General features: G+C 42.5%; 88 protein-coding genes, 1 tRNA gene and 1 pseudogene (1 of these 90 only partly in view). 29 read left to right on the top strand and 61 right to left on the bottom strand.

The window, feature by feature from the left end; all coding sequences use genetic code 11:
• The 7 genes and pseudogenes from EMP01_RS02820 to porG all read right to left on the bottom strand — a co-directional run.
• On the bottom strand, positions 1 to 303 hold the 5' portion of the coding sequence (locus EMP01_RS02820) for a hypothetical protein (RefSeq protein WP_129019967.1). 30 nt of this gene lie to the left of the window's left edge; 303 of the gene's 333 nt are visible here — the first part of the coding sequence; the start codon lies at positions 301 to 303; its stop codon lies off the left edge, out of view.
• A gap of 9 nt (positions 304 to 312) precedes the next feature.
• A complete protein-coding gene (gene sov, locus EMP01_RS02825; RefSeq protein ID WP_129019968.1) occupies positions 313 to 7791 on the bottom strand; it encodes a T9SS outer membrane translocon Sov/SprA in 7479 nt (2492 codons plus the stop codon).
• Positions 7792 to 7827: 36 nt separating this feature from the next.
• Positions 7828 to 8415, bottom strand: coding sequence for a Holliday junction branch migration protein RuvA (gene ruvA, locus EMP01_RS02830; RefSeq protein WP_129019969.1), 588 nt, complete (start codon positions 8413 to 8415; stop codon positions 7828 to 7830).
• Between the two features lie 104 nt (positions 8416 to 8519).
• The gene (locus EMP01_RS02835; RefSeq protein ID WP_129019970.1) at positions 8520 to 9371 is read right to left on the bottom strand and encodes a hypothetical protein; all 852 of its coding nucleotides are present in this window, start codon (positions 9369 to 9371) and stop codon (positions 8520 to 8522) included.
• Positions 9372 to 9655: 284 nt separating this feature from the next.
• A pseudogene (locus EMP01_RS02840) lies at positions 9656 to 11161 on the bottom strand (malate:quinone oxidoreductase); the annotation flags it as partial.
• A 146-nt stretch (positions 11162 to 11307) separates the two neighbouring features.
• Entirely contained in the window at positions 11308 to 12255 is a 948-nt protein-coding gene (paaA, locus tag EMP01_RS02845; RefSeq protein WP_129019972.1) for a 1,2-phenylacetyl-CoA epoxidase subunit PaaA, read from the bottom strand.
• 251 nt (positions 12256 to 12506) lie between these two features.
• Positions 12507 to 13379: a type IX secretion system protein PorG gene (porG, locus tag EMP01_RS02850; RefSeq protein ID WP_129019973.1), complete on the bottom strand. Its 873-nt coding sequence runs from the start codon at positions 13377 to 13379 to the stop codon at positions 12507 to 12509.
• Between the two features lie 375 nt (positions 13380 to 13754).
• On the opposite strand from porG, the gene EMP01_RS02855 reads away from it, so the two are divergent.
• From EMP01_RS02855 to EMP01_RS02875, 5 genes are all read left to right on the top strand, one after another.
• The gene (locus EMP01_RS02855) at positions 13755 to 14192 is read left to right on the top strand and encodes a septal ring lytic transglycosylase RlpA family protein (protein WP_161971196.1); all 438 of its coding nucleotides are present in this window, start codon (positions 13755 to 13757) and stop codon (positions 14190 to 14192) included.
• A 183-nt stretch (positions 14193 to 14375) separates the two neighbouring features.
• Positions 14376 to 15890 carry a Fe-S cluster assembly protein SufB gene (gene sufB / locus EMP01_RS02860; RefSeq protein ID WP_129019975.1) on the top strand — a complete coding sequence of 505 codons (1515 nt, stop codon included), beginning with the start codon at positions 14376 to 14378 and terminating at the stop codon, positions 15888 to 15890.
• A 45-nt stretch (positions 15891 to 15935) separates the two neighbouring features.
• Positions 15936 to 16673, top strand: coding sequence for a Fe-S cluster assembly ATPase SufC (sufC, locus tag EMP01_RS02865; protein ID WP_129019976.1), 738 nt, complete (start codon positions 15936 to 15938; stop codon positions 16671 to 16673).
• 14 nt (positions 16674 to 16687) lie between these two features.
• Positions 16688 to 18052, top strand: a complete 1365-nt coding sequence (gene sufD, locus EMP01_RS02870) for a Fe-S cluster assembly protein SufD (protein WP_129019977.1) — start codon at positions 16688 to 16690, stop codon at positions 18050 to 18052.
• A 67-nt stretch (positions 18053 to 18119) separates the two neighbouring features.
• Positions 18120 to 18485 (top strand): ribosomal maturation YjgA family protein, encoded by a 366-nt coding sequence (locus tag EMP01_RS02875; protein ID WP_129019978.1) that lies wholly within the window; start codon positions 18120 to 18122, stop codon positions 18483 to 18485.
• 35 nt (positions 18486 to 18520) lie between these two features.
• On the opposite strand, the gene EMP01_RS02880 is transcribed toward EMP01_RS02875, so the two are convergent.
• The 5 genes from EMP01_RS02880 to EMP01_RS02900 all read right to left on the bottom strand — a co-directional run bounded on the left by EMP01_RS02880 (position 18521) and on the right by EMP01_RS02900 (position 25169).
• Positions 18521 to 18856 (bottom strand): 2Fe-2S iron-sulfur cluster-binding protein, encoded by a 336-nt coding sequence (locus EMP01_RS02880; RefSeq protein WP_202615979.1) that lies wholly within the window; start codon positions 18854 to 18856, stop codon positions 18521 to 18523.
• A gap of 30 nt (positions 18857 to 18886) precedes the next feature.
• Positions 18887 to 19624 (bottom strand): MBL fold metallo-hydrolase, encoded by a 738-nt coding sequence (locus EMP01_RS02885; protein ID WP_129019979.1) that lies wholly within the window; start codon positions 19622 to 19624, stop codon positions 18887 to 18889.
• An 8-nt stretch (positions 19625 to 19632) separates the two neighbouring features.
• Positions 19633 to 20943, bottom strand: coding sequence for a rod shape-determining protein RodA (gene rodA, locus EMP01_RS02890; protein ID WP_129019980.1), 1311 nt, complete (start codon positions 20941 to 20943; stop codon positions 19633 to 19635).
• Between the two features lie 45 nt (positions 20944 to 20988).
• Positions 20989 to 23007: a penicillin-binding protein 2 gene (gene mrdA, locus EMP01_RS02895; protein WP_161971197.1), complete on the bottom strand. Its 2019-nt coding sequence runs from the start codon at positions 23005 to 23007 to the stop codon at positions 20989 to 20991.
• A 143-nt stretch (positions 23008 to 23150) separates the two neighbouring features.
• Complete coding sequence (locus EMP01_RS02900) at positions 23151 to 25169, bottom strand: T9SS type B sorting domain-containing protein (RefSeq protein ID WP_129019982.1); 2019 nt, start codon at positions 25167 to 25169, stop codon at positions 23151 to 23153.
• Positions 25170 to 25306: 137 nt separating this feature from the next.
• Here EMP01_RS02900 and EMP01_RS02905 point away from each other — a divergent pair, with 137 nt between their 5' ends.
• Both EMP01_RS02905 and EMP01_RS02910 read left to right on the top strand, forming a co-directional pair.
• Positions 25307 to 27472 (top strand): S46 family peptidase, encoded by a 2166-nt coding sequence (locus tag EMP01_RS02905; RefSeq protein ID WP_129019983.1) that lies wholly within the window; start codon positions 25307 to 25309, stop codon positions 27470 to 27472.
• Between the two features lie 68 nt (positions 27473 to 27540).
• Positions 27541 to 28026, top strand: a complete 486-nt coding sequence (locus tag EMP01_RS02910; RefSeq protein WP_129019984.1) for a hypothetical protein — start codon at positions 27541 to 27543, stop codon at positions 28024 to 28026.
• A 182-nt stretch (positions 28027 to 28208) separates the two neighbouring features.
• Here the strand turns inward: EMP01_RS02910 and EMP01_RS02915 are convergent, their stop codons facing one another.
• From EMP01_RS02915 to EMP01_RS02935, 5 genes are all read right to left on the bottom strand, one after another.
• On the bottom strand, positions 28209 to 28481 hold the full coding sequence (locus EMP01_RS02915; protein WP_129019985.1) for a hypothetical protein: 273 nt from the start codon (positions 28479 to 28481) through the stop codon (positions 28209 to 28211).
• A 374-nt stretch (positions 28482 to 28855) separates the two neighbouring features.
• Positions 28856 to 30415, bottom strand: coding sequence for an HAL/PAL/TAL family ammonia-lyase (locus EMP01_RS02920; protein ID WP_129019986.1), 1560 nt, complete (start codon positions 30413 to 30415; stop codon positions 28856 to 28858).
• Positions 30416 to 30472: 57 nt separating this feature from the next.
• A complete protein-coding gene (locus EMP01_RS02925; RefSeq protein WP_161971198.1) occupies positions 30473 to 31933 on the bottom strand; it encodes a RapZ C-terminal domain-containing protein in 1461 nt (486 codons plus the stop codon).
• Entirely contained in the window at positions 31926 to 32432 is a 507-nt protein-coding gene (locus tag EMP01_RS02930) for a SixA phosphatase family protein (RefSeq protein ID WP_129019988.1), read from the bottom strand. Before EMP01_RS02930 ends, EMP01_RS02925 begins: the two co-directional genes overlap by 8 nt.
• Positions 32425 to 33186, bottom strand: a complete 762-nt coding sequence (locus EMP01_RS02935; protein ID WP_129019989.1) for a UDP-2,3-diacylglucosamine diphosphatase — start codon at positions 33184 to 33186, stop codon at positions 32425 to 32427. Before EMP01_RS02935 ends, EMP01_RS02930 begins: the two co-directional genes overlap by 8 nt.
• A 99-nt stretch (positions 33187 to 33285) precedes the next feature.
• On the opposite strand from EMP01_RS02935, the gene EMP01_RS02940 reads away from it, so the two are divergent.
• Positions 33286 to 33372: transfer RNA gene (locus tag EMP01_RS02940), tRNA-Ser, on the top strand.
• Between the two features lie 967 nt (positions 33373 to 34339).
• Here the strand turns inward: EMP01_RS02940 and EMP01_RS02945 are convergent.
• The 13 genes from EMP01_RS02945 to EMP01_RS03005 all read right to left on the bottom strand — a co-directional run bounded on the left by EMP01_RS02945 (position 34340) and on the right by EMP01_RS03005 (position 52245).
• Positions 34340 to 34903 carry a hypothetical protein gene (locus EMP01_RS02945; protein ID WP_129019990.1) on the bottom strand — a complete coding sequence of 188 codons (564 nt, stop codon included), beginning with the start codon at positions 34901 to 34903 and terminating at the stop codon, positions 34340 to 34342.
• Between the two features lie 292 nt (positions 34904 to 35195).
• Positions 35196 to 35579 (bottom strand): hypothetical protein, encoded by a 384-nt coding sequence (locus EMP01_RS02950; RefSeq protein ID WP_129019991.1) that lies wholly within the window; start codon positions 35577 to 35579, stop codon positions 35196 to 35198.
• A gap of 14 nt (positions 35580 to 35593) precedes the next feature.
• A complete protein-coding gene (locus EMP01_RS02955; protein ID WP_129019992.1) occupies positions 35594 to 39970 on the bottom strand; it encodes a DUF6443 domain-containing protein in 4377 nt (1458 codons plus the stop codon).
• A 10-nt stretch (positions 39971 to 39980) separates the two neighbouring features.
• Positions 39981 to 43517 (bottom strand): carbohydrate binding domain-containing protein, encoded by a 3537-nt coding sequence (locus EMP01_RS02960; RefSeq protein WP_129019993.1) that lies wholly within the window; start codon positions 43515 to 43517, stop codon positions 39981 to 39983.
• Between the two features lie 163 nt (positions 43518 to 43680).
• On the bottom strand, positions 43681 to 45183 hold the full coding sequence (locus EMP01_RS02965) for a hypothetical protein (RefSeq protein WP_129019994.1): 1503 nt from the start codon (positions 45181 to 45183) through the stop codon (positions 43681 to 43683).
• Positions 45184 to 45716: 533 nt separating this feature from the next.
• The gene (locus tag EMP01_RS02970) at positions 45717 to 46265 is read right to left on the bottom strand and encodes a hypothetical protein (RefSeq protein ID WP_129019995.1); all 549 of its coding nucleotides are present in this window, start codon (positions 46263 to 46265) and stop codon (positions 45717 to 45719) included.
• A 98-nt stretch (positions 46266 to 46363) separates the two neighbouring features.
• Entirely contained in the window at positions 46364 to 46771 is a 408-nt protein-coding gene (locus tag EMP01_RS02975; protein WP_129019996.1) for a hypothetical protein, read from the bottom strand.
• A gap of 32 nt (positions 46772 to 46803) precedes the next feature.
• Positions 46804 to 47211, bottom strand: coding sequence for a 5-fold beta-flower protein (locus EMP01_RS02980; RefSeq protein ID WP_129019997.1), 408 nt, complete (start codon positions 47209 to 47211; stop codon positions 46804 to 46806).
• A 3-nt stretch (positions 47212 to 47214) separates the two neighbouring features.
• On the bottom strand, positions 47215 to 48351 hold the full coding sequence (locus tag EMP01_RS02985; RefSeq protein ID WP_129019998.1) for a hypothetical protein: 1137 nt from the start codon (positions 48349 to 48351) through the stop codon (positions 47215 to 47217).
• 105 nt (positions 48352 to 48456) lie between these two features.
• A complete protein-coding gene (locus EMP01_RS02990) occupies positions 48457 to 48954 on the bottom strand; it encodes a hypothetical protein (protein WP_129019999.1) in 498 nt (165 codons plus the stop codon).
• Between the two features lie 116 nt (positions 48955 to 49070).
• Positions 49071 to 49466, bottom strand: a complete 396-nt coding sequence (locus EMP01_RS02995) for a hypothetical protein (RefSeq protein WP_129020000.1) — start codon at positions 49464 to 49466, stop codon at positions 49071 to 49073.
• A 129-nt stretch (positions 49467 to 49595) separates the two neighbouring features.
• Complete coding sequence (locus EMP01_RS03000; protein ID WP_129020001.1) at positions 49596 to 50342, bottom strand: LytR/AlgR family response regulator transcription factor; 747 nt, start codon at positions 50340 to 50342, stop codon at positions 49596 to 49598.
• A 7-nt stretch (positions 50343 to 50349) separates the two neighbouring features.
• Complete coding sequence (locus EMP01_RS03005; protein WP_129020002.1) at positions 50350 to 52245, bottom strand: tetratricopeptide repeat-containing sensor histidine kinase; 1896 nt, start codon at positions 52243 to 52245, stop codon at positions 50350 to 50352.
• A gap of 352 nt (positions 52246 to 52597) precedes the next feature.
• On the opposite strand from EMP01_RS03005, the gene EMP01_RS03010 reads away from it, so the two are divergent.
• The 4 genes from EMP01_RS03010 (at position 52598) to ligD (ending at position 56232) form a co-directional block, all read left to right on the top strand.
• Entirely contained in the window at positions 52598 to 52861 is a 264-nt protein-coding gene (locus tag EMP01_RS03010) for a SemiSWEET family sugar transporter (protein WP_129020003.1), read from the top strand.
• Between the two features lie 76 nt (positions 52862 to 52937).
• A complete protein-coding gene (ku, locus tag EMP01_RS03015; protein WP_129020004.1) occupies positions 52938 to 53726 on the top strand; it encodes a non-homologous end joining protein Ku in 789 nt (262 codons plus the stop codon).
• Positions 53723 to 54325 carry a DNA polymerase ligase N-terminal domain-containing protein gene (locus EMP01_RS15660; RefSeq protein WP_129020005.1) on the top strand — a complete coding sequence of 201 codons (603 nt, stop codon included), beginning with the start codon at positions 53723 to 53725 and terminating at the stop codon, positions 54323 to 54325. The genes ku and EMP01_RS15660 overlap by 4 nt, the downstream gene beginning before the upstream one ends.
• A gap of 26 nt (positions 54326 to 54351) precedes the next feature.
• The gene (ligD, locus tag EMP01_RS03025; protein ID WP_237559455.1) at positions 54352 to 56232 is read left to right on the top strand and encodes a DNA ligase D; all 1881 of its coding nucleotides are present in this window, start codon (positions 54352 to 54354) and stop codon (positions 56230 to 56232) included.
• Between the two features lie 65 nt (positions 56233 to 56297).
• On the opposite strand, the gene EMP01_RS03030 is transcribed toward ligD, so the two are convergent.
• The 13 genes from EMP01_RS03030 to EMP01_RS03085 form a co-directional block, all read right to left on the bottom strand.
• Complete coding sequence (locus EMP01_RS03030; RefSeq protein WP_129020006.1) at positions 56298 to 56813, bottom strand: hypothetical protein; 516 nt, start codon at positions 56811 to 56813, stop codon at positions 56298 to 56300.
• Between the two features lie 143 nt (positions 56814 to 56956).
• Positions 56957 to 57577, bottom strand: coding sequence for a hypothetical protein (locus EMP01_RS03035; RefSeq protein WP_129020007.1), 621 nt, complete (start codon positions 57575 to 57577; stop codon positions 56957 to 56959).
• Between the two features lie 400 nt (positions 57578 to 57977).
• Positions 57978 to 59036 carry a hypothetical protein gene (locus tag EMP01_RS03040; RefSeq protein WP_129020008.1) on the bottom strand — a complete coding sequence of 353 codons (1059 nt, stop codon included), beginning with the start codon at positions 59034 to 59036 and terminating at the stop codon, positions 57978 to 57980.
• A 35-nt stretch (positions 59037 to 59071) separates the two neighbouring features.
• The gene (locus EMP01_RS03045) at positions 59072 to 59404 is read right to left on the bottom strand and encodes a hypothetical protein (RefSeq protein WP_129020009.1); all 333 of its coding nucleotides are present in this window, start codon (positions 59402 to 59404) and stop codon (positions 59072 to 59074) included.
• A 400-nt stretch (positions 59405 to 59804) separates the two neighbouring features.
• The gene (locus EMP01_RS03050) at positions 59805 to 60215 is read right to left on the bottom strand and encodes a hypothetical protein (RefSeq protein WP_129020010.1); all 411 of its coding nucleotides are present in this window, start codon (positions 60213 to 60215) and stop codon (positions 59805 to 59807) included.
• Between the two features lie 173 nt (positions 60216 to 60388).
• A complete protein-coding gene (locus tag EMP01_RS03055) occupies positions 60389 to 60961 on the bottom strand; it encodes a hypothetical protein (RefSeq protein ID WP_129020011.1) in 573 nt (190 codons plus the stop codon).
• Between the two features lie 182 nt (positions 60962 to 61143).
• Positions 61144 to 61626 (bottom strand): hypothetical protein, encoded by a 483-nt coding sequence (locus EMP01_RS03060; protein ID WP_129020012.1) that lies wholly within the window; start codon positions 61624 to 61626, stop codon positions 61144 to 61146.
• 174 nt (positions 61627 to 61800) lie between these two features.
• Positions 61801 to 61977 (bottom strand): hypothetical protein, encoded by a 177-nt coding sequence (locus EMP01_RS15485; protein WP_161971200.1) that lies wholly within the window; start codon positions 61975 to 61977, stop codon positions 61801 to 61803.
• Positions 61978 to 62096: 119 nt separating this feature from the next.
• Complete coding sequence (locus EMP01_RS03065; RefSeq protein WP_129020013.1) at positions 62097 to 62507, bottom strand: energy transducer TonB; 411 nt, start codon at positions 62505 to 62507, stop codon at positions 62097 to 62099.
• A 528-nt stretch (positions 62508 to 63035) separates the two neighbouring features.
• Entirely contained in the window at positions 63036 to 63575 is a 540-nt protein-coding gene (locus tag EMP01_RS03070) for a hypothetical protein (protein WP_129020014.1), read from the bottom strand.
• Positions 63544 to 64722, bottom strand: a complete 1179-nt coding sequence (locus EMP01_RS03075; RefSeq protein ID WP_161971201.1) for an RHS repeat-associated core domain-containing protein — start codon at positions 64720 to 64722, stop codon at positions 63544 to 63546. The genes EMP01_RS03070 and EMP01_RS03075 overlap by 32 nt, the downstream gene beginning before the upstream one ends.
• Positions 64723 to 64974: 252 nt before the next feature.
• Entirely contained in the window at positions 64975 to 65871 is an 897-nt protein-coding gene (locus tag EMP01_RS03080) for a leucine-rich repeat domain-containing protein (protein WP_129020016.1), read from the bottom strand.
• The gene (locus EMP01_RS03085; protein WP_129020017.1) at positions 65780 to 67624 is read right to left on the bottom strand and encodes an IS1 family transposase; all 1845 of its coding nucleotides are present in this window, start codon (positions 67622 to 67624) and stop codon (positions 65780 to 65782) included. The genes EMP01_RS03080 and EMP01_RS03085 overlap by 92 nt, the downstream gene beginning before the upstream one ends.
• Before the next feature lie 463 nt (positions 67625 to 68087).
• On the opposite strand from EMP01_RS03085, the gene EMP01_RS03090 reads away from it, so the two are divergent.
• The 4 genes from EMP01_RS03090 to EMP01_RS03105 all read left to right on the top strand — a co-directional run bounded on the left by EMP01_RS03090 (position 68088) and on the right by EMP01_RS03105 (position 72149).
• Complete coding sequence (locus tag EMP01_RS03090; RefSeq protein ID WP_129020018.1) at positions 68088 to 69227, top strand: NAD(P)/FAD-dependent oxidoreductase; 1140 nt, start codon at positions 68088 to 68090, stop codon at positions 69225 to 69227.
• 81 nt (positions 69228 to 69308) lie between these two features.
• On the top strand, positions 69309 to 69833 hold the full coding sequence (locus tag EMP01_RS03095; protein WP_129020019.1) for a DinB family protein: 525 nt from the start codon (positions 69309 to 69311) through the stop codon (positions 69831 to 69833).
• Positions 69834 to 69836: 3 nt separating this feature from the next.
• The gene (locus tag EMP01_RS03100; RefSeq protein WP_129020020.1) at positions 69837 to 70613 is read left to right on the top strand and encodes an alpha/beta fold hydrolase; all 777 of its coding nucleotides are present in this window, start codon (positions 69837 to 69839) and stop codon (positions 70611 to 70613) included.
• A 282-nt stretch (positions 70614 to 70895) separates the two neighbouring features.
• Positions 70896 to 72149 (top strand): pyridoxal phosphate-dependent aminotransferase, encoded by a 1254-nt coding sequence (locus EMP01_RS03105; RefSeq protein ID WP_129020021.1) that lies wholly within the window; start codon positions 70896 to 70898, stop codon positions 72147 to 72149.
• Positions 72150 to 72348: 199 nt separating this feature from the next.
• Here the strand turns inward: EMP01_RS03105 and EMP01_RS03110 are convergent, their stop codons facing one another.
• The 6 genes from EMP01_RS03110 to EMP01_RS03135 all read right to left on the bottom strand — a co-directional run bounded on the left by EMP01_RS03110 (position 72349) and on the right by EMP01_RS03135 (position 80900).
• Positions 72349 to 73050, bottom strand: coding sequence for a response regulator transcription factor (locus tag EMP01_RS03110; RefSeq protein WP_129020022.1), 702 nt, complete (start codon positions 73048 to 73050; stop codon positions 72349 to 72351).
• 87 nt (positions 73051 to 73137) lie between these two features.
• Positions 73138 to 74148: a PorP/SprF family type IX secretion system membrane protein gene (locus EMP01_RS03115; RefSeq protein ID WP_129020023.1), complete on the bottom strand. Its 1011-nt coding sequence runs from the start codon at positions 74146 to 74148 to the stop codon at positions 73138 to 73140.
• A 117-nt stretch (positions 74149 to 74265) separates the two neighbouring features.
• A complete protein-coding gene (locus tag EMP01_RS03120; RefSeq protein ID WP_161971202.1) occupies positions 74266 to 75093 on the bottom strand; it encodes an HU family DNA-binding protein in 828 nt (275 codons plus the stop codon).
• Positions 75094 to 75268: 175 nt separating this feature from the next.
• A complete protein-coding gene (locus EMP01_RS03125; protein WP_129020025.1) occupies positions 75269 to 76921 on the bottom strand; it encodes a TonB-dependent receptor in 1653 nt (550 codons plus the stop codon).
• Between the two features lie 29 nt (positions 76922 to 76950).
• On the bottom strand, positions 76951 to 80040 hold the full coding sequence (locus EMP01_RS03130) for a tetratricopeptide repeat protein (RefSeq protein WP_129020026.1): 3090 nt from the start codon (positions 80038 to 80040) through the stop codon (positions 76951 to 76953).
• Positions 80041 to 80207: 167 nt separating this feature from the next.
• Positions 80208 to 80900 (bottom strand): zinc metallopeptidase, encoded by a 693-nt coding sequence (locus EMP01_RS03135; RefSeq protein ID WP_202615980.1) that lies wholly within the window; start codon positions 80898 to 80900, stop codon positions 80208 to 80210.
• A gap of 170 nt (positions 80901 to 81070) precedes the next feature.
• On the opposite strand from EMP01_RS03135, the gene EMP01_RS03140 reads away from it, so the two are divergent.
• A complete protein-coding gene (locus EMP01_RS03140) occupies positions 81071 to 82000 on the top strand; it encodes a hypothetical protein (protein ID WP_129020027.1) in 930 nt (309 codons plus the stop codon).
• Between the two features lie 31 nt (positions 82001 to 82031).
• The gene (locus EMP01_RS03145; RefSeq protein ID WP_237559456.1) at positions 82032 to 83654 is read left to right on the top strand and encodes an ABC transporter substrate-binding protein; all 1623 of its coding nucleotides are present in this window, start codon (positions 82032 to 82034) and stop codon (positions 83652 to 83654) included.
• A 17-nt stretch (positions 83655 to 83671) separates the two neighbouring features.
• Here EMP01_RS03145 and EMP01_RS03150 read toward each other — a convergent pair whose 3' ends face one another.
• Both EMP01_RS03150 and EMP01_RS03155 read right to left on the bottom strand, forming a co-directional pair.
• The gene (locus EMP01_RS03150; RefSeq protein WP_129020028.1) at positions 83672 to 84574 is read right to left on the bottom strand and encodes a hypothetical protein; all 903 of its coding nucleotides are present in this window, start codon (positions 84572 to 84574) and stop codon (positions 83672 to 83674) included.
• A gap of 124 nt (positions 84575 to 84698) precedes the next feature.
• Positions 84699 to 85727 carry a dipeptide epimerase gene (locus EMP01_RS03155; RefSeq protein WP_129020029.1) on the bottom strand — a complete coding sequence of 343 codons (1029 nt, stop codon included), beginning with the start codon at positions 85725 to 85727 and terminating at the stop codon, positions 84699 to 84701.
• Positions 85728 to 85824: 97 nt separating this feature from the next.
• Here EMP01_RS03155 and EMP01_RS03160 point away from each other — a divergent pair, with 97 nt between their 5' ends.
• The 6 genes from EMP01_RS03160 (at position 85825) to EMP01_RS03185 (ending at position 93356) form a co-directional block, all read left to right on the top strand.
• A complete protein-coding gene (locus EMP01_RS03160) occupies positions 85825 to 86541 on the top strand; it encodes an outer membrane beta-barrel protein (protein WP_129020030.1) in 717 nt (238 codons plus the stop codon).
• 79 nt (positions 86542 to 86620) lie between these two features.
• On the top strand, positions 86621 to 87880 hold the full coding sequence (gene chrA / locus EMP01_RS03165; protein ID WP_237559457.1) for a chromate efflux transporter: 1260 nt from the start codon (positions 86621 to 86623) through the stop codon (positions 87878 to 87880).
• 111 nt (positions 87881 to 87991) lie between these two features.
• The gene (locus EMP01_RS03170) at positions 87992 to 88198 is read left to right on the top strand and encodes a hypothetical protein (RefSeq protein WP_129020032.1); all 207 of its coding nucleotides are present in this window, start codon (positions 87992 to 87994) and stop codon (positions 88196 to 88198) included.
• Between the two features lie 87 nt (positions 88199 to 88285).
• Positions 88286 to 90919: a SusC/RagA family TonB-linked outer membrane protein gene (locus EMP01_RS03175; protein WP_129020033.1), complete on the top strand. Its 2634-nt coding sequence runs from the start codon at positions 88286 to 88288 to the stop codon at positions 90917 to 90919.
• A gap of 66 nt (positions 90920 to 90985) precedes the next feature.
• Positions 90986 to 92332: an MFS transporter gene (locus EMP01_RS03180; RefSeq protein WP_129020034.1), complete on the top strand. Its 1347-nt coding sequence runs from the start codon at positions 90986 to 90988 to the stop codon at positions 92330 to 92332.
• Between the two features lie 55 nt (positions 92333 to 92387).
• The gene (locus EMP01_RS03185) at positions 92388 to 93356 is read left to right on the top strand and encodes an AAA family ATPase (protein WP_129020035.1); all 969 of its coding nucleotides are present in this window, start codon (positions 92388 to 92390) and stop codon (positions 93354 to 93356) included.
• Between the two features lie 55 nt (positions 93357 to 93411).
• On the opposite strand, the gene EMP01_RS03190 is transcribed toward EMP01_RS03185, so the two are convergent.
• The 4 genes from EMP01_RS03190 to EMP01_RS03205 form a co-directional block, all read right to left on the bottom strand.
• Entirely contained in the window at positions 93412 to 95238 is a 1827-nt protein-coding gene (locus EMP01_RS03190) for a cytochrome c peroxidase (RefSeq protein WP_161971203.1), read from the bottom strand.
• A 14-nt stretch (positions 95239 to 95252) separates the two neighbouring features.
• Positions 95253 to 96173 carry a leucine-rich repeat domain-containing protein gene (locus EMP01_RS03195; protein ID WP_129020037.1) on the bottom strand — a complete coding sequence of 307 codons (921 nt, stop codon included), beginning with the start codon at positions 96171 to 96173 and terminating at the stop codon, positions 95253 to 95255.
• A gap of 20 nt (positions 96174 to 96193) precedes the next feature.
• Complete coding sequence (locus tag EMP01_RS03200) at positions 96194 to 98395, bottom strand: alkaline phosphatase PhoX (RefSeq protein WP_129020038.1); 2202 nt, start codon at positions 98393 to 98395, stop codon at positions 96194 to 96196.
• A gap of 243 nt (positions 98396 to 98638) precedes the next feature.
• A complete protein-coding gene (locus EMP01_RS03205) occupies positions 98639 to 100306 on the bottom strand; it encodes a DNA polymerase/3'-5' exonuclease PolX (protein WP_129020039.1) in 1668 nt (555 codons plus the stop codon).
• Between the two features lie 178 nt (positions 100307 to 100484).
• Between EMP01_RS03205 and EMP01_RS03210 the strand changes: the two genes are divergently transcribed.
• Positions 100485 to 101723, top strand: a complete 1239-nt coding sequence (locus EMP01_RS03210) for a PQQ-dependent sugar dehydrogenase (RefSeq protein ID WP_129020040.1) — start codon at positions 100485 to 100487, stop codon at positions 101721 to 101723.
• A 263-nt stretch (positions 101724 to 101986) separates the two neighbouring features.
• Here the strand turns inward: EMP01_RS03210 and EMP01_RS03215 are convergent, their stop codons facing one another.
• Positions 101987 to 102493, bottom strand: coding sequence for a 3'-5' exonuclease family protein (locus EMP01_RS03215; protein ID WP_202615981.1), 507 nt, complete (start codon positions 102491 to 102493; stop codon positions 101987 to 101989).
• 109 nt (positions 102494 to 102602) lie between these two features.
• Here EMP01_RS03215 and gltX point away from each other — a divergent pair, with 109 nt between their 5' ends.
• A complete protein-coding gene (gltX, locus tag EMP01_RS03220; RefSeq protein WP_129020041.1) occupies positions 102603 to 104126 on the top strand; it encodes a glutamate--tRNA ligase in 1524 nt (507 codons plus the stop codon).
• Positions 104127 to 104202: 76 nt separating this feature from the next.
• Here the strand turns inward: gltX and EMP01_RS03225 are convergent, their stop codons facing one another.
• Entirely contained in the window at positions 104203 to 105048 is an 846-nt protein-coding gene (locus EMP01_RS03225; RefSeq protein ID WP_129020042.1) for an outer membrane beta-barrel protein, read from the bottom strand.
• A gap of 89 nt (positions 105049 to 105137) precedes the next feature.
• Positions 105138 to 106940 (bottom strand): OmpA family protein, encoded by a 1803-nt coding sequence (locus EMP01_RS03230; RefSeq protein WP_202615982.1) that lies wholly within the window; start codon positions 106938 to 106940, stop codon positions 105138 to 105140.
• 183 nt (positions 106941 to 107123) lie between these two features.
• Between EMP01_RS03230 and ppk1 the strand changes: the two genes are divergently transcribed.
• Genes ppk1 through EMP01_RS03245 form a run of 3 tightly spaced genes read left to right on the top strand, consistent with a single transcriptional unit; the run spans position 107124 to position 110899 of the window.
• A complete protein-coding gene (gene ppk1, locus EMP01_RS03235; RefSeq protein ID WP_129020043.1) occupies positions 107124 to 109211 on the top strand; it encodes a polyphosphate kinase 1 in 2088 nt (695 codons plus the stop codon).
• A gap of 38 nt (positions 109212 to 109249) precedes the next feature.
• Positions 109250 to 110140, top strand: a complete 891-nt coding sequence (locus EMP01_RS03240; protein ID WP_129020044.1) for a Ppx/GppA phosphatase family protein — start codon at positions 109250 to 109252, stop codon at positions 110138 to 110140.
• Positions 110141 to 110200: 60 nt separating this feature from the next.
• The gene (locus tag EMP01_RS03245; RefSeq protein WP_129020045.1) at positions 110201 to 110899 is read left to right on the top strand and encodes a cell division ATP-binding protein FtsE; all 699 of its coding nucleotides are present in this window, start codon (positions 110201 to 110203) and stop codon (positions 110897 to 110899) included.
• An 87-nt stretch (positions 110900 to 110986) separates the two neighbouring features.
• Here the strand turns inward: EMP01_RS03245 and prmA are convergent, their stop codons facing one another.
• The 3 genes from prmA to EMP01_RS03260 all read right to left on the bottom strand — a co-directional run bounded on the left by prmA (position 110987) and on the right by EMP01_RS03260 (position 115231).
• Complete coding sequence (gene prmA, locus EMP01_RS03250) at positions 110987 to 111814, bottom strand: 50S ribosomal protein L11 methyltransferase (protein ID WP_129020046.1); 828 nt, start codon at positions 111812 to 111814, stop codon at positions 110987 to 110989.
• A 76-nt stretch (positions 111815 to 111890) separates the two neighbouring features.
• Positions 111891 to 114101: an OmpA family protein gene (locus EMP01_RS03255; protein ID WP_129020047.1), complete on the bottom strand. Its 2211-nt coding sequence runs from the start codon at positions 114099 to 114101 to the stop codon at positions 111891 to 111893.
• 74 nt (positions 114102 to 114175) lie between these two features.
• Positions 114176 to 115231, bottom strand: coding sequence for a PorP/SprF family type IX secretion system membrane protein (locus EMP01_RS03260; RefSeq protein ID WP_129020048.1), 1056 nt, complete (start codon positions 115229 to 115231; stop codon positions 114176 to 114178).
• Positions 115232 to 115343: the final 112 nt, after the last annotated feature.

Here is a 115343-nt window from a genome sequence, read left to right on the forward strand (position 1 = left end):
TGTCTTGAAATTTTTACGGGAATCCATTTTTTCCAGTTGCCGCTCTACAATAAGGGCGGCAATTTTTTGTGCTATATTTTCATGGCCAAAGGCTTCTTTTATCTTCTCTTCTGCGACATCGAGCCGGTACAGCTTTGAAAAAAGCTCCTCTGTATTATGATCCAGCATATACTGCACTTTGCCTGACAACATATTGATGAAGTCCTCCAAAGTAATCTCCGGTATGCGCTCTAAATCGAATGCGTCCAATATTAGTTTATTGGACGCATTCCACTGTTCATTATTTTGTTGTTCCTGATTCATATTGTGCCCCTATTGGCCTGCAAAAGTAAAGGTCAGTTTCAGGCCGCCTTTTGTACTGCTAAGCGGGAAGGAGGTATTCACATAAGGTTTGCTTTGTCTCCTGTCGAAATAAAACTGTAGTTGCAGGTTATCATTAATGATATAATCTATCGTAGGTGTGATACCGATTACGTTCTGTCCCATTGTTGCACGGTTTTCATTTTGTGCCATATAGGTGTTAGAGGTAAGGTCATCGCGGTACGAGAAGTCAAACTTAATATTCAGATCATTCTTCAGTCGTTTGGTTCCGAAAAAGCTGAATGGCAATACCAGGCCGCGAATACGGTATCCTAATCCGACAATCCATTCGGTAGAGCGGGTCTCACTTACCTGGTAATCGATCAGGCTCAGACTCACAATTCGGGAACGGTTATAATCTACTCTTAAAGTAAGGTCATTTTTAAACGCAGCATTAAAGCCCATGAGTGGTCCGAATGTTTCGGTAATGGTCATATTCGGCACCTGGAAGAATGGTACGTAGTTATTGGAATTGGAATCAATAAATGATGGGAAACCTACTCCCAGCAAATCTCTGTAGTACAGGGAATTTGCAAAAGAGTTCATCATCATTTTGCCGGTATAGGAATGGTTCAGCGTGAAGGTGTTTAATATATCGCTCAGAGGCGCTACATTAGACAGCCCGGTATACGTCAGTTTCCAGTTCGGCATAGGGAAATAGAAACGGAACGGATTACTCTTCACATTATTATAATCATATACCAGCAATGGCACTGCTCTCGGATCTCTTCCTGAATAGGCCGCTATAAATGCCGGGATAAGTACATCCTGGGCAAAGCCGGTATACCCTTTGGCATAGTTAGGATTATTAGGATCTGCCGTACCATTTGTGTATGGATTCACATTACCCAGTCGCTGAGAAATGATCTCGCGGTTGGCCATAAAATCACGATAGGTACTGGAGAGTTCACCTGCTTTTCCATTCTGGAATAAGGTTTTCACCCCGATATAGGAAACGTTGAACGAACCGGTATAATAAGGGTTAAGGCGCTCATATTCTCCGCTCGCATCATTAAATTTATTAATCTCAGACTGGTTGCGGGTAAAGTTGCTGGACCAGTTCAGATCGATACGCAGATCCGGTACAGGCTCCAGTGCAGCACGCAGGCTATACGATTGAGTATACATCTGCTGGTACATACCATTGAACAAACTATCTGATGACAGGTTTCCTTTACGCATTTGCTCATCCAGCCAGTATCTTGAAGGCTGGTATCCGAATGCAAAATCCAGTCCGTTGGCATTATTGCGCATATTGGCACCCAGGTAGTTCGTACTGTCCATATAACCTGGCAGTATGGTACCCATGTTCTCTGTGTAGTCAAAATTGACGCGTTTCAGCATAGTAGCCAGTCGCACAAAGAATTTCTCACCATTGCTTACTTCCGGCAGGATGTTTTGTTTTGCTTTACGCCATGTAACCATCGCCTGTCTGTATCGCTGACGTTCTGCTTTACGCATTTTCTTCAGCTCTTGTCCAACCTGGGCCAGGCTCATACTATCGCTCCCTTTTACATCTTTTGCAGTAAAGGTTTTTCTTTCCGGTTTAGGCGGGATGCGACTTGTTTTCTTCTCTTTCTCATCTTTCTCCTGCTGTCCATCTTTAGGTAACTTACCTCCCGGTCCGCCGGTAGGAGAGAAACGCTCCATGGAGCCTGCAGAACTAACGCTGTTTTTATCTTTATCTTTAAAGGCATTAGTCTTTGCATTTTTCAGCACACCGTTAGTCGGACGGTTAATGGCTTTCAGGTATCGGTTTTTATTATACAGCTGACTGAAGTTCAGTTCTCCGGTTATTTGTTTCAGCTGGGTATTGGTAATTACATTACCCTGACTGCGTGCGAGCAGTGATGCAGCTGTCCAGTCATAGGTAGCATTATATACAACATTCGCAGTAGTCCAGTCCAGGAACGGGAACTTCTTGGTCGGAATGGTATAGGTTACATCGAATTTCTGACTGAAATAAGTGTTACGACCGAAGTCCAGCAGCCTGTCATAAAGACTATCTCTTTTGGATGCTGTATTGATTCTGCCATATGGCTCATCAATACGCGAGATATTTGTTGCCTGGTAATTTACAGACAGCGAACGGGTCAGATCCCATTGCATATTGTAATTACGGTTCCAGACAAAGTTTTTATAATAATATGCCGGCATTTCATATCCAGCCGCATCTACGTCTCTCAGGATCGTCTCGGTGAAGGTACGTTCCAGGTTGTTGCGGAAAGAGAATGTCTTTGGCAGATAATTAATATTAAAGTCCTTGATAAAGGTCAGCCAGGGAGATTTGGATTTGATCCTTTTCTTAAATGGCTCAAATGGTTTAGTAGTTACACTATAGGTATAGCCTAATGCCAGTTTCTGATCGGTATAGTCATTGCCCTGGATCAGGGAATTACGGCTGAATTGTCGCAGGTATGAGTAGCTCAGATCAAAGTTCTGTGCACTCCATGGCATAATCTTTTTCTGTTTAGAAGGATTACCCAAAATACGCATGTTGTTGATATTAAAGCTGGTAATCGCATTAAAATCCTGCGCTGCCTGCAATACCGCTTTACGCTCTGCACCGGTCAGCCCACGCATCTTGTCGGTCAGCGTAATGTCCACATCATAAGGGTCATACTCCGGATTGCTCACAGACTGATTATAACCAACAAACACCGGTAATTGCACACCCCAGTTTTTAGGCATGATCTTACCCAGGTTCAGGTTGGCATTACCCTGATACTGGTAATAGTTATCTCTCGAACGGTCATTTACCCTCTGGTCTATACTACCATAGCCCTGTGTATGCATGGTACCGGCAACATTGACCGTACCAAAGTCGGCCAGTTGTACATTGACCTGCCCTGATGCTGCATAGGCAGCTTTTTCATCCAGGCCCACATTTCTCAATTCATCGAACCATACTTCGGTACATTTAGGCAGTCCGTCATCGGCTGGTGTTTGCGGAGTCTTTTTCGGGTTCAGTACACCCAGCATAATATTTTTCACCTCCCCTATGTTCGGGTTACCGATGATGCGGATCATACGGCCATTACGGTCTGTTCCGTCATACAGGTTGGCAACCGGGAAGTTATCTTTATTTCTTTTTGATTTCAGGTCTACAAGATCCTGCAATACAATACGAAGGTTATTCTGCTCCGGCCAAACGGTTTCGGCTGTCTGGGTGCCATCGGGGCTGGTAATCTTCAGTGGTACCTGGTATTCGTAATAGTTACGTACAAAGTCAGAACCAATACGGATATAGGCTACCAGGTCACCGTCATTTACCGGAGACTGATCGGGAACTGATTCTGCGTGAATGAACATTTTCAGTTCTTTATATTGACGCATGTCTGTTCCTACTTCTTTAAATACGGCACGGGAATCGCCATCTTTAAGATTACAGATTTGCACGGAAAGTGATTGCTCATCGGCATTGAACTGCTGACCGGTTGTGGCTACCTGTTGCTGTTTCAGGATACCAGGAGGCATCACATATCTAACCGGCTTTCTGGAGCTATTCTGATCCACACTTACAGTCGTGAGACCGAAAGGCGTACCCAGGATATCGTCTTCAGTCAGGGGTTCTCCCGGATTAACCAGAGAGAAATTGTATTTTCTCCAGATACTTCTGTCTAACTGTAATTGTGCAAAACGCATCACCACGCTATCTTCGAAGCCATTCAGGAACATTCTGATGAAACGGATAGAACGGAAATCGCTGATACCGCCCACTTTGGCAGAGAATCTTCTGATCGGAATTTTAAACTGATACCAGGTATTATCTGTAATTCTGCCATCTGGCAGCTTAATACCTGTTGCTACTGTTTTATCTACCAGGAATTCGGTAACCCCAACCTGCATGTTCGGTTCTATCTTTACACGATACTGATAGTAGGCCTCTGTTTCGTTCAGAGAGTTATCTCTGTTGATGTCTTCTGACTCAGGAATAGAACTACCCGCAGTTTCTGTTGCATTGGTTCCGGAAAGAATAGGCGCATTACCATGAGGGTTATTGAAATAACGATAACGCTGCAGAATTGTTCCATTTGAGGCATCATAACTTCCATCGTAAAAATGCTTGAAGTCATCTGAAGCAGGGTCCAGTGCTAATTTCTGATATGCAGGTGACGTTTCTCCTAACAGCGTTTTCATCTGGCCCAGGAAGGTATTGAAGAATGTCTGCTCATCTGCATTATCCATCTCATCATATCCCACATCCTGCACGGCTCTCGCCCCCTCCTGCTGATCAAATGCACGCACCAGCTGCTGCTGGAATTTAGGCACTTTACCCCATACGGTCTGATCCATTTTAGTAGGATCGACAGGATATGGCACACCGTTTTCAAAAGAAAGACGGGAATCTTTCAGTACATCTTCCGATACATTACCCAGGTTGAAGTAAAGGTAACCACCTCTGCTGTTCTGTTTGTACATATACGGATCCAGTACCCAGAAGGTAATGTACTCTACATTGCTTTGTTCGAAATCACTTTGCTCAATTGCTCTCTGAATACCTCCCCAGCGGGCTGTCGGATTCAGCAGATTACCGGTAGCAGGGTCAACGTTAGTAGGATCGAAGTTGTACGGACCACGCACTTTAGGGTTAAAGTTCAGATCGAAAGTTGATTGTACACTTTGTGTAGTGATCACTGATTTTTTAGGAAATACCTCTGCCTGAGGAACCTGTCTCCAGTAATCCTGCAGGGTGGTATCATTACGCACACTTTGCGGTACGGATGTTCCTCCACCATTAAGTGTTGGTTCGATATTATACCAGGCCAGGTTAGCCCTGTTATAGCCTATACGCAGATCATTGGACATGCTGGCTTCAGGAAATAATATATTATTTGCCGGTCCTGTTGCTTCAAACGGAATGCTGGAAAGTGTCCAGTTATTGATCGGGTAGCGCAGGTCATAAGAAGTTGCGGCCCCTTCAAAGTCATCTACGAAAACCGTACCACCTTCATCTCCGGCAATACCGTTGATAAACTTGGAGTGGCCGGGCAGGATACCTGCAACCTCAGCACTGGCTGAGATTAAGGATGGTGCTGAAGTACTGTAGAATGGTAATATTTTGTCCAATGCCCTGGTTAAACCCGGCATTTCGGACTGGTAGTTCATATCCGCACCCAGTACAGTATTCTTAATAGGGTCATAACCACTGATTACCTTTTGGGTATACGGGCGTTCTGTGAGGCGCATGTACGTTGCCCCCAGGGTAAGTTTATCATTGGCATAATAATCCAGGCGGGTACCCATAAAATTCTGCATGGTCTGTCCGAAAGCCGCATTGTCTTCATAGGCAATGTTGATCGGCACACCTGAATTCAGGATACCGGTATTCAGGATTTTCACCACACCCATACTATAGTCTACCTGGAAATCGGTGCCTTCCTGTAATTTTTGTCCGCCGGCTGTTACGGTAACAGAACCTTGCGGAATATTGAACCCATTAAGGCGTATTTCGGCTCCGCCACCTGTACTCTGGTATTCACCCGTAATCAGGAAACGGTTATTTTGCTGCTGTTGTAAGGCAACTGTCTTGGTAGAATCGTACAGAATCTGATACAGGTACTTTTGTTCCAGGTTAGGGTCATTGCCCAAAGCGGGTTTCAGATCATTACCAAATGGTTGCAGTACGGGGAATATTACTTTACCCTGTTGTGCATTAATGGTAATCCCATCTACATAATCAAACACCCCATCTGGTCCGGGATCGTTTTGTGCATTGAGGCGATCCAGATTCAGCAGACTGATCAATGGTACACCTGCCTGAGGCCCTTCGGGCAGGAAGCGTTTATTACCACCACCCGGATCTTCGTACACTACATTCAGGCGGAATTTATCTTTACTGATATTAATTCCCTGTAAGGCATACACATTCTTCATCATCAGGTTCCAGATCGGCAGCTTTACACGAGCCGAGGTCCCTTTCAGTAATTTAAGGAATATTACTTTCTGCGATGCTGAGTCAGGAGGAAGGTCTTCAGAGAACTCCCCTACCTGGTGTGTTACACCATTATAAGTATAGCGGTATGCTACCCCTACCACATCATCGGGATTGGGTGTGGTATTGATAGAGATATATCCTAACTGAGGTTGAAAAGTGAATTCGTTGGTATTCAGTTTACGTAAAGTAACACGCTGAAACTCCTCTCCTTCTTTTAAGCCCATACTGATCGCTCCCTGCGTAGCGGAACTCTGTGTTCTTACAAGTGGGTTCTGTTGCAGGTTGAGGTATAGCGCATTGGCATTGTTATCCGGAAGCGCATTTGTAGCTCCGTTGATCAGGCTGGTGTTGTAGGGATTAGCCTCTCCCAGATCCATAAAGGTCAGGGCATCACGGATACCTTGCGTACTTCCGGTACGATTGGTAATCCACACCTCCACTTTAGAAATTACGGCCTGGGAATTGATGATCGGGAAATTGGCCAGTGCCCGGTCATAATTATTATAGAAATGCTGTGCCAGGAGGAAGTGCTTGTTTTCCTCATAGTCATAAGCTTTTACTTCAAAATTAGTTGTTTGCGCCCCACCCTTTACGGTCATGCTGCGGCGCTGAGATTTTTGCTGCGATACTACCCCGGTTACCCACAGTTTACCGAACTGGAGTTGTGCTTTGGCTCCAAAAAGGGAAGATACGCCGGATATAAGGCTGCTGCGGAGCGGGAAGCTCACATTACCTAACTCTACTTTTTTGATGATCTCATCATCCTTACCGGTATACTCCAGCTTACGCATTTCCTGCATATCGCCAAAGTTTGATAAGGTATTGTTGCTGATATTCAGCTTCATTTTATCTCCGATCTTGGCCACCAGCTGCACATTCATCTGCATGTCAAAATCGGGAACGGTATATTTCTGAGAACGTTTAGGAATATTTGGGTTCCGCAGATTCTGGGAATAAAACCCTGCCAGTACCGTCAGGTTACCCTGTGGTTTAATATCTAATTTGGTATTACCGAACAGGCGGTCAAACACCCCATCTTTGTATAATACAGGAAGATCGGGCTTTTTGTCAAACATATTCAATGCAGCTAAACGCTCACTGAAATAGTCATTTTCATCTTTGCGGGTCTGGTATTTATAATACTCATTAAAATCCATTACATATGGATTCTTCACTTCTTCCCCGCCTATTTTTTCTGTAAAGATATATTTGTTGGAATCCGGATCGAAGGTCACTTCCTTTGTCATGTTCTTCGGATCCTGCAGCTCAAAATAATGTCTGCCCGAAGTATCCGGACCGGCATGTTTTTTTTCCGGTATCGGGAACTTCAGGGTATCACCCGGCATAGCTTCTTCCTGCTCGTCCGTATCAGTCAGCTCATCGGCTGTACTCATAGGGTCAAGGCCACCGGTTGCCACTTGTACCGCCAGCAGACTGACGGCAACAAATGCCAGTATTTTCCCACCAAATGCTATTTTCTTATTCCGCTCCAAATTCGATGCTCAATTATTATACAAGTGTCAATAATATTATAAATTTTTAAGTGCCGTTTTAATCAAGGCTTCTACCGAATGTCCTGCATCCAGCATAGGTTTTGATTTTTTAATGGCGGCCTCTGCCCCGGCTTTCGGGATGCCCAGACCTAAAAGGGCATTCAGTGCTTCCAGTTCTACCACATCATGGCTGCTGGCAGATGGTTCTCCGGCCTCCGGCAGGTCAGCAGCCAGCTTACCTCTTAATTCGAGGATAATCCGTTGTGCTGTTTTGGCTCCTATGCCTTTTACCTTTTCCAGGGCTTTACTATCACCATTCATGATGATCCTGGACAAATCATTAGCTGTAAGTGAAGAAAGGAGAATTCTCGAGGTTGCTGCCCCGACACCTGATACGCCTAAGAGCTTTTGAAATGCTTCTTTCTCTCTCATGCTGGCAAAGCCATACAGTACCCAGGCGTCTTCTCTTACCTGCAGATGGGTAAAGAGTTTTGCACGCTCCCGGCCCTTTATTTCTTCATAGGTATTTAAAGTAATATGCACCTCATAGCCCAATCCGTTAATATCCACATAAGTCTGTGAGGGGCTTACTTCTACCAGTTTTCCTTCCAAATATCCGATCATGTATCTTATATAAGCTTATATCACTATATCCAAACGAAAAAACGCTGTTAAAAAGTACAGCGTTTCTTAATTATTTCTCAATTCAATACTATATATTCAGTATCTTATCTCCACCAAGGTGAGTTCCTTTTATTGATCTTCCAGAAGAAGTTCAGGGAAATGGTTGAGTACATATCCTTGTTCTTAGGATCTCCTCTGTACTGACCAGCTGTGTGCTTGGTTCCCGGAGCTAATTCAAATGATTTATCTGCCATTTTCTTAGCCATGTCAGCTTTCACATTATCGCCCAGATAGGCAATGTCAAAACGAAGTGGATCAATGTACTGTCCGCTAACATCATCCAGGTAATCTGTAAAGGTATAACGAGTTACATATTCCAGACCCAGTCCCAGTCCACGGCCCATATCTACACGGAATCCGATACCTGCAGGAATGATAATGGAGTATTGGTTATAATTAACCGGATAGCCTGCTTTATCGAAATTCTGGCCTTCTGTATGCAGCGGGCGCAGATCTACCCATTCTTTATAATCAGTTTCGTAATTCTTTGTATAAGAACCTCTTGGATTGAAGTACATACCGCCCACACCCACCATCAGGTAAGGCTGGAATCTTGAATGTGCCAGACGGCTGTATTCCCAGTTTGTAAACAATTCCATCGGGCTGATCTCAACCATTAATGAAGATTCCCAAACAGTGGTTTTTACATCCAGGTTACGGTAATAACGCTGTACATAATCATCCGAAAAAGAGGCAGCACCCTGAGCACCGGTCTTATTCCAGACATCATTGGCGTATAAAGTACCGTTAGCAATACTTAAGCGGAAGGACAAACCCGGAAGATGTGTATAACGGCCGTAAATACCACCCATCATTTTCACATTTTTCCAGTAATCTGAATTACCATAGTGATCAATCGGCGATTTAGTACCTACATCCGCCCACATATCAGACATTCCTAAATTTATTCCTAAAGAAAATCCACGCTGATCAATATACTTAATATCGGGTTGTAACCAATCACGTTTTGTTTTCTGTGCGCTAGTTGAATTCACCCACAACAAACCCGTGGCCAAAACACCAATATTAATTGTCCTACGTAATAAATTCCGCATAGTTGGCTATTTATTTTGAGCTATGAAAGTATAATAATTTTGTCAGAATTGAAAGAAAATCCTAAAATTCTTCTAAAAAAGCCTAAATATCTAAATTATATATTTAAAATGCAAACTTTGGCTGATTATATTTCAGCTTTAATATGCAGTAAATCATTGCTGTGCTTCACTATAGCTTCATATAAGGCCGCATCTTTTGTCAGTGAATGACCATAAGAAGGGATCATTTCTTTCATACGTTCTGCCCAGCCTTTTTTCATTTCTTCTGGGAAACAGCGCTCAATCAGCTGAATCATAATCGGTACTGCAGTCGAGGCACCCGGAGATGCACCAAGCAATCCGGAAATACTACCATCTGCAGCAGTAATTACCTCTGTACCAAACTGTAAAACGCCACCCTTGTCTTTATCTTTCTTAATCACCTGTACACGCTGGCCGGCAATCTCCAGTGCCCAATCTTCAGATTTGGCATTCGGAAAATACTCTCTTAATGCTTCCAGTCTGTCGGCAGGTTTCTGCATCACCTGCGCAATGAGGTATTTTGTCAATGGTACATTTGCCAGACCGGCTCTTACCATCGGGTAGATGTTATTACCTTTTATAGAGCAGGGCAGATCCCAGAATGAACCTTGTTTAAGAAACTTGGTAGAGAAACCGGCGTATGGTCCAAACAATAACTCTTGTTTGCCATTAATCATACGGGTATCCAGGTGCGGAACGGACATTGGAGGTGCTCCAACCGCAGCCTTACCATATACTTTTGCCTTATGACGGGCTATGATCTCAGGATTGGTACAACGAAGCCACTGTCCGCTCACCGGAAAACCGCCGAAGCCTTTCCCTTCCGGTATGCCTGATTTCTGGATCAGGGTCAGTGCACGGCCACCCGCGCCTACAAATACAAATTTTGCATTTACGCGGAATGTATTGCCGGTATTGATATCTGCAACTTTAACGTTCCAGCTCTGATCGGCATTACGGGAGAGGTTTTTCACCTCATGATGGTAATGCAGATTTACGGCAGGGTCGTTAGCAATAGAATCGAATAATAAGGTAGATAATTTACCAAAATTCACATCAGTGCCGGTCGCTACTCTTGTAGCGGCTACAGATTCACCTGCATCACGGCCTTCCATGATCAATGGTGCCCATTGCTCGATCTGCCCCTTGTCTTCACTGTATTCCATAGAAGCAAAAGCGTGATGCCCTTTCAGTAAATCAAATCTCTTTTTCAGGTAAGACACATTCTTATCTCCGATAACGAAGCTCATATGTGGTGTTTGCGCCAGGAAAGATTCCGGATCGCTGATCTTGCCTTTTTCCAGCAAGTATGCCCAGAACTGTTTTGATAACTCAAACTGTTCATTTATCGCAAAGGCTTTGCTGGCATCCACATCCCCGTTTGCTTTCTCCGGGGTATAGTTCAATTCACACAGGGCCGCATGACCAGTACCCGCATTATTCCACGCATCAGAACTTTCGGCAGCAATTTCTCCCAGTCGTTCATAAATAGCTATAGAGGCATTTGGTTGTAATATCTTTAGCATTGCGCCTAAAGTGGCACTCATGATTCCTGCTCCAATTAGCACAATATCATACGAAGCATCGCTTCCGGAATGAGACATATCTAAACTTTTAAGTTTCGCAAAGTTAAACCTTGAATGCTAAAAAATCAATATGAAATTTCATAAATTTACATTCGTCGTTAAATAGTAAGGGTGCCTCTGCAGAGGCACCCTTACTATTTAATCATTTTATCCTATAAAATATATTTGTCTTATGCGGTCATCGCAGCTTTTTTAGCAGCGAGCTTTTCAGAATGGGCTGTTGCCGCATCCCGCACCCAGGCGCCATTGTCCCAGGCATTTTTACGTGCAGCCAGGCGCTCTTTATTACAAGGGCCATTACCTTTCACTACATTCCAGAACTCATCCCAGTTGATGGTACCGAAATCATAGTGACCACGCTCTTCGTTCCATTTCAGGTCTTTATCCGGAATGGTCAGGCCCAGAATATTAGCCTGCTCTACCGTTACATCGATAAATTTCTGACGCAGATCATCGTTGCTAAAACGCTTGATCTTCCATTTCATACTCTGGATCGAGTTTGGACTAGCATCATCGTTAGGTCCGAACATCATAATAGCCGGCCACCAGAAGCGGTTCAGCGCATCTTGTGCCATTTTTTTCTGTATAGCGGTACCATTTGCAAGAGTGAGCATGATCTCATAGCCCTGACGCTGGTGGAAACTTTCTTCTTTGCATACACGAATCATTGCACGGCTGTAAGGACCGTATGAACAACGGCACAAAGGCACCTGGTTCATAATAGCGGCACCATCTACCAGCCAGCCAATCGCTCCCATATCGGCCCAGGTAAGGGTCGGATAGTTGAAGATGGAGGAGTATTTAGCGGTACCATCATGCAATTGATCCAGCATCTGATCGCGGGATATACCCAGCGTCTCTGCGGCACTGTATAAATACAAACCATGACCTGCCTCATCCTGCACCTTGGCCAGCAATACTGCTTTTCTTCTTAACGAAGGGGCACGAGTGATCCAGTTGCCTTCCGGCAGCATACCTACGATTTCACTGTGTGCATGCTGAGATATCTGACGCACCAGCGTTTTACGATATTGCTCCGGCATCCAGTCTTTCGGCTCGATTCTTAATTCGTTGTCTATTTTTTGCTGAAACAGCGATTCTTGTTGTTCGTTTGTCATAAAACCTTAGTTAGATGATCTGTTATAACACAGACTACAAAGATACTTATTTTTACCTAATATTACTTAACGATTAGCATAATAGGTCTCATAGAGATCAAAAGCCATCTGTCTGACCAGTTGTAAACTGTCATTAAATACAAATACATTTACCCCGCGGCTTAGGTGCTTCATATTCTTTTCTTTACCCGGATAAATGAAAAAAAGAGAAACAGTCGTTTCTCTTTTTTATTTAATGCTTTTCCTGTAATTTATCTACCACGACCAAATACTTTCGGACATCTGGATTGTAAATATCTTTTTGCATTACCGAAGGCGTCGAAGTATACGGCGGCAGTAATTCCTGCAGTCCAGTACCAGTCATTGCCTTTAAAGTCTCCACGCTGGAATCTGTAGTTAGGATAGTTACCATCCCAACCGGCAGCTGTATTACCTCTATAGCTCATTTCAACTGCTTTAGATCCTTTGTATTTATTTAAGGTATCCAGGTTGATATAACTACGGCTTACATCATCAATATAATCTGTAGAAGTATATCTCAGACCAACCTCTGCACCCAGCATGATGGTCTTACCGATAAAGAACTTAACACCACCACCAATCGGGAATGCCGCATTGATCAAAGGATAAGCCTTACGATCTGGATATTGCGCCAATCCCTGGCCTTCTGTGCTCAGGTCTCTTAAATTATGTTTTTCACCTTTGCTGTCATAGGCAAAAGGATTGCTGTAAAATGCACCAACACCGGCAAATATGTAAGGGCTGATCTTCAGACGATCTACATCTACCGCCAGAAAGTTTACTTCAATAGCTCCGTAGACCTCGCCTACATTATTACTGAAGCTCAGGTTTCTTCTTTCATATGTTTTGTTCAGTGATAAACTGTCTGCTGCCGTAAGTCTGATGTAATTGGCACCGAAACGAAAACCTACCCTGGGAGAAACAAAGTATTTGTACAGGAGACCAACTGAAGGTTGCATCATTTTATTATTATCCGGAATGACATTGGGCTGTAAATCTCCGTAAAACGAGCTAACGCCAGCGGTCAAACCGATCTCATGGTGCTTTTGTGCAAATGCCAGAACCGGTAAGGCGACGAGTGCGGAAAGTATAATTTTTTTCATCAGAATTATTTTCTCGATTATTCAATGCAAGTGTGGTGTTACCACAGCTTTAACAATCCAAGTTACAAATATAATTTTTAGAATTGAAAAACAAAACTATTCGGCAAAATAAATCCGGCCTGCCTTTGGCTTATATATAATAGTGCACCAGATAATCCGGCAAGAGACAAATCACCATCAATTCAGCCGTTTTTTTACCCGTATAATCTTAACAGCCTGTTATTCAGCATGAAATATAAACAAATCAAATAATCATAATTAATTAATAATCAATAACTTGAATATATTTTTAATTTTTTTTAACTAAAACAAGGCATTTTTTAAGGAATACCGTCTTACCTTTGCCCCGAACCAAATGTTTATGTGTACATGATTTTGAGGAAATTAATTTGTTCGCTACTCGCCATTATATCAATCAGTGTCATTACTTCTGACCTGAAAGCGCAAGGTAACGGAGCAAAGGAGAAAACAGGAAAAGCAAGCTATTATCATCCAAAGTTTATAGGTCGTAAGACTGCAACCGGAGAAATATTCAGTAATAATAAATATACTGCTGCCTGCAATCAATATCCTTTAGGTACATATCTGAAAGTAACCAATACAAAGAACGGACGAATAGTGTACGTAAAAGTTAATGACCGAATCGGACATCCGCAACGTATAATCGACTTAACACACAGAGCAGCGGCTGACCTGAACTATGTAAATAGCGGACTGGCCAATGTAACCATCGAGGCGGTAAGCCCCGACGAAGGAAAAAGAAGAATTTTCGCACAAACTACAGGTGATATGGTTGACGACAACACATTGTAATCACACTGTAAAAAATTATCTAAAAACTGCTTTTGTAATAAAGCAGTTTTTTTATTTATATATGAAAAGGATACTTTTATAACTATTTCTTAGATTATAAACATTCTTCAATGTATCTTTGCAGTTCAACTTTTAAAACAAAAAACACCCTCTGGAAGGGGATTTGTGAAAATCAGATTTGTGATGGAAAATAATACAGATACGGAATTTCTGGAATCGCTGGCGGATAAGGAATATGAGCATGGATTTGTGACCAACATTGAGATGGACATTTTGCCTCCGGGCCTTAACGAAGATACCATCCGCTTTATTTCTGCAAAGAAAAACGAGCCGCAATGGATGCTGGAATGGCGCCTGAAGGCTTATAACGCTTTCCTGAAAATGGAGTTACCAACCTGGCAGAACTTTAAAATGCCGGAAATGAATTTTCAGGGTATTTCTTACTACGCTGCTCCCAAGAATACACCAAAATATAACAGCCTGGACGAGGTAGATCCGGAACTGCTGGCTACTTTCGAGAAGCTGGGCATCCCGCTGAACGAGCGTAAAAAACTCTTAGGTGTAAAAGACGATGAGGCTGATGTAATTACTGACGAGGACGGAAACGTTTCTGAAAGACCATTAGTGGCTATAGATGCGGTTTTTGACTCTGTATCAGTTGCAACTACTTATAAAGAAGAACTGAAAAAACACGGTATCATCTTCTGCTCTATTTCCGAAGCTATTCAGGATCATCCTGAGCTGGTTAAGGAATATATCGGATCGGTTGTACCGCAGACAGATAATATTTTTGCGGCGCTGAACTCTGCCGTATTCTCAGACGGATCATTTGTATACATTCCTAAAGGTGTTCGTTGCCCTATGGAACTGTCTACTTATTTCCGTATCAATGCTGAAAATACCGGCCAGTTTGAGCGTACCCTGATTATTGCCGACGAGGGCGCTTATGTAAGCTACCTGGAAGGCTGTACTGCTCCTCAGCGTGATGAGCATCAGTTGCATGCCGCTATCGTAGAGATCGTTGCGCATAAAGATGCTGAAGTAAAATACAGTACAGTACAAAACTGGTACCCTGGCGATAAAGATGGCCTGGGTGGTGTATACAACTTCGTAACCAAAAGAGGGATCTGTAAAGGAGCCAATTCTATCATCTCCTGGACACAGGTAGAGACCGGTAGTGCTATTACCTGGAAATACCCTAGCGTAATCCTGCAAGGTGATAACAGTTATGGTGAATTCTATAGTGTAGCGGTGGCTAAAGGCAAGCAGATTGCCGATACCGGTACCAAAATGATCCATATCGGTAAGAATACCCGTAGCCGCATTATCTCCAAAGGTATCTCTGCCGGTAACGGTCAGAACTCATACCGCGGACTGGTAAGCATCGGTGCTAAGGCCGATAATGCACGTAATTTTACCCAGTGTGATTCTATGCTGATCGGTGACCGTTGCGGTGCACATACTTTCCCGTATATCGATGCTAAAAACCCTACTGCAACCCTGGAGCATGAAGCAACTACTTCTAAAATCGGTGAAGATCAGATCTTTTATCTGAATGCAAGAGGTATCGATACCGAAAAAGCGGTAGAGATGATTGTAAACGGTTTTGCAAAAGAGGTACTGAACAAATTACCGATGGAGTTTGCCGTAGAAGCACAGAAACTGCTGGCAGTATCGCTGGAAGGTAGTGTGGGTTAATACTGGTTTTATCATTCAATTCAACATTTAAAAAATACATATAAAGTGTTATCTATAAAAAATTTACACGCTCGTGTAGAAGATAAAGAGATCTTAAAAGGACTTAATTTAGAAGTAAAAGCAGGCGAGGTGCATGCGATCATGGGACCAAACGGTGCCGGAAAGAGCAGCCTGGCTTCGGTACTGGCGGGCAGAGAAAACTACGAAGTAACCGAAGGTTCTGTAACCCTGGATGGTAAAGACATCCTGGAAATGGCTCCTGAAGAGCGCGCAAGAGAAGGTGTCTTCCTGGCGTTCCAATACCCTATCGAGATCCCGGGTGTATCTAATATCAACTTCCTGAAAACAGCTCTGAACGAAATCCGCACACACCGTGGACTGGACCCGATGACGGCAAAGGAATTCCTGCAAAAAAGCAAGGAAAAACAAGCACTTGTTGAGTTTGACGCGAAACTGGTAAACCGTTCGCTGAATGAAGGTTTCTCCGGTGGTGAGAAAAAACGTAACGAGATCTTCCAACTGGCTATGCTGGAACCAAAACTGGCTATCCTTGATGAAACAGATTCTGGTCTGGATATCGATGCACTGCGTATTGTAAGCCGTGGCGTAAATAAACTGCGCAGCGAGAACAATGCTTTTATCCTCATCACGCACTATCAGCGCTTACTGGACTATATCGTTCCGGATTATGTGCATGTATTGAGCGATGGTAAGATCGTAAAAACTGGTGGTAAAGAGTTAGCCCTGGAACTGGAAGAGAAAGGCTACGATTGGTTGAAGTAATAACACAAACAAAAATGACTACAAAACAACTGGAATCTCCTTTATACGAAAGTTTACAGGCTCAGTTTGAGATCGTGTCCCTGCAGGATCAGCATGAAGCGACCAAAGCATACCGCACTCAGGCCATGGAAACCTTCCGTGCATTAGGATTCCCTTCTATAAAAAATGAAGAATGGCGCTTTGCCAATGTATTGCCGCTGGTAAAAACAACTTATGAAGTAAGTGCAGACAAAAATGCACAGATTTCTGAAGAGACTTTAGCCCATGCCCAATCATTGATTGCTGCGCATAAAGAAGATATTTTACCTAAGCTGAAAGGCGAGGAAAAAGGTGCTTACCGTCTGGTAACCATCAATGGCGTGTTCTCCAAAGAACTGTCTTTCCTGCCGGATAATGCTGGTATCACAATCAGTACGATTGGTGAGGCAGTAGATCATCCGGGCTACCAGGAGTATTTTGGTAAAATCGTTACCCTGGAAAACAATGCATTTGCAAGTCTGAACTCCGCAATGTTTACAGACGGTTTGTTTATCGAACTGAAAGCAAATACGGTACTGGATATGCCTATTCACATCATTAAGGTGAAACTGGCTTCGGGCAATGCTTTGTTCCAGCCACGTAACCTGTTCATCGTGCGTAAAAACGCACAGATGGATGTCATCGAGACCTATATCTCTGATGCGGATAACGAGGCTGCTATCCTGATCAACGGCGTGAGTGAAATCGCACTGGAAGAGAATGCACACTTCTTCCATTATGATATCCAGAAGGGTTGCAAAAACATTCGCAAAATACAGCGTAATGAAGCGGTGCAGCAAAAGCACAGCAATTACAGTAACTATACATTTACTTTCCCGGGTAGCAGTTTTACCCGTAACAACCTGACCATTCATCTGAATGATGAGGCTATAGAAAGTCACTTATACGGTCTGTACCTGACTGCCGGTGAGCAACTGGTCGACAACCATACTGAAGTACACCATAAGAAACCAAACGGCGAGAGTAATCAGCTGTATAAAGGTATTATTATGGATAAGAGTAAAGCAGTATTCAACGGTAAGATCTATGTGTATGAAGATGCACAGAAAACAAATGCTTTCCAGCAAAGTAACAATGTACTGTTCAGCGAACAGGCTACGGTACATGCCAAGCCTCAGCTGGAGATCTTTGCTGATGATGTAAAGTGTAGCCATGGTACAACTATTGGTCAGCTGAACAAAGAAGCGATCTTCTACCTGAAAAGCCGTGGTATCGGTGAAGAGCAGGCCAAACAACTGATGGTGAAAGCCTTTGCCTTTGATGTGGCTGAAAAAATCAAAATTCCGGCGCTGAGAAGCTATGTGGAGGAGATGATTATAGAAGAAATGAAAGGACACTAGTCCATTATCAACATAAACGCAGAAAGGACAGCTTAACCGTTGTCCTTTCTGCGTTTTAATAAGTGATATGAAACCCAAACATTACCTCCTGGCTGCACTATGCACCATTATCCTGGGCCTTAGCCTTAGAAAGGTATCACTCGTACCCTTATGGATCGGAGATGCCCTGTATGCGGTTATGATCTATTTCGGAGCCAGGGTTATATTTTATGGCATAGCAACATCTACAGCCGCCATTATAGCACTCTGCTGGTGTTATGCTGTGGAGTGCCTGCAACTGGTGCAACAACCATGGTTAAGCCATATCAGACAAACACTTCCGGGCAGACTGATACTGGGCCAGGGATTTCTCTGGAGTGATCTGGTCGCTTATGCTGCTGGCATTGTCTTCGTTTACCTGATTGATCAGTTTATATTAAAAAAGAAGGGATGATTATAAATCATCCCTTCTGCATAAATTTTACTTTATTAACCTTCCTGCGGGTCATGAATTTTAAACTTCAATCCCTGCATATCGGGGCTCAGCCTCAGCTGGCAAGCCAGGCGGAAGTTATCTTCCAGGTCCGGCAGGGTATCCAGCATGGCATATTCATCATCGCTCATCTCCGGCAGAGTATCCAGGCCTTCAGACACCTCTACACAGCAGGTAGCACATAAAGCCATACCGCCACAAGTTGCCAGAACCGGGTATTCGCTGGCCTTCAGCATTTCCATCAGGCTCAATCCCATATCTGTAGGGCATTCCAGGGTATCTACAGAACCATCATGGTTCTCGACATATACCTGAATCATATTATCTTCCATAAAAAATATACTGATTTTCTGAAGGCAAAATTACAGCTTTACCGTCGGTAATTTTACATCGTGATAAAATAAAAATTGCCAGCCTTCTGTCTTCCCCTGCTCTGCCCAGCGTTCTCTCAGCTCCATGGCCAGCTTGCCATTATAGTCATACTTAGCTACATATTTGATTTTCATCTGACGAGCCTGAGGAGCCTCATCACCTCCGAAAAATATCTTGCCTTCTGCGGTATCAATCCAATAGACAATATGTTCCGGACTATGTCCGCCACTGTGTTCGTAATGAATATAGCCATCGATAGTGCCTTTACTTTCTTCCAGCCATACCACGCGATCACTACTCTTGAGTGCATCCAGATCTTCTGTAAAGTAAGATGGTGCACCTTTTTCATAGGCAAATGTCATCTCAGGGAAATATACATAAATCTTTGCCTGTGCAAAAGCCGGCTCTTCCATGATTACCGGCAGACCGCCTGCATGATCTTTATGCAGATGGCTCATCAGTACTTTGGTTACATCTTCCGGGTGAATATTATGCTGCGCCAGGTTAGCGATCAATTGCGCTACTCCATCAGCATTATGAAAACCCAGTCCGGCATCGCAGATAATGACATCACGGTCATTAACGATCAGGAATGGCTGTACTTCTACCAGTATAGACCCTATAGAACGGTCATTCAGTTCATCTTTGGTTTCATCAAAAGGCAGGAATGTCTTATCTCTCCCAACCGTAAAAGTGCCTTCTGACAAAGGAAATATCTGTGTTTGCATAAAATGGTTTATCTGATCAGAATATGTCTGTCCGCATCCAGTCTCAGCATAATGAAGATCAGGACAGAGAACGACAGGAGGGAGGTACCTCCATAGCTTAACATAGGTAAGGTAATCCCGATTACGGGCGCAAGACCCATAGTCATAGAAAGGTTGATCGCAAAGTGGAAAAACAGTATAGAGGCCACACAGTAGCAGTATACCCTGCTGAATACCGACCGTTGCCGCTCGGCGAGCACTACAATCCGTAACAATAAGGTCAGGTACAGCAATACCAGCATCATACTGCCTATAAAGCCAAACTGCTCCCCGATACCGCAGAATACGAAGTCGGTATGCTGCTCCGGCACGAAGGAGTATTTTGTCTGTGTACCATTCATAATACCCTTACCTGCCAGGCCACCGGAACCTATAGCAATTTTGGACTGGCGTACATTATAATCCGCATCCTTTTTAGCCGCCTCTCCGGGCTTTTGAAACTCCAGCGGTACATCCTGCCCCAGCATAGAGTAAATACGCTCTACCTGATAGCCTTTAAATACGTTTTTGAAGATATAGGGAACGATCAGTTGTGAGAACGTAACCGCTATGAGCCAGCCCCCTACTATAAATAATATTACTATCCTTTGTTTCTTGATTTGTCTCCACAGCAACCATACACAAAGCAAAGCGATTACGGTAATACCGATAAACAAAGGCAGGCGCTCGATCAGCAGAGAAGAGAGGAATAAGGCTACACCGCTGATCCCTACGATCAATATACTGTTCGGCAATCCCTCACGGTACATGGGCAGGAAGAAGGCAAAGTACACCAGTGCCAGCCCCGTCTCGTTCTGCAGGATGATCAGTGCACAAGGTATCATCACAATCGCGGTTGCAATCAGGCGGTCCTTAAGGGTGTTGAATTTAGTATCCTGCGCAGACAGGAACCTGGCCAGGGCCAGGGCTGTAAATATCTTACAGGCCTCTCCCGGCTGGAAGGTAAAAGAGCCGAATTTGATAAAACTATGCGATCCCTTTACCTCTCCCCCGATCACAAAGGTGATCAACAGGAGGAAGATCCCGAAAACATAGGATAAATTGGATAATGAATAAAAGACCTTGCTGTCTGTAAATAAGATAATGAATCCGATAAAACAGGAAATACAAAGCCACATCAGCTGCTTCATATGGCTTTTCTCCATATTGAAAAACGGCTCAGAGAAACTGGTGTACTCTGAGGTGTACACAGCCATTATCCCTACAGTGATGAGGGATAAAACCAGTAATAATGTAGGCCAGTCTATACGGGCAAGAACAGGTTTACGATGTGTAGGCATGAACAGCAGGTGTGTTTAGCAGAATTAAGTATAGGTATAATATAGTTATTTTTTCAGGCGGTAGAATCGTTCCAGCATAGTATTTACCAGCAGGGTATCTCCGCGCTTCATCATAGCAGCCTGGCTTTCTTTATCAGCCATTTTCATTTCCCATCTCAGGCGGTCTTTAATACGTTGCAGGGAGTCAATGGTATAGGTATATTTTTTGACCAGGTTTGCATTGAACATTTTTTCTTCCAGTGGTTTGCGCTTTACAGAATCTGTCAGGTATTTTTCCATCATCAGACTGGCTACAGGACCAGCCCAGGTAGCACCGTAACCCGCATTCTGTACCACTACCGCAATCGCAATTTTAGGATTGTCTTTCGGAGCAAAGCATACGAATACCGAGTGGTTATCCAGCTTGGTCTTCTTACCGAAAAGCAGGGCATAGTTCTCTACCGTACCGGTCTTGGCCGATACAGCAATACCCGGCAGCTGGGCCACCTTACCCGTACCATTGGTTACCACCATCTCCATACCATCGATTACCGCCTGGTAATATTCTGTAGGGATATGTGTAGTCTGGTGTTTCTCCAGGTATTTTTTCAGTTTGGGATGTTTGGGATCGCCACCAATACTTTTTACCAGGTGCGGTGTATAAAAGTAACCTTTATTGGCAATCATACACATTGCATTGGCCAGCTGTAAAGGTGTTACTGTAACCTCTCCCTGCCCCATACCGATAATAGACATGTTACAGGAATTCCAGTTACCATTATAGGTTCTGTTGAAATAGTTGGTGTCTGGGATATTACCACCGCCTTCTGAGCTAATATCTACGCCCAGTGGTTTACCGAAGCCAAAATGCTCCATATATTCATACCAGGTAGATAATCCCTTATGTACTCCTCCGAATTTGGGCAGGTCTACAATCTTACGGAACACATCACAGAAGTAGGCATTACAAGAGTTGGCCAGGGCCACCTTCAGATTGGCCGCGTGTCCATGACCACTGTGTGTACACCCTACTCTCTTACCACAGGCATAATAGCCCCCAAAACAAGGGTAACCAAATGCGGGTGTAATAGCACCTACATCCAGTCCTACAAGCCCGGTAATCGGTTTAAAGGTCGATCCAGGAGGATAAAAAGCCTGGGTAGCATAGTTCAGTAAAGGTTTGGTCGCCATTTTATTCAGTTCACCAAAGTGCTTTCCTTTTTCTGCACCAGTAAGCAGGTTAGGGTCAAAGCTCGGGGCTGAGACCATAGCCAGTATCCCCCCGGTTCGGGGATCAATAGCGATTGCACTTCCGATCTTACCGGACATCAGTTTTTCACCATATGCCTGCAACTCTGCATCTACATATAACTGCAGCTCTTTACCACCAATAGCAGCCGTATCCATATCGCCGTTTTTATAGGCATCTCTCGGACGGTTCATTACATCACGTACGAGATATTGCACCCCACGGGTACCTCTCAGTTCTTCTTCATATACATTTTCCAGTCCGCTCATCCCCACATAATCGCCCTGGCGGTAACTGGAGAAGCGCGAGTTTTCCAGCATCGCAGGCGTTACCTCACTAAGGTAACCCAGCATCAATGCGCCTGAAGATTCAGGATAGGAACGCATACTGCGCTCTACAAGCTCAAAACCGGGAAACAGGTACATATTCTCCTGTAGTCTGGCGTTCAGTTCTTTGGAAAGTTCTCCTTTATAAACACCCGGTTTTTGCTTACCATTTTTGACCAGTACTTTGTTTAATTCTTTTACAAAGTCGGCCGGGGTGATGCCCATAATACCGCAGAAAGTGGCGGTATCCATATCTTTTGTGATACGGCTAGGTGTAACGACCAGATCGAACGTCACATTATTATACAACATGGGTTTCCCGTTGCGATCCACGATACTGCCACGGGCAGGATAGATCACCTTACGGAAAATGGCCTGATCATCGGCCAGTATCTTATATTTATCGTCCCATACCTGCAGATTGAACAAGCGGAAAATCAACACCACAGCCATTGCGGCAAATAACAGGCGAACAATCCAAGCTCTGGGATTACTACTGAAATTGAACATGTATAAATGGAATAAATCGGAATTAGCACAAATATAAAAAAGACAGTAATGCCAACGCATTTTTTGCGCAATATTTATCAAAAACAAGCGATCCGGCCCCAAAATGGAGCCGGATCGCTTGTTTTTATTTGTATTCAGGTTTCTTAGCGGATCAGGGTTACATTACCCGATTTGCGGAAACGCTGATTGGTATCTTTACAATAAGCATCAATTTCCCAAACATAAACCCCCATGGTACATTCGATACCTTGCAGATCGCGACCGGTCCATTTCACATTAGGGTTAGTGGTGCTGAATACTTCTCTGCCCCAACGATCATATATTTTGAAATAGTTGATCTGCGTCAGCTGCAGGTTCAGTAATCCGAAGTTTTCATTTTTAGGAACGAATGCATTCGGCAGGCGGATATCTTCACAAGGTACTCCTACTTTAACCGAATCAATTGCAGTACAACCGCTTGGTGCAGTTACGGTTAAGTAATAGGTCATATTCTGCGCAGGTCTTACTCTTGATACTGGTTGGTTGGTTACAGATTCAAAGAATACATCCGGAGTCCATTTGTAGGTGTAAGTAGGTCTTACTGTTGTTTGCGGGCCACCCAGCTGTGTAATAGAACCATCAGTGATCACACGGTCTTCACCGGCATCAGAACGGATATTATCCACTCTAACATTGAACGTTTCTTTTACGATACAGTTAGGAGCATAGTTGATCGCTACAGTGTATACGGTTGAATAATCAGGCCATACTTTTACGAAACGGCCAGCCAGGGTATCAATATTGTAATTAGGGCTCCAGGCAAATGAATCGGTGCCGAAAGTCAGTACGTGCATGTTGATGGTATCACCGCTACAGATAAGGGTATCCTGAACAGTCAGGTTATAAGACGGGTGATCAATTACAGTGATTGGTTTACAGAAATGGCGTTCTGTAGCCAGGCCCTGGTCAACGGTCAGGAATACAGAGTACGTACCGGTAGCATTGTATTTTACCGGATCCGGAATACGTTTGTTAGATCCTGAAATAGAAGCATTAGAGCAATTATCATATTTTATGCGGGTCAGTGTATTGTCAGAACTTACTACGTGCATATATACACCGTTCTCGTCTCTTACGGCATTAGATAATGCGGTAGGTAACAGAATCTCCGGCATAGTCATTACACTGGATCCAGGAACTGCGGCAATAGAAGCAGGCCAGTATAAGGTTACCCACTCACCGTTATTTTTATTGGTCACATAACCATAGTAGTCGTTACAGTTTTTAACCACTGCGATACCACTTGGCACATCCAGGTCTCCGCTCAGGGAACCCATATCTACTGCAAATGGTACGTTCAGGTAAGAGTTACCGAAGGTTACATGTGCCAGTCTGCTGGAGTTTTCGTTGGTTACGATGAAGTGGTGGTTACCCAATTCTGTAACCGCTGCAATTCCGCTAGGGCCGTCAAAAGCATTGCTGATATTACCAAAGCTTGTCGTGTTCTGGATTACATCAATATTGCTGCTCAGATCCAGACGCGTCAGCTGGTTATTATTATTAAATGTAAATACGCGGATAGAATCATTTTCTACCACGGTAAACAGTTCTCTTGGTTGATTTAAAGTCGCGGTTACATTGTATGCGAAGAAACCGGTCGGTGCATAGTTAAGGCCATCGTTAAAGTCCAGACGAACAAAACGGGCATTACCTATTGCTGATGAGCCGATTACAAATACGTGCCAGCCACCTGCATCTTTGATTACAGAAATACCGGTAGGATTATCCGGAACGCGGTCCTGATAATGTCCGAAATCGGTAACGATCGGTGGCAGTTCTATACCATCTTCATACTGATAACGGAAAACCTTACCATCCTGACTGCCGGTGAAGCTATAGTAAAAAGTATCTACTTTAAGTGTTGTCAGACAAGTGTTTGTATTAAGCTGATAGTTGCCTGTACCCACATTTGTGGCATTTACCGTACCCCCAAGCAAAGGCGGACAGAAAGACCAGTTATATGTCTGCGCATTATTTACCAATATATTTGGGGTAAACTCAGACCCTAAACAAATAGTATCATGCGTAAAAGAAAACAATGGTGTTTCCAATTGTGCCTCTGCCTTAGGCAGACAGCAACCCAAACCCAGGATAGTTAACAATAACTGTAGTTTTCTATTCATATCAATTCTTAAGAAAAAGCCATGGTGAACGGCACACGGAGGCGCCGGAAAAATTCAAAATTTTGGCTAATGTAATAATAATATCGCACATTTTCATAAAATATTGCTAATTTTATTTTTCATTATTCTGACAATTTATGCGTAACAGACTTTTACCGCTTACCCTCCTTTCTACTTTATTATTTTCCTCCAATACCCATACCAGCTTTGCCAAAGAAGGCATGTGGCGACCAGCCGACCTGAAAAAGCAGGAGGCTGAAATGAAAAAAGCCGGATTACAGATTCCGGTGACCCAGTTATACAATGATGGCAAACCTGCCCTGAACGATGCTGTGGTTATTTTCGGCGGTGGCTGTACCGGCGAGGTAGTATCCTCACAGGGACTCATCTTTACCAACCATCACTGTGGTTATGGCGCCGTGCAGGGTGTAAGCTCTAATGAGAAGAACTACCTGATCAATGGTTTCTGGGCCAAAAGCAATGCGGAAGAGATTCCCTGCCCCGGCTTATCGGTAACATTTATCAAAAAAATAGAAGAAGTAACCAAAAGTGTACTGAGCGGTATTACGGAAGAAACTTCTGAAGAAGAACGCAATAAAATCATTGCGAGTAACATCAAATTTCTGGAAGCCGGCTATAAAAGAGCACTGGGCTTTACGGCCGAGGTAAAGCCTTTTTACAACGGCAATGAATACTGGGTTACCGTACTGGAAAAATATGATGATGTGCGCCTGGTGGGCTTTCCGCCAAACGGCATTGGTAAATTCGGTGGTGATACCGACAACTGGATGTGGCCACGCCAGACCGGCGATTTTGGCATCTTCCGTGTGTATGCAGGTGCAAATAATAAACCAGCTGCCTATAGTCCGAACAATAAGCCCTACAAGGCCAGCCAATACTTCGCCGTAAACACTTCCGGGGTGAAAGAAGGTGACTATACCATGGTGTACGGTTTCCCTTATGTAACCCGTGAATACCTGAGCAGCGCACAATTAGCACAGACCCAGGATGTTATTGATCCTATTCGTATTGCAGCACGCAAAATCAAGCTGGGTGTATGGGATGAGGCGATGAGACAGGACCCTAAAACATTCCTGAAATATGCGTCCAAACAATCTTCTATCAGCAATGGTTATAAGAAATGGCAGGGCGAGATCCGCGGCCTGGAACTGAATGATGTGAAGAGCAAAAAACTGGCTTATGAAACCCACCTGATGGAGCGTAGCAGTGAGGATACCGGTATCAATAATCCTAAAAATACCCTTAGCCAGATTACGGCTGCTGTGGAACATAACAACCCATATCTGAGGGCGTATGAAAGCACCAATGAAACTGTACTGGGTATTGAGATTGTAAGCCAGGCGGTGTATCTGCAGCGTGTGCTGAACATTCACCGTCAACATATTACCGGCCAGGCACTGACCGATACGCTGTCTAAAGTTAAGCGTGGGCTGAGTAGTTTTTATAAGAACTACGACCCTGTACTGGACAAGACATTGTTCGAAAATCTGATGCCGTTTTACTACATGCAACCTGGTATTGCGGTTGCGCCTAAAGTAAAAGCCCTGTATGCTGAAAACGGAAGCGATTTTGGCAAATGGAGTGGTAATGTATTCGGACAGAGTGCTTTAGCCTTACCACAACTGGCTATGCACTATTTCGACAGCCCTAAAGCAAGCGATACTATCGATATCAAAAACGACCCTGCATATAAAATCTATGCGGCGGTAACAGAATGGCAGGACAAGCAAGTGAAACCTGAAATGACGGCTTTCAGCAAGCGTATGGATTACCTGAACCGTGTGTACATGCAACAGCAATTGCAATACATGGGCAAGGATCGTAATTTCTATCCTGATGCAAACCAAACATTAAGACTGACCTACGGTCATGTGCAGGGCATTACACCGCAAGGATCTTCCCTGTATTCATACAAAAGCACGCTGGAAGATGTGATCGCGAAGCACAATCCGGATATCGAGGAATTCAACGTTCCGGTAAAACTGCGCGACCTGTATATGAGCAAGGATTATGGTCGCTGGAATGTAGACGGTACTGTACCGGTTACCTTTATTGCCAGCAATCACACCAGTGGCGGCAACTCCGGCAGCCCGGTACTGAATGCCAAAGGACAGCTGATCGGTATCAACTTTGACCGTGTATGGGATGGTACGATGAGCGATCTGTATTACGATCCTAATCTGTGCCGCAATATCGCAGTAGATATCCGTTATGTATTATTCATTATTGAAAAATATGGAAATGCTTCATGGCTCTTTAAAGAAATGAATTTAGTGAAGTAAGTTTTGTAACTTTATAGAACAGTATGAGATACATACTGTTCTTTTTTTTTAACCCAAAAATCTGAGCTATGCATGCTACAATCATTGCCGTATATGACCAGCAAGACAAAGCGGTTGCAACGGTAGAAACACTTAAAGAAAGCGGTTTCGGAAAAAAACATATGACCCTGTTGGGTAAGGTTGATGCAGATGATGCATTACAATCAAAAATGAGCACTACAGCCGCCGCATCTGTTGGTGCAGGTGCCATTATTGGCCCGGTAGTAGGTGCTTTAGCAGGCATTGGTATTATTGCAATTCCAGGTCTCGGATTCATCTACGGTGCAGGCGCACTGGCAGGTGCTATCATGGGATTTGACTTTGGTATTATTGGTGGCGGTATCATCGCTAACCTGCTGCTGGACGGGGAGAAAAGTGAAATTGCTGATATGTATGAAAAAGAACTGCAGGAGGGTAAGACCTTGCTGATCTTCCGTGACTCGCAGGAGGCTGGTGAAAAAGCCATGGAAATAATCAAACAAAAAGGCGGATATAATGATGTAACGATGCATTAATATCTTATGCTGATTTTGGATAATAGGGCTGCAAGTAATATGCAGCCCTATTATGTTTGAATACATATCGGCAATAGCAATCTTTCTATATTCCCAGATATGTTACATTCCGTTTACAATAAAAAAAACAGGTATCTGATGATTGCATCATTGATACCTGTTTTTGTAATGAAGAAGACCATTTATTGCCCTTTTGGCGCTGATCCTTTTTTATCGCGTGATTTACGATCTGCCTTGTCTTTGGGTGTATCCGCAGAGGTGGCAGGTACTGGTGTTGCTGGTGTAGTTTGTACATCAATTGCAGACGTTCCCGCAGGTGGCGGTGTTGGTGCAGTCACCGTATCCGTTCTTGGTGGTTCCTGCGTCTGATTTACATTCTGGTTGTTTTCCTGAGCCATTGCGGTACCTAAGCCCGCGATACAAAATACGGCTGCTGACAAAATTACTTTTTTCATAATCCTTAAATTTTGTCTGTTCCACTAAAAATACAGCCTTAAAAAACAGAACAGACTTGTTTTTGTTGTGATACAATCGTTTTATTAATGATCAATTGTAGCCGGCTGAGTTTTTAACGTAAAGGTTCATTACATAAGCAGTGATGTACTTTGGTTATCGATTTGTTATTTCAAAGAAAAGGCCTTTTTACGCAAAACAGGGAATATGATTGTTAATGAATTGTTGCACAAAATTCCTTTTAACAGGTTTTTTCAGATTCTGAAACATGTCTTTTGCATTTATGGTACAAAGGGTGGAATTTCACTAATAAATCCCAATAAAAACCGGGATCTTCTTTCGAAAATCCCGGCAACATTTATATCATTTCTGCTGTCTACCAGCCCAATAGTTTTTTCATTTTAGCACCCACTTCTGTCTGCATCAGCCAGGACTTGATTTTAGCCAGGCCTTCAAAAGCAGGGGCATCTTCTGCAAACGGCGGAGCCAGCGCACTGATCTCATCATAGATCCAGCGCGTAGCCGGCGATAAGCGCTCTTTGAAATCTTTGGCATCAATCGCCTGTATAATAGCCCAGGCATGCACCGCAAGGGTTTCAAAAGAGTTTTCGATTACTTTAGCACAGATGAGCGCAGCATTGGTGCCCATGCTCACGATATCCTGGTTATCATTATTGTTCGGGATACTGTGTACATACATAGGGTTACTCAACATCTGGTTTTCGGCCACATTACTCACTGCAGGATACTGCATACCCTGTATACCGAAATTCAGCCCCAGTACTCCTTTATTGATAAAAGGTGTCAGGCGTTTATTCAATGCAGGATTCAGCAGGAAGTTCAGCTGGCGCTCTGCCAGCATAGATAATTTTGTAACGGCTATTTTAAGTTTATCCATTTCCAGGGCTACATAATCGCCGTGGAAATTACCGCCATGATATATATTCTCTGTACGGTAGTCCACTACAGGGTTATCATTTACAGAGTTCAGCTCTTGCTCTATAATCTGTGCAGTATACTCGATCGTATCGTAGATAGGACCCAGGATTTGCGGCACGCAGCGCAAGGAATAATATTCCTGTACCTTATCTTCCAGTACACTCTCGGTTACTTTCTTTTCATACAGGTGCTCATGTCTTTTACGCATCAGCCCGCTGTTTTTAGTGATCGCGCGCATAGCTGCGGCTACGATATTCTGCCCTTTATGCAGCTTCACACCATTCAGCTCTTCAGAGAAGTGGTCATCATAGGCTTCCATGATCTCATTCACCATCAGGGAGAACAACATCTCACCCGCCAGTAATTTACGGGCATGCAATACATTAATCGCACCGATTCCGGTCATGGCAGAAGTACCATTCAACAGGGACAATCCCTCTCTCATATGAATCTGCAAAGGCTTAAGCCCTACCGCCGCAAATACTTCTTTTGCCGGTAATACCTGACCCTGGTATTGGAAATAACCTTCACCGATCAGGCCCAGTGCCAGGTGTGCCAGTTGTACCAGATCACCGCTGGCCCCTACTCCACCATGCTGGTATACGCAAGGATAGGCTTCTTTATTGATCAGGTCTTTCATCAGGATCACTAACTCAGGATGTACTCCGGAGTAAGCTCTCATTACTGTATTCAGTCGTGCCAGCATTAAGGCGCGGCTCTGATCCGGAGTCAGCAAAACGCCCATACCGGAGCTATGGCTCCTGATCAGGTTGAGCTGTAACTGACGGCAATCTTCATCCTCAATACGGTATTGCGCCATAGGGCCAAAGCCGGTATTGATTCCGTATATCAGTTTATCTTTCGAGAAAGACAGGAGAAAATGATGTGATGCTTCCACTTCTGCTACCGCTGCGGCATCCAGTGCAATTTCATCTTTCTGCAAAACGATCTGCTCCAGTGCTTCCAGCTGCAATAATTTATGGCCAATTATTTCCATGGTTTTTCTTTATGCTGTTAAGGTCCGGTTTAAATCCGGCAGGTAAATATAGGTTTTTTATCTCCTTTCGTGCTGGTTTTCATCCTGCTCCAGGTGCAATATTGCTGCATCTATATTATAGATTTCTTTGAGGTGCACTTTCATTTGCTCTGCCGCAAATACCGAACGGTGCTGCCCACCGGTGCAACCAAAGCTGATGGTCAGCTGATCGAAACCACGTTGCAGGTAATCGTTGATCGTAATATCTACGGTACCAAATACATTCTCCAGGAACTGTGGCATGCGGGTTTTATTCAGCAGGTATTCCTGCACCGGATAGTCACGACCCGTCTGGGTTTTATAGATCTCCATACGGCCCGGGTTCAATACACCACGGCAGTCAAATACAAAGCCGCCACCATGTCCGCTGGTATCTTTAGGCAAGCCTTTCTTATAAGAAAAAGAATAAATCTTTACCGTTAAGGGATGCTCCGGATTTTGTGTCGGAATATGAAACTGCTCGATCACCTCCGGCTTTACCAGCTCCTGCAGCACTTTACTCAGCTCAGGATATTTGATCAGGTAAGCATAGTCCTTTACGTATTCCTGCAATTGCAATAAGGCAGGGTATATGCTGGAAATGAAGTGTGGCTTACGTTCTATCAGTCCCCTCAAACCATAGGCACCAAGGGTCTGCAATATGCGCAGCAGTACACACTCCAGGTATACTTTCATGAAGTGCAGCTCATCGAAATCAGAGATCTCTTTGGTGGCCTGAATGGTACGAATGTAATGACGCTCCAGGTGTGTTTTCCAGGCTTTAGGCAATTGCGCTTTGGCCTGCCATAACAGGGACACCAGGTCATAATGGGGCAATCCTTTCATCCCACCCTGGAAGTCGATATAGCCCGGCTTCCCATCCTGCAACATAATATTGCGGCTCTGGAAGTCGCGGTACATAAAGGTTTTCACCGATTCTGAATCCAGGTCACGGCTCCAGCTCTCCAGCTCTTCCTGCAAGATGGTTTTATCATAATTCAGCTTCAACACATCGGCAAAGTAGTATTTGAAGTAGTTGAGATCGGCCAGGATAGCTTTCTGGTCAAATGCCGCTGTATTATAACACATGGTATAATCGATCTCACGACCCGCTACCCACTGGAAGCGCACCAGGTCGGCCACCGCTTGCTCATACAGGGCCTTAACCTCATCGGTCTTTCCTTCTTTCAATACCATTTCCAGCAGTGAGCGTCCGCCCTTATCTTCCATAAGGTAACAGATATTATCGCTGGTCTGATCATAGATCTCCGGAACCGGTAATCCATGCTTCAGGAATATTTTAGTGAAATAGAAATAAGTATTATTCTCTCTCTTATTTTTGCTGTATGCACCGATGGCACGGTGTTTCGCACCAATCAGCCGTACATACATACGGTCAGAACCAGAAGGAGGAATAGCCTCAATCTTATCCACCGGTTCATTAAAATGCTTGGTGTATAATTCGCTTAACCGGTCAAGGTATGCGGTTGTATCAGACATCTGAACTGTTATTTTTGGGGTAATCGTATAGTAATAATTGTCTCTTTGCCTTGTGGTAATCGGCCCATGTATCTGCATCAATGCTAAAGGCTATGATCCCACAGGTAGGCACATTGTCCGTAGTAAAGCCCGGTATGGCATCATTCACCATATCGGTTATACCCGGGTTATGCGCCACGATGTATATGGTATTGTAGGCGTCATCTGCTGCACAGATCTGATCTTCGAGCCTTTCCGGGCTTGCATGATACAGGAAGCGGTCCCAATGTATGTCATTGGTAAAGCCCGTTGCGGTTGCAATCAGCTCGGCGGTTTGTTTGGCCCTTTTTGCAGTACTGGCATAGATCGCATCCGGTTGCAGACCGTATTGCAACAGTCGCTTGCCCATCAATGATGCATTTTCCTTACCGCGGCTGTTCAGCGGGCGGTCAAAATCGAGTTGTCCCAGTTCTGCCCAGCTGGATTTGGCATGACGAATGATGACGATGCGCTTACTCATGGCTGTCAAATGTTTTTAAATGAAATGCTGTTCCGTCAAACTCACCATAGGTGTTCAGGCTAATCCAGTCACCCAGGTTGATATACCAGCTGTTGCCTAATGGCAGGGTCATAGCCAGGTGACGATGCCCGAAAATGAAGTAGTCGATATGCTCCCGCTGCAAATATTCTTTAGCAAAGATCACCAGCCACTCCCGGTCCTCTCCTTTGAAATCGCCGTCATGTGCCCCCTGGTGCTTGGCTCCCCTGCGGCTGAAGTAATTGGCAATACCCACACCGGTATCCGGGTGCACCCTGCGGTACAGCCATTGTGCAAACGGACTGCTCATTACGCTTTTCAGGAATTTGTATTGGTGATCGCCGGGTCCCAGACCATCTCCATGAGCCACGAAGAATTTCTTACCTCCGGCTTCAAAAGTGATGGGTCCGTAATGCACCGGAATATTGAGTTCCTCGGGAAAATAGTTCCGCATCCAGAGGTCATGGTTACCGGTAAAGATCTCTATAGCAATACCGGCATCTGCCATTTCGGCCAGCTTGCCCAGGAAGCGGGTGTACCCTTTTGGGACTACATTCTTATATTCAAACCATACATCAAACAGGTCTCCGACCAGGTATATTTTTTCGGCTTCGTCACGGATGCGGTCCAACCACTGACAAATACGTCTTTCCCTGAGCAGACTGGAGGCCTTATCAGGTATGCCCAGATGGAAATCTGAGGCAAAAAATATTTTCTTTCCTTGAGGGAGCTGCATATGGCAATATCAGGGGCAAAAATAGCTAAATTGCCGGGATTATTTTGCAATAAATATGTTGGTATTTATAAAAAACACCTATATTTGCAGCCCTGACAGAGAGAGGTGTCCGAGTGGTTGAAGGAGCACGCCTGGAAAGTGTGTATACGGGAGACTGTATCGAGGGTTCGAATCCCTTCCTCTCTGCAAAAAGCGATATTTTTATGCAAAATATCGCTTTTTTTATTTTAAGTCGATAAGGATAAAAACGTAAAATGCCCGTAAATACTGTATTTACGGGCATTTTTAGCTAATCAATGAAAATTTTAGAATTTACTAAAATTAAATAGCGTTAATCAATTAGCTCAGTAGACTTATATCTTACCTCTGTTGTTGTCTACAAAAACTACTTCATACTCCCTTCACTATCGGCATGTGCAATGGTCTTTCAAAAAATATAAGCTTGATATTAACCGATCTTCTCCGTTATTTCATAGCATATGTAGTCTTTTTATAATAGGTGAATTTTCTTAATTCACTATCCTACAGTCTTAACCCCATTTCGTAAACTTCAAATAATCGTTCTTCAAGAAGGCCTTATTGCTGAAAATTGTATTATTCACATTAACATCAATACTTATTTTTTCGAGCCTCTATTTATCAAATAAATTCCTGAGTTAAAAACACTTTCGTTTACTAAGGTGTTTAACCTTTCCGTTTGACAAAAGAGTTAAATGGTGCTGGTGGGAATTATAGCTTATCAATTGAAATTACTTCTCGACCGCTAACGCGATTTTTTTGCATCATAATCATCTTGTTATTTAAATATCATTAATATTGAAAAAAGAATAATTGAAAATATAAATACATATCCCGCAAAGCTAAGTGCTTTGTTTCTGAATTTCCGAACCTTATCATCCTTATTTTGAACGGGTTTTTCATATGACGTAAATATTGATAGGTCAAGTTTTGGCGAAGGAAATAAATTGTTTGTGTTCAGAACCTCCAAATAGCAATACAAAATATAACTTGTCAAAAAAGAGACAAAAAACAAAGCAAAACAAACGCCTGTTAAAATTGAAATAAATTCACTCATATTAATTATCCTTCTTTGGTTCATGTGTGCTGTCATATCCTCCAATTTTGCAGAAGACTTAACCTTCGATTCCAGTGCTTACCATTCAAACTCTTTATTAGATAATTCTAAGTCACCAGATAGATCATTTTGAAAAACAAGTATTCCCATTGAATTCCATTTATGAATTAGAGCGAGTCTTAATTTTGGCTCAATATCTCTTTTTACAATGTTTGTTTTCCTATACAAATATTTTTTTAAAAGTTTATTAAATGCCAATTTTTCAAGTTTACTTTTTGTATTAGGATCTACTTTATAAAAGTCTATTTCTCTAGCTTTTTGACTAGAAAGTTTAACCACTGTAGGTATCCGATCTAATTCAAAATTATTGTCAACAAACTCAATATTTGCAGGCATAACATACTGAATAATATCACTAGAATTTGAATCAATAATTTGTACGTTTATACTCAAATATATTGTCGTTCTCGATTCTACATTTTTGAAATAATAACCAATATAAGAGTTTAAAACCGAGTCATTTCTTAAATGGTAAATTCCAAATTTGTTTTTCTCTCCAGCTTCTTTGTTTTGAGTACCATTTTGTGAGAAAGTGGTTAAGGAAATGAGAAGTAATAATATTGAATAAGCATATTTTTTCATATAAGTATTTTTTTTATAGACTATATTTTCTGAATAAAAGAGATATTCTTTAGGAATACAGGGCTTATCGTCTCTTACTTAGAAAGTAGTCTTTTACTTAAGAAATTTAAGTAAGCTGTAGGAAAATTTCTCCCAAAAAATCGGATGTTGTATCAAAGGTTTAATGAATTCTCTCAATCCCTATTCAAAAGGTTTGTTAGAAAATTTAAAATTCCATGATAGATCATTTGAAAAAAAAAGTATTCCTTAATGGCTCCATTTAAGAATCTATTTTTAATTTTCTCATATGATTTCAATCAACAGTTATTATTTTCCATTGCTCATAATTAAAATACGCAGTATCGACATTTCTCATTTTTATTTGAAATTTCCCCCATTTTCTTGTCTTAGTCAAATGAGTGGTATCTCCATTAGAAATTATTTTTATTTCTATATTAGGATGTCTGGCATAATTTCTATCGGGTGCCATAGTAAAATCAACGTAACCATTTATTGTATACATGTTATCTTTCGGATTTAAACTTGCACTTTCTAAAATAACAGGTAGTTCATTAGTACCTAAAATAAAGGCTTCTTTTTGATTTGTTAAGTGTACCTGTTCTAAAGGAACATATAATTTTGTGGCGCAACTTGATAAAAAAAGTGCTGCGAATACTATAATTGAATTATATCTCATGTAATTATTTTAATTTAATTTTCAATTTGCCTTTGATAGCCGCCTGGGTTTGGGTTACCATAAAAATCTCCTTCCATTAATACACTTCTATTGTGTGCACCATCCATACCAGGATAAAATCCTTTTAGCTTATAGTTAAGGAATGTCGGATTGGTAGTTGGCATTCGGTATGGCAATCCCTGTGCGGTACGGAACCAATTCTCTCTTAATTCATGATATACTACAGAGGAACGATTAAGAATTTTACTATCATTAGGTGCAAATTGATAAAAAGTAGACGGTGGAATATAAACTAACCCATCAACTCCTGCTGGACGAGTAAGGGCATCTTTATCTTGTTCAAGGCCCCCATTAATGTTTTTTGGTGTTTTTGATAATGAGAATACTCCGCCAGTTACTTTTTTTCGCCTACCCTCTTGATAAAATTGATAGGTTTTACTTCCGTTAAATTCAAAAGTTAAATCTTTTCCGTCTTTGTCTTTAGCATTTACCAAATCATTGATTAAAGCTAAACCTTTATTTTCTTTAAGCAGGTTATCCTTTTCAGATTGCGACATGTCGCCGAAATCCAGGGAAACAGTTCCATCCTCACCAAATTTAACATATTTAGATCCATCCATGCCATCCTTACTAATTGCTAATCCTTTGATGTCTTTTTTTTCACCTTCTGAATACCCCTCGGTATTAGAAATTCTAAAAATATCTCCTAAAGGATCAATATTATTAATTGGGTTATTACCCATTGAAACATAAGGGCTCATCGAATATACCATTTCTGCTTTTGTGTCTATGCCATTAAACCTCCCTATCTGCGGATCTAAGCCACGGTAAAAAGTCTCATATGTTTCCAGCCCAAAAGAACGATTCAGTTCAATGCCTTGATATTTATTTGGTTGTAAACTACTAAGTGCTGCATTTGAACTAATTGTTAAGCCGTATGGATAATAATGGTTCTCTTCCAATACTTGCCCTTTGAAATGAGAAATCTGAACATTATCAAACCATACATCCGTACCAATACTGTTATTATCTACAAATACAACGACGTATCCTGGCTGAGTCATCGGATTTGGATTGACACTCATATTGCTGAACGTGCCCGGGAACAGAGGAATGCCAATCTTTCCACTTAAGGTTGGTATCAGATTGAAATTCTCATCAAAAAACAAATAGTTCAATCCTGCTTTGGGTCCGTTATTTTGTTGTTGCAAATCCATCTGTTGTTCAATAAAATTTACTACTTCCTGATTTCCTAAAGCCTGATTGATCATGCTTTTGCTTTCACCTGCTTCTTCTACAGGAATGCCCCCAACTGTTCCACCAGTCAATGCCGATAATAACGAATTTACAACTTCTTCAGCATGTGGTGTTTCTGTAGTTTCCGTCTGATCACTTTCATAGTAGCTATCCGCTGCAAAGGTAAACTTATCACCAGGCATCACCCGCAGCATAATAGCGGTGCCAATGCGCATATGGGGGTCATTAGCTACCAGGTGTGCGGCCTTCAGGTCACCGGGGCTGATACTACCCGGCTTATCATCACGAACCAGGGCAATATTATCAAAGATCAATTGCTCACTGTTTGCCGTTGCAATTTCATGCAGCGCCAGATACTGTTGATTGATTGGTTGTGCGGTGACCGTGCTGCGCACATTCCCAAGGTGATCTTTAATAAAGTAGTCGTACACAAATTTGGTCTGTCCGCTTTGTGCTCCAGTGGTCACTACTTCCGGTCTGCTGCGGCCCTCTTCATTCAGGATATACTGCAGCACATTGTCTTTGTACACAAAGCTCCCGATGTAATCCCAAACCTCAGTGGTATTGGCTACATCGTCATGTACGGTTTTCCGAAGACGGTTCCCCGATGCGTCGTACATATAGCTTATATTACCCTTGCCGTTCACATTTATTTTTGATGGCTTATTGAGGTAGTTATACGTAATACTGACACCTTTATTTTCATCTGTAATCATGTTTCCATTAGCATCATAGGTATATTCTATCCCCAGATCAGCACCATCCTTAAAGTCGGGCAATGTGCCGGTTGAGGCAGCTGTAACATTATCCTTCACCTTTACTAACTTATTGCTGGTAACTGCATAAGTATACTGGAGCTGGTCCATATTAATAGGGTTCGTGATGATGCCTCTTTGGTTCATGGTCAGGATATTACCGCGGTCATCATAGCTTATATTAGAAGCCGTATAGTCCTTATGGCTATTGGTCCATAATCCGCCTTGCGACAGCTCCCGGTATTCGGCATGGTTCAGGCGGCTCAGTTTATCATAAGTGTATCCATAAGCATTATTTGTTCCAGAACCTAGTGAATCGTAATACTTCCAGGTAATACCGGCGATATTTCCATTGTACAGCTTGTTGGCAAAGCCATCATCATAATGCAGGGTTTCATTAAAGAAGTTTACATCATGGTTCGTTGATTTGCGCGCTTGTATATGATTGAGCCATCCCCGTATGTTGTATTCATGCAGGATATCAGTTGAAGTGAATTGCTTAATTACCGGCTGGTTAAGATGGTTATAATCATAATAGGCCAGCTCATACGGTGTGCCATCATTTATACTTTGGGTAAGGCTCCATACCAGGTCATTGCCGCCCTGTAAGGAAAGGTTGCGTTTATAGGTTTTATCCAGTTTTATATTAGTAAGCGCAGTAGTTGCTCCTGGTACAGCCTGTGCAGAAGGGTTCTGATGCCAGGTAATATTGCGATACGGCATGCCCTGGAAATAATACAGGCTACCGGTAATATCAGTCCCTCCGTTAAGGTTAGTTTGCGCACTCTGAATTGGTCGTCCTTTATCATCATAAAACTGTGCTGAGGTAAGCCACTGGTTGGTATTCGGATTATCCGGATCCAATACGCGAATTTTGCTGCCGGTAATCATACCTTTAGTAGCAAAAGTATTGCTATAGTTTACTACGCTGGCATCTCCCACAGGTGCCGCAGGTATTTTACTTGAATTAAAAGATACCCCGGTTAATTCTGCGTAATCATCGTAATAGGTATAGCTCAGGATATAAGCATTGGTAATGCTGCCCGGATAGGTATGGTAAAGATCGGTCTGTGTCGCGTAATAGCGCCAGTCCGGTGCAGAATAAGTTCCAGCACCACTTATGGTGGTTACCATTGCACTTCGATTATCAGTACTGTTTATCAGGGCATTGATTACCGGGCGGTTCATCGCATCATAAACAGTCATCATCCATTTATCCTGTGCACGTAAATTCCCATCCTGGCTCAGAACCATCCGATCCCTGCTGTCATAAACCATATATTCCACGGCCTTGCCAGGAATCTTTCGTTCTACCAATCTTCCCCTTCCGTCATACCGATAGGAATAATATAAACCGTCCGGATTCTCTAAATTCGGGAGCGACCAGGTATAGTAATAAGTCGTGGTGGTAATATTGTTAACTGTATTACTGCTTACATCTACCTGCGGTATGGTTGCTCCGGGGGGAAGTACATAGCGCAGACGGCCAAGATCATCATAAACATAAAAGGTATAGGTATAATTGATCGGGAACATCTCTTTCGGTGCTACGGTATACATCGGAGCTGTACTAATTTGGGAAAGCTGTCTTCTGGCCACTATTCTGCCTAGTTTATCGGTTACCTCTTCACTTTGCTGCCCATCTTCATCGGTTACACGGGTAATGTATAGCTGTCCATCTTCATAATGACCATCATACTGAAGGGAGTTCGTGCTGCCAACGCTAAAATGCGGATAGCAGCCTTTCACTACATAATAGGTAGGTGAGGCACCATTCAAAAGGTATTTTTCTCCGTTGACATCATAAACCATTGTCTTTCCCCGACTGCTGCCTACCCAGTTCTTGCCCGGTGCCATCTGTTTAACCGGACGGCTCAATGGTGAATTGTCAAACTCAGTAATTCCATAAGGCTGTTGACCATCTGCAGGCGGATAGAACTGTTCAATACGCATTTTCGCATTATATTGAAGATTACCGTCTGAAGACGTTTCCTGCGCCGTAAATGGTAGGAACTGTACACTTTCCCTACCCATGGCATCATAAACATGATGCTGTATAATATCGTACCCATCTGCATGTGCCTTGAAATTTACAGATTGCAGCGGACGGCCCTGTCCGTCAATGTATTGAGTCATTTGCCGGTGCTTAACACTACTATTGATGTAGGTAGTTGGCTCGTCTGGAATCTCAACACGTACATAATTCTTCTTGATCGTATCGGAAAAATTGACAACAATTGGATAGCTGCCCAAAGCAGGTGCAACAGCAGTTGTTACCGGAATATTGCTATTTCCAGTCTGGGCTATAACGGAGAAGGCCGAAGAAGCCAGCAATCCCGTTGAGATAATATAATTGATATAATAAAAGTATTTTGACATGATTTGATTTTTAGTTGTCCTGTAATTTATACTCCTGGGTTTTGATCAGCATACCTTGTTCGTCTGTGGTTTTGATCATGCGACCTAAGCCATCATATTCAAAATAAAGTATCTGACCAGAACCGTTATTTTGGGCGCTAATTTGCCCGCTATTGCGGTCATAGCTAAAACTCTGCATACTGGCGACCGCCGGACAGAACATAATTTCATCTATCAGGGCATTGGCCAGCCCCCCGGTTCCATAACATACAATACCTACAGGCTGACCGGAAGTTGTTGTTACTTCGGTTTCATAATAGGACCAACCGTTGGACAGTGTTCTCTTAGGACTCAGGAACTGCACGCTGTTACCATTGGCAGCGTAATATTCTACACCAGTTGGACGGGTAGCCCAAAAAGAAAGTGTGTATTTTTTACCACTAGTCAGCACCAGGTTCGTTTTTATAGCAGCGTTGCTGGCAGATGCCGTTAAAGATGGGGAAACTGTAAGTGCTCCTGTTCCTGCCATTGCTTTCGCCGGACTGGCAATCTGGAAGCTGGTACCATTATAATCCCAGCCATTTTTATATTCTGCCCCAGAGTTGCTATAGTCACCTTCAAAGCCGGCATAGGCAATTTCTGCATAAGCTGCATTCTGCGTTTGGGAACTTGGTAACAGTCCCTGATAGTCCCAGGTAGTGGCAGAAGGCATGGAGTTATTGATCCTGGTCAGCACCTTAGGATAAGTATTATTGGCTCCAGAACTATATTGTGCAATATTTTCCTGCAACTTATAACGAGTATCCATCACAAAATTGTTGCCTGAAATGGTTGACGATTTAAACCCAGTAGGAGCAGCGGCATTATCATAAACCGTTACCGGCTCTGTAAACTCTGTTGCATATTTTTGCCATGACAGTGGTTTATATAGACCATAAGTATACAGTTCAGCACCTAAGACCTTTGGTAATGCACCTGGGGTGGGATTAACAGCTGATTTTTTGGTAATTTTTTCAACCGGATAGTTTTTGATCCCGTACTGCTGCAACAAATTCTTCAGCCCCAACCCAATGACATCTGTTGCATTTCCATTATAGTCTGCATGGCTATTATATTTTATATCTGTAGTGATCTTTGCTCCATCACTTGTAGTTTGTGATTTTGAGATCAGATTACCATAAGTATCATAACTGTATTCTGTTTCTGTTGCAGCATAGTCGCCTTCAGCATTATACAGCCTTTCTTCCGTTTTAATCAGCGGTGTATTGTAATAATAATACTTAAATGCCCATGCGCGCAGATTGACCAATCCACCTCCATTACAAGTAGATGTGAGGTAGTATAGTATCCTGCGGTCACTCGCTTTAATGAATTTGTTTTTTCGCGCCGGACTGTAATCATATGTGTTTATTACTTCTTTGACGATATCGCCATCGGAATTGTAATCGGTCGAATTCAAAAGATTTCCACGGTCCATGTCCGTTGAGGACAGTCTGAAGTTCCTATCCTGATAAATATTTACGCTGTAATAACCACTGTGCAACTCATCTCTATAAGCTGCGTTATCGAGATTTGAAAATTTATAGGTTGTATAACTACTATCAGCATTTACTTCCGTTACCGTACTGTAATTCACCACACCACCTTTGAACAGTTTGGTGAACTCTTTATGGCTGACTGTTGAAAAATTTGTCAGGTAGAAATTATTGTACGTAGTCCCATAACATTTATTAATTTTTATAATATCATCGGTTGGATCAAAGTTCAGAATACCACTGTAACCTGAAGCATCTGTACTCGGATAGTTATTGTGATAGAAATAATTTTTAATTACCGCTGGGGCACCAAAGATATCTACATGCTTGATCTGTTTGACCCTACAGCCCGGACCATAATTATTCACCCCGGTTACATTCTCAATATCCATTGTTCCTGCTGCCAGGTTTACATCAACTTTCTTTGCGTATAAATTACCTTCATAGGTGAATTCTGTGCTCCCTCCTAATGGATTAACTATTTTCGTCAACATTCCATCCAGGCTAAAGGCACTATGAAAGTCCTGGAGCATTAACTGGCTCATACCGCATGCCGTATCATCACCAGTTCCGTTGTAAAAATCCCAATAATCTTTACTTAAGGCATCAAGTTCTGGAAGACCACCAACATTATTGTAAGTGAAGGAGTATTTGCTGTCCGTTTTAGTGTCTTTGAAATTGAAGCGGTACAGCTCATCCAAAGTTCTCCTGGTATTAGGGTTGGCGCTCTGTACGAATTTATACCCATCTACATAACTCTGGCTAATCTTATCGAAATACACCAGTGAATCCAGTTGTTGGTTGAAATTGGGCAGATTCACAGTAGGATATTGATACAGGTAAGGAAGCAAATAATCGCCATCACCAATAAACGCTGCAGTACAATAATCAATCTTATTAAATATATTTTCTTTTTCAGAAGTAAGTGGGCAACCCAAGGTAGGTAAAGGTTTAAGCCATTTCTCTACTGCTTGAGAGTGTTTAAAATAGAGTATTCCGCGGCTGGTTTCTATACTATTAAGATAAACCGGGTTAATTGCGGTCAAACCAAATTCAATTTCGGGATCACTCCAATTCGTTCCCTCCACTGCTCCATAAAGGTAATTTTTGCTTCTTTGGAACTGCACTTTCCCTCTGTTATAAGTAAACTTTATCTCTTCGCCAAGTGGAGAAACAATTTTACTCAGCTTCCAGGTATTCGCTGTACGCGCCTGGGACATATGGCTATTGATGTAATCTCCTGGATCTTTAAGCATTCCCCTGGTAAACTCAATTGCTGAGTCAACACCGCCAAAAATGTACTTATAACCATCCGGGGTCGTTAGCGTAAACTGAGTAAACAGTGTTGCCACGTTAGGCTTATGGTAACTTGTCATTTCCCCGGGACTTTTCCAGTTATTATGGTTGTACTGATAAAAAGTTGACTCATTATAGTCATAAGTATAGAGCACTTCTTCAATCTTCAGATCAAGATTCTCTTTTGATTTGACCTTCCATTCCCCGGTCTCAGATCTAAAAAAGCTACCGCTGTGCCCTGCAAAGTTAAACTGGAACTCATCCGGCTGTCCGTCATAACTATATGACCCGATTGGGTGGTTAGGCCCAGATTTTAATGGATCATTGTGATCGTCTAAGAAGGTCGAAGTATTCCAATCCGAAGTGTTGAATTGAGAACCAAAGAAATAATACCCTCTTTCAAAAACCTGCCCGTTATCCTTCCAGGCAAAATTATACATCTCGTCCGGAGAGCCATTTACGCTTCTTGTAATCTGGCTTTCTCCGTCCAGGCTCCAGGACATTCCCATCAGACCCGGCATTTCATTAACCCTGATCCCTCCTGAATAATAGCTCAATCCGATATTATATTTCATGGCATCACCCTGGAGGGTATATAGAGGAATATTTACGGTTGCACAGCCATGAAACATATCGACTCCCGAATGTTCCTTTTTCTGGACTGATTCTGAATTCGGAGTCAGGTTTGTATTGGGAGAAAATCTTCCTGCAATGGCTTTCGCACCTTCAACGTTCATTGACTGAGAAAATATTTCACTATTGCTATTTAGCATAATGGTGCTTAGTAGCGCTAATTTAGCAAGGTTAATTCTTTTGCGCTTGGAATTCGGATTGACCAACTTTTCCGGTCTCTTTAAAAACATATTTCAAATTTATTTTTAAGCTTAATGATATATTTATTTATATTTTATAGCCTGCTCTAATGATCCAGGGGCTATTGATGCCTGTTTTATCGTTGAGGAAGTTATAGCCAATCAGGAAGGTGCCCTGCTGATTGCGGTTAATGCGATAGGTCTTCATTAGACCTATATAAACTGCATCCTGTAATAATCCCATAGCCGTGCGTACATTAGATGCATTACCATAACGCTCCTGCAATTGTACATAAGGCCTGTTCAGGGGTTTGAGGCTCTTCTCATAACCACCCTGCAAGCTGATGCCCCAGATCAGTTGTCCGTCCAGGAACACTCTTCCGGTCAGGCCTTCGTAACTTAATCTCAGGTGCTGCCAGTCGCGGCCCAGTCCCAGGCTGGCATCCAGTCCTATACCGATGCTGATGCGTGGGCTATGGCGATAAGCAGCATTCAAGCCGGCCTGTACCATAACGGGCTTTTGTCCGTTAGGCGATGCTCTTTGTGTCTGCAGATTGTATTGGTACTCCCAGCGCTGCCAGAATGGTATGCCCCGCATAGGGTTCTTCAGATCAGCCATGGGATTGCGGAGGCCTTGTTTGACTTTATCTTTTGTGTCTTTAATCGTGTTCTTAGCCTCATTAATTGTTTGAGCAGCCTGTTTTACTTTAGCTGCTTGCTTCTCCAGTCCCAGTTGTTTACTATAGTCCTGTACCTGCTGCGCCGCCTGTTGCTGTACCTGTTGTAACTGGTTGCCGAACTGCTGTTCCAATGCGGCATTGACTGAGGATTTGGTCTGGTAGCCCATTTGTTTCAGGTCCTGCTCACTCAGGTTTGCGGAAGACATGCCCGGTAGTGATGAGCGGGACAGCATCTCATTAAATCCTTCTATCCCCTGCAGCAGATCAAGGGCTTTCTCTTCTGTTGCATCAGGGTCCTGTACAATTTTCTTCCAGTACCCGGCCTGCTGTGTGCCATAGCCATAGGCTTTGTTGAGCCTTCCTAATTTGGATGCGAAGGCAGATTGGCCCAGTAAGCGGTTTAGGGCATCGCTGCGCTTTTTGACCTGGTTCTTCAGATAGTCCTGTGCATTAAGCTGACTGTTGAGCTGGTCCATACCGGGTACGGATAAACCTGTGCCACTGGGTATTTTTTGCTGTATAAAGGATTGTATTTTCTTCAGGCTGTCCAATGCTTTGACCGGTTGCATTCCGGCCAGCTTATTTAGTAAAGCCGTATCCATTGCTGTTTTGCGCAGGCTGTCAAAATTGGCTGCATTTAGTTTCTCATACTGTGCATATAAGGTACTGTCGCTGCGTTGCAATTTGGCGGCCAGACGGCACTCCTGTCGCTGTAGTTTGCGCAGCATGCGTTGTTGTGCGCGGGAAGCTTTCTGCTGGTATTGCAAGTGCTGGCGGTATTGCTTCTGGATATACACCTCTGCTGCATGCACGATCTCTGTACTATCTTCAATGGCAGCTGCCTCCTGTGCCCGGGCACAGATCCATGCCGGGAGTATACACAATAGCAATAATAAAAACGACTTAAACATAGCGAATTTAAGTATAGCAAAGGGGTTTTAGAGGACGCACAAAAGTATTATTATTTTTAGTGAATTTTTAACTACCTAGTCCCAAATGTGAAAAAATGTTATTAATAATCAATGAAATATTTTTCAATAAAATATTTCCCATTTTTGCAAAAAACAGAAAATGAGGGATAGAATCTTTTACTGTTTTGTATTTCAGGACACTACATAATCACTATGAAGTGATAGTTTGATATACTGTTTCATAGATCAGTTAAATATCTGATCATTATATGGTAAACATTATTTCACAATAGGTAAGGGAAACCAGAGTAATTTAATCACAAACATGAAAGAGGAAAGTTGGAACATTGATAACCTGAATACGACAAATGATAAAAATGCCACGAATAATCGCTATTCGTGGCATTTTTGTTTTTAGCACTATAAAATACGCTCTGGAAGTGTGTTTCACCAATAAGGTTCGAATCTCTTCCTCTCTGCCAATAAAAAAGTCCGGCCTTAAGGTCGGACTTTTTTATTGGTAGTAGATACTACTAATCTTTCATTTCCTTATCTATCTTGAAGCGGAAAGTGCCATTGGTAATGTGCAGCACTTCTCCATTAGTTGCGTATTGTCTTGGTAATTCTATATCAAATTTACCTTCTACCCAACCGGCGGCTACTTTTGTAATTTCAAAGTTTCCTACAGTAGCATCTTCTGATCCATAGAACTCAAACTCTTCGCCCACCGTCTTGGTCATCGAAAAATGTACGCTCGGACAAGGACCGTCTTTCGGAACTACAGTTTGCACATAAGGCAACTTACCCACTGCAGGAGCGGCATGTGGTGGTGTGTGGATGATGATATCCAGCTTATAAGGCACTTTTACTTCATAAGATACATACAGTACGTGATCATTGCCTGCTTTTTCATCTTCGGTTTCCGGTTCAAATTTATTGTACGCGTTTAGCTCTGCGTTCTTATGGGATATGGTTTTCCCGTTCAGGTCATACTTTAAATATGCGCCGGTACTTTGTGCAGAGGCTGTTGTAAATAATGCTGCTGCAATAAGGGTACATACGGCTTTCAGAAAATGTTTCATTGTATTATTTTATATGTTCGTGTTGTTAAGAATAGAACAGGCAACACTACAGTGCTGCCTGTCAGAAATATCTATAATCGGGCAAGCAAAAAGAGAGATTACTTTATGCCCAGATCTTCAATGCTGATAATTTTATCGTCCTGCCAGCATATCTTGAAACTGCGGGTAGTAACGCCTGCTTTTGCTTCCATGGTACAACAAGGTGCATTTGAGGCCACAACCTTTGCACCGCTCATAATATAGTCGGTGAAAGTGAGGCTATTTCCTTCTGCCAGTTTGCTTTTCAGTTCGTCACTGAAATATGCATCAGCTGCCTTTTGGGCACTACCTTCAGTACCATCCAGCATGGCCATGAATTCTTTCATTTTGCCTGGAGTAGAGGATGCCGTAGTTTTAGCGGGCACCTTGTCTTTAGCGGCGCTTTTGTTAGACTGAGCTGCGATGCCGCTGCATGATGCCATAATAATGGCTACTGATAATGATGCTGTAGTAAATATGTTTTTCATTTTTTCAGATAATTCAGATGAGATATTTGCTTTTAAAACTTAAAAAAGAAATAGACCACTGCTGCCCATTCTTTCTTTACACCGCTGGCATAACCAATGGTGCTGTGGCTACTGTTCTCCACCGTGCCATTGCTTTTGATATAGCCGATCGTACTATGGCTACTGTTCTCAACAGTGCCATCGCTTTTGACATAACCCACTGTAGAATGGCTGCTGTTCTCGATCGTGCCGTTGCTTTTGATGTAACCAATAGTACTATGACTACTGTTTTCGATAGTACCATCACTTTTAATATAACCAACCGTTGAGTGGCTGCTGTTTTCAATAGTCCCATCGCTTTTGATATAGCCCTTGGTACTATGGTTACCTGACTCAATACTCTGGGCATTACAAACTGTTATACTTACAAGTCCCAGAATGGTTAAGAATACTTTTTGCATGTCTTATTTTTTAATCGCGTTAACGATACTTTTTAAGAAAGCATCCATTTCTGCTGTGCTCTTAGCATCATTGTGTACAGATGTGGAGGCTACCAGGGTTAATTTAGGATTAGTAGGATGGGCGAGGATATAGACAACAAACTGACCGTTAGGCTGCCATTTTTCACTTCTGCTCCCTCTGAATTCCTCATCGGCGCTAAAGGTATATCCTTTCAGACCATTCATATTTACCGGCTGATACAGGGTCATCAGATCCATCTTCTTAATCTCTCTGTTGTTCTTCCAGCTCAGACTTGGAATTCTTCTGCGTTCCGTCAGCAGCCCATTGATATGATCCCAGTCAATAGTATATTTTTCAATATCGTAGTTTGCAAATTTGGTCACAAAGTCCTGAGATGCATAGTAGGCTGCAGCATGGATAAAATCATTGGCCAGCTCCTCTGCATTCATACCCGGAAAATCATCGCTGGATATTGCATATACTGTATATCGATAATTATTCTTATCCCTCAACTCATACCCAAATATGGTTCCTGTGGCACCCAGACGACCACTTTGTTTTAAATCAAAATCACTCGCGATATTGGTCTTATCTACTTTCAGGTCTAAAAAGGGGAGGTATAAATTTTTGGTTTCCCATACCGGTACATTCAGTACGATAGGCTCCAGTAAAGCAATGGATTGGCCATACTCCTCATATCCTGTCTTTTCTCTGTAGTTAAAGGAGATTTTAACCTGTAGCACTTTGCTGGCTTCTCTTCCGGGAGCAGCACCAAATATCCAGTCCAGGTTATTACCGCCCATATCCATAGCACCTTTTTCAAAAACCTTGAACTTCTTTGAAGCAGGAGTGCTTTTCAAAAAATCCTCTACGGCAGCTGTACCGTCTTTTCTCAGGTACCAATAGCCTTCTTCTTCATTTTTCGCCGTCAGGATATCTACCACTAATACCGTTCTTCCATAAATGAAAGATGGAATTTTCGGATTCTTAAAACTCACTTCCAGTGAAGTCAGATCTTTCGGGCTAACTGTAGCCCCTGATTTAACAGGCTTACCATTAATAAAGGCTGTAAGCTGGGCGTGTACCGTGCTCGTCAAAAGTGCGAATGCCCCCAACAGGGCAAAGCGAAGATGTTTCATAAATTAATATATCAGTTGTTTAAATATTACGCTGTATCAGAATCGGTAACGATTGTCAAAACCCTGCCGGCGTATCAAACACTGGCAGGGCAATAGTATTAGTAATTATTTCAGGCTTTGGAAAGCGGCAAGTTGTTTATCCAGCTCTTTCAGCTCTGTATTGAATATAGGTTCTATTTTAAAGTATCGGTTACCCTTTTTAAAGTAGAACAGGAAATTTTTAATGGGACTACCATTGGAGCCTTTCATTTTAAAAATAACCCCGAAAGCGCCATTGGTCAGCTGTTTGGTTTCGATCAGTTCTATAAAGTCTTCGCTTGCAGTTACCGCTTGTTTCAGCGTAGTAGTATCTCCTGGATACGCAGACTCCTTTATTTCTGTAAGACTAATCCTTGCATCGCTGATATGGAAATCATAATCGGATAATTCTGTGTCTGTTTCAGAAGCGCCATAATCCTGAAACTCCGGCACCTCCTCGGTTTTAGGCATAGTGATCGTAAGATCATATTTCTCCAGTTTCTTTTCTTCTAATGGCTTGGATTGTCCACAAGCCTGGAATAATAATGTGGCAACTACAGTTAATTGTAAAAGGTACTTTTTCATTTTTTTTAATTTGGGAGATTAAATTTATTCAGGTTCAATGCTACATTTTTACGGATAAGGCGATCTTAGTTAAAGGCTTTTGCTGGTATAGATAGTTTACAGGGCTAAAATCGGGTCTAGGCAGTGGCAGCAACAGCAACTTTCTTTTTAACGAAAAAGCGCATAATACCTCCTACAATGCCAATGAATCCGGCAAAAATCATGCAGTACACACCAGAACCAACTTTAGCACCTACGGTTAATGCATCCCCTGTAGTAGAATCGTTATAATATTTCAGTCCGAGCATACATACGAGTATGGAAAACAGAATCGCAACAACGGCGCTCCATTTTTTGTTCAGGGCACCCATGCCTAAAATAATAGCACCCAGTACAATAAAGAACAATCCAGGATTACCTCCATAGTCTCCCATAAAACCATTATGAGATTCTCCTAATAACTCAACCCATGGCAACCATGCAGAAATGATGGAAAGTACGCCGGCAATAATCAATGTCAATCTTGAAATCATGTTAAATAAGTTTTGTTTTAAAAAATTTGCATCCGCAAAATAGTACGCATAACTATACCATTTTAAGCAAATGAAAATTCGCCGGTACTTTTTGAAAATTCGTTACCATAGAGAGGATGTACGTAATGTTTAGATGGAATTTAGGGCAGTAAAAAACTCTTCCTTCTTCCTGACAGAAAGAGGAATCACCGTTTTATCTTTCATAATGATGCTTCCGGAATCTGTCTTTACATAATGATCGAAGTACAGCATATTGATGAGGTGTGACTGATGCGTACGGAAAAAGCCCATAGGCAGTAACATGGTTTCATACTCCTTCAGGGTAGTAGAGACCAGCAGCTTCTGACCATTAAGCATATAGAAAGTGGTATAGTTCTTTTCAGACTCACAACGAATGATATCCTGCACATTAATGGAGTAAACCTTCTCCGCTGTTTTCAGCACAATCTTCTGCAGATTTCTGGGGCGTTCAATATTGGAAAACAGGGTACTGAATTGTAGCTCCAGCATTTCTTTGCTTAAGGTTTCCTGGGCTTTGGTAACCGCTTCAATAAGGTCTGAAGGGTCAATAGGTTTCAATAAGAAATCAATGGCACTGAACCTAAAAGCTTTAACCGCAAACTCCTGGAAGGCTGTTATAAATATCACTTTAAAATCAATGGGCTTTAGTTTTTGCAACAGGTCAAACCCTGTACCATCACCCATTTCAACATCCAGGAAAACAAGGTCAGGCAAATATTTCCTGATCGCAGTAACTCCGGAAGCCACACTGTCTGCTTCCGCAATAATGGCAACATTTGGACAATATTGTTTTATGAGCGCCACGTTTTTCTGGCGGATATTATGAATGTCGTCTATGATAATCGCTCTGAGCATGTCCTGATTAATTATAACTGTATGGAATTTCAAAAAAGGTTTTAACACCTTGTATCGTATTATTCTCGCCGGTGATATTCAGTGTATGAATAGTGATCTTCTTATCGGACGCAATACTCTCCAGTCTTTCCCAGGTAATTTGTGTGGATAAAGAGCGCTGACCTTCTGCTGTTTCTTTTTCGGCAAGCCCGGTTCCGTTATCGGTTACTTCAAAAAACAACTGTTGTGCTTTCATATAAAAACGAACATGAATAATGCCTCCTTCCTTTTTATGCTTCAGCCCATGTCTGATGGCATTTTCAATAAAAGGCTGGGTAAGCATGGGCGGCAGTAAAACAGCTTCTGGATCTATACCCTCGTCGACCGTTACCTTATGCGTAAAATTATTATTGTACAACAGCTTTTGAATATTCATGTAGTTATCCAGCATATTAAGCTCCTCATCCAGTCCGATATAGTTCTCCCTCGAGTTCTCCAGGATCTGCCTGGTGAGCTTGGAAAACTTTGTCAGGTAATTGATCGCCTCTTCATCTTTGTTGCTGTGGATAAGGCTTTGAATATTGTCTACTGAATTAAAAATGAAATGCGGATTCATCTGCGTAAGTAATAATCGTTGTTTCAGCTGTTCATTCTTATTCGCAGTGATGATCGCTTTTTGTCTGAAAGATTTAATGACGAAAATAATAACCACGCCTAACAGCAAAGCCAGCGCGACAAAGCCGTATAACAGCATATTTCGTTTGGCTATCTTCTGTTGATTAGCCAATGCTGTAGCAGCTGTTTTCTTATCAAACTCATATTGTAATTGCTGCTTTTCAAATTTTGCATTGAGTGCCGTAACTGCGTTTATTTTCTCCTGGTTGATGTAATCTTCTCTGAATGCGGCCTCCTTTAAAGCATATTCATATGCATTTACATAGTCGCCGTTTTTGGCATACAATTTGGCAAGGCTGCCTGTTATACTAATGCTGCCTTCAAGGTTATTGAACTTCTCTGTTAGCAGCAATGCTTCCTTATAATATTTAATAGCTTTAGTAGTATTGCCCGCTTCAGCCTCTTTAATCGCCAGGTAGGCTAATGCAGGCTGCAGCGCTATTTCATCATTCACCTCGCGGGCAGCGATAATTACTTTTTCAAAATAGTAAACTGCGGAATCTTTCATTTTTAAAGAATCACAACAAATAGCCATGTTCATATAAAAATCCATCTGTGGCACTCTGGTTCCGGTGGCATCATAAGCATGCTTCGATAACCAGATATACTTGTAAGCGCTATCAAATCTGGAGAGGTTTATATAAGCAGAGGCGATATGATTATAGGAGAACCTTAGTGAGGAATATTTTTCTTTTTTTATGAATATTTCAGCAGCCTGGCTACAGTACTTAATGGCTTCTTCTGCATAACCAATATTGCTGTATGTCTGGCCCAGACCCTGCAATGATATACCTATCTGAGCGCTGTCATTTATTTCCTGTGCAACCTTCATCGCTTCATGATACAAAGCGATTGCTTTTTTGGTATCACCAGAACCGCCATAATCTTTTGCCAGATTGCTCAGCACGATGGCTTCTTTTTGTTTGAATCCATGCGCACGCCCATAGGCCAATGCAGTTTGATGCAGCTTGATTGCCTGTTCCCGTTCTCCGTTGTTATAGGCTATCGATCCCAGTGCCAGTGTATTCATAAAAATACCCCAGGGATAGTTGATCTGCTGTGACTCTTTTAAGGTACGGCTTGCAAGGTCTTTCGCAAAAGCAGGGTTGATGGTGACACTATCTGTAACGGTTTTAATATTTGCTTTGATCGCATTTGTATCAAGCGTCGGGAAGGCAAATGATCGGGCAGAACAGAAACCTAACAGGAGTAATAAAACAATAGCTTTTCTCAATTGACATGGTAACATAATAGAAGTAACAGTGTAAACGATTGGTTAAAGTGCAAATATATATAACTAAACTGCCTATTTTAAATATTAATCACCATTTATGGATATTTCTCTTGTTCCTTAATCAAAAAATAATAAATCATAGGCATAAATATTATCAGTCTAAACTGAATATTGGGCAACAGATTCCGAAAATTCGCTCACCAGTAACGAACATTCGTTTCAAGAGCAACTGACATAAGCGTTCTTAAGTTTCACACTGTATCTGAATCGAAAAGGAGTTAAGGAAGGCATCCCATACATTATAACATAAGTTTATATAACATATCACCTGCTGATAATCTGATATACGCTAATTTTATGCTCACCTATGAGTACGGAAATGACAGGCATCATAGCCGGCATTTTTACCGGTATATCCTTACTACCCCAGCTGATAAAACTGATCAGGGAACAAAAGCCGCAGGACATCTCAGTGTTGATGCTCGCTGCATTACTGATCGGACTAAGTCTTTGGGTGGTATATGGTATCCAAAAACAGGACTGGCCTATTATCGTGACCAATTCATTTTCGCTCCTGGTAAACTGTTGCCTTTTAGTACTGAATTTTTATTACCGCAAGCGTAAGCATTAAACAGGAAGTACCGTAGCATTGCTCATCGCCCTACCACCGCTAGGTGCTTCAATTGTTGATTTTTAAAAAACAGGATATGAAAGCAATCTGGAATGGTGCCATAGGATTTGGCCTGGTCAACATCCCCATCAAAATTTACGCTGCTACCGAAACCAGTAAACTGGACCTGGATATGCTGGATCGTAAAGACCTCTCTAATATTCAATTTAAGCGTGTAAATGCCCATACCGGTAAAGAGGTAAAATGGGAAAATATTGTAAAGGGATACCTGATCGAAGACCACTATGTGGTATTGGAAGAACAGGACTTTGCAGCGGCCATGCCCGAAAAAACAAAAATCCTGTCTATAGATCAGTTTGTCAAAGAGGCTGATGTGGACAGTGTATATTTTGAAAACCCTTACTTTCTTGAACCTCAGAAAAGCGGAGAAACCGCCTATCGCCTGCTCCTGCATGCCTTGCTCAATACAGGTATGGCGGGTATTGGCACTTTTGTATTGCGCGAGAGTGAGGCCATAGGTATGATACGCCCTTATAATGATGAGGTACTGATGCTGCAACGCCTGCGCTTTGCTGAAGAGGTAAGGGATTATAAAGACCTGAAATTACCGGCTGCAAAAGCACCTAAGCCTGCAGAGCTAAAAATGGCGAAAAGCCTTATTGAGCAATTATCCTCGGCTTTTGACCCCACAGTGTATGAAGATAATTATGCTAAAGCTTTGCTGAAAATCATTAAGCAGAAAGCAAAAGGCAAAACGGTGAAAGCGAAAAAAACAGCTGCACCGGATAAAGGTAAAGTGGTAGACCTGATGGCACAATTGAAGGCCAGCCTGCAATCCCGTAAACGCAAAACCACGGCCTCATGAAAACACTGAAAGACTATAATGAAAAGAGAAAATTTGACGAGACCACTGAGCCGGAAGGCCGTAGCAAAAGCAGTAAAGGAAAGCTCATCTTCGTCATTCAAAGGCATGCCGCCAGCCGCCTGCACTATGATTTCCGGCTGGAGATGGATGGTGTACTGAAAAGCTGGGCTATACCCAAAGGACCTTCTCTTGACCCGGCAGATAAACGCCTGGCTATGATGGTGGAGGATCATCCTTATGATTATAAAGATTTTGAAGGCAATATACCGGAAGGCAATTATGGAGCGGGACAGGTAGAAGTCTGGGACCATGGTACATATGAGCCACTGGAAGAGAGTAAGCTGGATGATGAAAAACAGCTGCTGAAAGATCTGCAATCGGGATCACTGAAGTTTGTCCTTAAAGGCAGAAAACTGAAAGGAGAATTTGCCCTGGTCAAAATGAAACAGGCTGAAGAAAATGCCTGGCTGCTGATCAAGCATCATGACCGATATGCGGAAAGTCCTTACGATGCGGAAGCGCATACCGCCAAAGGATCAGAAGTCACGAAATTTCTGAAACAAAAAAAAAGCCCGGTCGCGAAAACAAAGAAGCCCTGAAGCCCGAGGTAAGGCGCTTTAATACCTTGGGCAAGGAACGCAAACTACAGCACTATATACATCCGATGCTGGCCAGTCTGCACACACAGCCATTCGATGACCCGGACTGGGTTTTCGAGATCAAGTGGGATGGCTACAGGGCTATAGCCGATCTGCGACAGAAGGAAGCACAACTGTACTCCCGAAACGGCATTTCATTTGCCCAAAAATTCCATAGCATTGCGGAAGACCTTTCTGCACAGTCTTATGATATGGTACTGGACGGGGAGATCGTTGCTTATGATGCAGAGGGTAAACCTTCCTTCCAGTTGCTGCAGCAGATTGATGACTATCCAGATCTGACACTGGTGTACCATGTATTCGACCTGCTGTGGCTGAACGGGCACAGCACCGAAATGTTGCCCTTGCTGCAACGCAAAGAATTGCTGAAAGAAGCACTGACCGAAACACAAATGGTACAGTACTGCGACCATATCTCTGAGGAGGGTATTGCATTCTTTGAACGACTAAAGGCGATGCAACTGGAAGGCATGATAGCCAAGAGCGCCGACAGCGTGTACCGGGAAAACTACAGAAGCCAGGATTGGCTCAAAGTAAAATTTACCAATACAGAAGAGACTATTATCTGCGGCTTTACGGAACCAAGAGGCTCCCGGCACAAATTCGGAGCACTCATATTGGGTAAATATATAGATGATGTGCTTACCTATTGTGGTCACACTGGTACAGGATTTAATCACCAATCACTTGATGATCTCTATACCAGGTTAAAGCCACTGATTACAGCTAAAAGTCCATTTTATACAATACCGAAAACCAATGCTCCGGTTACCTGGGTAGCACCGGTACTGGTATGTGAAATTAAATTCTCCGAAATTACCAAAGACGGCATATACAGGCACCCGGTGTTTGTCGGGCTGAGGGAGGATAAAGAGGCCGGTGATATCACCGAAAAAACCAAAACAATGAAAAAGAAAGCGACCACGCAGAAAGCGGGTGAGGAGGTGATTACCTTAAACCGGCATAAAGTTATACTTACTAACCAGGATAAGATTTACTTCCCTAAAGAAAAGATCAGCAAGGGTATGGTTATTGATTATTATCAGTCAGTAGCGGCGTATATTTTGCCGCATCTGAAGAATCGTCCTTTGTCGCTCAACCGCTTTCCAAACGGCATTGAGGGCGATAGTTTTTACCAGAAAGATGCGGATGAGCATGCACCGGACTGGATCAAAACAACCGATGTGTTTTCAGCATCGACTGATAAAAACATCCATTACCTGATCTGCAATAATAAAGCTACGCTGGCCTACCTCAACAACCTTGGCTGCATTGACCTTAATCCCTGGAACAGTGCCCTGCCCGACCTGCAGTACCCGCACTTCCTGGTATTGGACCTGGACCCTTCTGCGAAAAATACGTTTAATGATGTGATCGAAACCGCAGTACAGGTAAAGGAAATACTGGACCAGGTTAAGATAAAAGGATACTGTAAAACCTCTGGCAGCACGGGCATACATATATACCTTCCGATGGGTGCGCAGTATACATTTGAGCAGGTAAAAGATTTTGCACACCTGCTCATGCAGGAGGTCAATAAACGATTGCCGGAACTGACCACACTGGAACGCAGCCTGAAAAAAAGAAGTGATCGAAAGATCTATCTCGACTACTTGCAGAACCGCCAGGGACAAACGCTGGCGAGTGTATACAGCCTGCGGCCCAGGCCCGGTGCTCCAGTATCTATGCCATTGGAATGGGAGGAACTGAAAACGGGATTGAAGCCAACAGACTTTAATATATACAATGCACTGGAGCGCATAGAGCAAAAAGGAGATCTTTTCAAACCCGTACTGGGCCACGGCATCAATATGGAAAAGGCACTGGAACGACTGGCCGGATTATAAAAATGCCCTTCCGGAGAAGGGCTTCTTCCAGGGTTCTGGCGCAGCCATCATGCAGGTAGAAGGCCCTAGTTGCAGCACATAGTACGGTATTCGGGAATGGTAAAAAGATTACCATAATTATCTGTGACCTTAATGTCGGTTAAGATAAACCTGTCCTTGTATATTGCCTGCCCTATAGCCCGCTTAATATGCTCAGACAACCGGTTACCCTTATTGAATGATGAATAAATGCACGTGCCTTCTCTATAAATAGAAAAATGATATGAAGTGATGCGGTAATATAATTCTTCGAAGTCATGCCCTCTTAATATGGATGGCTCGCAATAAAAGGAATCGGTATAGGGCATTAACATTGTCCCCAGTTCAAGTGTTCTGTACCCGGGTTTAAATTTAATGTCAGGGATCACAAACTTTGTAACTACGCTCAGATCAAAAGACGCAACCTCAGCACTATCCGATTCGTTAAGGATTTCAATTGTTCCACCACTGCCTTTGGGCTTTACATAATAGACAGAGTCAGTGACCCTTTTATACTCCAAACCATAAAATTGAATAGTGTAGCCATTGTTGGCAAAATTCATGAGTATTATTTCATTGAAATAAAAATTGGTTATTTCAAGGGTGCGGCTACCGTTAACGGAAAGAAGTATTGACTGAGAAGCCAAACACTGTATGCTACAGATTAATATCACCAGAATGACCAAGAGCTTACGCATAAAATTCACTAATAGATATTTTTATCATCAGCTATATTACGCAACATTCCCACAATCTTTACCCGGTCAGAAAATAAGCTGTTCTTATCTATCCGGAACATTATGTATTCTTCATCTTTCAGGGAAGTAGCCTGAAAGCGAACAAAAATACCCCAGTCATTTTGGAAAATTGTATCTAATATAAGCATGTTTTGTTGTATGGTTATATTCTTGCTTGTTATGCGAATTACATATCTACCATCGCTACTTGATTGAAAGATATCCTTTTGCTTTGCTATAGAACCGGACTTATCCCATATATAGAGGGAATCTGGCAATGGAAATACAGGCCAATCATACGCCTTGAGAATGTCCATTTGTCTATTAACACTAAATTGCATAAAAGATTTCATCGCTGCACTGGTTGAATCTTCAATTCTAACAGATTCTTCACCGACTATTGGGTCTACAATAATAAAGGCCTTCCCAGATATTAAATGTTTAACAGGAAGATCTATATTATTCCTGAATAACTCTTGGCAAAATATATTCAACACCTGTTCCCTAACTGGCATGCGCATTTTCTGAGCTGCGATTTCAGCAAAAAGGCCACTCAATAGTCCAAAAATAAGTAATCGTCTAAATAGCATTAGATTAATTTAATAGACAAATTATAAGTATGCATTATGCACGGTAGGCGCGAGCCTTGAAAATTATATCCCTTCATACAACTGGCTGATCATGTACCAAAATAGCATCAGCATTATCCCATTGACCAAAATGGATGTATAAATAAAAATATTCCTTTTAATGATCAAAAATAATAAAGATAATACCATAAGCATTGCTGGAATGAATGTAAACATGCTTATCATTAGAAAGCTCCCGGCAAATCCTTGAAAACATCGCAAAAAAAATGCCAGCAATGCATTAATAATGGTAACAGTAAAAAAGATTACAGATACCATTAGCATTTTTATATTTTTGTTTTGTCCCACTATTTATTCTTTAAAATTAAATTTCATCGGAGCATAAGACATAATACGTGTGTCAATTTTCTTTCTCATGTAATAATAGTTCAATACATTCTACGCCAGCCACCCGTTCTATTATGGGTATTTCTGTCCGTATGTCTACATAAGCAACATCGGCATATAAGATAATCTTGCCGAACAAAGACAATGGATAAAATGCACCATACTTTTTTAATTGAAGAGTGTAAACTACTCCCACATTTCTTATATGCCGGTCCGTCAATACAAGACGTAGTTCTGCTATTTCGTATATAAAACGGAGCTTGCCAATATACACTTCTACGACACCGCCGATGCGGATAATTTTTTTAGTCACTAGACATTGGAACCAATTTACTATCATTGCATACAACCAGATCAAAGCAGTCAGCAACATGAGTATAGTATTTTTATCATAAAAATACAAGCATAGGATACCACAGCCAATACTCCATAAAAAAGTCAGTAAAGCAAATCGGAAACCGGTTTTCGTTTCTACAGTATATTCCATATCAGTATATGTTTTTATAATATTCACCCTTTCCCGGATTCGTTCCTTTTGGCGCTGGAGCTGTCTTTTTCGTTCATCCCAAGCATCTCTCAATCCGAAATGCTCCTGCAGGATTTCCAATTTACGTTTGCATACTTCAACTTCTTCGGTATAAAAAAGCATTATGCTTTTTTTAAATAGCGCCTGATAGCCAAATCGTTTTGTAAAATGGAGTTCTATGATAAAGCCTCGTGGAGGTATATTGCTCAGATAAGTACTTTTCTCTGACTGCCAGCTTATATAGCATTGCTGCCTATCTAATATATACTTTTTCCGACCAAGCAGTAAACAAACAGTATCTCCCTGCTTTATCAGGGTTCTTGTATACAATCGTTCGAAAGTATTATAAATATGTACCTTAAAAATGGCAAAACAAGCGATAACGCCCACTGGTGCGTAGAAAGAGGAAAGCACATTATTGGATATAACAAACCAGGTGATAGCAAAAAGCTCCAATATCCCCACTGCAAAAGAAAACCTGTCCTTACTATCGGGTTCAATCTCAAAATACTGTCCTGATTCAATGATTTTATACCGTTCATTCATGCAAATATTATATTAAGCAATATACATACGTTCAGTTAATCACAACCATTATAATGAAAATATTCCGGGTAAGTGCCCGGGCGGTTTACCTTGAATCTAAAACTACCCACTTCCTTAACAAGGGTATCTCCGGGATGCAGGTACTGCCAGGCTTCGTAAGCATAAATAGTATAGGGAATTCCCTCTCCTCTAAGAAATATCCGAGGGCTTTCTTTATTTTCTTTATCCCTAAATACAGAATCTACAACGCCACTCATGGGCAGATTATAATATTCCCGGCAAAAGTGCTGACCCTTCAAATGCGTATCATAAAAAGCAATTCCAAAGAAAGCAATCACGATACTTATAGTAATTAATGCTCTTTTCATAGTATTGATATCATATTTGAACATACTAAGGACAACTCTTGTAGTAATCAACTATACGATGTGCTTCTGTATTATAGTCAATAGTCAGCCAGCATGTATCTTTTGCATTTAAAATAACGTCAGAGAAGAATATATTATAACTAACGATTTGGTCTCCATGAGAAAAAGCATTTATTCTCTGAAATGTAAGATGGCTGGTCAATTCTTCAATTGATATCTTAGTTCCTTTCTGCTGGTCGAGAAAAAACATTACCTCTTCTATACTATGCAAATTTCCTGTTGACCGACAGGAATGAGCCAGCATGATAGAAAGGAGGAAATAATATTCCCTGTACTTCATAGTATATATTACATTCAATACTTATAGTCTATCCTTTAATAATATTAAGCTATAATCTGCTCAAGATTCCCGATGTTTTACTTTTAAATTTTCATCAATTTTATCTATAAATTCCTCCTCAAAAACTTTTATCAACTTTTTTTTCAGAAAAGGTGTATACCATCCAATACCGCCGTTCCCTTCACTACCTCCTCTACCATTTTCATCATGAGCATAAGCAATAAATATTTCAGATGTTGTATCTCTATTCCAATCATTTTTATTTCCAGTGTATCTGAATGTATATCTATACTTTTTCCCATCTCTAGAAATATATAGCTCAACGTAGGCATCATTGGAGAGACCTTTTATAGTATCATGTTTACCATTTGTAACATCTACTAAGGGATTTTGAGGAATAGTATCCTGAGTAAGATTATTACTATTGGATATTACCGCATTTACTGCATGCTGTAATTCATTTTTTTTCACTGGATAGGCGTACGCTTTAATGCAACCATGCGTCCCAGCCGATAAACAGGAAGAAAATTTTACTATTATTACCAGAAAGCATACATAGAAATGATTGCGAAGTAGTAATCGTATATTCTTTTGCAAGTCCAATCTTTTTGTGTTCAACATATTTTAATATAATAAGTTTACAATTACATTGCTTCGATAATCCTAATGACTTCATATGCTTTTCCATATGCTGTTTCAAATAGATTATTAAGATCCATTGTAAACAGTTCGTTTCGGCATTTCAGATATGCAGCTGCGCTATCAGGATTATTAAATAATCCATTCTGATTCAGCCTGTCCCTGAATGCGCGCATAGAATCATGGACAACAATGATGCGACTATTGCATAATTCATGGTACACACTTGAATAAAAATAGTCTCTGGTCCAATACTCAGGATCTTCTATAAAAGCTACATCATAACCCAATACAAAATACCCATCAGGTATCAGGACAGCCTCTTCATTACTTTGAAAAAACAATAGTTTTGATTGGTGATACCCCTCTTTTTGTTTCAACCATCCATGAAAACGCTTGACAATACTCAATCCTATCTGGCTACTAATATAGCACTCAAATGCGTCATTAATTAAAATCGTATCATCTGGATACAGAGCGTTCCAATCAGGAATAAAGTCGGTCCATTCCTGATTACCAATGCTATCTACTCCCAGATATCCATTGTTGTTTTTAATTCTGATAACATAACCTTCCATAATAACGCATTATTGTAAACCTGGTTAGCAAAAAGATAGTAATTCATTATCAAGAGTAAATAAAAACAAATTCTACCATCTGAGCATTGTTCAACTTATTATGTATTATATTTTATACTTAGAAAACCAACTCATTTGGCACATTACAGAATTTAGCCACCGCCATTATTTCTCCATTAAAATCATTTGACGTTAAGTTCTTTGTATAAAATTCTTCTTTCTTTGCTAGAATTTCCAACTACTTTGTCGCAAGATGTTAAATAACAGTAGACCTGATCAGTAAACTCATCTTCAAGATAAATAATGTATCTTTTATTTATTTCAAAAAAGATTTCACACATTGAGCCACCTATTGGTGTCTCAATGTATACGAAACAAGGTTTAACCTCATTCTTATAATTTTTATTTACTGAAACTTTATATCGATAATAGGATGCTAAACATCCCGTTTTCCTTAAAGAGTCAACTTGAGAAGTGGAGACTTCGGTTCCTGCACTCTTACATATATCATAATTAACCAATTTTCTTTCTAGAATTGTACAATGAAAAATATATTTAGCATTCTTTATTATTTCCTGCATACTTAATGATTGAGGACAACTACATCCTATCGCCAGAGTGGGCTTCAGAAACAAAGTCAAAATAATTAAAAGATACTTTTTCATATTTACTATTTTCTATCTTTATTTAGAGTAATTAATGGAGCTATTAACGATTTAATATATTCCTTTTTTTCCTCATCATATACTTTATAAGTTCTAGACTTACCTCCATTAACCTCATTTCCATCCTTATCTGTAATATTCATTAAATGAATAACTATTATTTCTGAGTTAAACTCAGTTGTCAGTTTTAAATGCAGAAGCTAAAATTTCATCAACTTCCTCGTTCTGGACTATACAGATCCAGTTATAGTACTGCCCCCCAAGCCTGCTGTGACCATACAAATGATGCTCTGCCAGGCACAGGATACCTGCATCTATATCCTGAGGGTTGAGTGTGTTTACAAATTGCATCCCAGCTAATTACCACACCTGCTTTTACCATACTTTATTGTTGCTCTATCATAAAACATTCAACAACGGTCACCAGCTCTTTTAAGACACTACAGTTTTGAGTACTGCCATTACCACACTTACCATCGAAAATGAAGAATGTATTTTGAAACCACTTTTTTATTTGCACAAATTCCAGGTTTCCATTTATTCGATTTCAAAATAACGATTCGTGCTTTATTTTCAAGACTTGAGGGAATCTCTTTAAGAGATTCAATTTTCAGTACTTCGCCACTTGTATCAATGACGATAGCCATTTTAATACTACCGACATGGTGTTCATCTTCATCAATGCTTAAATTACTATTTATATATCTTAACGATGCCATTTCACCACCTTCAAAGCTTGGCATCACATCAAAAGTTGTATAAACATTGCGATTTAGAGTTTTGTCATTATAGCATACACATTTATAATCATCCGCTCCCAAATGATATTTATTAGTACAAGCAAATAATGAAATTGACAAAAATGCAATTTGTATTTTCATAATATCCGTATTAATCTGGATTCGTTGCTATCAGCTTTTACATCATTATTATTTTAGAGATCATTCATTAATATCGGGTTTAAGCCATTTACAGTGTACTGATATTGATTTGACCCAGGATGCCCCCTCTCCATATTCTATCTCTTGGCAACCTACTACTATCTTCCTAAAACAACCTTGCTAATTATTAGTCCTTCTCCCATTTTTAATGATACGATTATGTGAACAAACGAGCATGGGATGCTTATCCTCAATTCTTGAACACATCGTACTTATTGAATGCATTGGAGCGTCATTTTAGACCATAAAAATACGAGAAACAGGTAATTATACCCATTCCTCGTATTTGACCTAAAATGATTTAATATTGAAAATCAGTTACTTAAATCTACTCAATTAATTCATCACTAACTTTGATACACTACCGCTTTTGCATAGTCTAAAATATCAAAAACCTTAATTGTACAGTGTTTTAGACCTTATTACTTGCAAAACAACAAAGTGAGTACACTACCTGAAACACTACCCCTACCATTCTCCCGCATTTTTATTCTCTTTTACTTTTTTAAATGCTTTTAGGTATATACTATTGCTAAAAAACGGAAAGGATCTTAAAAATTTCTCTTCATTATAATTATCCGAAATTAAGTCTATATCCATTATTTCAACAATTCTCTCTTTTATACGATTACGTTCAGAATCAGGAAAACAATCAATTATTTTATCAATATCATTCCCTTTTAAAGGATAATTTATTAGCATTATATAAACAGCACTTCCAATGTTTTCGCTTTCACTTTCATCCTTAACGTTCATGATGACATTCAACAAACGAATATACAAACCAGTATCCCTAATATCTGTATTTGTAAGAGAGTCAAAAAAAGCATCACTTGAAGTCATATGATCATTGTCAAGTTTTAAATAGCTTTCATAAGCTAAACAATGTTTATATATTGCTCTTTTATCTAAACTTACAACATCCCGTTTATTACTACCGATGTTACAACTACAAATAAAAAATACAAATAATAGATTACCCTTTTTGAACATATCGAGATGGTACATATCCTTGTTGATTTTTATATTGAATTTTAGTATAGTTACCGCTAGTTCCAATGACTTTAACTTCAGTACCGGCATCAACTCGCGTAGCCTCACCAGAACCAGGATTAGGTCTTAGATTAGTGTAACCATCTTCACCTGCATCAATTATGTGAGCTTTATAAGAATTAAAAACCTTCTTCGATGATCCGGTACCATGTCTATTTTCATCATATTTAACGGGGCTAGACAGATCATCTACTAGAGTAAGAAATCCTTTCTTTTCTGTCGGGTCTAACCTTTCGATTCTATCTGTAATTTTTTTGAGTTCCTTTATATCATTATCGTTAATCCTCATGCAACCGTGAGTACTCATCAAAGCTTTACCGTCAGCATAATACCCTCTTCCTCCATGAATATGCATACCATTTCTTCCTTTCCCCTCCTTTCCTCTATAGTCAAGCGCCAGAATATTGTTAGGACCAAAACTTTTAGTAGGATAACGTTTCCCTCCAGTCTCTCTCCACTCTAATATTTTATATTTTCCTTGAGGTGTATCTCCATTGGTTTTATTCCTTACTCTACCAGAGCCAACCGTTTTAACAATTGTCCTGTAGATAACTTTCCCGTCATTATCAGTTACTATCATTGTAGCATAACCATATTTAGACCTGTCTCTATGTGCATGAACAGTAATATCCCATTCACCATCAGGATCAATTTTATCAATAGGAGAACCACTTGCCATTAAGTATGCTGATTGCCATGGCATTTCATTCGCTTCCGGATCTAAACTTAAAAATCTACCAGTTCTACTATCATAAATTCTAGCTCCATAATCTAATGAATTCCCTATCCCCTTCAGTTCATTATCCTTCTCCATTCCATTAAACCCAAATCGATATCGGTCCTTGTTTTCATCACAGATACCTACCAGGTAGGTCTCTTGTGTGGTCACCGGGTAGGTATAGCAGGTTGGGTTCAGCAAAATATCATATGCCCCCAACACCCATAGCTGTACGCTGGAGCCGGTCGGTTTGAAACTGATACGATAGGTGCCCTTACCGGTAACCGGTATGCTCCCCAGTACTACAGCATCTGAACCAATCATCTCTACAGCCTGTATAATGGTGGCATCATCGCCCGTTTGCGACATACTCGCGATATCCAAAGATATTTGCTTTCATCATACAAATAGTGCGGATGGATAAATATCCATCCGCACTATTTGTAATTAAGGTAACGATATTGTAAATCGACCTATTAATCTGCTGCTTTCTCAAAACATCAAATCTGATACATTACCTCCATCCGCACTATTTTTCTATTTAAGGTAATGTTATTGTAAATCAATCCAGTAATCTGCGGCTTTTCCAAAACATCAAATCTGATACACTCCCACACTACCTTACCACATTACCCATTACCATTTCACATTAAAACTAGCAAGAATTATACAACTATCTGGTAATACGCTTTTCAATTTTCGAATAGATTTTTGAAGTTTTCTCCCTTTATCTAGGTTGATCTTGGATACAATATTCTTTTCATAAAGAGTGCCAGAGATATCAAGTTTTTTCAAGTTCACTAAGTTTGTAATATCCTTAGGAATATAGCTTATAGATTTTGGCAAATAGATTTCTTCAAGGGATTTCATTTGTAAAACGGTTTCCCAATACCCATTTACATCAATACACTCTATATACAGAGTTCTAATATTAGACAATTTTGCAAGGTCTCTATAAATAGAATGAAGGTTAAGTTCTAAAGAATTAAGTTGCTCTAAGCTATAAAGTTTTGTGGAAATATGCTTTAATTCATTAGGGTATATCTCAAGAACCTTTAGCCTTTTCATTAAACCAATTTCATCCGGAAGAGAATCAAATTTACAGTCTTGAAGATAAAGTTCACTTAAGCTATCTAGATTCGACAAAGTTCTTAGAAGCTTAGGTAATTGATTATTATTTAATCCTGAAATTATTATCGTCTCGAGTTTTTCAAACTTCAGTAGACTATCAATACTTTCTGTACCCAACTGGTCTAAGGATAAATGATGAACTGTTCCCGCATTCTCATAGACATCTTTAAGATTATAAGCATAGGATGGTTTTACGTCCAAGGCTTCCTCCATTCTATTAATGTTAGTTTTATCTAAAGTACTATCGCAAGAGGCACTTATAAAAAGAAGCAACGATAAAACGATAATAATATAATGCATAAAAAAGATTTTATCTACTAAGACTACTGATTGCTGATTGGCGAGTTGCCCCTGAAGAGTTCGCTTTTTTCCCATCATTAACTTTGCCGTTGTTATTTTCATATTGTATATTTTCATCTAATGCAACCGGAGGGGGATCATACCTCATTTGCGATCTACTCTTAACCTCTTTTGGAATATCCCCAAGCTTTGCATTTGCAGCATTTATTCTACCGTTAGCAGTAAGTAATCCAGTATTAGTTGCGTTTCTCACTATATAATTTCCCAAATCGACTACCATTGATTTAAGAAAAACACCATTGCTATTATTCATTAAATGATTATCTGGTACTCCATCATAAGCAATACCAGATAATGTATAATCCTCAATTCTATCAGAAGAGCGTCCCAATTTAGAGGTGTAAACATCAAAATATAGGTCAACAAAACCAAGAATATGCCCGAATTCATGTGCAACTGCATCTGATCGCTTACTTAAATTCATTACAGTTCCCCCTACAACATTATCTCGATAATCCGATTGATCAGAAATGTAGGCACGAGAATCCCAAGGTTTTAATGTGAATAGCTCTTGTTGATTCTTAATAATTACAACATTAACATCAAATTTAATAGAATAGGTTACCTCATTATAAGCTTTGAATGACTGAGGCCTATAAATCTTGTCTATTTCTGTCTTGATATGCCTTCTATCTAGTTCTGTTCCATTGACTAAATATATAGTACTTTTAACAGTAATCTGATTTCCTTTAATATAATATTCTGCATCTTCTCCATTTCGATCAACCAAGCTAATTGGATTATTTTCAAAAGCATTATAAGGGCTAAGACTCGGATATTTACTCGCACTAGGATCAATACTCATCCATCTCGCAACTCTACTATCATACATTCTCGCCCCAAAGTCTAATGAGTTCCCTATCCCCTTCAGTTCATTATCCTTCTCCTGTCCATTAAACCCAAATCTATATCGGTCTTTGTTTTCATCACAGCTATCTACCAAATAGGTTTCCTGCGTCGTAACCGGGTAGGTATAGCAGGTAGGGTTCAGCAGTATATCATATGCTCCCAGTACCCACAATTGTACGCTTGAACCGGTCGGTTTGAAGCTGATACGATAGGTACCCTTACCGGTAACCGGTATGCTCCCCAGTACTACAGCATCTGAACCAATCATCTCTACAGCCTGTATAATGGTGGCACTTTTACTAAAACAGATCGTTCTTCTGCTTAGCCTTTTGAGATGTGTTCTTAAGGTTAGATTTTTCCTTTCTATATGGTTCGTGCCTCTGTACTTTGTTGAGTGAATATCGGGCGGTAATAAATATTTATAATTTGGCAGCTGATCCGTGAATATTTTTGTCGCATTCGATAATAACAATGTATCCGTTATTCTTCCTAATGTTCTGTTCGTTCTCCTCCCAATCGCAAAATCTACTACCTGTTTCGTATCTCTTCTGATGGCATAAACTATCCAACGCATACGAGCCTTGTTCTTCACATAAGTACACAGTTCATCCAACTCATATTCTTTATCAAAAGAAATCACAGGCTTTACAATTTTTGAAGCAATCAATTTTATTCTTCGCAAAACAGTATTCAAGCTTATTTTCAGCAACCTGGATATACTACGAATGCGGCAGCCTTCCTTTGTTAATCGAATAATGCTATCATCGTTTAAAGACCAATAAGCTCTATAGTTGTAATAGTCTAATGCTCTTTTGCCACAACATCGGCAAACATATTGCTGCTTCCCTGTACCCGTCTTTCCATTTTTAACTATTCTCGGAATATAGCAATGCGGACATATTTTGTTATCACTAATTCTGATACACCTGGACACAGTATACTGCATTTGAGCGTCATTTTAGACCATAAAAATACGAGAAACAGGTAATTATACCCATTCCTCGTATTTGACCTAAAATGATTTAATATTGAAAACCTGTTCCTTAAATCTACTCAATCAATGCATCACTAACTTTGATACACTACACGGTCCTCAAAACACCAAAACGTGACAAAGTTAAAAAAACATTTTTTTTAACCAAATTTTGTGAAAAAAATATTTGGTTTTATCGATCAAATTAATTAAAATCACTCTATTGTGAATTATTTAAAAAACAAACTATAACTATTTAAAAATCAATAAATTAAAGCAAAATAGTATATAAATACTGTCAAATAATGCTTGCATCTGCATGACTATAGAAACAACAGGATTGTGATAAATTCTCAATTCACAATATGTTGACTGTTAAATAATTACCCAAAATCAGTATATTAACATTCTATTTTCATAAATTTTTATTGCCATTATGATCAGTTTCTGGGAGAAAACTTCCTTGCTTACATATGATTTTATGATCATCGGATCGGGTATTGTTGGGTTGAATACAGCAATCAACCTGAAGATACAGTACCCGATGTCCTCCGTATTAGTACTGGAGCGGGGCATCCTGCCGACCGGTGCCAGTACCCGCAATGCAGGCTTTGCCTGTATGGGTAGCCTTTCCGAGCTGACAGATGATCTGCAAACGCTTTCGGAGGAGGAGCTGCTCAGCCTGTTTGCACAACGTAAACAGGGCATAGAATTACTGCGCCAGAGGTTAGGAGATGAGGCTATAGGCTATCGCAAAAATGGAAGCCATGAGTTATTAGCTGCTCATGAGACCCCTGTACTGGACAAGCTGGATTATTTCAACACGCTGTTGCGCGAGGTATCTGCTGAGCCTGTATTCCGGATCTGTAATGATACTATTGATCGCTTCGGTATGTCACGGCAACACTTTCCTTACTGTGTCGAGACTACCTGCGAAGGCGAACTGCATACCGGAAAGATGATGCGCAGCCTTATTGATTTTGCTATCGGTAAAGGGGTCGAAATCAAAACAGGTGTGGAAGTATTGGAGATTGAGGAAAGCACACAGTGTGTAACCGTTAATGTACACGATCCTTATCGTGCAGAAGGCATGCACTTTAGCGCACAACATGTGCTGGTCTGCACTAATGCATTCACCCCGAGATTCTTTCCCGACCTGGATATCAAACCCGGTCGCGGGCAGGTAATCCTTACTAAACCCATTCCGGGTTTACGTTTGAAAGGCATATTCCACTTCGACCAGGGTTATTACTATTTCCGTGAACTCGAAGGGCGCATTTTATTCGGTGGCGGCAGAAACCTTGATTTTGATACGGAAGCAACGGACCAAATCACACTTAACGAACAGATCATCGACAAACTGTGTAGTTGGCTACGGGAGGCCGTCATACCGGAAACTCCGTTTGAAATAGACATGAAATGGTCTGGCATTATGGCTTTTGGAAAAGATAAGAAACCGATTGTGCAATCTTTCAGTGACCGCATACACGGGGCATTCCGCATGGGCGGCATGGGTGTTGCTTTAGGCAGCCTGGTGGCACAGCAACTGGCCTCCCTACCCGATCACAAATCATAATGACCTTAATGTTAATATCCAGACCTCCGCCAAACCATGTTATAGTATACCGTATATTCGTATGACGAAAATACATCAACTATGAACACTCCTGTTTCCAAAAAATTAGACATCGTTATTCCTGCATTCAGAATGCATACCCAGAGCTTCCTTAATGTGCTGGATGGTATTACGGAAGAAGATGCGCTGAAAAGAATTGACGGCAAAACGAATCACATCATCTGGATGGCGGGCAACCTGGTCAACTGCCGTTACGGTATGGCATGGGTTCTGGGTTTGAGAGAAGAAGATCCGTACAGCGATCTGTTCTTCCAGGGCAAGGCCTTGAGTCCGGAGTACAACTACCCCAGCTTACAGGCGCTGAAAGAAAGTTTTCACAAAATCTCTGCGCTGCTGTATGAGCAATTACTCCAGGCACCGGACGAGCTCCTGGACAGTGCCTTCCAGTTCGGCATGAATGTTCCTTTTGTACCGGCAACAGTATTGAGTTTTATGGGTATGTGCATAGGCCGTGAAGATTATCTATGCGGCCAGATAGGACTGATGCGCAAGATCCTCGGCTATGAGGGCATGAAATATGATATAAACACCAACATTCCTTACTAACCTATGCATGCGCAATCAACCGGCTTTGCCGAAGCGAATGGGATTAAGCTATATTATGAAATTTATGGTAGCGGCGCTCCCCTGGTCCTTATACATGGCGGAGGCTCTTCCGGTGCATTCGATTTCAGTGAGGTTATACCACGCCTGGCAGGACAATATACGTTGATTACAGTCGACCTCCAGAACCATGGCCGCTCCGATCACCGGTATGAGCCTGCAACCTTTGTTCAGGATGCCCGCGACATTATTGCTGTAATGGATCGGCTGGAGATTGGCAAAGCGTCTTTCTTTGGTTTCAGCAATGGCGCGTCAACGGTAATGCAGCTTGGCCATCTATTCCCGCAACGCTGCGAAAAGATTATTGCAGCCTCCGGTCTTTCGAAAAGAGAGGGCATGATTGATGGCTTCTTTGAAGGAATGCAACAGGCGACCTTGGATCATATGCCAGCCTATCTGCAGGAAAATTTCCTGAAATGTACACCTGATCCGGTGAGGCTTCAGAACATGTTTTTCCGGGACAGTCAGCGCATGCTGCACTTCAGTGACTGGCCGGACGAAGTTTTGCAATCCATAAATGTACCGGCATTGTTTATAAGCGGGGACCAGGATGTGATCAAACCAGAACATACCACAGCAATGAGTAGACTAGTCCCTGACAGCCGTTTACTCATTCTTCCGGCGGGACATGGCTCTTATATGATGCCAGATGAGCAGGGCAGGGTTGACGATACTTTGATTGATTGCTGTGTAGAGTTTATTACCCGATTTCTGCAAACATAATTGCACCTCTTATCGGCACAAATCTTAAGTGTCTCATTATTGTTATTTATTATTTTATGATTTTTACAGGGTTATTTTTTTGTAAAATAAAATACTAGGGGTACTTTTGCCCTGTTAAATGATGAAAATTAATACAGAATATAAACGCAATAAACGTAGCTACCTCCTGGGGTAATCATCTTTATATGGGTTTATGTTCCAACAATATGAAGAGGCTTACCGCTAAAAGGTAAGCCTCTTTGTATTTTGTACATACCGTAAAATATCAACAAATAATAAATCATGAGTAAACTAAGTAATCTTGCAGAATCGCTGGTCGGATCGGAAATTGTGAAATTAGGCAATGAGATCAATAATCGTATCCGCAATGGAGAACGTATTTACAACTATACGATCGGGGACTTTAATCCTGCGATATTTCCCATTCCGGAAGCGCTGCAGGCCCAAATTATAAAAGCTTATCATGAAGGATATACGAACTATCCTCCGGCTGATGGTGTACTGCCTTTAAGAGAAGCAGTAGGCCGATTTGTGCAGAAATATGAAGGGGTGAGCTATGCGAATGATGAAATTCAGATTTCCAGTGGTGGTCGTCCGTTGATCTATTCTTTATTTAAAACATTGGTCAATCCCGGCGATAAGGTGATCTATGCCGTTCCTTCCTGGAACAATAATCACTATACTACCCTTAACGGTGGTATCGCCTGCGAGATACAGACCACTGCCGAGAATAATTTCATGCCTACGGTAGAAGAAATAAAACCACATCTGCAGGATGCCGTTTTATTATGCCTGTGTACCCCGCAAAATCCTACCGGAACGACTTTGTCTAAAGAGACACTGGAGCAGATCTGTGACCTGGTACTGGAGGAAAACAAACGTCGTGGCGAGGGCCGTAAATTATATGTGCTGTTCGACCAGATGTATTTTACCCTGACCTATGGTAATACTAAACATTTCCACCCTGTGGCTTTACGTCCGGAAATGAAAGAATATACTGTTTCTGTAGATGGTATCTCCAAATCATTTGCAGCAACCGGTGTACGTGTGGGCTGGGGTTTCGGTCCGGCTAAAGTAATCGCTAAAATGAAAGCACTGATGAGTCATATGGGCGCCTGGGCACCCATGGCTGAGCAGATCGCGACTGCTGCATTCCTTGATGATGAAACTGCGGTAGCTGAATACCTGACTGATCTGAAAGGCAAGCTGGAGCAGCGCTTATGGCGTATCTATGATGGCATTGAGGCACTGCGTGCAAAAGGTTATGCTGTTGAGGCCATCGCGCCGCAGGCGGCCATCTACCTGACCCTTAAATTCGACCTGAAAGGCAAATCTTTCCAGGGCCAATTACTGGAAAACCAGGCAGATGTAACCCAGTTCCTTTTAGGCAATGTAGGCCTGGCACTGGTTCCGTTTAACTGCTTTGGTGCAGATGCACAAAGCCCATGGTACCGCATCAGTGTAGGCACCTGTAAACTGGAAGACCTGGATATTATCTTTAATAACCTGGGGCAGGCTTTAGCCCAGTTGCAATAAACTTTAACTGAGTATCCGCTTAAAGGAAACAAAGATTGGCCTTATGATTTAGGCATTCTATTTATATCTTTTGGTACCTTTTGTTGCCGGACAAAAGGACGAAGAAAAAAGTTGACCACATGCGGATACTCAATAAACTGCATATAAAAAGGAAGGGCGCGATCACAGATCGCGCCCTTCCTTTTTATATGCAGTAACCTTACTCTTCCACTACCAGGCGGAAGCCGTTACCATGAATATTCACAATACTTACTTTCGGATCTTCGCTTAAATACTTACGCAGTTTGGCAATATATACATCCATACTTCTTCCGTTGAAGTAGGTATCACTACCCCAGATGCGTTTCAGCGCCTGCTCACGTGGTAACAGATCGTTTTTGTATTCGCAAAGCATTTGTAACAGTGCATTTTCTTTTGGAGACAATGTTACATCTTTTCCTTCGCGGGACAGGATGCGCAGCTTGCTGTTGAAGTGGAAGCTGGCCACATCAAAGTCTGTAGCAGAAGGATTTTTTTCCTGGATCTCCTGATTACGTTTCAGAATAGCTTTGATCTTATGCAACAGCACTTCACTGTCAAATGGTTTGGCAATATAATCATCAGCCCCTAAACGATAGCCCGTGATTACATCATCTTTCATGCTGCGTGCAGACAGGAAGAACAATGGAATATCCGGATCTATGTTACGAATCTCTTCTGCCAGTGTAAAGCCATCCATATTCGGCATCATTACATCTAAAAGGCAGATATCAAACTTTTCTCTTCTGAATGCGGCCAGACCCAGAATACCGTCTCTGCACAGTTCTACAACATAGTCGTGCAGTTCGAGATAATTCTTCAATACCTGACCTAAATTGGTATCGTCTTCAACCAGTAATATTTTTGATTTTTCTATTTCCATAATTTAATTGATGAGATTAGGTGAATCTTGTGTTTCAAAGGTATAATATATTGATTATAAGACGTAAGCCTGCTGCACTATTTTTTGTTAAAATCTCGGACAGTTATAAGTATCTCTGCCACCGGAAATACTACTGTATAATCCTTTAAATGACAGGGACAGCTCTATAGCACCAAAGCTTCTGTTAGCTTTGGAGAAGCCGGATGTTGTTGCATCAAAAGAGCACATTAATCGCATCTTGGTCCACTCAATCCCCACAACAGGTATAAAACTTTCATTCCAGCGGTAAAATACACCCAGTATCATTTGATTATTAGCCCGGTCCATACTGGATACATTCAGGTTAAATAAAGCACCTGCAACCAATTCCGAGGCTTTCTTCTGGTAAGCGTAATATAAAGAAGGATTGATAATGAATTTATCTCCGGCTTTAATCAGGGCATCTACATTTGCCATTGGTCTGATACCCAGGCGATTCTCCTGGCGGTAAAAGCTTTCATTAGGACGATTAAGGTGTTGCGCCCCTACTCCGATCTTCAGGTAGAAATCAGGGTTGGGAAAGTATGCATAGTTTACCCCCAGCATAACATCGGCATAGCGTACGCGGTTTGTGGCATAGGGCTCCTGTTGTGCCAGGTTTTTATTAAAAGACATCCCATCCCATTGCGCATCGAAGGTAAGACGGGAGAAGTCTATACTACGTTGTACAAATGCGCCGCTGATACCTGCAGAGATCATATTATAATCATTCAGCTGCACATGGTATGCAAGGGAGGCCTGTACTTTGTCGAGTGATAAGATACCGGCTCCTGCCTTATCAGAAAAGAAGGCGACACCGATACCCATCCAGTTTGTAAGGTTTTTATTCCGCAACAGCTGGAAATCTCCATGAGCGGCAATCGTCTTAAATGCTGCCGGAACATTGGACCATTGTTCCCGGTAATTAACCCCTACCTGATAGTCTTCTGTAGGGATGAGGGCTGTATTGGCAGGATTGAGTAATTGTGGTGCATTGTAATATTGTGAGAAGTGTATACCCTGGCCAAATGATGGCAACCCGAGCAGACACATTCCGATCAGTATTAAAAAATGACGCATGGAGTTTAGAGTTTATGCCTATAAAGATAACATTTTATTTATAACATGTTCCCTTAAGGCCAATAAAAAAGCGCTGCCACAGGGGCAACGCTTTTTTATAATAAATGATCAAATAATTTATTTTACGATAAATACATTGCCATTAGGGTTAAAGAACTTACGTAAAGAATCTTTTACCACTGCAGTATCAGAATTGCCTGCAACACTCATGGTAATGTAATAAACTCCGGCACCATTCTCCTTTAAGGACAGGTCTTTACCATAAGAGTCCTGGCCAAATGCCTTCAGTTTATCCAGTTTTTTATCCGCAGCTGCCTTATCAGTGAACTGCAGGATGGCATAGTTATACCCGTTTGAAGGGGTAGCCGCCGCCTGTGCAGGAGGAGGAGCTGTAGCCGTTGCAGCCGTATCATTACGTACAGCAGCCGCTTCCGGTGCTGCATTTTCTACTTTCGGAGCAGCATCATTATTGTCTTTACTCATGTACCAGTAGATACCGATTCCCGCACCTAAAATAGCCAGCACGATCAGGGCCAGAATGATAATTTTAGACCAGTTCACCATTGGCGGTTTGATCACAATTTCCTCATCAATAGTCGGTTCTTTCAATTGCATCTTCTCATACATCTGAGAGATTGTCTCGCCGGTAGTTGTAGCCGCAGGAGCATGTGTCTTGAAATAAGGGATCGTACGGGTTTGTACTTCAATGTTCTGATCAGAAATGAAGGTATTTTTACCTTCAGTACGTACAAATTTTCCAAATCCCGGGATGGTCACCTCCTTACCTTCGGTCAGTGCTTCCCTGGTCTGGGTACAGAAATCTTTAATCGCATTTGCAGCATTTGCAATGCTGATGCGTTCATTAGTAGCAATAAAATTGGCCAGGGCATCATCAATTGAGCCATTGGCAAAGGTAAAAGATACCTGGTATTGGGGACCTTCCATCTGGTCACCCTTTTGAAGGGCTGGCTTCCTGGTAACCAGGAAGTTACCTAAATTCGGCAAATAGCAATATTGGTATTTGTGCAGGAAAAGACCTATATATTTAGCAACATCCATTCTTTTATATCTATGTTTATTTAGTTTCTGGGGTACAAATTACCTTACGCAAAAGTAAGGATTAGAATTTAAATCGGATTCCACCCAGTATATTAATTCCATATACCGGATATTGGTTCCATAACTGGTATTTCTGATTCAGGATATTATCGGCCTGAACAAATAGGGTCAGTCTTGGAATAACATCATAGCTGGCCATGGCATTAATGTCTACAATCATCGGCAGTTTCTTATATGTACCATCCGGGTTATTGGCAAACATGCGGTCATAAAGCGTAGCTCCGGCACTGAGGTTAAATTTAGGGAAGGCATTCCAGTTCAATCCCCCGCTGATACTTACCTGCGGCATATGCCAGGCTTTATCCTGACCTTTTACATTATATATATTCCACACACTGCTACCCCATACGCTGAACTTGCTATGGATCTGGTAACGCAGGCGCGCTTCTACATTGACAGCGCTGGCATCGAAATAACGCACATCAAACTGACGGCCATCGGTACTGTCGGTATAGTTATTGGCAAACATGGCCAGGTTCTTCCACCATTTATATCCTACCGTACCGCCAATCTGGAAATGACTGTTCAGCGCTGCATCAAAACCGGCAGACACTTTATTGCTGGTTCCCTGCACCGGCGTATACTGGTACAGCATGTACGGATTATAGGTACTCAGGTTTTTATAGGTATTCTGCTCCAGGTTACTGGTCCAGCCTGCCATTAATTTCAGGCCTTTATTTTTGGTCAGAACCGTTTCTGCGGTCAGGTCTGGCAACAGGTACACTTCATTACCCTTCGCCCATGTCGGCTTCACGCCTATATGGATCTTAGTTCTGGAGAAGGCCAGATCTACTGCAGGTGTCAGTTGCAGATAGCTATTACCCTTAACCCCATTTCCGGCATCGTACTGAGTCAGATTAGCATTTACGCCCAAACCGATACTCACGGTTGAATCTATCGCTTTGGAGAAAGGCAAAGCCAGTCCCAAAGCACGCTCCTTAGCCCCCATGCTGTTATTCAGCAGGTATAAAGAGACAGTAGGCTGGTACTTGATATTCCAGAAACCAGGAGACACCGGTGTCAGCGCAGCCTGGAGATCAACCCCGGTATATACCTGTTTAACCCGGTCTTCCTCATAATGATACACGGTGGTATCATAGCCATACTGGCGGTATGCCCTGCGGTCTGCATTCAGCTGCAGGTCAAGGGTATGTTTCGGAAAATAGTAGCTGCCGCCTGCGGTAAGGGTGTTCTGAGACCATTGCTGGTATAGCGGTTTACCTTTTTGAGACAAATGGTTGAAATGAAAATTCAGATCATACTCATCACCATATATACCTCCTACACCAGCATCGATGAGGTAAGTATTAAGGTTACCAATACCCAGCTTAATGTAATTTTCAAAAGGAAGTGTTTCCTTCTGTTGTTTCATCGCCAGCGGTTTGATCGGCTCTGCTTTATAAGAATAACTGAGCGTTTGTTGTGGTACGGTATAGGCAAATTTAGGCTTTACCGTATCAATTACCGGCAATGAAGGTACAAACTCCGGTTTGGGAGCAGGGGCCACTTCCGGCTTGTAAGTAGAATAAATACTTAAAGACTGTGTCTTAAAAGTAGTGTCTGTATTATTGCGGCTGGCCTGTTGTGCCTGCAGGCTCCAGGGAGCAGCTGCAAGGGTAAGGGCCAGTAAAGATTTATGATTGATGCGCTTCATTCTGTTTCGTTTTGTTGAACATTGATCCATTAATCGGCCAGCTTACTTTTATTTTTCTCCAGTTGTTTTACTTTTTCCAGCTTATCTTTTGCTTCCTGCACCAGCGTTTTATCACCGGCATTTTTTACGATACTCTGCAGGGTAGCTTTAGCATTAAAGTAATCTTTATTATCGGCCAGGATATCTGCCAGCAGGATGTAATTCTTCACTGTCCAGTAAGCATCGCCATTAGAAGCCTGTGCGGCATAGCTCGCAGCCTTTTCCGCTTCCGCATTCTGCTTCTGCGCAAATAAGATTTCCGCAATGTGGTAACGTGCCTCTGCACTGATGTTTCCGATATTGGCTTTGTCCAGCTGCTGATAAGTAGTCTTCGCTTCGTTCAACTGGTTGTTCATTTGCTGCACCTTGGCTTTATACAGCTGAGCCGTCATGCGGGTGCGCTCTTCTACACCACTTGCCGCAAGAATGCTGCTGGTATAGCTTTCCGTACCGGTATAATCTTTTTCATCAAAAGCAATCTTCATGAGGCCTTCCTGTGCTGCAGGTAATGATTCTGTAGCCTGGTGCTCCACCAGCATATTGTAGTATTGCTTGGCAGCTGCTGTATTTTTCTGATTGGCATTGATGGTTGCGGCCCTCAATGCAGCATCTTCCGAAAACTCGCTCCAGGAGCCGGACAGCAGGCTGCTATAGTCTGCCAGTGCTTTATCATATTTCTTTTGCTGATAATAGCTCTCTCCTCTGTAGTAAAGTGCTTTTACCTGGTACATTCCTTTCGGGTATTGCGTCAGGTATTTATCATACTGTGCAATGGCTTTATCATAATTCCCGTTAGAGAAGTCATTATCGGCCGCATCAAAGTATGCATTTTCAACATCGTCTTTATCATCTACAGTAATACCCTGTTTTTGCAGGAAGTCTGCATACTGCTCCGGTTTGCCCTGTGCCACATATAAAGTCTTCAGTGCACTCAGTGCCGCTGTGCGGTCTTCTGCAGCAGGATATTTAGTGATGTATGTTGTATAGGCATCTATCGCTTTAGCACCCTGGTTATTGTCCTGGTAGGCAAATGCCAGCTGGTAGGCAGCTTTGGCCTGCAGGTTTACATTGGTTGTATTCAGTTTTTCGAGCAATGCAATCGCTTCTGCATTTTTATCCATAGCGATATACTCCGAAGCCAGCTCCAGTGTGGCATCTTCCTTAATGGAAGTCTTACCTTTCTGTACTACATATTTCAGCAGTTCCACTTTCTCGGCCTGCTTATTCTGCAGTCCCAGGATTAGTGCTTTCTGATAACGTGCATAATCGGGATCGCCTGAGTTTGCGGCAATCGCTCTATCATACAGACGGGCTGCATTATCGAAATCTTTCTGCATAAATGCAGCATCAGCCTGGCGTACAATTGCATCGGCAGATCCTTCAGATCCTCCCCTTTGTGCATCAGCAAAAGCGGTTTGTGCATCGGCATAATTACTGGCCTTCATACTGGCATAACCCAGGTTGATATTGGCATTCTGCACCGTAGCCTTGCTGCTTACCTTAGCTGCAGCAGACTCATTTCCTTTTACTTTACTCAGGAAACTTTTGGTTGCAGTTACAGACTCGTTGAACTGGTTTTGCTTGTAATCGATTTCTCCTTTCCAGAAGTAAGCGACAGCTTCCAGTGCCGGATTTACCGGTCTGCGCAGTGACTCATCAAGATATTGCTCTGCTTCTCCATAACGCTTGTCCTGCAATAGTTGCAGACCACGGCCTACGGCTGCTTTCTGAAACAGGGATAAGGCTTCATTGCTGTTTTCTTTACTATCGGCTAATAAATCGTATGCTTCAGCATAGTTATTATTCTTCAGCAGCATAGAAGACAATAATGTCCTGGCTTCAGCAGCATTGCTGCTGTTCGGAAACTCGGTCAGGAAGCGCTTAAAGCCGGTAGTAGCCATAGGATCGAAGCCCAGCTCATAAGACAGCTTATTATATAAGAAGAGTGATGCTTCTTTCTGCGCAATGTTATAATCCATTTCACTGCACAGACCAAAGGCATTACGCGCGCCTTTCTTATCATTTACTTTGAGGTAGCAATCTCCCAGCAGGTACATGGAGGTTTGCCCCAGAGAATCCTGGGTACTGCTCAGTTGCTGGAATTTATCAATCGCTTCTCTGTATTTGTTTAGCTGGTAATAAGTATATGCCATCTCATACAGCTCCTCTTTTTTCACACGTTCACTGTTGGCATAATAATCCTCAAAGTAAGGCAGGGCCTCATCATAGCGCTTCATCTCAAACAATGTCTGCGCGGTCAGTAGCCTCAGTTCCTTATCATAATAGAGCTTATCTTTTTTGCCGAGGTAGCGGCGGGAGTTAGATAATACTTTATCATAATCGCCTTTAAAGTAATGGATCTCGGTCTCGTAATAGGGAACGATATCCTTATACTCTTCAGAGTTATGCACTCTTTCAAAGCTTTTCAGGGCATCATCAAAATTACCTTCATTATAGGTCAGCAAGCCATAATAATAGTTTGCCGGTAAGTAATATTTATTCTCCGGGATCTCTTTAATCCCCACAAAGAGGTTACGTGCCTGGCTGAATTGCTGATTGATGAAATAGGCATAGCCCAGTTCAAACTTCGTATCTGCAATTTCTGCATTACTCAGATTGTCCACACCGGCCATTTCGTAATAGGTAATGGCTGCGGCCAGGTCGCGGTTATTTTCAAAGTAGTATTTACCCAGTTCAAAGGCAACCCTCTGGCGGTATGCAACATTCGTTTGTTTACTTACATACGCCTTAGCTTCCCCTATAGACTCCAGGTTACGGAGTTTAACCCCCGACAGCATACGATAGTATTCTGCCTGCTCTCTGTCCAGGGAAGTGACTACAGCCACACTGGACTGGCCCGGTTGTTGCGGATAAGCCAGGAATTCGGAAAGTGTATGCGCCGCAAGGTTATAGTGCCCCTGCTGGTACTGCTCGATACCGTGCTGCAATAAGGCTTTGGGTTTCAGATTACTGATAGTCGTTTGCGCCATGGCAGCCGTGCCTATAGATAATGCTGTACCCAGTACCAGTGATCTATGTATGATTGATTTAAAGTTTCGCCCCATTTTCAAATGATACATTTTATGTATTTGTAATCCCGGTGTATTATTTGGGATAGCCCTTGGCTATGATACCAAACCAACAAAGATAAGTATTCGGGACTGGTACCCAATAAATAATAGTTAAAATGTTGTATAAAAAAAGCGGCTCACATGAGCCGCTTTTTTTATACGTTTCTTCATTTGTTTTAATCCCGTGATCTGCTGTTGGTAAACAGCATGATATAATAGATCAGGGTTGCAATAGAACTGATTGCAGCCACCACATAAGTTCTGGCCGCCCATTTCAATGCATCCTGTGCTTTATCATGATCGGCACCTACTGTTATCCCGGTAGATTCCAGCCACTTCAGCGCCCTGTTACTGGCATCATACTCAACCGGCAGGGTAACCAGGCTGAATATTGTAGACAAAGCAAATAATACAATACCTACCAGCATCACTATAGGGCTCGCCTTGGCCACCAACAGCGCCAGGCCTATCATAATCACCCATTGAGATAAACGGGTACTGATATTCACCACAGGCACCAGCTTACTGCGTAATTGCAGCATACTGTAACCGGTGGCATGCTGTACCGCGTGACCGCATTCGTGGGCGGCAACTGCAGCGGCAGCAATACTATTGCTGGCATATACCGATTCACTCAGGTTTACGGTCTTGTCTGCCGGGTTATAGTGGTCGGTCAGTCTTCCCGGTGTGGAAATAACCTTTACATCCATGATACCATTATCAAGCAGCATTTGCTCTGCCACTTCTTTACCGGACATGCCGCTCATCAGCGGATCATGGCTGTACGTTTCAAATTTACTTTTCAGTCGATTACTGACATACATCCCGACCAGGAACATAATACCGGCAATCAGATAATAACCCATCATAATTTAATACTGGTTTGATTATAATTAAAGGTACAAATTTGGGACCAAATTAATTTTGACAGATGTTATGACATTTTTATACTTTTAAGGGCTGAAATCCGCATTTGGTGCAATTTCTGGCATAAATCAATCCCATTTATCATTTGTTTTTTAACATATATTCAACAAGCATGAGAACATTATTCCTGAGTATACTGGCCTGCTTATCGACTTTCCTGCTTACAGCACAAGACAATTATTTCAAAGTAAGCACCCTTAATCTGAAAGATGGCAGCGTACCTGTATTTTCTAATAAGAAAGCGAAGAAGGTAAGCAAACGCATTAATGAATACCTGCAACTGGCTACAGTGGGCAGCCTGGCAGAGCCTCATAAGGACAGTCTAACCTGTGCTTATGATTATGTTATCCTTCTGAACAATAATCGCTGTCTGTCTGTACGCTGCACACCGATAGACAGCACACTGCCTGTACCAGCTAAAAGTATTGCTTTTAATGCGGCTACCGGGCAGGTGATCGGCATCACCGATCTATTCTCTTCCACCGGATTGGGCGAACTGAAAAGAATGATTTTACGCCAGCATGCCGATGCTATTGCACAATATATTCCTGCAGAAAGTAAGGAGGAGGTGAATAAGTGCCTGAAAAACAACCTGGGTATCTTTACGTTAAAACAAGGCATTATTTCCATCCAGTCATCATCATGCTTCCCTGCAAATACGCCATACCGTGCGGTTCTGGACATGCCGGTACAACCGGTGCAAAACCTGCTGAGCAATTATGGCTTCGGCGTATTCGGGCTGAACCCTGATGTAAAAATGAAAAAGATGGTGACCAATAGCCTGCCTAACCTGTACTCCGGCAAGATCGGAAGTGATGCAGTTCTATTGCAGTTAGACCCGGTGATGGATAAAACCCTGAGTGGTGTGTTATATAATGTACATACTGGCAAAGCCATACCCGTACAGGGCAGCTTTCGCAGCAATCATTTCGATGCGGAAGGCAGCTGGGGCAAATTCAGTGTGGTGATCAGCAATGGTATGGTACAGGGCAACTTCAGACCGGCCGGCGGCAGACCGCAAACTATAAATCTGGAAAAATAAACCTTATTTTGTCCTTCAAATAAAATCATCCGTGCTGCGCAACTCAATCGTTTGTCTATTATGCCTTGCCTTTCTGAGCTCTTGCACACAGAAGGCTAAGGAGCGTAAGATGGTCTTCCGGTACAACCAGGCCGGCGGACTGGAAACGCTGGACCCTGCATTTGCTAAAAACCTGAGCATTATGTGGGGCGTGCACTTTATATTCAATACCCTCACAGAAGTGGACAAGGAGCTTAAGGTTACTCCTTCCCTGGCGCAATCCTGGGAGCTATCCGAAGATGGGCTGCACTATACTTTTCATATCCGCAGAGATGTGTACTTCCATGACAACGAAGCCTTTCCCGGTGGCAAAGGCCGCCGCATGACGGCATATGATGTACAATATAGTTTCGACCGGCTCATTGACCCGCTGACGGCCTCTTCCGGCGCCTGGATCTTTAATGACCGGGTGCGCAGCAAGCAGCCATTCGAGGCGATCAATGACAGTACCTTTATCATTCACCTTAACCAACCGTTCCGCCCGCTTCCGGAGATACTCAGCATGCCTTACTGCTCTGTAGTACCGCATGAGGTAGTGCGCAAATGGGGCAAGGATTTCCGCAATCATCCCTGTGGCACAGGACCTTTCCGTTTTCAATACTGGGATGAGGGTAATACACTGGTGTTGTATAAGCATCCCGGCTACTGGGAGCAGGACAGCAGCGGCCAAAGGCTCCCCTACCTGGATGCGGTACAGGTAAGTTTTAATGATACCAAGGCAACAGAATTCCTGTTGTTCCTGCAGAAGAAACTTGATTTTGTAAACGGATTGGACGGTTCTTTCAAAGACCTTGTACTGACGAAGAAAGGCACATTGAAACCGGACTTCCAGGATAAGATACGCTTGAAGAAACTGGTATACCTGAATACGGAATACCTGGGTATACTGGTCGACAAGGACAATGCAAAACTGAAAGGCACTCCCCTACTGCATCCTAAGGTGCGCCTGGCGATTAATTATGCCATAGACCGGAATAAAATCGTGACCTACTTCCGTAATGGTGTAGGCATACCGGCCACTACGGGTTTTATCCCTAAAGGCATGCCGGGTACAGAAAAGCGCCTGGCTACCCCTTATGAATATAATCCGGCCAAAGCCCTGCAATTACTGGCAGAGGCGGGCTATCCGAATGGTAAAGGTCTTGCCCCTATTATATTACAATGTCCCGAAGCGAATGTGGATGTCTGCAATTTTGTGGCTACACAATTAAACGATATTGGTATACCGGCAAGGGTGCAGGTGATGCAACCCGGATTGCTGCGCCAGGAGATGAGCCGCTCACAGGCACCATTCTTCAAAGCACAGTGGATTGCCGATTATCCCGATGCAGAAACCTACCTGGCATTTTTCTATAGTAAATTCCCAGCACCGCCGAATTATACGCGTTTTAATGATCCTGTATTTGATCACTTATATGAGCGCAGCCTACAGGCAGCCGATGATGCGACCCGCTTCCATATGTATGCACAGATGGATAGCCTGATCAGCAGCAAAGCACCTGTGGTGCCGCTGTTCTACGACGAGATGCTGCATTTTACCCAAAATAACATCAGCGGATTCGAAGAGAACCCGCTGAATATTATAGACCTGAAAAGGGTTCGAATAAACAAGTAAGTTATTACAAAAGCTAATTAATTCTCTGAGACATTTCCAATTTTTTTAATTTTTGACTCTAGTCCAATTAACTTTGTAGGGTCAGGAAACAGATTCGATACATTTTCAGGTGCGACTAAAGCAGGATGAATTTCTGCTCCTTTTTCTATTAAATTCGCAAAAATTGATATTGAATTTTTAATTCGTTCTATGTTTTCTGGAACATTTCCTGAAAAATTTTCGGTTTGTATATGTTCTGCTTCTGCCTGTATCATAATTTCTGTCTGAGCTTTCTGAGCTTTCAAAATATCGTCCAAACTTTCATTTTTGACTTTCAAGGACTTAATTTGCTGTTCTAGTAATCGTCCTTCTTGTATTTTTTTATATATAACGGCAGCAGACCAAACTACACTTGCAATAATACTAACTGCAGTCGTGCCAATTAGAACGTTTAACCATATTGATCCGTTTTCGACACTTACTATTTTTGTGTGACCTCCGACCTCCTCATTATAAACTATTTGTGATAAAGCAATATGAATATCTCGAGAGACTTTGGATAACTCATCGAAGTCATTCACTGGTGGCAATTTAATATTTATCGAATCAACCGACTCTTCCGGCACTGTCTTAAGCAATAAATTTAAAAAATTTGCAAGTAACAGTTTAAGCTGATTAAGATTATAAATTAGTGTATTTCCTTCAGACTGTTGAATATTCATCTGATCATTTGATGACGTAAATATTGCAGATTGTTTTATTACATCTACAATTGTATCAAAAAGGCCAAGAGAATCTACCTCATTCACAAGTATTCTTAAATTACTTAAGCCAGAAAATTTTAAGCTAGGAGGAGAGCCATGCAATTGTTCGGTTTTCCAGTCTAATTTCCCCAAGATATCTTGAAGTGAAAATTTAATTTGTTTTAACGATGTCACCATATTTTCATTACGCTGTTACATAAATATACACAAGTTTATGAAAGCGTCTAAAACAATACAAATTTATTTACGTACACTAAAGAAAAAACACATCAAAATAACAGGTCAAATATTTCGTTTACTCCTATTCAGACAATTGTGCTTTCTTCAGCCCCAGTCCTGTGCCCTGAGGCTGCAGGATGTGGCCGTTCTCGTAGCGGATGCCTTGTATACCTGTTGTATCCTCAGACAATAGTGGTCCGTCGATATCGGCATAATCGGCCAAAGGCAATAAATGGCTTAAAGCAGTGGCACCGATCACGCCTTCGTTCATACTACCCAGCATTACCTTCAGCCCTTTGGCTTTTGCAGCACGAATGAGGTCTACACCTGGTGTAAGGCCAGAGCACTTCGATAGTTTTACATTGATTCCATCATACAATCCGGCAATCTGCTCCAGGTCTTTTGCACTCTGACAGGCTTCGTCTGCAATAATTGGAATGGTTGTCAGTGTTTTCAGGATACGCATATCTTCTACATTGCCTTTCTCCAGTGGTTGCTCGATCAGTTCTATACCGGCCTGCTCCAGCTCCGGCAATAGGATTCTGGCTTCTTCCAGTGTCCAGCCCTCATTGGCATCTACCCTGATCTTTGCATCCGTCACGCTACGGATCGCTTTGATTACTTCCATATCCTCACGGCTACCCAGCTTTACTTTATATATAGGCCAGGGGTGCGCCTGCACACGACTTATCGCTTCTTCGGGACTGGTAATGGCAATGGTATAATCGGTCAGGGGAATGTCTTTCCACTCCAGGCCCAGTAACTGGTACACTGGCTGGCGCTTCATATGTCCGAACAGGTCCCAGCCGGCGATATCCAGGGCCGAGGTCAGGAAGTGCTCACCGGGAATGAGGTGATGCAGGAAATGCCAGAAACGGTCGGGGCTATTCAGGTTATATTGCTCAATCATTCTACGCTTTGCTTCCAGCAGGGCGATCATGCCCTCTACCGTTACATCGTGGTAGCTGATGGCTGTAGCCTCTCCGTAGCCGCGCAGGGCTGCAATACCCAGGCTGATGCTGAGGCTTTCCTGCTGGGTTTTTATTCCTTTTGAAATGCGAAAGGGATACTGAAAAGGGAAATTATGACGTTGATATTGTAATTGTAACATAAAGCAGGATAAAAATTAAACCACAGAACGACAAAAATAGCGATTTAAATCTCCTATCTTTGTACCCTTTTATAAAAATAAACATATAAAAAAAGCGATGAAGAAAATCTTCGGCACTATCTTATTGGGTTTAATGGGCAGCATGTCTGTTTTCGCCCAGGACAATACCACTGAAACTCCAACAGCAAAGAAAAATATACGTAAACCATCTCAGGACCATATCATGATCCAGTTATCTCACGATCGCTGGGCCGGTGCTCCTGATTCTGTAAAAACCGGTGGACTAGGCAGAGGCGTGAGTGTGTACCTGTGTTATGATTTCCCGATCAAGAAATCTAATTTCAGCTTCGGTGCGGGTGTCGGCATTACCTCTAACAATATTTATTTCAAAAACCAGCGTATGGTACTGAACGGACGTACCGGCAGTCCTGTATTTACGGAGACTGATAAAACTATCTTCAAAGGCCAGAAGCTGAATACTACTTATCTGGAAGCTCCTTTGGAACTGCGCTATTTTGCCAATAAAAACAACCGTAATACCGGTTTTAAATTTGCCATTGGTGCAAAAGTTGGTTTTAACGGTATCGGTGGTGCCCATTTTAAAGAGAAAGAATCTATTGAGGGTAAATTTGTAACCTATAAAACAAATACCAAACGTTATATGCAAACCTGGAGACTGACCCCTACTGTACGTATCGGTTATGGCAACTTCAGCGTATTTGCACAATACACGGTAACACCGCTGTTTAATACCGGTGCAGGGCCGGAAGATATCCGTCCGATGTCCTTCGGAATCTGTATCAGTGGCCTTTAACCGCAATTAATCCAAAATACTCCGCGAAACTTTACCCAAAGTTTCGCTTTTTTTATATTTTGCTTTCCAATCTCCTCTATTGACCCGGTTGTATCGACATATCGAGTTTCTGAAAGCTGTACTGCTGTATACGCTTACAGCATTTGGCGGCCCTCAGGGTCACCTGGGCATGATGCTTCGCATCTTTGTAGAACGCCGTAAAGATATTACTGAAGAGGAGTTACTGGAGCTGAATGCCTTCAGTCAGATGCTGCCCGGCCCATCCTCTACGCAAACCATTATGCTGATCGGGTATAAGCGCGGCGGCCCTACACTGGCCATTCTGACCTTACTGATATGGGTATTGCCGGCAGCCATCCTGATGGGTGCCTTTTCTTTCCTGATTACTTATATGAATATCCAGGCGATCAAAACCACGATATTTCATTATATACATCCCATGACGATCGGCTTTGTAGTGTATGCTGCACTGAAAATGATGGAAAAATCGGTCAGCAACCTGGCCACCTGGATCATCATGATTGTCTGCGGAGCCCTAACCCTGATATTTCATAATCCCTGGATTATCCCGGCGATGTTCGTCCTATCGGGCTTTATTACCAACCTCAGCAATAAGCGTATCCCGGAAAAGAAAGAGCCGAGAAAGAAACTGAAATGGATCAATATACGCCTGTATATAGCTGTATTTATCCTGGTAGGTCTGCTCAGTGAGCTGGCACGCTGGGGCGACTGGCCTTATAAGCGCATCTTTAACCTCTCCGAAAATTTTTACCGCTTCGGTACATTGGTGTACGGTGGCGGACAGGCATTGCTGCCCATGATGTTTTTTCAATTTGTAACCAGACCCCTGGCTATTGGCAGAGAGCCTTTTCTGAGCTCCTCTGAACTCATTACCGGCTTCGGTATGGTACAGGCTATACCCGGTCCGGTATTTGCCGTTTGTGCCTATGTAGGTGGCATGTCCATGAACCAGTTTGGCAGCGGCTGGCAGATACTGGGCGGCCTGGTGGCCATCACAGCCGTGTTTCTGCCCAGTACTTTATTACTCCTGTTTTTCTATCCTATTTATCATAACCTGAAACAGCATGTGATCATATACCGTGCACTGGAAGGGATTAATGCGATGATTGTTGGTATTGTATGGGCATCGGGCATACTGTTCTCGATGGACATATTACATATCACAAAACACAACTTATTATCTTTTGACTGGGTACAGAATGTTGATCTCCTGAGCATACTCGTGCTGATCGGCACTTATCTTACCCTCCGGTATACCAAAGTACCCCCTCCGCTGCTGGTTGGCACCGCATTAATTCTGGGCTATTTCTGGGGATAACAGAAAACTTTTGTTAAGGCTACCGGATTTATACCGATTTGTATTGTTTTATATGAAAATAGGTTACATTTGCTTCGAATAACAATTAATTATACCAAAAAATAAACCGACATGGATACTTCAAAATTCATTACAGCTTATTGCTTGAAAACAAAAGAGAAAAACGTACCAATGCACAATGCCGTAGTTTCTAAAACAGCCAGAGGCGGTTATATCGCTAAAGGTGATGATGGAAAAGGCAATAAAATGAGCGCGATCCTGGGTGAGGCGAAAGCATTACAAGCGATCAAAGATAAAGTTGCGAAACAAGATTTCTAATCAATAGTTCATTGATATAAAAAAGCGCAGGGTATACCACCCTGCGCTTTTTTATTATCTTGCGTCCGAAAAAATATTTTATCCTACATGAATAAATTTTTACTCGGATTATTATTATTACCCGCAACTGCTATAGCCCAGCAGGACAGTATAACGCTGCATCAATCGAACACCACTATAGAAGCCACAAAGAAAATTGTTGTGTACAAACAGCCAAACATTTGGGCACAATCTACCAATTTCTCCAATGCATTGAGTATAGCACAAACAGGAGTGCAGACATTCAGTTCCGGCGCTCCCGGAAGTGACATTGAAATGATTATACGGGGAAGCGCCAATCCTTATGGCAATAGCAGCCCTATGATTATGATCGATGGTATGCCCTTCTACGGAGACAAGTCCGCCATCAATACCTACAATATTGAAAGCATCAGTGTAGAAAAGATACCCGCTAATTTCAGTGCACCATTAAGCCTGACCACAAATGGTATCATTCATATCCGTACGGCAAAATCTGCTACACGGCCCTCAAAATGGTATGTGAACCTGAATGCCAATATGGGATTCAGCAGTCGTGCCATACCTCAGTACGATATCATTACCGATCCGGGTCAGTATTATGAAACCTATTGGCAAATGTTAAGAAGAACTGTCGTTGGAGGTACAACTCCAGAACAAGCCGCTTCTGAAAATCTGATCCCAGCACTTTATGGACATAACTTGTATAATGTCCCGGATGCTGAATTGATTGATCCCACAACTGGAAAACTGAACCCTAATGCACAATTAAAGTATAAGGACAGTTGGAAAGATGCACTCACCAGATCAGGTTTATTACGACAATACAATGTCAGCGCAAGAAAGACATGGAAAAAAGCGGATGTCTTTATTTCCGGAAATTATGCGAAAGATGATGGGTACATGATCAAATCTTCATTCGAACGTATGGGGGCCAATCTGCAGGCACATTACAGACCAGTAAAAGGTTTGGAAATAGGCCTGTCAGGATTGTACAGCTATAGTAAAGATCAGCAGCTTACTTATGGGACAGCATATATTAATCCGATTTTTGCACTATACAACACAGCTCCTGTACATCCGCTGTACCAGAGAGATGCAGATGGCAATATACTTATAGACCCGACCACGGGTAAAAAACAATATTCTGATTATCCGTACAATATAAAGATCATACCTGCGCTTGACCGTTTTAAAAATACACAACGATATAGAAACCTGTTTTTGATTCCAAGCATTAAATATGAAATAGTTCAGGGACTGAATGTTGCGGTACAAGCAAGCTATATGAAGCGTGCGAAACTATATACCAGTATTCCCGATGATACCTGTGTATTAACTGATAATTTCATTTTTCAACCCGAAATCAGCTACAATACTCAATGGCATAAACATCAGCTATCTGTAAAGGCGCAATACTTCAATATGAAGGCATCATTGGACAGGCGAAATGAAATTGTAGGCCGTTATAGAATATCGGAACTATTGCAGGATAGCTTTCAATCGGTCCTGGGAGACGTTGCTTATGACTTCAATAATAAATTGAAAGTGCAGGCAAAGCTTCAAAAGCAACTGAAAGTAACTGCCAATCCGTATATTCAAGATAACGACTGGAGCTGGGCAACTTTAGCCAACTGGAAACAAAAAGTGTCTACGTTGAACACGGAATTCTCTGCGGGTTACAGTAGTTCTGTAATTCAATACAATCTATTCAACCCCATAGCAACGGAGCCCTACTACAGTGTTCAATCAAACGGTATGAATCCTATACAAAAACAAATCGACCTTGGAGTTAAAATATCCGGAAATCGTGTTGAGGCAAATCTTAACTGGTTTCAGAAAAGTGGCCGCAACATTTATCTGGTGCAGTATTTTCCTCCAACAGTAGGAGGTAGCTATCTTAGTCAGGGATTAGATACCAGAACCAGGGTATTAGAAGTTAATATCAATACAAGACTTACGAATTCCGGATCTGCTATAAGCTGGAACTTAGGTCTCCATGCTACGCACTGGAACACCAGAGTAACTGCTGTTCCCGGAAATGATACAATATATACCTACAGGGGTTTAATCACTAAGGGAGCGAATCCTAATGAATGGTATGCACCTGAATATGCAGGTATAGATCCTCGTACTGGCGCTGCACTATATTATAAATATACTAACGGACAAAAAACGACTACTAGTGATATTAATAGCCTTTTGAAATCAGATTATCAATCTCAGGGAAGCAACTTACCTACTGTATTTGGTTCATTGTACAATCGCATCACATTCAGAAATTTCAGCCTGCAATTCGCTATTTCTTACGCACTTGGCGGTACCGCATATGATGCATATTACTCTTCATTAATGGGAGGATATGGCAACTATCATAAGGATGCCTTAAATGCATGGAATCCAGACAACAGGACATCCACCATTCCGGCATTAGACATAAACTATAATTATGACAAGTACAGCTCCCGCTTTACAACCAGTGCCTCATGGGCCAGCCTGAAATATGTAACCCTGAATTACCGACTGCCATTCAAACTGTATAAGAAATCGGGCTTTGATAATATGAGTGTGTATGCCAGTGGGGAAAACCTGTTCTTCATCAGCGCCCGCAAAGGCTTTAACCCTAATGAAGCTATAGGCACACCGATGTACAGTTACCAGCCTATGCGTACGGTACGCCTGGGTGTAAACATCGACCTGTAATTTAAATTTCAAATATTTTTAATCAGTCCCTATGGAGAAACCATAGGGACTTTGTATTTTAGTCCGATGATTGAACAGTCTTTACCCAATAAGAAAAAAGTGCATCGTGCCTGGGCCATGTATGACTGGGCCAACTCGGCATACAACCTGGTGATCACCTCCACTATTTTTCCTATTTACTATATCAGCATTACCCGCAATGAGGCTACAGCAGATAAGGTTTCCTTCTTCGGACTGGAAGTGGTGAACAGTTCGCTGCTGAACTATGCATTGGCATTTGCCTACCTGGTCATTGCCATACTCTCTCCTATCCTATCTTCCATGGCCGACTCCAGGGGCAATAAGAAACGCTATATGCAGTTCTTCACCCTAACCGGATCAATTGCGTGCATGGCACTATATTTTTTTACCGGACAAAGGATAGAGCTGGGTATACTTCTCTCTGTGGTAGCCGCGATCGGCTATTGCGGCAGCCTGGTATTTTACAATGCCTATCTCCCCGAAATTGCGATCAAAGAAGAGCAGGATCAGCTGAGTGCCAAGGGCTTTGCCTATGGTTATATTGGCTGTGTATTACTGCAACTGATCTGCCTGGTATTTGTTTTCAAATACAAAGACTGGTTTGGACAGACCGAGGATTGGGGTCCACGTATCTCCTTCTTCCTGGTAGGTCTTTGGTGGATCGGCTGGTCTATCATACCATTCACCGTATTGCCCAAACCTGCCGTTCCGGTAATCAATAGTACTAAAGCAAAAAGCGTGGTACGCGGCAGTTTCAGCGCTTTGAGAAAAGTTTCGAAGCAGGTGCAGACCATGCCTAAACTAAAAGTATATCTTGCGGCCTTCTTCTTTTACAGCATGGGCGTACAGACGGTAATGCTGGCTGCTGCGGTATTTGGCAGCAAAGAGGTCAAAAAACTGGTAGATGGAGAATGGGTGAATATGGGGGCACAGGACCTGATTCCTGCCATACTGCTGATACAGCTGGTGGCCATTCTGGGCGCTATGCTGATGGCCAAATTATCGGCTAAGATCGGCAATTTTAAGGTACTGATGCTGAATGTATTTATCTGGGTGGTGATCTGCTGCCTGGCCTACTATACCCGCACCAATTATGAGTTTTACGGCATTGCCACACTGGTGGGTGTCGTAATGGGTGGTATACAATCGCTCAGCCGTTCTACCTACGCCAAACTGATCCCGAAAGACACGATGGATAATACTTCTTATTTCAGTTTCTATGATGTAATGGAGAAACTGTCGATTGTACTGGGCATGTTTAGTTTTGCGTTTATAGAACAGATCACCGGCAATATGCGCAATGCCATACTGGCCCTGATCAGCTTCTTTGTTATCGGATTTGTATTGCTGCTGCTTACCAATAAGGCTCCTTTGCAGCGCCGCAAATCCTGATTTACGGCAATAAATAATTTTTGTTTTTCGCTTTTATTCCTTTTATTTTGGATATATGACACAGGCATTTTCTTCAGATGTAGCAGCGGTTCAGTATTTGCAGGAAAAATATGCAACCCTGAAATCGGCTATCGGCAAAATTGTCGTGGGACAATCGGATGTAGTTGAGCAATTGGTTATGGCTATACTGTGTAACGGACATAGTCTGTTAGTGGGTGTTCCGGGACTGGCAAAGACCTTGCTGGTAAAGACGCTTGCCGATGCTATGGACCTGAGCTTTAAACGCATACAATTCACTCCTGATCTGATGCCCGGCGATATTACCGGTTCCGAGATCCTGGATGAAAGCCGCCATTTTAAATTTATCAAAGGACCTGTATTTGCCAATATCATCCTGGCAGATGAGATCAACCGTACACCGCCCAAAACGCAGGCTGCCTTACTGGAAGCCATGCAGGAGCGCACAGTTACTGTAGCGGGTGTGGAGTATCCTTTACCCCAGCCATTCTTTGTACTGGCTACCCAAAACCCGATCGAACAGGAGGGTACTTATCCCCTTCCAGAGGCACAACTCGACCGTTTTATGTTCCTGATCAAAGTGGACTATCCAAGCTTCGAAGAGGAGTTACAGATCGTGAAACAGACTACCGGAAATACCGTTGCGGCAATAGATAAGGTGCTATCGGGCGAAGAGATTATTTATTTCCAGAGCCTGATCCGCAAGGTTCCGGTTCCGGACAATGTTTTGTCGTATGCCGTAAAACTGGCGCAGAGTACCCGCCCGGGCATGAATGGCAATGAGGCTGCTAGCAAATACCTGGCCTGGGGAGCCGGTCCGCGCGCTTCGCAGAACCTGGTGCTGGCGGCGAAATGCCATGCAGTACTACATGGCAAATTCTCTCCAGATATTGAAGATGTAAAAGCGGTTGCTGCTGCGGTACTGAGACACCGTATCGTACTGAACTATAAAGCAGCTACGGATAATATTACTATTGAAAAATTCATAGAACAGATCAGCGCTTAGATGAGTGTTGGTTTATAAAAAGCATTGCGCCGCCCTACGGGCGGCGCAATGCTTTTTATAAACGGATAGTCTTTTGCTTGTAAGAAGTCGTGTCGGTCAATGCACCGATAAAGGCTTCCAGGTCTTTCTTCTCCCGCTCACTTAATCCCAGCGGATCAGGGGGCAGGGTCTGATTATCCAGCTCAAATCCTAAACCGGCACCTCCGCCACGATTATAAAAATCGATTACTTCTCTTAAAGTGGCAAACACGCCATTATGCATATATGGTGCTGTAACTGCGGCATTGCGTACACTGGTGGTTTTGAACGAATGTAACTGATGCGGAATTTTGTATAAATGATATTTACCCGAATCCAGGTCCAGCTTAGCATTCAGGGTATCTGGTGTTTGCGGCACGCCTAATACTTCACTCTCCATCTTTTCAAAATAAGGAGGTACTGACCCGTTGAAGGCCGGCATGAAATGGCAGGTCCCACATTTGGCCTTGCCCATAAATATATTGAACCCACTGATCTCCTGCGCCGTCATGGCCTGCTCATCGCCCCTCATGTACCGATCAAAAGGACTGTTCATCGCCGTCAGTGAGCGCACATAAGCAGCCAGTGCATATTTGATATTGGCAGCGGTTACGGTATTGCTTCCATATGCCTGCTGATAGGATTTACGGAAGACCTTATCTTTTGTATATGCCGCAACAATATGTTCAAAGGCTCCTCCCATCTCTGCCGGATTGGCAATCACATCATGCACCTGGTCTTCGAGAAAAGTAACGCGGCTATCGAGGAATTGTACAGGCTGATACGCCGCATTCAGTAAGGTGGGTGTATTGCGCAATAACTTGCGGTCTCCGGCAATGGTTTCGTTCAAAGCAAGGCCGTCTGTAAAGGCCTTGTCTGCCATATGACAGGTAGCACAACTACGCTTGCCGGTTGCAGAAAGCCTGTTGTCATTAAACAATTGTCGGCCCAGATCAATAATTGCTGCGGTCGGTCTCGGTGCACCTGTCGGGGTATAAAAACTCAGATCATAAGCCTCTTCACTGAACAGGTGTGGCGCATTGGCCGCAATAGCTCTGTTATGTGTCTGCACAAAGGGGATGGCATGATCGACCTGGTACTGGTACATACTGGCACAAAGCGGATTTACATACTTCGATACAAAAACAGCGCGGTCAAACTCATTAAAATCTCCGGTGTACTGCTCCAGGTATTGCAGTGTTTTCTGTGCGGACTGATGCATCTGATCTGCCTCAGGGAACATGTTCAGCAACTGCACTGTAGCACGCATGGTAGAGGTGGCTTCGGGAATACTGTTTAATGCTACCGGCACATCAAAACCACTGATACCGCGGGTGATGAGCCGGTACAGGTTCAGCTTGATGGCGTCCAGCACGGATGAGCGCGTAAGCGACATATTGGCCTGCTGGGCTTTCAAACGGTTAACGGCGAAGATCAGGCCGTCGACTTCTTTAATTGCAGCTTTGGGCTCCCAGTTATCTGAGGCGAATACGACCTCTTCCAGCACCTGGAACCCGGTTGGATAAATGGGTTGTTCCGGTTCGGAGACTTCTGCCTCTAACAGGTTCGGCCCATTGATCTTTAAAGCGGTTTCGGGAAAGTGGTATTCGACCAGTGCTTCTATTCTTTTATAGGTCAGGCGAGACTGCAGGAAGGCTTCCTGCACCTGTGCCTGTGGTGCCCTGGTCATAAGCATTTCTCTCAGCAGCCTTACCTGCCCTTGCAGACTATCTACCTGTGTACGGTAATAGGCATTCACCAGTGCAACCGGATCATTTTGTTTTTCTGCACTCAGTAGCGCCACTGTGATGATCACTGCAGCAATGGCAAAAAGGGTTTTGAGTTTTATCCAGTGTTTATTCATGTTCATGCTGATACTTAAAAAACGATATTCGTATGGGGTAGTGCTTTCTTTAATCGATCGATGGTGTCTTTACTGATCGGGTTGCCGACCAGAATAATGTTACGCAGGTGTTGCATTGTAAAAAGGCTCTCCGGTAAGGATTGCAGCTGATTGTTACTCAGGTACAGCGACTCCAGCGATTTCAGTCTGGCTACAGAAGCTGGCAGTGTTCGCAGTTGATTGTTGTTGACGTTGATCGATTTTAATGCCTTCATCTGATGAATGCTTTCCGGCAATACTTCCAGCTGGTTATCGCCCAGATCCAGGCTCTTTAATTTATCGAGCCGGGTAAACGATTTAGGCAGGGCCTTCAGTTTATTAAAGGTCAGGTCCAGTTCTTCTAATGTACTGAGCTTGCCGATCTGCTCCGGAAGGTTCAGCAATCCGTTATGGCTGACTTCCAGCAGGCGTATACTTTTAAGGCTAGTGATCTCTTTCTGCAGGCTGCTGAAATTGTTCCAGGACAGGTCCAGTGTTTTTAATTGCTTCCAGGATGCAATACTTAAGGGCAGATCTGAAAGGCCGTTATTATCGAGTTGCAGAAATTCGATCTGCTTCCAGTTGCCTACGGCTTCCGGTAATTTCTTCAGATGATTATAACTGATGATCATACTTTTTAACCGCACCAACGCGCCAACAGACTCCGGCAGAAAGCGATAGCTGTTCTTTTGCAGGTCTACCGTTTCCAGATGTACCAGTTGCCCGATTTCCGGGTTCAGGACTTCATCTTTCACAATACGCAGAGAGAGTATGGTCGCACAGTCTTTAAATTTCAGCGCTTCGTTTACCGAACGGAAAGTAGATTTGGTACAGTCAAATGCAGGTTGCTGTGCATGCAAACAATAGCCTCCCAGAAGAAAGGCTATTGTTGCACTCAAATAATATTTGAGCTTCATTATGGTATTTGTTAAGATTATTATTGCTTGATAATTTTGGTATGTAAGGTCTGACCATTGATATGGATTGCTGTGGTGTATACACCTGCAGGTAATTGCTGCATATCAATTTCAAATTCATTTTTACCGGAAGTAATCTTACGATCCTGTTTCAGTACTACCGCACCAGTTACATTGTACAGTTCGATTGTTGCTGCTGCAGTGATCTTGCTGTTCATTACTACTGTTACTTTCTGTGTAGTCGGGTTAGGATACAGTGAGGTCAGGCTTGCATGATCGATCACTCTTACAGAAGTTGTAGTATCTTCTTCCTGGATCGCATCTGGTCCCAGGAATTCTTTACGGGCAATAACGATTGCAGATTCTTTATTGAATTTAACCAGGGCACCGGTTGCATCGCGCATCTCTGTTGCATTGGTAGCATCAGGGTGTTGCATTGATACAAACATATAACGGTTATCCGGAGATAAAGTCATACCGGTAGGTTCACAACCTGCTGGTGTTACTGCAAACAGTTTTACCGCAGGATTGGTTTGTGTGTGACATGGTGGTACCATCCAGATGTGGTTACGGCCACCGTCCTGGATTACATACAGGTTACCTTCGTTATCGAATGTCAGGTTATCTACACCGCCATCCCATTGCTCTTGTACAATGCCATCAGCAGTTTCGATATTATAGATCGTTGCACTGTTACCTACAAATACTTCTGCCTGACTTACGGTGCTGCCGTTATCTGCAAAACGGTATACACGGCTGGTTGCTTTTGAAGTGAAATAGATTTTATGATCCAGCGGGCTGATCTCTACATCCTCAACACCATTGAAGTTAGTAGCACCCACAGCAGATGCATAGGTTCTTACGTTGTTACAATCTTCCGGAGTGTAGTTAGGGATACCGATCCAGTCACCGGTTGTGGTAGAACCGATAGGTCCGTCCAGTTTTAAAACAAACAGATCACCTGAGCTCATATCACCAGCAGTGTGTGCCACATATTTCCATACATAACCGTAAGAACTTTCATCAGCACCTTCGTATACGGTTTTCTTATCCGGAGCTACCACACAGTTTTCGTGGCTCATACGACCCATGCCCCAGATCTTATCCGGTGTGCCATCGTTATCGTAATCTTTGATCGTGTGTGTAGCCGGGTCGATCTCAACCATCCAGCCGATATCCTGGTAACCATCGTTATTCACATCAGCAGTCGGTAATGTTTCTTCTGAAGTAATGATGGTGTTCCAAGGTGTTACCGTACCGGAACAGTTACGGCCTGTACCACCGATACCACCAAAGTCTACCGGGGCATTATTGGTAATAACCCAGGTATCTGTAGTATCGTTGAAGTTAATGTTCAGCATAGATACACCTGCAGTAGGCCATGAACCCAGCTCGTGGTTGATAGACAGGTAACCTTTTCTGCTGCTGTTATTGATCGGCACATAACCGGTAAAGTCAAACAGACCTTTGGTTATGCCATCAGCGGCATTGGTGTACGCATCGCCTTCCTGTAATAACATCTGGAAGGTATGTGTAGCAGGGATTCTCAGAGAATCAGGCTGCGTGCTTGGCATTACAGACACAAAACGAGAGATGTGTAAAGAGTCCAGATCCTGATCGCAAACAACCGGTGGTACTGGTTCTACCAGTTCCAGTTGCAGGGCGAAAGAAAGGTCAGAACTACTCAGGTCACACTGGTGTACTTCTACAGCGAATGTATTGGTACCCACCTGTAATGCCGAGGCCGGAATTACGTGAATACGGAAATCGTTTTCTGTAGCAGTGTTGCTGCTGGCAAATGTTGTATAAGTAGAAGTAGCCGGCATATTATCACGGATGATCTCCTGACCATTCAGATATACAACAGCGCCATCATCTCTTCTTAATTTGATTACTACATCCTGGTTGGCTGTTGGTAAAGCAGCCAGGTTGAATTGTGCTCTGAAATAGGTAGTGGTGTATTTGGTTGCGGTATTCGGGCCAAAGCTTACTATTGTAGCTTCATCACCATCACCATAACCCAGCTCTGCATTACCAGAAGTCCAGGCAGCATCAGCAAAATTAGATGCCGTCCATGCTGTACCCTGATCGGTACCATTGTCCAGGTATTTCCAGCTGCTCTGTGCAGGGAACAATACCGTTGTCATCTGTTGTGCATTAGCCTCCATCATCCCCAATCCTAACAGTGCCGCACAACCTAAAAGTGTAAATTTCCGTTTCATAATCAATTGTCAAATTTTGCAGACAAAGATCCAATGACAGTGTTACAGAAAGATTACTGAAAGGTTACCGAAAGATTATGCCAGGGTGAAGATTATGTAAACACGGTTGACATAAAAAAATATCCGACTGTGCCCAGCCGGATATTTTTTATATAAATGTAACTAAGTGTCCGCTTAAAGGAAACGAAGTCTGGCATTATGATTTATAAGGCCGGTTTGAGTGATCTGTACGGTACGCATCGCTTATTGTTTGTACGTTGCAATAAACTGCTCCATTTGTGCAAGAGAAAAAGAGCTGAGGTTCTGCGCAGGAGTCAGTCCTCCTTTCTGTGCAGTCAGCACGCCATACTTCACCAGGTCCATGCCGTCAATGCTGTGTGCATCAGGGTTGATGGATAATAATACTCCTTTTGACAATGCATATTCGATCCAGGTCCAGTCCAGATCCAGGCGACGCGGATGTGCATTGATCTCCAGCACGACCTTATGTTCCGCACAGGCATCGATGAGGGTTTTATGATCGACAGGATATCCGTTGCGCGACAGCAACAGGCGACCAGTCGGGTGACCCAGAATGCGTGTGGCAGGGTTTTGAATAGCCGTCAGCAGACGATGCATGGCTTTCTCTTCTGTCATCTTCAAATTGCTGTGTACCGATCCGATGACCAGGTCAAAGGTGCTCAGCACCTCATCAGTATAATCCAGTTGTCCGTCATTCAGGATGTCGGCTTCTATGCTTTTGAAAATTTTAAATGGTGCCAGCTGTGCGTTCAGTTTATCGATCTCTTCATGCTGTAAGCGGATGCGTTCAGGTGTCAGCCCGTTCGCATAAAATGCAGCCTGAGAGTGATCACTGATCACCAGGTATTCAAAACCTTTTGCTTTTGCAGCCTCTGCCATCTGCTTCAGCGAATGTTGTCCGTCGCTATAGGTAGAGTGACTGTGGATGATGCCTTTAATATCGGAAGGCATGATCAACTCCGGCAGGTTATTTGCTGCAGCCTGTGTTAGTACGGCTGCGTTATTTCTCATGGCTGGATGTACATAAGCTAGTTTATTGGCCGTAAAAATATCCTGCTCGCTACTGATGTTTTCCGGCAGCTGGTATTGTGTGGCAAAAGCCTCCAGGAATTCCGGCTCCCCACTTCCGGCAAACAATTGTTTATAAAATACAGTTGCATCCGTTACCAGTGCAAAAGTAATATGTGGCAATCCGGCAAGTACGATTACGAGGCTTTCTGTATCCTTTACTTCCGCAAGCTCGTACTCCATTCCTATAAATGCCGTCAGGATCTGTTCGCGGTTGAGCGTGGTCACCATATCCAGTTGCGACAGTGTCGGCATCTGGCGGCGAAATGCACCTGCCGGACTGATCAGTGCATCGGGATATGACTGCTGCAAACGGTCTGTGATCTGAGCCAGTACAGCATCCGCTGCGGCATACAGGCAGAAACCAGAATTGGAACGCATAAATGCAATGCTGTCCAGTATGGCCTGCTGCGTTTTGGCGCCAAATCCTTTAATAGTCGTAAGCCTGTTTTCCTGGCAGGCATACTCCAGCTCGCCAATGCTTTCCAGGCCCAGTTCTTTCCATAAAAGGCTGATCTTTTTAGGTCCGATTCCTTTTATAGATAACATATCTATTACTCCGGGAGGAGTCTTCTGTACATAATCTTCCAGGATGCCCAGCTTGCCTGTAGTATCCAGTTCATGAATTTTTGCCGCCAGTGATGCGCCTATAGCGGGTAAGGCCTTAAGGGCATCGGTAGACAAACCGGAAAGCTGCTCCGGTAATTTCTCTACGCGAAATGCCGCTGAGGCATATGATTTTGCTTTGAAGCTATCTTCGTTATGGATATCCATGAGCTTGGCCAGCAGCTCAAAATGGTCGGCAATTTCATGATTTGTCATAGCACAAATATATTGTGAAAATGCCAATCAGACATAAGCATTAATATCTGCCTGACTCCGGGAATACCTGTTAAGCTTTGACTTGTTTAGGAAAACATTAGCTTAACCAATCATTTACAAATTATCATTATACGTTATATTTGAAACAACTTACCCATTTACCTCTAAAAAATATGCTATGAACTTAAGATCTATTGTACTCCTTTCTGCCATTGCAATAGGGAGTACACAATGCAAAAAAGGAAATGGAGGCGGTACTGAGCAACCGGGTAATGACACGGTAAGCCGTTTTGCGCCTGTTGAAACCGCTCCTCCAAATACCAATTACCCTTCAGCATTTGAGGGTCAGACCCGCATTTACGGGATCAAAACCTTTACCCCGCTTAAGGTTGAGGTACTCACATCCTCACTCAGCAATCCCTGGGGCATAGAAGTATTGCCGGACGGGCGTTTCCTCATTACGCAGAAAGCGGGCACACTAGCCATTGTCAGTGCTACGGGTACTATTGAAAACACCATACCGGTGAGCCCTGCCGTAGCTAATGCCGGACAGGGCGGTCTGCTGGATGTGGCGCTGGATCCGAACTTCAGCCAGAACCGGATGATATACTGGTCATTTTCCCAACCGGTAAGTGGCGGCAACCTCACGGCCATTGCCAAAGGTAAACTGGCTACGGACTGGAACAGTATCGAGAATGCATCTGTCATCTTCCAGGCTACTCCTTCTTATAACGGTAGCTTACACTTTGGAGGCCGTATGCTTTTCGACAACCAGGGCAATCTGTTGCTGGGTACCGGTGAGCGTTCTGATCTGGTAACCCGCCCGCAGGCTCAGGAGCTGAATAGTCACCTGGGTAAGATCCTCCGGATCAAAACAGATGGTACTCCGGCTACGGGTAATCCTTTCCTGAATACCAATGGTGCTATGAAAGCAATTTATTCCTACGGTCACCGCAATGTGCAGGGACTGGCTATAGACAGGGTTAATAATGTTTTGTGGGCCGCAGAATTTGGCCCTTTGGGTGGCGATGAAGTGAATATTGTGGAGGCAGGCAAAAACTACGGATGGCCGGTGATCACTTATGGAAAAGAGTACAGCGGTGCTACGATAGGCAGCGGCATCACACAGCAGAATGGAATGGAACAACCTCGCTATTACTGGGACCCTGTGGTATCACCCAGTGGTATGATCTTCTATACATCCAGCCAGATCCCGGAATGGCAGAATAACCTGCTGATTGGTGCTTTAAGCGGTACACACATTGTGCGCCTGAGAATCCTGAATAATAAGATTGCGGGTGAAGAACGCCTGCTGCAAAGTGAAGGTCAGCGTTTCCGAGATCTGGCCCAGGATAATATGGGTAATGTATATGCGATAACTGATCAGGGCAGGCTGTATAAGATCTCTAAATTATAAACTGAGTATCCTCTTAAAGGAACCAAAGACCTAAAATATTTCTTAGGTTTCCATTTATGGTTATTTGGTACCTTTTGTTCCCAGACAAAAGGACGAATAAAAGAGTTGACTACATGCGGATAGTCAGTAGATAACAAAGACATAAAAACAACTGAATAGAACAGGCCGGTGATGACACCGGCCTGTATAATTTTATAAACGAATCTTTAAATCCATTTCCTGCTTCATGGTCAGCAGGGCTTCTGCATTGCCCCGGGCATCATCTACCGGATTATGGGTATGCCTGGTGCGCCGAAGGTGTTTAAAATTCTGAAACATATCTTTCTGCATCCCTTTATAAAGGCTGCCCAGGTTTTGAGAACTGAAGCCAAAGGGATTTTTACCGGTAAAATGGTTGAAATACCAGCAGATAAACATCCAGTCAAAACCGTTATTATCACTGATGAAAATCGGTTGAAATACCAGCAGATAAACATCCAGTCAAAACCGTTATTATCACTGATGAAAATCGGTTGCCCCTTTACATTTTTGCTGAGCCACTGTGCAAATGCATGCATCACCTCCGCCGGATCGGCAAAGGTTTCCGTCTCGGCTCTGCTGAACCCGGACACTGCCAGCGCTTCTGGAATAAATTGTTCTGATATGGGTTTTAGCTGTCCGTAAAAGGTCTTGTCTAAAGGCTCTTCTACCAATACGGCACCAAAACAGATCATGGAGTAATCTCCGGGAATAGGGCCATCACTTTCTATATCGACCATTACATAGGGCATAATCTCATCATTTTGCGGATCACCAAATATACGATCAAACACATTTTGATTATTCCATATTTAAAATTTGTCTTCTCTAAACTCAAACAATTTGTAATAACTTCGCGGCATGGAAAATCATGTTAGGGTTCGTTTCGCCCCAAGTCCGACCGGTGGCTTGCATTTAGGTGGCGTACGCACTGTTTTATTCAACTATCTTTTTGCTAAAAAACATAAAGGCACTTTTGTACTGCGTGTCGAAGATACCGACCAGACCCGTTTTGTTGAGGGTGCGGAACAATACATCTTTGATTGCCTGAACTGGGCTGGCTTGAATCCTGATGAGAGCCCGCTGAATCCGGGTGCTTATGCGCCTTACCGCCAGAGTGAGCGCAAACCGATGTACCGTCAGTATGCCGAGCAACTGATCGCACAGGGTAATGCATATTACGCATTTGATACTCCGGAAGAATTGGAGCAGATGCGCGAACAATATAAAACTACTGAGAATCCTTCTCCTCAATACGACCACCGTACCCGCGGACAGATGCGCAACTCGCTGAACCTGTCTCCTGCGGAAGTACAGGAACTGATTGATGCTGGAACACCATATGTAATCCGCATTAAAATGCCGGAAAACGAAACGGTACAATTTACCGATCTGATCCGTGGCAGCATCAGCAATGAAACGCAACTGGTAGATGATAAGGTATTGCTGAAAAGCGATGGTATGCCTACTTATCACCTGGCTGTGGTAGTGGATGATTACCTGATGAAAATTACACATGCCTTCCGCGGAGAAGAATGGCTGCCAAGTGCTCCTATTCATATCCTGCTGTGGAAATACCTGGGCTGGGAAAATGAAATGCCGCAATGGGCGCACTTACCGCTGATCCTGAAACCGGATGGCAATGGTAAACTGAGCAAGCGTGATGGTGAGCGTCTGGGCTTCCCGGTATTTGCCATGGAATGGAAAGATCCCAAGACGGGCGATGTGGTTGAGGGCTTTAAAGAAAAAGGTTTCTTACCGGAAGCGTTTATCAACATCCTGGCGATGCTGGGCTGGAATGCAGGTATGGAGCAGGAAATCTTCAGCCTGGAAGAATTATGCGATTTATTCTCTCTGGAAAGGGTACATAAAGGTGGTGCTAAATTTGACTATGAAAAAGCCAAATGGTACAACCAGCAACATATTCAGCGTGCAGACAATGCTCGTCTGGCACAACTGAGCAAGCCTTATTTTGAGGCAAAAGGCATTACTGTTGCAGACGATCAGAAACTGGAGCAAGCGGTGGCTATGGTAAAAGAACGTTGTCATCTGCTGAGCGATTTTGCAGAGCAGGCTTCTTTCTTATTCGCGGCACCGGTTACGCATGATCTGGATGCGGTGAAACCTAAATGGACTGCTGAAAAATCTGCTTTCTTCACCAAATGGATGGATGGCCTGGCACAACTGGATGAGCCAGCTGCTATGGAAGCTGCCTTCGGCGCGCTGGCTGCTGAGGCAGGGCTGAAAAAAGGTGAACTGATGATGCCACTACGCATTATGCTGGTGGGTGGTAAATTCGGACCGGGTGTATTTGATATCATACATTTCATTGGACTGGAAGAGACCAAAGCCCGTGTACAGCATGTGCTGGCAGCACTTGCATAAAGCAATCAAGATATATAAAAAATGATCTCCGGGAATAGTATTCCCGGAGATCATTTTTTATATACCCCATACAATGTTAGAAGCGGTATTGCAAACCAATGTTTACATTCAGTACCTGTATGGCTGTTGTAGCTTTTTCGACAAAATAATCAGATGCAAAATCTGAAGAATTATTATATGTCTTGTTGGAAAATGTGATTCCGTTATTGATCAGATCCTGCCACTTCATCTCTCTTTCTACAGCCCCCACTTTGCCATTTCTGCCCAATGCCTGGTAATAATCTGCTCTCAGATTAATACCCAGCTTGGGTGTAAAGCGATAAGTGATTCCTGCACCGATGCCCGGCATCAGTGCAAAACGGGTAGACCCTTCGTAATTATAAGCAGTAGCAGATACGATTACACCCTCGTATTTATTTGCATTAAAAGGATTCTTGGCCCATACTGCCTGGTAATAATCCGGGTTGCTAACATTCACAAAACCTAACCTCAGTCGTACATCCGCACTCCAGTGTTCATTTTCCAGCACTTTATATACTGGTCCGATGAATAAGCCGAACTGACGAAATGCAGGATTCGGTTTCTGATACAATTCAGTATATCCGTTTTTAATATTAAAAGAATAAGCTCCGTTATCTACGATGGTATCTTTACTATGCTGCTGGTAACCCAGGCCTAAACTCAATCCCAGGCGATTATTGGCCATGAAATAATAATTACCGTCCAGCCCGATATTGAAACCTGTATTCGCTTTTCCGGTCGTACCGGCATAATCTCCCATTGGCAAACTCGCACCAGCACCAAGGTTCAATTCAAAAGCACCCGGAGCACGTTTAAGACTCACTGCCTCTTCCGCTTGCTGTGCCGAAGCCATAGTTCCGTTTAATAATGCGGTCAGTGCTACCAACAATAATCTGCTCATATGTTTATTTTTGTGGGCCAAAGTTACTGCTTTCCTAAAACAAAAGCGGTCCGCTGATTAAACGGACCGCTTTGCTATGATCGTATATTTTAATACTTCAATACTTTAATTTCTGTTCTCCTGTTTTGCTCATGCTCTTCTTCGGTACAGTTCGTACCATCGGCACAGTTATTTACCAGACGGTTTTCTCCATAACCTTTTGCCACCAGGCGTTTACGGGCTATGCCTTTAGACACCAGGTAGTTTACTGCAGCCTCCGCACGCTGTTGTGACAGGGTCTGGTTATACTGGCGGTCGCCACGGCTGTCGGTATGAGAGGATAACTCTATCGTCATGCGTGGATTAGCTTTCATAACACGTACAATATTATTCAATACTATAGCGGCATCCGGACGGATGGCAGAAGCATCGAAATCGTAGAAAATATTTTTCACCACAAATGCTTCGCCTTCTTTCAGATCACATACACCCAGCTTAAGGGTTACATACAATGTCTTACTACGATCCAGTCCTTTAGTGGTCACCAGTTCTGTCTGGGAAAATTTACCGCGCTCGCTGGCTACAATATTATAATCTTTCTTAGGGTCCAGCTGAAAATTAAAGCGACCTTCTTTATCAGATATCTGTGTGAGCATAGCACCATTATCGCCCTGTGTCAGGTTGACTTCTATACCTGAAATTTTATGTCCGGTTTTACAGTCAATGGTTTCGCCCACCAGGGTGAAACGTTCATCATCATGAAACAGTTCTTTGTATACATTATTGCCTTTAAACTCTGTCTGGGCAATCTGGGCGCTGGTTGTAGCCACTCCGTTCTTATCACCCCCAACGGTATAATCTTTAGCAGCCAGTTTGGTATTGATCATCCCGTTGGCATCGGTAATACCTGTATATACGACACCTCCGGCGTCTTTGATCTGTACTTTTACGCCGCCTAATGCCAGACCTGTTTTCTTATCTTTTACCATCACAATGGTTTCTACAGCACCTTTGCTCTGGTTCCCGCCGCTGTTATCATGACTGCGCTTACTACTGTTGCCAAAGCGCAATTGCAGCCCCAGGCTTATATTCATGTTGGTGATCGGTGTAGTACTACTGGTGGTCTCTTTACGAAAATACTGATCTACATTATTTACGTAATTACGCGAGCCTTCCGGTTCTTCCCAGAATTTAATGCTACCATCCAATACCTGTGCAGTCTGCTCATGTTGGGTGACGGTGAACTTACCTGCCTTGCCAAAACTACTCAGGTAATCGGCCTGCAATACAATACCCAGGTTGCTGTTTATATTATAGACCAGTCTAGCCCCGGCCAGTCCCATAAGGGCTAGCGGTTTATCGGAACTGTTGTCGGTATACACCGGTGTGATCAGGTGCTCATACTGTGCGGTGAAGGGGTTCATTGCATAAAGGTCCTGCTGGTATTGAGGGTATTGCTGCATCAGCGCACCTACCCTTGCAAAGACATTCAGGTCAAATGCTCCGAAACGGGTTCTGTACACGGGGCCGAGGCTCAGCGCTATATGCTGGAAGGCATTGCCCTTTTGTGTAAAGGTGGTATATCCATCCTGGAAAGTGTAGATATAACTGCCTGCAGCATTTGAATCGGTGTTAAATGCTTTCAGTTTATGCTGCTGATAGCGTGCATCGATGCCGATACCCCAGTTACTATTATTAAAGAAGTAATCCAGTGCCAGACCGCCGTTGATTCCGTTCTTAGCCTTTCCCGGTGCCCCACTGTAAGTGCCGGTCGGCATGCTTAAGCCTCCGAATAAGGTAATCTGAAATGGCTTTTGTTCCATTCCTGTTGCAGGAACCGGAACGGTCTCCTGAGCTACTACCGAGCCGGTTAGGCCAAGGGCAATCATAGTAGTGAGTATCGCTTGTTTCATAAATCCCTTTTAGTATTTAAAAAATAGTTCACAATTTAGTAAAACGCTGTTTACGATCCATCAGGAATATTGCGTTTTAACATCTTATGTTGTTAACGGCATAACAATAATTCATCAAAATATAATATTGCTCTAAACCATTTGGCGTTAAATTTGCTAGACAACACCGAAATAAAAAAGTATATGACTCGTAAGAAACCCGGTAACATTATCAGGGATATCAGCTGGATGTCCTTTAATGCCCGCGTAATGCAGGAGGCTAAAGATCCTAGTGTACCTCTTTTTGACCGCCTCAAATTCCTTGGAATATTTTCAAATAATCTCGATGAATTTTTTCGTGTCAGGGTCGCATCGCTGAGAAGAATGTCTTTGTTAGGAAAAGCCGCGAAAGCTGCAATGGAAGAGAATCCGGACAAAATCATGGATAAGATCATGGCTGTGGTGCTGGAGCAGAACAAGGACTTTGACAAAGCTTTTGCTGTAATCATTTCTGAACTGGAAAAGAACAACATTCACCTGAAAACGGAAAAGCAGCTTAGCAAAGAGCAGCAACAGTTTGTAAGGGATTATTATAACGATCATGTGCGTACGCAGATCGTCCCGCTGATGATTGAGAGCATACCGCAGATGCCTTTGCTGAAAGATAAAAGTATATACCTGGCCTGTATGCTGGGTAGTACTCAAAACCCGATGATGCATCGTTACTCATTGATTGAGATGCCTTCGGAACTGCCCCGCTTTGTGGTATTACCTTCTAAGAAGGAAGAGAAGGATATTATCCTGCTCGAAGATATCATCCGTGCTAACCTGCCTCAGTTATTCTCTGCATTCGGTTTTGACCAGTTTGTCGGGTATATCATTAAGGTAACACGCGATGCTGAATTTGATTTTGATGTAGACGAAAATACGGATCTGATCACTAACCTGGAAAAGGGACTTAAAGGCCGCAAAAAAGGTAAGGCGACCCGATTTGTTTATGATAAGTCTATCGATAAAATATTACTGGAATACCTGGTCAAGCGACTGAACCTTAAAAAGGAAAACCTGGTACCGGGCGGGCGTATTCATAACTTCAAAGACTTTATGAACTTCCCCTCTTCTGTATTCAGCAACCTGGCTCCAAAAAGGGAACCTTTGCTGCACCCGGAATTAGTACAACCGATACGCATTATGGAGGTGCTGAATAAGAAGGATGTAATGCTGCATTTCCCCTACCATTCTTTTGATCCGCTGATCGATCTGCTGCGCGAAGCGGCGATTGATCCTAATGTAGAAAGTATTAAAATAACCTGCTACCGGCTGGCCAAAAAATCGCAGATTGCCAATGCACTGCTGAATGCTGCCCGTAATGGTAAAAAGGTAACTGCAGTACTGGAATTGCGTGCCCGCTTTGATGAAGAGGCTAACCTGAAGTGGAGAGAGAAACTGGAAGAAGAAGGAGTGAATGTGATATTGGGTATTCCTAATATGAAGGTACATGCCAAGTTATGCCTGATCCGTAAAAAGGAGTTCAGCAAGACGAAACAATATGGCTTTATCAGTACGGGTAACTTCAATGAGATCACTGCAAACTTTTACGGTGACCACTGTCTCATGACTTCTAACCGTACAATTCTTGCGGATGTAAATCGTGTATTTACCTACCTGGAGCAGCCGCAAAAACTCAGCACCTTAAAAGCCTGCAAAACCTTACCGGTATCGCCTCTGACGATGCGCAGCACTTTTATAGACCTGATTGATAAGGAGATCAAAAACCATAAGAGCAAAAAGAAATCGGGCATTATGATTAAGCTCAACAGCCTGGTGGATAAACCGCTGATTGAGAAAATTGAAGAAGCGGCACAAGCTGGTGTAAAAGTGGATATGGTGATCCGTGGTATCTGCTGCCTGCATACTGAAGATAAATCGTATAAAGCGCCTATTAATGCGATCAGTATTGTAGATGAATACCTGGAACATGCACGTGTATTTGTTTTTGAGAATGCAGGTGACCCTAAGGTATATATCTCTTCTGCTGACTGGATGGTCCGCAACCTGGACCATCGTGCAGAGGTGGCCTGCCCTATCCTGGATAAACAGATCAAACAGGATCTGATCAATGTATTGCATTTGCAGCTTGCAGAGAACGATAAGGCACGGATACTGGACAATCACCAACGAAACGAATATGTACCCCGTAAAGAGGGTGAAAGAGTAATCCGATCTCAGTACGAAATTTATAATTACTGGAAGCAGAAAGCCTTAGCGGCAGGTCAGCAAAAAGAAAAATAATATGTACTTTCGTCAGGTATTTCTAAAACACCATTCTATTGATTTTAGCTGCTATCGATATTGGATCTAATGCTGCGCGACTACTGATCAGCGACGTACTGCCTTACAAAGACGGCACTGTAGACTATACTAAACTAAACTTACTCCGTATACCGCTACGCCTGGGTTTTGATGTTTTTGAAACCGGGGTAATACCGGAAGAGAAGGCCAAAATGGTGATCGACACCATGAAGATCTACCAGCAACTGATGGACCTGTATAAGGTCGAGCATTATCGTGCCTGTGCCACTTCTGCCATGCGCGATGCGCGTAACGGAACGGAAATCATACAACAGGTAAAGGCAGAGACGGGTATTGATATCGAAATCATCTCCGGCTCTGAAGAGGCTAATGTAATTTATGAAACCCATATTGCAGAAAACATTGACAGCCAGGATGCCTTCCTGTACATTGATGTAGGTGGTGGCAGCACAGAGCTGACGATGTTTCACCAGGGCAATATTGTTTTTAAAGAATCATTTAATATCGGAACCATACGCCTGCTGAATGGTCTGGTAACAGATGCTCAGATGGATCACTTCAAATGGTTCGTCAAGACACATACCAGGGAGATCAATAATATCAAGGCAATTGGTAGTGGTGGCAATATCAACAAAGTATTCTCTCTATCCAAGACAAAAGAGGAACGTCCGCTTAAACTGGAGTTGCTCAGGGATTATTACAAAGAATTATCTTCGGCTACCATCGAGGAGCGGATGCACTTATACAATATCCGACGCGACCGTGCCGATGTAATTGTACCGGCATTGCAGATTTATACCTGTGTTATGAGATGGGCCGGCGCGCAGGAGATTTATGTACCGAAAATCGGTCTGGCAGATGGCCTGATCCGTATGTTGTACAATAAGTACAAAACGGACAAGGGGTAATTAAGCCTGAATTATTACATTTAATCCCTTATTTTTGTAACAACCAAGAATTGCTTTTCCATGCAGGACAATACTATATTACAGCTCACTAATGCCAATATTTATCAGGGTAAGACCCAGATTCTGCATGATGTTAATCTTCATATCAACAGGGGTGAATTTGTATACCTTATCGGGAAGACCGGTTCTGGTAAATCCAGCCTGCTAAAGACCTTATATGGTGAATTGCCACTTGTAGAGGGAGAAGGTGTTGTGGTGGGCTCTGATCTGCGTAAAATGGACTGGAAAAAAATTCCGTTCCTGCGCCGTAAAATGGGTATAGTATTCCAGGACTTCAAACTGTTGACAGATCGTAATGTATACGAGAACCTGGAGTTTGTACTGAAGGCTACCGGCTGGACGGATCCGAAGCAAATGAAGGCCCGTATCGAAGAGGTACTGGACCTGGTGCACCTGCCGGCAAAAAGCTACAAAAAGACATATGAAATGAGTGGTGGCGAGCAGCAAAGGGTGGATATAGCCCGTGCCCTGCTGAATAACCCTCAACTGATCCTGGCCGATGAACCTACAGGTAACCTGGACCCGGATACTACGGATAAGATCATGCAACTGCTGGTCAGCATTGCTCAGGATATGAATACAGCTATCCTTATGGCGACACATGACTATCGTCTGCTGCAGAAATATCCATCACGTATTGTACGTGTAGAGGATAATTCGGTAAGTGATAATGCTGATATTCCAGAACTCAGATCATAAGCGGGATTCCAATTCCGATCAAATAAATACATAAAAGAAGGGCCGGTAAATATTTACCGGCCCTTCTTTTATGCATTTAATATGTACTTATGCTTTTACAAATGAGATGGCTGCCCAGCCTCTTTCATCCATAAAGCTAACTGCTTTCAATCCATTGGCATTTGCTGATTCCAGGATAATATCAGTATCCTGCTCTTTCAGTATACCACTCAGGATCAGTGTACCATCTGTATTCAGGGAATCACTTAATATCTGCATAGAATCCAGCAGTATATGGCGATTTATGTTGGCCAGGATAATATCATATTGCTTACCCGTAATCAGGCTAATATCGCCCAGGTCTACGGCTACTTTGGTACAATCATTATTCTTCACGTTCTCTACTGCATTTTCGAAAGACCATTCGTCTATATCGATCGCATACACTGAGGCTGCTCCCAGCATTTCGGCCAGGATAGCGAGGATACCGGTGCCGGTGCCATAGTCCAGTATTTGCTTGCCTTTCAGATCCAACGCCTGCATATGCAGCATCATCAGTTTGGTCGTGGCATGGTGTCCTGTACCGAATGACATTTTAGGTGTAATCAGTATCTCATAAGGAATACCCTCTACCTTAGGATGAAATGCGGCCCTTACACTACAGAAGCCAGGCAGTAAAACAGGCTCAAAATTGGACTCCCAGGTGGCATTCCAGTTTTGTTCCGGCTCTTCTTCCACCACATACTGTACATTAGCCAGCGAAGCAATCTCCTGTAATACTGTTTCATCCACGCTATTTTCCGCAGCATAGGCAATCAATTGCTCATCTTCTGCTTCCTCAAAGCCGGTAAAGGCATCCATTGTACTCATCTGAGCAATCAATACAGCTCTCTGCTCATCATTAGCAGTATTGTATCTTATCTTAATGTAATTCATATCTGGAATCAATAATAACTAAAAAATAGGTTTGTCCTTGCAGACAAACCTATTTTTATAAATAGTCTGGTTAATATTATTTGTTTACGCGGCTACCAGGCTGACCTAAAGAAGATTTTTCATCAACTTCCTCTGGTACATTGGTATTGTCAACATTCAGGTTTTTCTCCTGGCTTCCGATCGTACCTGGTTTAGAGCTATCAAAAATGATGCGTTTAGTAGGATCTTCGTCCATGATTTTAAACTCAGTACGGCGGTTCAGTTGCTGACCGGCCAGGTTAGGCTTACCGTTAGTTTCGTTAGGCGCTACCGGCATAGTCTCACCAAAACCTTCTGCTTCTAAACGGCTTCTGTCGATGCCACCTTTATTTACCAAGTAGTTTACAACAGATTCGGCACGTTTTTGAGATAATGTTTTGTTGTATTCATCAGAACCTCTGCTATCTGTATGAGAAGCAACTTTCACGCTCAGAGACGGATTGTCGTTCATCAGGCTGATCAGTTTTTCCAAATCGCTTACAGATTCAGGGCGCAGATCATATTTATTATCATCGTAGAATACGTTATCCATACGGAACCAGCTCAGATCGATCTGGTTTACATAAATCTCAACTTCTACAGTGTTATCATTAGCCTGACGCTCTACTGCTTCTGTATTCACGTTAGCATGAGAAGAAGTGTACTTAGGCTTATCTGCAGTGAAGGTATAAGAGTGTCCTCTTGGAGTATTGAACTCAAAATTACCGTCAACAGAGTTGAATGTATTTAAGTTACCATTCTCATCTACCATTTTCACCACTACTTCACCAACAGGCTTCTGTGTTTTGGCATCGATTACTTTACCTAAAGCTTTTAATTTCGGCTCGAACTGTACTCTGAAGATGTCATCACAACAAGTTGGATTTTTCAGGGCAATAGAACCTACGCGGTTAGATACCACATATCCGTCCGGTTTACCATAACCATCCAGGATGAAGTACATATCATCTGCAGGAGTATTGATCGGATAACCCATGTTTTTCATACCAGAGTAACGGGACGGGCTGTTGCCGGCCATAGTCGCTTCGAATACATCCAGACCACCCATAGTTTCCCATCCGTTAGAAGAGAAGTACAGTTTGTTTGTACGGTTATCGAAGTAAGGAGTCATTTCATCTCCTTTGGTATTGATTTGCTTACCTACGTTTTGCGGACGACGGTATGTTTTCAGACGGGAATCATATACTGAATACCAGATATCATAACCACCACGGCTTTGCAGTTTACGGTCAGAAGTAAAGAACAGGATCTCTTTCTTACCGATTTTTACGATACAAGGATGTGTACTGGAAGAACCTGATTCATTGATACCATTGCCTAACTCCTGCGGAGCGCCCCAACGGTCGTTTTTGAACTCAGCTACGAAGATGCGGCACATCATACCGGTATCACCTTTCTGATCCATACACTTAGTGAAGTAAAAACGATCACCACCTTCTGCCAGAACACCATTACCTACATGGTATTTCGGATCATTGAACTGACCATCCATAAACGGAACAGCCCAGGTGAATGTATCTTTTACATCAGTATACTTATTTTTTTGCGACACCATGAAACGGGATACATAGTCCGAACGTTTCTCTTTGATCTTGTCTACAACGATGTTGGTATTCATCGTACCGAACAACAGTGCTGTGTCGCCCAGAGGGAACGGAGACAGTTCTGTGTTTGCAGAGTTGATATTTGGTCCGAGTTGCGCAACAGTTGCGGCCTCTGGATTGGCAATCGATTTAATACCCAGGTAACAACCTTTGATTTCAGTCTCTGTTTGTTTCAACAGGATCTTAATATCTTTGTTTGGTTTTGGGTTGTCTTTCTTGAATTGTTGAAACGCTCCGATAGCTTCGTTATAGCTACCGTTCATTTTTAACATCAACGCTTGCTTGAAGATCGCTTCAGGATAGATTGCTTTTGCTAAACTGTATGCATAACCATAACTTGCTGCTGCATTGGCATAATCTCTCATTCTCCACTGACTCTCGGCAATCTGGTAGGCCAGGTACGGATTACGGGGCTGTTCCATCTGCAGTTGTTTGTAATACTCTTCTGCATTGTAAAAGCTACCGTCTTTGAATAAGCCATCCGCCCAACGTAATTTCTTTTCGTAGCCTAGCTTTGCAACAGGATCATCCGCTCTTTTGCCGTATTTATCTCTATCTCTTTGTTGTGCTAAAACATCAGTTGGTTGTACACTAGCGAATGCTATTGCCGCAGTCGCTAATAATAGTATTGGTTTGCGTTTCATATTTTATGCAACGTTGAATGTGAAAATTTTTGAAAATTCAAAAATGACGTAATAAATTTTTCTATTCCTGGTTCTTAGAATCGACCACAAGGGTATAACAGTTTGTGGGCAAATTCGATCGGGCTTGGCGCGATATAGCGTACCATTACTTCAAAACCGCCATTGCCGTTGGTTGCATTTTTCAGGTCAGAAGTATTGAAGTCATAACCGGCACCGATACGGAAGCCTTTGAATTCAACACCTACAGTAACCATCGCAGCATCCTGATGACGGTACCAGCCACCAGCATAGATTGCCGGAGCGGTAGGGTAAGTATAATCATCGCCTAATTTGTAATGGAATTCAGAACCTGCTACGATCTCGCTGGCAGCATTCTGAGACTGGAATAATACAGCTGGTCTGATGCTGAAACGATCGCTTACGCCAATGATAGCACCTGCCTGAGCAGTATAACGGATGCCTAAACCGACATCTTTAGTTGATTGTTGTTTCTGGAAAGATTCCAGTGGTTGTGTCAGGTTATTGGCACCAACACCGAGTACATAAGAGAACTTGTCTGAAGCGGCGTGTGACCAGGCTAAACCGGCATTAACGATCCAGCTGCCTACACGGTTATTCAGGTTAGCCCATTCTGCACTTACGCCTGGGTTCCAGTTACCTTCATTAAAGTCTCCTGCAAAATACAGCTTACTGATGTCCAGATTTTTGCTGGAGTAACCACCTTGCAAGCCTACTGTTAAAGCCATTTTACCGTCTCTACCCAGGAACTTGTGATAGGCCAGGGATGCTAAGCCGGAAAAGTTATTCAGGTTACCGTCGCCGGCTCTGTCATTATATAATTGTATACCGCCAGCCAGGTAATCGTCAATAGAGATATCTCTGATTAAAGGCATATCAACAGAAACGGCATATGTTTTGAATGCAGCATTACCTAATGCACTACGCCACTGGTCGCGATAAACCGCAGACACTCTATACTCTCCCTGGAAAGCACCTGTAAACGCCGGGTTAATTGTAAGCGGAGATGCGTTGAATTGCGTAAAGTGCACATCCTGCGCCGTTGCATTTCCTATAGACATTATAGAAGCAGCAAACAGTAACGCACCGGTGATAGTATTTCTACACTTCATATTTTATAAATTGTTAGTCGGGTTAACAAATATTTTAGTTTGAGGAGAAACCAAAAAAGGCTTAAGGCATTAAAAGTCCAAAAAAAAATTTGATTTTCCTTACTTTTTCTTA

Source organism: Edaphocola flava (genome assembly GCF_004118155.1).
GTDB lineage: Bacteria > Bacteroidota > Bacteroidia > Chitinophagales > Chitinophagaceae > Edaphocola > Edaphocola flava.

Excerpts from the sequence above, each read along its gene's own strand:
- ruvA (WP_129019969.1), bottom strand. The coding sequence starts at position 8,415 with ATGATCGGATATTTGGAAGGAAAACTGGTAGAAGTAAGCCCCTCACAG.
- EMP01_RS02835 (WP_129019970.1), bottom strand. The coding sequence starts at position 9,371 with ATGTCTGATATGTGGGCGGATGTAGGTACTAAATCGCCGATTGATCAC.
- paaA (WP_129019972.1), bottom strand. The coding sequence starts at position 12,255 with ATGACAAACGAACAACAAGAATCGCTGTTTCAGCAAAAAATAGACAAC.
- porG (WP_129019973.1), bottom strand. The coding sequence starts at position 13,379 with ATGAAAAAAATTATACTTTCCGCACTCGTCGCCTTACCGGTTCTGGCA.
- sufB (WP_129019975.1), top strand. The coding sequence starts at position 14,376 with ATGGAAAATAATACAGATACGGAATTTCTGGAATCGCTGGCGGATAAG.
- sufD (WP_129019977.1), top strand. The coding sequence starts at position 16,688 with ATGACTACAAAACAACTGGAATCTCCTTTATACGAAAGTTTACAGGCT.
- EMP01_RS02875 (WP_129019978.1), top strand. The coding sequence starts at position 18,120 with ATGAAACCCAAACATTACCTCCTGGCTGCACTATGCACCATTATCCTG.
- EMP01_RS02880 (WP_202615979.1), bottom strand. The coding sequence starts at position 18,856 with ATGGAAGATAATATGATTCAGGTATATGTCGAGAACCATGATGGTTCT.
- EMP01_RS02885 (WP_129019979.1), bottom strand. The coding sequence starts at position 19,624 with ATGCAAACACAGATATTTCCTTTGTCAGAAGGCACTTTTACGGTTGGG.
- rodA (WP_129019980.1), bottom strand. The coding sequence starts at position 20,943 with ATGCCTACACATCGTAAACCTGTTCTTGCCCGTATAGACTGGCCTACA.
- mrdA (WP_161971197.1), bottom strand. The coding sequence starts at position 23,007 with ATGTTCAATTTCAGTAGTAATCCCAGAGCTTGGATTGTTCGCCTGTTA.
- EMP01_RS02900 (WP_129019982.1), bottom strand. The coding sequence starts at position 25,169 with ATGAATAGAAAACTACAGTTATTGTTAACTATCCTGGGTTTGGGTTGC.
- EMP01_RS02905 (WP_129019983.1), top strand. The coding sequence starts at position 25,307 with ATGCGTAACAGACTTTTACCGCTTACCCTCCTTTCTACTTTATTATTT.
- EMP01_RS02910 (WP_129019984.1), top strand. The coding sequence starts at position 27,541 with ATGCATGCTACAATCATTGCCGTATATGACCAGCAAGACAAAGCGGTT.
- EMP01_RS02915 (WP_129019985.1), bottom strand. The coding sequence starts at position 28,481 with ATGAAAAAAGTAATTTTGTCAGCAGCCGTATTTTGTATCGCGGGCTTA.
- EMP01_RS02920 (WP_129019986.1), bottom strand. The coding sequence starts at position 30,415 with ATGGAAATAATTGGCCATAAATTATTGCAGCTGGAAGCACTGGAGCAG.
- EMP01_RS02925 (WP_161971198.1), bottom strand. The coding sequence starts at position 31,933 with ATGTCTGATACAACCGCATACCTTGACCGGTTAAGCGAATTATACACC.
- EMP01_RS02930 (WP_129019988.1), bottom strand. The coding sequence starts at position 32,432 with ATGAGTAAGCGCATCGTCATCATTCGTCATGCCAAATCCAGCTGGGCA.
- EMP01_RS02935 (WP_129019989.1), bottom strand. The coding sequence starts at position 33,186 with ATGCAGCTCCCTCAAGGAAAGAAAATATTTTTTGCCTCAGATTTCCAT.
- EMP01_RS02945 (WP_129019990.1), bottom strand. The coding sequence starts at position 34,903 with ATGAAAAAATATGCTTATTCAATATTATTACTTCTCATTTCCTTAACC.
- EMP01_RS02950 (WP_129019991.1), bottom strand. The coding sequence starts at position 35,579 with ATGAGATATAATTCAATTATAGTATTCGCAGCACTTTTTTTATCAAGT.
- EMP01_RS02955 (WP_129019992.1), bottom strand. The coding sequence starts at position 39,970 with ATGTCAAAATACTTTTATTATATCAATTATATTATCTCAACGGGATTG.
- EMP01_RS02960 (WP_129019993.1), bottom strand. The coding sequence starts at position 43,517 with ATGAACGTTGAAGGTGCGAAAGCCATTGCAGGAAGATTTTCTCCCAAT.
- EMP01_RS02965 (WP_129019994.1), bottom strand. The coding sequence starts at position 45,183 with ATGTTTAAGTCGTTTTTATTATTGCTATTGTGTATACTCCCGGCATGG.
- EMP01_RS02970 (WP_129019995.1), bottom strand. The coding sequence starts at position 46,265 with ATGAAACATTTTCTGAAAGCCGTATGTACCCTTATTGCAGCAGCATTA.
- EMP01_RS02975 (WP_129019996.1), bottom strand. The coding sequence starts at position 46,771 with ATGAAAAACATATTTACTACAGCATCATTATCAGTAGCCATTATTATG.
- EMP01_RS02980 (WP_129019997.1), bottom strand. The coding sequence starts at position 47,211 with ATGCAAAAAGTATTCTTAACCATTCTGGGACTTGTAAGTATAACAGTT.
- EMP01_RS02985 (WP_129019998.1), bottom strand. The coding sequence starts at position 48,351 with ATGAAACATCTTCGCTTTGCCCTGTTGGGGGCATTCGCACTTTTGACG.
- EMP01_RS02990 (WP_129019999.1), bottom strand. The coding sequence starts at position 48,954 with ATGAAAAAGTACCTTTTACAATTAACTGTAGTTGCCACATTATTATTC.
- EMP01_RS02995 (WP_129020000.1), bottom strand. The coding sequence starts at position 49,466 with ATGATTTCAAGATTGACATTGATTATTGCCGGCGTACTTTCCATCATT.
- EMP01_RS03000 (WP_129020001.1), bottom strand. The coding sequence starts at position 50,342 with ATGCTCAGAGCGATTATCATAGACGACATTCATAATATCCGCCAGAAA.
- EMP01_RS03005 (WP_129020002.1), bottom strand. The coding sequence starts at position 52,245 with ATGTTACCATGTCAATTGAGAAAAGCTATTGTTTTATTACTCCTGTTA.
- EMP01_RS03010 (WP_129020003.1), top strand. The coding sequence starts at position 52,598 with ATGAGTACGGAAATGACAGGCATCATAGCCGGCATTTTTACCGGTATA.
- ku (WP_129020004.1), top strand. The coding sequence starts at position 52,938 with ATGAAAGCAATCTGGAATGGTGCCATAGGATTTGGCCTGGTCAACATC.
- EMP01_RS15660 (WP_129020005.1), top strand. The coding sequence starts at position 53,723 with ATGAAAACACTGAAAGACTATAATGAAAAGAGAAAATTTGACGAGACC.
- EMP01_RS03030 (WP_129020006.1), bottom strand. The coding sequence starts at position 56,813 with ATGAATTTTGCCAACAATGGCTACACTATTCAATTTTATGGTTTGGAG.
- EMP01_RS03035 (WP_129020007.1), bottom strand. The coding sequence starts at position 57,577 with ATGCTATTTAGACGATTACTTATTTTTGGACTATTGAGTGGCCTTTTT.
- EMP01_RS03040 (WP_129020008.1), bottom strand. The coding sequence starts at position 59,036 with ATGAATGAACGGTATAAAATCATTGAATCAGGACAGTATTTTGAGATT.
- EMP01_RS03045 (WP_129020009.1), bottom strand. The coding sequence starts at position 59,404 with ATGAAAAGAGCATTAATTACTATAAGTATCGTGATTGCTTTCTTTGGA.
- EMP01_RS03055 (WP_129020011.1), bottom strand. The coding sequence starts at position 60,961 with ATGGAAGGTTATGTTATCAGAATTAAAAACAACAATGGATATCTGGGA.
- EMP01_RS03060 (WP_129020012.1), bottom strand. The coding sequence starts at position 61,626 with ATGAAAAAGTATCTTTTAATTATTTTGACTTTGTTTCTGAAGCCCACT.
- EMP01_RS15485 (WP_161971200.1), bottom strand. The coding sequence starts at position 61,977 with ATGCAATTTGTAAACACACTCAACCCTCAGGATATAGATGCAGGTATC.
- EMP01_RS03065 (WP_129020013.1), bottom strand. The coding sequence starts at position 62,507 with ATGAAAATACAAATTGCATTTTTGTCAATTTCATTATTTGCTTGTACT.
- EMP01_RS03070 (WP_129020014.1), bottom strand. The coding sequence starts at position 63,575 with ATGTACCATCTCGATATGTTCAAAAAGGGTAATCTATTATTTGTATTT.
- EMP01_RS03080 (WP_129020016.1), bottom strand. The coding sequence starts at position 65,871 with ATGAAAATAACAACGGCAAAGTTAATGATGGGAAAAAAGCGAACTCTT.
- EMP01_RS03085 (WP_129020017.1), bottom strand. The coding sequence starts at position 67,624 with ATGCAGTATACTGTGTCCAGGTGTATCAGAATTAGTGATAACAAAATA.
- EMP01_RS03090 (WP_129020018.1), top strand. The coding sequence starts at position 68,088 with ATGATCAGTTTCTGGGAGAAAACTTCCTTGCTTACATATGATTTTATG.
- EMP01_RS03095 (WP_129020019.1), top strand. The coding sequence starts at position 69,309 with ATGAACACTCCTGTTTCCAAAAAATTAGACATCGTTATTCCTGCATTC.
- EMP01_RS03100 (WP_129020020.1), top strand. The coding sequence starts at position 69,837 with ATGCATGCGCAATCAACCGGCTTTGCCGAAGCGAATGGGATTAAGCTA.
- EMP01_RS03105 (WP_129020021.1), top strand. The coding sequence starts at position 70,896 with ATGAGTAAACTAAGTAATCTTGCAGAATCGCTGGTCGGATCGGAAATT.
- EMP01_RS03110 (WP_129020022.1), bottom strand. The coding sequence starts at position 73,050 with ATGGAAATAGAAAAATCAAAAATATTACTGGTTGAAGACGATACCAAT.
- EMP01_RS03115 (WP_129020023.1), bottom strand. The coding sequence starts at position 74,148 with ATGCGTCATTTTTTAATACTGATCGGAATGTGTCTGCTCGGGTTGCCA.
- EMP01_RS03120 (WP_161971202.1), bottom strand. The coding sequence starts at position 75,093 with ATGGAAGGTCCCCAATACCAGGTATCTTTTACCTTTGCCAATGGCTCA.
- EMP01_RS03125 (WP_129020025.1), bottom strand. The coding sequence starts at position 76,921 with ATGAAGCGCATCAATCATAAATCTTTACTGGCCCTTACCCTTGCAGCT.
- EMP01_RS03130 (WP_129020026.1), bottom strand. The coding sequence starts at position 80,040 with ATGTATCATTTGAAAATGGGGCGAAACTTTAAATCAATCATACATAGA.
- EMP01_RS03135 (WP_202615980.1), bottom strand. The coding sequence starts at position 80,900 with ATGATGGGTTATTATCTGATTGCCGGTATTATGTTCCTGGTCGGGATG.
- EMP01_RS03140 (WP_129020027.1), top strand. The coding sequence starts at position 81,071 with ATGAGAACATTATTCCTGAGTATACTGGCCTGCTTATCGACTTTCCTG.
- EMP01_RS03150 (WP_129020028.1), bottom strand. The coding sequence starts at position 84,574 with ATGGTGACATCGTTAAAACAAATTAAATTTTCACTTCAAGATATCTTG.
- EMP01_RS03155 (WP_129020029.1), bottom strand. The coding sequence starts at position 85,727 with ATGTTACAATTACAATATCAACGTCATAATTTCCCTTTTCAGTATCCC.
- EMP01_RS03160 (WP_129020030.1), top strand. The coding sequence starts at position 85,825 with ATGAAGAAAATCTTCGGCACTATCTTATTGGGTTTAATGGGCAGCATG.
- EMP01_RS03170 (WP_129020032.1), top strand. The coding sequence starts at position 87,992 with ATGGATACTTCAAAATTCATTACAGCTTATTGCTTGAAAACAAAAGAG.
- EMP01_RS03175 (WP_129020033.1), top strand. The coding sequence starts at position 88,286 with ATGAATAAATTTTTACTCGGATTATTATTATTACCCGCAACTGCTATA.
- EMP01_RS03180 (WP_129020034.1), top strand. The coding sequence starts at position 90,986 with ATGATTGAACAGTCTTTACCCAATAAGAAAAAAGTGCATCGTGCCTGG.
- EMP01_RS03185 (WP_129020035.1), top strand. The coding sequence starts at position 92,388 with ATGACACAGGCATTTTCTTCAGATGTAGCAGCGGTTCAGTATTTGCAG.
- EMP01_RS03190 (WP_161971203.1), bottom strand. The coding sequence starts at position 95,238 with ATGAATAAACACTGGATAAAACTCAAAACCCTTTTTGCCATTGCTGCA.
- EMP01_RS03195 (WP_129020037.1), bottom strand. The coding sequence starts at position 96,173 with ATGAAGCTCAAATATTATTTGAGTGCAACAATAGCCTTTCTTCTGGGA.
- EMP01_RS03200 (WP_129020038.1), bottom strand. The coding sequence starts at position 98,395 with ATGAAACGGAAATTTACACTTTTAGGTTGTGCGGCACTGTTAGGATTG.
- EMP01_RS03205 (WP_129020039.1), bottom strand. The coding sequence starts at position 100,306 with ATGACAAATCATGAAATTGCCGACCATTTTGAGCTGCTGGCCAAGCTC.
- EMP01_RS03210 (WP_129020040.1), top strand. The coding sequence starts at position 100,485 with ATGAACTTAAGATCTATTGTACTCCTTTCTGCCATTGCAATAGGGAGT.
- EMP01_RS03215 (WP_202615981.1), bottom strand. The coding sequence starts at position 102,493 with ATGCCCTATGTAATGGTCGATATAGAAAGTGATGGCCCTATTCCCGGA.
- gltX (WP_129020041.1), top strand. The coding sequence starts at position 102,603 with ATGGAAAATCATGTTAGGGTTCGTTTCGCCCCAAGTCCGACCGGTGGC.
- EMP01_RS03225 (WP_129020042.1), bottom strand. The coding sequence starts at position 105,048 with ATGAGCAGATTATTGTTGGTAGCACTGACCGCATTATTAAACGGAACT.
- EMP01_RS03230 (WP_202615982.1), bottom strand. The coding sequence starts at position 106,940 with ATGAAACAAGCGATACTCACTACTATGATTGCCCTTGGCCTAACCGGC.
- ppk1 (WP_129020043.1), top strand. The coding sequence starts at position 107,124 with ATGACTCGTAAGAAACCCGGTAACATTATCAGGGATATCAGCTGGATG.
- EMP01_RS03245 (WP_129020045.1), top strand. The coding sequence starts at position 110,201 with ATGCAGGACAATACTATATTACAGCTCACTAATGCCAATATTTATCAG.
- prmA (WP_129020046.1), bottom strand. The coding sequence starts at position 111,814 with ATGAATTACATTAAGATAAGATACAATACTGCTAATGATGAGCAGAGA.
- EMP01_RS03255 (WP_129020047.1), bottom strand. The coding sequence starts at position 114,101 with ATGAAACGCAAACCAATACTATTATTAGCGACTGCGGCAATAGCATTC.
- EMP01_RS03260 (WP_129020048.1), bottom strand. The coding sequence starts at position 115,231 with ATGAAGTGTAGAAATACTATCACCGGTGCGTTACTGTTTGCTGCTTCT.